Origin of the sequence: Rhodococcus sp. NBC_00297 (assembly GCF_036173065.1) — a bacterium.
Classification (GTDB): domain Bacteria; phylum Actinomycetota; class Actinomycetes; order Mycobacteriales; family Mycobacteriaceae; genus Rhodococcoides.
Map to the genome: position 1 here is coordinate 461,374 of NZ_CP108041.1, position 115,343 is coordinate 576,716.

The window sequence follows — 115,343 nt, forward strand, 5'->3', positions numbered from 1 at the left end:
GGCGCGTTGCTGCCGGAGAACATCCAGCGCATGAACGCGGCCAAGAATCTGCTGTCGCTCGTGGTCAACGTCGTGGCGGCGGCATCGTTCATCATCTTCGCCTTCGACCGGATCAGTTGGGCGGCAGCCGGTCTCATCGCCGTCAGCTCCCTGATCGGCGGCGCGGTGGGAGCACGGTACGGCCGGCGTCTGTCACCGCGGGTGCTGCGTGCCTGCATCGTCCTGCTGGGCCTCGTCGGTCTGTACAACCTGCTCGCCTAGCCGGCCGACGACGGGGCGAGAGACACGACAGGCCGGCGCCGGGGTGTCCCCGGGGCCGGCCTGTCGAGTGCGACCGTGTCAGCTCGGCGTGACCTCGAGCACGGTCGGCACGATCATCGGCTTGCGGCGGTACTTGTCCGCCACCCAGCGACCGACGATGCGGCGGACCGACTGCGCGATGCGGTGCGTGTCCCGCACACCCTCGCCGGCGAGACGCACCAACTCCGCCTCGACCAGCTGCGCCGCTTCCTTCAGTGCCGCGGGATCGTCGGAGAAGCCGCGACCCGAGACCTCGGGAGTGCCGACGGACTTGCCGGTGGTGGTGTCCACGGCCATGGTGATGGCGATGAAGCCGCCCTCACCGAGGACGAGGCGGTCGGACAACGTCGAGTCGCCCACGTCGCCGACGGACAGGCCGTCGACGTACACGTGGCCCACCGGCACCTGGCCGACGATCTCGGCGAGGCCGTCGACCATGTCCACGACGACGCCGTCCTCGGCCAGCACCACGCGCTCCTCCGGCACACCCGTCGACACCGCGAGAGCGGCATTGGCGCGCAGGTGCCGCCACTCGCCGTGCACGGGCATCGCGTTGGTGGGACGGACCGCGTTGTAGAGGTACAGCAGCTCGCCGGCCGACGCGTGGCCGGAGACGTGCACCTTGGCGCTCTGCTGCGTGACCACCTTGGCGCCACGCTTCGCGAGCCCGTTGACGACGGCGAACACGGAGTTCTCGTTGCCGGGGATCAGCGACGACGCGAGGACGACCAGGTCGTCGGCACGGATGTTGATCTGACGATGCTCACCCCGCGCCATCCGGGACAGCGCGGAGAGCGGCTCGCCCTGCGAGCCGGTGGAGACCAGGACCAGCTTGTCGTCCGCGAGCTTCGTCGCGGTGTCCATGTCGACCTCGACACCCGAGGGCACCGTCAGGTACCCGAGCTCCTGGGCGATGGCCATGTTGCGCACCATCGACCGCCCGACGAAGGCGACCTTGCGGTTGTAGCGGTGTGCGACGTCGATGACCTGCTGGATGCGGTGCACGTGGCTCGCGAACGACGCGACGATCACGCGGTTCCTGGCCTTGCCGATGACTGTGTCCAGGACACCGCCGATCTCGCGCTCGGGCGTGACGAATCCGGGCACCTCGGCATTGGTGGAGTCCACCAGGAAGAGGTCGACACCCTCGTCGCCGAGTCGCGAGAACCCGCCGAGATCGGTCAGGCGGCCGTCGAGCGGCAGCTGGTCGAGCTTGATGTCGCCGGTGTGCAGCGCGACACCGGCATCGGTACGGATGGCGACGGCGAGCGCGTCGGGGATCGAGTGGTTGACCGCGAAGTACTCGAGCTCGAACGGTCCGTGGTTCGTGCTCTCGCCCTCGCGCACCTCGACGAGCTTCGGCTTCTGGCGGTGCTCACGGCACTTCGCCGCCAGCAGCGCCAACGTGAACTTGGAGCCGATGACCGGGATGTCCGGGCGCAGGCGCAGCAGGAACGGCACGGCACCGATGTGGTCCTCGTGACCGTGGGTGAGCACCAGGGCGACCACGTCGTCCATCCGGTTCTCGATGTGACGGAAGTCCGGGAGGATCAGGTCGACACCGGGCTGTGCGTCCTCGGGGAAGAGCACACCGCAGTCGACGATGAGCAGCTTGCCCTTGTGCTCGAAGACCGTCATGTTGCGGCCGATCTCGCCGATGCCGCCGAGAGCGACGACGCGGAGACCGTTCTTCGGTGCCTTGGGCGGCGCTCCGAGTCGCTGCGTCTTGTCCACGACCGTGCGCGCATCGGGTCGCTGGATGGCAGCGGAGTTCTGCGGGGTGCGCGCGGGACGCGACCGGGGACCGCGGCCCCCACCCGAGCCCGAGTTGCCGTTCGACGATCGCGAGCCGCCCGACTGGCGGTCGCGGCCGGTCGGCGCGTCCTTCACGGGCGCCTCCTTCACGGGAGCGGCTTTCGCCGGCGCCTGCGCCGCGGGGGCGTCCTGCACGGGCGCGGCCTCGGCCTTCGGTGCAGGAGGAGCGGGCTGCTGTTCCTGCGGAGGAAGTTCCGCGGGCGGTCCGGCACTACGGGTGGCACTGCGCCGCCTGGGCGGTCGAGTCATCAAAGAACTCCTGCACGGTGGAGATCGGCTGCCAGAGCATCGATCTGATCGGTGGACGGTGGAACTTGCGGCAGACGGGGCTCTCCCACGTCGATGCCGAGAAGACGAAGGCCCGCCTTGGAGCCCGTGACGCCGCCGAGTCGGGCGAACGACCGGACGATCGGGAGCAGACCGACATTGATGGCCTGCGCCGCGGCGATGTCGCCCGCGGCCCAGGCGGAGTGGAGATCGCGGAGCTTGCCGGGCACGAGGTGCCCGATGACGCTGACGAAGCCGACAGCTCCGACGGACAGCCAGGGCAGGTTGAGCGGATCGTCGCCCGAGAAGTACTCGAGGCCGGTCGAGGCGATGAGTTCGGCTCCCGCGGCGAGGTCGCCCTTCGCGTCCTTGACGGCGAGGATGCGCGGATGATCGGCGAGACGACGCAACGTCTCCGTCTCGATCGGCACGACCGAGCGGGGCGGGATGTCGTAGAGCATGACGGGCAGATCCGTCGAGTCGGCCACGGCGACGAAATGGGCGTACAGGCCGGCCTGCGGCGGACGCGAGTAGTACGGGGTGACGACGAGCAGTCCGTGCGCTCCGGCGTCGGCAGCGGCGCGGGCCAGTTCGATGCTGTGCGCGGTGTCGTTGGTACCCGCACCGGCGACGATCCGAGCGCGGTCTCCGACCGCGGCGACGACGGCGCGCAGCAGGTCGGCCTTCTCGCGGTCCGTCGTGGTCGGCGACTCGCCCGTCGTTCCCGAGATCACCAGACTGTCGCACCCGCTCGAGACCAGATGAACGGCCAGGGCGACGGAGGCGTCGATGTCGAGAGCGCCGGCCGGAGTGAACGGTGTCACCATCGCGACGGAGACGGCACCGAACGGCGAGGGCGTGCTGCTCGTCTGCACTCGTGCCGCAGTGTCGACAGTCCCCGCAGCGTCGACAGTCCTCGCGGTGTCACCGATGGTCATGGTCAGGAAGGTTACCCGGTCCCCGTCCGGTCGCCGGACCCCCACGACCCGCGCGGCCTATTCCCCCGCGTACGAGCTCCTGGCGACTTCCGTCCCGTCGGCCAGTGTCTCGATCTCGAAGTCCGCGAAGACGTCGGGGGCGACCTCGACGAGCCGCCGCAGACAGGCCACCGCGAGCCGTCGGATCTCGAGATCGGCGTGCTCCGAGGCCCGCATGGTGACGAAATGCCGCCACGACCGGTAGTTCCCGGTCATCACCAGTCGTGTCTCCACGGCGTTCGGGAGCACCGAGCGCGCGGCCTGCCGCGCCTGCTTCCCGGCGACGACCGCAGCCGAGTCCGCACCGGTCTCCGCTTCGAGTGCGGACAGCAGCGCGTCGTACGCGGCACGGGACGAGTCGGTCGCATTCTGGAACAACTCACGCAACGTCGCGTCGGACTCGAGGGCCGGGGGCACGACCATCGACGCGTCGCGCTCGGACACCGAACGCTGGGAGAGTTGCGAGAAGGAGAAATGTCGGTGCCGGATCAACTCATGGCTACAGGAACGTGAGATACCGGTGATGTAGAAGCTCGCCGACGCGTGCTCGAACACCGACCAGTTCCCCACAGCCAGTAGATGGTTCAGGTACCCGGAGTTGGTCGCGGTGCGCGGATTGGGCTTCGACCAGCTCTGGTAGCAGGCCCGGCCGGCGAACTCGACCAGCGCCTGACCGCCGTCGGCGTCGGTCTCCCACGGCACGTCCGACGGCGCGGTGAAGGACGTGGCGGCCACCAGCTCGACGGACAACGGGGCACCGGCACGATGCTCGGACACTGGACGCTGGGACATTCGACACAGACTATGGGGTGGCGGCGTCATTCAGGGACGGCGCGTACCTCGCGGCGCAGGTCGGCCGCGAGATCACCACGGTCACCGACCACGACGTCCGCCACGTCCAGCCATCGCGCCATCTCCGTCACCGACGCGGCCAGCGCCGACGCCACCTCGCCGCGGCGACCACGGGCGTCGACGGATGCCTCGGTGAACGCACCGGGCACCGTGAGCACTCCCCCGGCGCGATCGACCCGGACGTCGACCCGGGCGACGAGCTCGTCGTGCAGCAGGAACGGGAAGACGTAGTACCCGAACGTCCGCTTCGGCTCCGGCGTGTAGATCTCGATGCGGTAGCGGAAGTCGAAGAGACGCTCGGTGCGCGGACGGCCGAAGATCAGCGGGTCGAACGGGCACAGCAGTGCGGCCGACTCGACGGACCGCGGTATCCGGGTGTCGCGATGCAGGAAGGCCTGATCCCGCCACCCGGTGACGGCCACGGGCACCAGCACGCCCGCGTCCACCAGGTCGGCCACGCCCCGAGTGGTCTGGGCCGCCGACAGTCGGTAGTGATCGCGCAGGTCGGCCGCGGTGGCGACCCCCATCGCCTCGGCGGACTTCTCGACGAGCTGACGCACCGCGTCCACCTCGTCCACCCGTCGCGACACGACGTCCGCGGGCAGTACGCGCTCGGCGAGGTCGTACAGCCTCGTGAACCGTTCCCGGCGCGGTACCGACAACACGCCACCGGCGAAGAGCTGTTCGCACACCACCTTGACGTCACTGTGGTCCCACCACGGCCCCTTCGGGCCGGGTCTGCGGCGATCCAGCAGAACTTCGAGATCGCGCGCGGTGACGGGCCCCTGGTCGCGGATCGCGTCGAGCACGTCCTCCACCAGTCCGGGACTGCGCGCGGCGACCCTCGCGGCGCCGCCCCACCGGCCGTGCTCGTACTGATCCATCCGCCACCGCATCAGCGGCCAGTCGGCGACGGGCAGGAATGCCGCCTCGTGCGCCCAGTACTCGACGAGCAGGCGCGGCGATCGCGCCGTGTCGGTCCATGCCGCATCGTCCAGCGCCTGACGGTCGTAGGGGCCGACACGACTGAACACCGGCGCGTAGTGCGCCCGCACCGCCGCGGACACCGAATCGATCTGCAGCAACTTCGTCGAGCGCACCACACCCGCCACCGCGCGCCTGCCGGAGAACGCACCGGACCGCGCTCGACCGAAGCCCTGGGCCGCGACGGCCGTGCGACGCGCTGCCGCCGCGGACAGCTCACGCATGGGCACCGCCCGCGTTCGTCCGGGCGTGAGTCACTCCGGCGTCGACGACGGACACCAGGAGCAGCACCGCACCGACGGCGCCCACCGCCGTGAGTCGTTCGTCCAGCAGGATCACTGCCAGGACGGTACCGGTGAGAGGTTCGAGGAGTGCGACGACCGCCGCCGTCGACGCCGCCGCGGTCCGCAGTCCGCGGAAGTAAGCGCTGTAGGCCACAGCCGTCGGGACGAGGGCGAAGCTCAGCACGAGGAGAATGCTCGTCACCGACACGACCGGGAGCAGCGCCGTGCGGTCCGTGGCTGTCGCTGCCACCGCGAGCAGCGCCCCGCCCAGCACGAACGACCATCCGGTGACGACGGTGTCGTCGCCCTGCGCGGCATGTCGACGACCGACGAGGGTCATCGTCGCGAACGCACTGCCCGACACCACCGCCAGAGCGCCGCCCACGACGGTGGACCGCAGATCGCCGTCGGCCGGGGAACCGACGAGCAGCCCGAGCCCCGCGACACCGACGACGACGGTCCGCACGACGGCACCCGCCGGGCGGCGACGTGCCGTCAGCGACTCCACGAGGACGACCACCACGGGAGCCGACCCGATGGTCACCAGGGTCGCGGCCGCCACGCCCGCCGTGACGGTGGCCGCGAAGTAGGCACCCTGGAAGACCGCGGCGAGTGTTCCGACGACGGCGATGCGACGCCACACAGGTCGGCCGCGCGGCAGGACGCCCCCGGTCGCGGCCACGACCGCGAGGAGCATCAGCCCGCCGAGGCCGAGCCGGTACGCGGCGACCGCGGTGGACGGGAGGTCCGCGGAGCGACCCAGCGCGGTTCCGAGAACACCGCCGGTCCCCCACAGCACGGCGGCGACGACGAGCAACGCCACACCTGATCGCGGCGCACTCGTGTGCGGCACCGGCAGCCTCCTCACCCTCACGTGTCCAGCGACCGTAGCGCCGGTGGACAGTACTGCTCACTCCGGCGTAACGTGCGTAACAGTACAAGCGTACTGTTTGCCGGCCCGTCGAAGGAGCCATCATGTGGAGCCCGTCCGACTACCTCACCTTCGCCGACGAGCGCACCCGTCCGTTCCGCGAACTGCTCGCACGCATCTCTGTCGGGAGTCCCCGGCGCGTCGCCGATCTCGGCTGCGGCCCGGGCAATGCGACGGCGTTGCTCGCGCACCGCTGGCCGGACACCGCCGTCGAGGCGTCGGACAACTCGCCGGACATGGTCGCGGCCGCGCGCGCTGCCGGTCTGGACGCCACCGTGCTCGACGTGCGGGACTGGGTGCCGTCCTCCGACACCGACGTCGTCGTCTCCAACGCGACTCTGCAGTGGGTGCCCGAACACCGGGAACTGCTGGCGCGCTGGCCCGGCCAGTTGCCGGACGGTGCCGTGATCGCCGTCCAGATGCCCGGCAATTTCGATGCACCGTCGCACCGCATCATCCGGGACCTCGCGACATCGGACGCCTGGGCACCGCGACTTCCCACTCTCGAGCTGCGGCACGCGAACGCCGTGGACGATCCCGAGCAGTACGCCGACCTGCTGGCCGCCCGGGGTTGCGCCGTGGACGCCTGGGAGACCACGTACGTCCAGCAACTCCGTGGTGCCCGGCCCGTTCTCGACTGGGTCTCCGGCACCGCTCTCACCCCGATCTTCGACCTCCTCGACGAGAAGGGTCGGGACGAGTTCCGCGACGACCTCGCTCCGTTGTTGGCCGAGACCTACCCGGCGCGATCCGACGGGACCACCTTCTTCCCGTTCCGACGCGTCTTCGTCGTCGCGGTGGTGCAGAACGGCTGACGAGCAGGACGGTGCGGCCGGACGGATACTCTCGAATCATGCATCGGTCGGCGCTCGTTCCCCTGATCCTGTCGGCCGCCCTCCTCGCCGGGGGCTGCGGCAGGGCCGTCGAGGGACGTCCGACGGCCGACGCGTGGGTGCCCACCGCCGACAATCCCGACCCCTCTCTCGCGCTCGACGGCATCGAGGTGGTCGACTACCCGCCCGCCTACCACGTACTGCCGAACTACCGTGTGGCGTACGCCTTCTCACCGCCGATGGGTGGTCGACACGACAACGCGTGGGCGACGTGCACCGGCGTGGTCTATCCGGAGGCCGTGCGCACCGAGAACATGGTGCACTCCCTCGAACACGGTGCCGTGTGGATCGCATACGACCCCGAAGCGCTCGACGACGGCGAGATCGCAGCGCTGGCCGCGCGGGTGGAGGGCGAGCCGTACCTGATGATGTCGCCGTATCCGGGCATGGATCGCCGGATCTCGCTGCAGTCGTGGGGGCATCGCCTGGCAGTGGAGAGCAGCGACGACGAGCGCATCGACCGTTTCGTCTCGGCACTGCGCCTGAATCCGAACACTTTCCCGGAGCCCGGCGCGACGTGCGCGACCCTGCCCACCACGTTCGACACGGCGAACCCGCCGGCGTTCGTCGAGAGCGCGCCGGATCCCGCATCCCCGCTGACCCTTCCGGAGTGATCAGGCAGGTATGATCGTCGCTGCCAACGTGCTACCGAGTTCGACGAGCCGTTCCCGCGCAGCGGCGTCGAACCCGGTCACCTCGACGGGCACCGCGGCCGGCTCGAGGCCCCATCCGCTCACGATGCTCGTCAGTGCGCGCACCGCGCCCGCAGTGTCGTTGTTGCCGTACACCCAGGCGCCCCAGGGCTTTCCGTTCATCGACCCGAGCGTCGGGTAGTACACCGTGTCGAGGAAATGCTTGAGAGCACCGGACATGTACCCGAAGTTCGCGGGAGTGCCGAGGAGGATGCCGTCCGCGTCGACCACGTCGGCGATCGTGGCACCCAGGGCCGGGCGCACCCGGACGTCGACACCCTCGATGTCGGGACTCCGCGCCCCGGCCAGCACCGCCTCGAGCATCTCCGCCATGGGCGGCGACACCGTGTGGTGCACCACCAGCAGGACGGTCACGCGCTCTCGGTGCGCTCGAGTTCCACGGCGCGCCGCATGATCTCGCGTGCGCGCCCGCGATCGCCCGCGTAGTCGTACGCACGGGCGAGACGGTAGTTCGTGCGCCAGTCGTCGGGCGACTTCTCGTACTCCGCCTTGACGTCCGCGAAGAGCGAATCCGCCGCGCCGCGCTCGATGCGCCCGGACGGCATGCGCGGAAGGTCGTCGACGTCCAGCTCGAGATTCTCGTCGTGGATCCGACGGGCGAGGTGCTGGTGCCGGAAACCCGCCCGCAGCGTCGCCGCCACGATCCACAGGCCCAGCAGCGGAAGGATCAGCACACCGATACCCAGCCCGATGTTCACCGGACCGCCGAGCTGGATGAAGTCGATCCCCCGCCCGCCCAGAATGACGAAGTAGACGCCGAGAACCAACACCATCACGGCGATGATCGCGACCACTCGCGAATACTTGCTCACGCCGACCGTCCTCCGGACTTCCCGCTGCTCATCACAGATCCATCAGCGGTTCGATGCCCAACGTCAACCCGGGCCGCGCCGCGATGGACCGGACGCCCAGCAGCACACCGGGAGTGAAGGAGGTGCGGTCGATCGAGTCGTGCCTGATGGTGAGAGTCTCGCCCTGCGTTCCCAGGAGCACCTCCTGGTGCGCCACCAGACCGGCGAGGCGCACGGAGTGCACACGCACTCCGTCGACGTCGGCGCCGCGCGCACCGTCGAGTTCGGTGGTGGTCGCGTCGGGACTCGGGCCCACTCCCGCCGCGCGCCGCGCGTCCGCGATGAGCGCCGCCGTGCGGTACGCGGTGCCGGACGGCGCGTCCGCCTTGTTCGGGTGGTGCAGCTCGATCACCTCGACCGAGTCGAAGAAGCGTGCCGCCTGCTGCGCGAACGCCATCGACAGCACGGCGCCGATGGCGAAGTTGGGAGCGATGAGCACTCCGGTCGCGGGCGAGTCCGCGAGCCAGGACCGCACCTGATCGAGTCGCTCGTCGTCGAACCCGGTGGTGCCCACGACGGCATGGATCCCGGCGCCGATCAGGTACTGCAGGTTGTCCATGACGACACTGGGATGGGTGAAGTCGACCACGACCTGCGCGCCGTTCTCGGCGAACGTCTCGAGCCGGTCGTCCTTGTCCACGCGAGCGACGAGCTCCGTGTCGGCCGCGGCCTCGACGGCCTCGCACACCGCCTGGCCGACCTTGCCGGCCGCGCCGAGTACTCCGACACGTATCGCCTCTGTCACCTGTTCACCCCTCACCTGGAACCGTCGGGGACAGCCTAGTGGTCGAACTCGATGACCTGACGAATCGCCTTGCCGTCCGCCAGTTCGTCCATCGCCCGGTTGATCCCGTCGAGCGTGATGCGTGAGGACACCAGTTTCTCCACCGGGAAGCGGCCCTCGCGCCACATCTGCTCGTACGTCGGAATGTCCCGTTCGGGAACGGCGGACCCGAGGTAGCTCCCGACGATGGTCCGCGCCTCGGCCACGAGCGTGAGGGGCGAGATCGACGCTCGGGCGTCTGGCGACGGCAGGCCCACTGTCACGGTGGTGCCGCCCGGAGCCGTGGCAGCGAGAGCGGTCTCGAAGGCGCGCGCGTTGCCGGCGGCCTCCACGACGATCTGGGCACGCACGCCGGACTCGGCCAATTCCTGCGGGGTGTACACGGACGTGGCGCCCAACTCGCGGGCCGTCTCCAGCTTCTCCGGCATCGAATCGACCCCGATGACGTCGCCCAGTCCGAGCGAGGCCGCGGTGAGCACCGCGGCCATGCCCACTCCGCCGAGCCCCACCACCATGATGGTGTCGCCCTCGGTGGGGGACGCGGCGTTCAGCAGTGCGCCGCCGCCGGTGAGCACCGCGCACCCGAGCACCGCGGCGACGGCCGGCGGGACGTCGTCGCCCACGGGCACCACCGACCGGCGGTCCACCACCGTGTGCGTCGCGAAACCGGACACCCCGAGATGGTGCTTGATCTCGACGCCGTCGCGGCGCAACCGCACGTCTCCGCCGAGCAGAGTGCCGGCGTTGTTGGCCGCGCTGCCGGGGATGCACGGTGTGCGCCCGTTCGACCGGCACCCCGAGCACTCACCGCATCGAGGCAGGAAGGTCATCACCACGCGCGTGCCGAGCGCGAGATCGACCCCCGGGCCGACGCCCTCGACGATGCCCGCGGCCTCGTGCCCCAGCAGCATCGGGACGGGGCGCACGCGGTTGCCGTCGACCACCGACAGATCGGAATGGCACAACCCCGCCGCCTCGATGCGTACGAGGATCTCCCCCTCGCCGGGAGGATCGAGCTCAAGCTCGGACACCGTCAGGGGACGCGACTCCGCGAACGGCCGCGAACGGCCGATCTCTTCCAGGACAGCTCCGCGAATCTTCATGCCGCCACGTTAACCCGGCGGCGTCGGCGGTTGCGGCACTCTGGGATTGAGAAGATGCGCGACCAGCGCGGTCCAGCCGGTCTGATGGCTGGCGCCGAGCCCCTCTCCGGTGTCCCCGTCGAAGTACTCGCTGAAGGTCGGATGTTCCGACCACAGCGGATCGTCCGAGGACTCGATGCGATCGCCGTCCGACGGCCGACCGGATCCGCGCACGCGGAACAGGTCCGCGAGGCCGTTCTCGATGATCTCGGCGGCCTCGACCAGGGTGCGCTGCACGCCGGACCCGGTGGGGATCTCGATGGTGAACGTGTCGCCGAAGTAGCGACCGTAGGCGCGGAGCTTGTCGGCGAGCAGCACGTTGACGGGGAACCACACCGGGCCGCGCCAGTTCGAGTTCCCGCCGAACATCGACGTGCGGGACTCCCCCGGCTCGTACTCGATGGACAGTGATCGGCCCTCGACCTCCATCGTGACGCCGTCGCGGTAGGACGCGGACAGCGACCGGATACCGAAGGACGACAGGAACTCGTCGCTGTCGAACATGCGCTCGAGGATGCGCCGCAGCCGATCGGGATCGACGAGGGCGAGGAGCATGCGCCAGGTCCCGTTGTCGTTGCGCGACATCATCGGGGACACCAGATCCGGTCTCCGGTGCTGCAACCACCGCAAGCGAGACGTCAGGTCCGGACACTCCTTCGGCACCCACGACGGGATCTCGGTGGCCCCCAGGATCGGCAGGAGGCCCACCATCGAGCGCACCCGCAGCGGCACCGCGTCACCGTGCGGTGGGGCGAGGACGTCGTAGAAGAATCCGTCCTCCTCGTGCCACAGCGACATCTGCGCCGACCCGAAGGATCCCACGGCCTCCGCGATGGACAGGAAGTGCGCGAAGAACTTCGTCGCGACGTCGTCCCAGGCGGAGTCGTGGCGTGCCAGTTCGATCGCGATCTTGAACATCTGCTGGCAGTAGAACGCCATCCAACTGGTCGCGTCGGACTGCTCGAGTCGGAAACCGGGAGGCAGTGGTTCCGAGCGGTTGAACATCCCGATGTTGTCCATCCCGAGGAAGCCGCCCTCGAAGATGTTGGAGCCGCCCGCGTCCTTGCGGTTGACCCACCACGAGAAGTTCAACAGCAGCTTGGTGAACACCCGGACCAGGAACTCACGGTCGCGGTGTCCGTCGATGCGGTAGACCTGCCACACCGCCCAGGCGTGGACCGGCGGGTTGACGTCTCCGAACTCCCACTCGTACGCGGGCAGTTGACCGTTGGGGTGCATCGCCCACTCGCGACACATGAGCACGAGCTGTTCCTTGGCGAAGTCCGGGTCGACGTGCGCCAGCGGGATGGTGTGGAAGGCGAGATCCCATGCGGCGAACCACGGGTACTCCCACTCGTCCGGCATGGAGACGACGTCCGCGAGCGAGAAGTGCGACCAGGCATGGTTGCGGGCGGTCGCGTCGAGTCGCGACTGCGGCGCCGACGCTCCCACCGGATCACCCTGCGCCCACTCGCGTACGTCGTAGCGGTAGAGCTGTTTGCACCACAGCAGGCCGGCGTAGGCGCGCCGTGCGACGTGGCGGTCGGCCGCGGACAGATCCGGGCCGATGACGTGGTCGTAGAACTGGTCCGCCTCGTACCGTCGGTCGGCGAGGACCGCGTCGAAGCCGGGGCCGAACGTGAACGAGTCCGGCACCGCGGTGCTCAACCGGAGACGGATGCTGCGGGTCTCGCCGGGCGCCACGTCGTCGAGCGAGTACCAGAACGCACTCTTCGTCCCCGTGCCGTCCGGATTGACGGCCGACTCGTCGCCCTCGACGATGCGCCGCCCGATGCCGTCCTTCGTCCAGGCCGAGAGGTTCTCCGCGGCGCCGAACAGCTCCACCGCATTGGTCTCGTTGTCGCAGAACAGCACTCGCGCATCACCCTGAGCGGCGAGGTGGTACCGGCCGAGAAAACCGTGCTCCGCACGCACCACGGCCATGTCACCGGGAAGCGCGTCCGCCGTGACGTCGACGATGGAGGCGGTGCGATCGTCGCGCCCCCAGGACCACGTGTTGCGCAACCACAGATGCGGCACCACGTCGACCGATGCGGCCTCGGGCCCGTGATTGGTGACGTCGACGACGATGCACACGTCGTCCGGCGACGCCTTGGCGTAGGTGACGACCACGTCGAAGAACCGGTTCTCGTCCAGCACCCCGGTGTCGGCCAGTTCGAACTCGCGGTCCATGCGTGTGCGCGCGCGGCTCGCCTCACGCAGCCCCTCGTAGGGGTACTCGGCCTGCGGGTAGCGGTAGAGCCAGGTCATCCAGCTGTGGGTGGGCGTTCCGTCGAGCGCCCACCAGTACTCCTTGGCGTCCTCGCCGTGATTGCCCTCACCGTTGGTGAGTCCGAACAGCCGCTCCTTGAGGATCGGATCGCGCCGGTTCCACAGGGCCACCGAGAAATTGAGGAAGCCGAAGCGGTCGCAGATGCCCCCGAGGCCGTCCTCGCCCCATCGGTAGGCGCGCGAGCGGGCGTGGTCGAAGGGGAAGGACTCCCAGGCGTTACCGTCCTCGGAGTAGTCCTCGCGCACGGTGCCCCACTGACGGCCCGCGAGATACGGGCCCCAGGTACGCCAGGCGCTCTGTGCTCCGGGCGATTCGGCGAGCCGAGAGTGCTCGACGGTCGGGTGTGCAGGCTGATCTGCGGCGTCGGTCACCGCCACAGTGTGCCCCGACGGACGCGGACGTGCATCGCACCGGAAGCCCGGGTGTCACACCGCCGCGGGAAATCCCCGTCCGGGCGCGCTGACGGTGCAGCCGGTGACCAGACCGGCCAGAAGTCCGACGAGACCCGCGACCGAGGCCGACGGGTGGGACAGGTCGAAGAGAGTGCCCGGCGCGAGACCCGCACGGACGGCGAGATCGGACACCGACGCGGCCAACTCCTCGTGCGTGACGGTGACGCGTCCGGTCGTGCCCGGACCGAGCGCGACGAGGGCGGGCCGCCAGGTGTCGAGTGCGGTGGGCCGGCCGGCTTCGGTGAGACCCTGATCCCAGGCGGGCGACTCCCACCAGACACCCTCGTGATCCACGACGGCGTCGCGACGAGCATCGAACGTCACCGACGCGGCCGGTACGGCACCGACGGCCGCGCAGGCGTGCGCGCGGAGCACGTCGGGAAGTTCGGCGTCGACGGCGAACAGGGGATGTCCGGAGGCGAGGACGGCCAGGACGGAGGTGACCGCGTCGACCGAGCCGTCGGCGAGTACGGCGAGCGGGACGCGGTCGCCGGCGTGGGCACGGCGCAGCGCGGCTCCGCGGTTTCTGGCGGCCACGGCGAGCTCGCCGTAGGTGATCGAGTCGGCGGGTGAGACCAGCGCGAGACTCGACGGGTTCCGCCGCGCCACCGCGTCGATCGCGGCGACGACACCGCTCTGGAGCGCCGACGACGGCGGTGCGTCGAGCACGCCGCGCGGGTGGAGACCGGTCATACCGCAACACCGCCAACTGCCGAGGAAACTATCGGCGATCAGGTCAAGGACTCCGAAACCATACCTGAAGTATGTTTCCATTCGTAACACTCACCGCCGAGACTGTGAGAAGTCACGGTGTCAGTCGCCGCCGTATCCCAGCTTGCGGCTGATCTCGAGGGCCGCACTCATCGCGTCCGCCGCGACGGACGCGAAGTCGTCCGGTTCGAGCCGGTAGGCCGGACCCGAGACGCTGAGCGCAGCCACGACGTCCCCGGTGTGGTCACGCACGGGCGCGGACACCGCGTTCAGACCGATCTCGAGTTCCTCACGCACTGAGGCCCAGCCCCGCGAGCGCACCGCCTCGAGCTCCTGCTCCAGCGCGGTCGACGAGGTCACCGTGGTCTCCGTGAAGGAGTCCAACCGGGACGGGAGGCGCCGACGTACCTCGTCCCGCGACAGTCCGCTGAGGAGGATCTTCCCGCTCGACGTGGCGTGGACCGGGCTGCCCTGGCCCACCCACGTACGCAGCGCGACCTCGGACTCGGACCGAGCCTTGACGATGTTCACGGCGCGGTCCTCGTCGAGCACCGCGAGGTTGGTGGTCTCCCCCACCTTCTCGGCCAACATGTCGCAGATGCCCTGCGCTGCCTTCGCGAGGTCGCGTTCGGCCGTCGCGGACCCGGCGAGGCGGACGATGGTGAACCCCAGCCGGTACTTGCCCCGTTCACCCACCTGCTCCACGAAGCCGCGGGCGTCCAACACCCCCAGCAGCCGCGAGACGGTGGACTTGTGCACCCCGAGTTCGTCGGCGATGGCCGTGACACCGGCCGTCCCGAGTCGAGCGACGATCTCGAGGACCTCGAGAGCGCGGTCGACCGACTGCACCGCGGTACCGCGCGTCACCGCTCTCCCCGCGTCGTCGCCGTCGTCGGTGCCGGACGTGTCGGACACGGAGATCTCGGAAGAAGCCATGATGGTGTCCGATTCTATCCGGCACCCGGTGTCAGCGGTCGCGCACCGCGCGGGGCACGGGGACACCGACGGTGGACGCCACGTGGCCCACCCTGCGCTGGACCGACGCGATCTCCCGGATCGCGTCCATCACCATGCTGCGCTCGAGGGGTGTCAGCTCACCGAGGGCCACGACGTCCGTCGGGGTGCGCCCGTCGCTCAGGCAGTCCACCTGATGGCCGAAACGCAGGTGCTGCAGCCGCTCGAACACGTCGACGAGCACGCGTGAGTCCGGTTCCGACAGCAATCCGTTGCCCGCCGCCGCGGTCAGCCGGGCGGGTGTCGACGCGCAGGCGACGCCGACACTCATACCGCCCCACCGCGCCAGGTTCACGATCGGCGACACCGCGTGCGACTTGAGATCCACCGTCGTACCGCGCCGCGCGAGCACGTCCCGCACCGACCGCACCCGTGCTCGGGTGGCCAGCGCATCACGGAGCTGGAGCCGCAGCGCCTCGGGATGCTCGACGGCCATCTCGCGGTACGCGTCCGGAACCGAGTGGAGATCGGGATCGCCCCACACCACCCGGCCGTCGACCAGGAGCGAGGACATGACGATGCCGCGATCGCCCAGGGGGTCGTCGAGCCAGCCGCTCGCGGCCGCGCGCCACGCGGAGGCCGATCGGGCGAAGCGGGGGCTGGACGCGATCGCGTTGTTGGTGTCGGCGGGCAGTCCACAGGCGTCGAGCGTGCGGTGCACGGCGCGGGCGAGGCCGCGGAGCGGCTCCTCTCGGCCGGCGAGGCCGTCGCTCCACGACAACGCGCTGTCGACGTCGGACGACGGCATCGCCTCCCGTCGTCCGACGCTTCCCAGCGACAACCACGCGAGATCTCGGCCGCGCAGCGGGGTCGGCGATGCCGCGATCGCCAGCTCCACGGCACGACGGACGAGGGCGTCCACCACCACGGACAGGATCCCGGACGCGGCCCCCGCGGTGGTCCCGGTGCGCCACAGGTCGACGATCAGCGGACGCAGACCCGCACTCACCCCGATCAACGCGTCGGTGGACACGGCTGCCTCGACGTGCCGACGCAACGAGAAGCTGCGGGTGGTCGAGTTGGCCAGCAGATCGGCGCTCTCGAGGACACCGACCAGACCGCCCCGGACATCGACGACCGGCATGTGTTGCACGCCGAGCTCGAGCATCTCGAGCAGGACGCCGGTGGTCGTCCGGTCCGCGTCCACCACGGCCGCGGGCACTGTCATGACGGATCCGATCCGTGTGTCCACCGGCACACCGGCGGCGACCACCCGCGTCCGCAGGTCTCGATCGGTGAAGATGCCGTACCGGCCCCGCGTCGTCGGGATCACCACGCACGACGACCCGCGCTCCGTCATCAGGCAGACCGCGTCGCGGATCGAGGTGTCGGCGTCCACGGTCGCCGCCGCACGACGCACGAGGGCGGCCGCGGTGCCGCCGGGCGCCGCCGACAGACCGGCGCCGTCGGGACTCGGTGAGGCGATGGACCGGCCGCCGAAGGACTGCGCGATCGTGCGAGCCAGGTACGTCACGCCCGCGGGGCTCGCGAACACCGGTCGCACGGACGGACCCGGCAGGCGCACGACGACCGACGGCCGCGCCGCCGTCGCCGTGAAGGTCGTGCGCAGACCGACGAGCATGGCCGAGAAGCCGAACAGCCCACCCGGCTCGATCGTGTCGAGCGGCGCGGCGCCGTCGACGTCGTCGGGGTGCAGCAGGTCGACGCTGCCGGACCACACCACCCACACCGCGTCGATGTCGTCGACGCCCGGTCCGACCACGACGTCGCCCGCCGCGTACTCGGCGGTGGACGCCGTCGCCGCCAGATCGGCGAGATCGCTTCTGGTCAGCGAGTCGAACGGAGAGTGACCGGCGAGGAATTCTGCGAGCGTGTCAGCCGGTGACGAGGTCGGCACACCGTTCCGCCATCGTCATCACCGTGATGTTCGGGTTCACCGCCGGCAGCTTCGGCATCGCCGACGCATCGACCACCCGCAGATTGTGCACGCCCTTGACGCGCAATTCGGGATCGAGCACCGCCATCGGATCCGACGCGGCACCCATCTTCGCGGTGCCGGCCGGGTGATACACGGTGTTGTGAGTGCGATGCACGTAGTCGAGGAGATCGTCGTCGGTGACGGCGTCCGGCCCCGGCGCCAACTCGCGGGCGATCCAGTCCTTCAGCTGCGGCTGGTCGGCGATGCGTCGAGCGAGCTTGAGACCCGCGAGCATCACGCGGTCGTCGTGCCCCTCGCTGTCGGTGAAGTACCGCGGGTCGACCTTGGCGCGATCACGGAAATCGCGTGAGCGCAGTCGGACGGTTCCGCGTGAACGGCCCTGTGTCACATTGGGAGTCAGGCAGAAGCCGTTGTCCGTGGTGGGGTAGCCCCAGCGCAGGGTGTTCATGTCGAACGGCACGCTGCCGTAGTGCATCATCACGTCCGGATACGTCAGATCGTCCTCGGTCGTGGCGAACAGGCCGATCTCCCACCACTGCGACGACGTGGTGACCATCGGCTTCGACGCCTCCCAGAACACCAGGCCCTCGACGTGGTCGTCGAGGTTCGCGCCGACGCCCGCCGAGTCGACACGCACCGGAATCCCCATCTCGCGCAGGTGCACCGAGGGCCCGATTCCCGACAGCATCAACAGTTTCGGAGTGTCGATCGCCCCCGCGGTGACGATGACCTCACGGCGTGCGGAGACGACGTCGTGCCCCGTCAGATCAGGACGCTGATACCGCACTCCGGTGGCCGTGAGCGAGTCGTCGATGACGATCTCGCTGACCCAGCAGCCCGTGCGGACCTCGAGATTGGGGCGCGTCGCCATGATCGGATGCAGGTACGCGTGCGAGGTGGACATGCGCAACCCGTCGTCGGACGAGTTGATCTGGAACCAGCCGGCCCCGTTGAGCACCGTCTCACCGCGATTGAACTGCACGGTCGGCAGTCCCACGCCGGCCGCGGACTCGAGGACGGCGGCACCACACGGATCGAGTGGCGGAACGTCCCGCAGCGTCACCGGTCCGGTGACGCGCGAGACGTACGGGAGGATCGACTCGGCGTTCCAGCCCGTGGCGCCCATGGCCTCCCAGTCGTCCAGGATTCCGGCCGGTGGATGGAACGCGATGCACGAGTTGTGAGACGAGCAGCCGCCCAACACCTTCGCCCGCGCGTGGCGCATGAAGCTGTTGCCGCGTTCCTGCGGCTCGACGGGATAGTCCCAGTCGTAGCCGGAGTCGAGCAGATGCATCCACCGGTCGAGCACCAGGATGTCGTCGTTCCCGACGTCCGTCGGTCCCGCCTCGACCAGACACACGGTCACGGTGGGATCCTCGCTGAGGCGTGCGGCGAGAACACATCCCGCAGTTCCGCCGCCCGCGATGACGTAATCGAAGATCGCGTCCGTCATACCTTCTCGCCTTCCGCCGTACCCGCTGTGGTGGTCGCTGCGTGTGACGTCAACGTACCGATGTGTCCGCGACCGACGGTGAAATACCACAGATATCCGAGCCCGAGGATGACACCGATGTAGACGAACGCACCCCAGGTGTTGTACCAGGGTGTCCCGTAGACGGCTTCGCGCGGCCACGCCAGATTCAGCGCCATGCCGGCGCCCCACACGACCGCAAAGATGTTGACGGGCAGACCCCAGCGACCCATCGTGAAGTAGCCACCCTCCTTCAGGTCCTTCGGCGGCCACTCGCCCTTCAGTCGCTTCTTCAAGAGCGGTCCCGTGACCATCAGATACGCCAGGTAGATCATGATGATCGCGATCGACGTGAGCACCGTGAAGATCTTGGGCTGCCCCACGTTGATCACGAGGATCAGGATCGAGAGCAGACCGATCACGACGGCGGGCACCACGGGCGTCTGGTACTTCGGATGCACGGTGGCCAGCCGCTCGCCGAAAGGCAGCGCGTTGTCGCGCGCCATCGCGAAGGTGAGGCGGATCGCCGCCGTGTGCACCGCGAGCGAGCACACCGTGACGGCCACCAGGATGCAGATCAGGAACACCGTTCCCAGGGGTCCGGACAGCACCGAGGTGACGATGGACTGCAGTCCACCCTGCGGCGTGCCCAGCTCGGGATCGTTCAGATCCGGCGCCGCCATGACGGCGAACACGAGGATGGCGCCGCCGATGACGAACGACGCGAGGATGGCCCGCAGGATCGCCTTGGGGGCGGTACGCCGCGGTTCGACGGTCTCCTCACCGAGCGAGCTCGCCGTGTCGAAGCCGTACATCACGTAGCCCGACGCCAGCGACGCCACGAGGAACGCGCCCAGGTACCCGGCACTCTCCTCGGTTCCGTACCCGTTGGTGGAGAAGAAGATCTCCGGGCCGCGCTGAATGTTGAACGCCAGGATCACGGCGATGAGCACGGCCGCGACGAGTTCGATGAAGACGCCGGCACTGTTGATCCGCGCCATCAACCGGATGCCCGCGGCGTTCACCAGAGTCGTGAACGCGATCATGATGGTGCCGAGAACGACGGCATTGGTGGCGTAGTCGTACTCCCCCGTGCCGTCCCCGATGAGCTGGAAGCCGGACCACAACCGAGGCAGGTTCACCTGCAGGGCGAGCACCACCGCCGACAACGTGACGATCGACGCGGTGAGCATGAGCCACCCCGACGACCATCCGACGATGCGGCTGCCGAGCAGCTTCGCCCAGTTGTAGACCGAGCCCGCCACCGGATACTTGGCCGCGAGTTCCATGAAACACAGCGCCACGGCCATCTGCCCGACGAAGACGATGGGCCAGGACCACAGATAAGCCGGGCCCGCGGACCCGAATCCGAAGTAGAACAGCTGGAACGTGCCGGTCAGGATCGAGATGTAGCTGACGCCGGCCGCGAAACTCGCGAACTTGCCCAGACTGCGGTCGAGAGATTCCTTGTATCCGAAATCGCCGAGACCGCCGTCCTCGACGTCGGAAGTGGAAGACACCATGTCGCCTCGCTCACGTGAGAATGGAAGAAACTAGCTGGTGGTGCCGAACCACTCCGCCCGAGGTGCTGCGGTGTTGTTCCAGATGTGCTTGGTCTCCTGGTACTCGTGGAGTCCCGCGGGCCCGAGTTCGCGCCCGTTGCCCGACTTCTTGAAACCGCCCCACTCGGCTGCGGCCGTGTAGTACCCGAAGTCGTTGAGCCACACGGTTCCGTGTCGCAGCCCGCGCACCATGCGTTCGCCGCGTTCGGGATCGGTGGTGCGCACACCGGCCGCGAGACCGTAGTCCGTGTCGTTGCCCAGTCGCAGTGCCTCTTCCTCGGTGGTGAACCGTTCGACGGTCAGTATGGGCCCGAACGTCTCGAGCTGCACGATGTCCATCTCACGAGAGCAGTGGTCGAACACCGTGGGCAGGAAGTAACTTCCGTCCGCCAGAGCCGGATCGGACGGTGCGCGGCCGCCCGTGCGCAGAACTGCACCCTCTGCGAGGGCGGTCTCGACGAACGCCTCCATCTTGTCGCGTTGAGTCGTGGAGACCAGTGGCCCCGTCTCGCTGGACGGGTCCGTTCCCGGTCCCATCCGGATGGCTTCGGCGCGGCGCACGATCTCGTCGACGAACCGATCCGCCACCGAGTCCTCGACGATGAGACGTGTTCCGGCCGAACACACCTGGCCGGAGTGCAGGAAGACGCCGGTGAGCACCTGGTCGACGGAGGCGTCGAACGTGTCCTCGTCGGCGGCGTCCGCGAACACGATGTGCGGATTCTTGCCCCCGAGTTCCACCGCCACCTTGGTCACGTGCGGCGCGGCACTCGCGAGGATCGCGCTGCCGGTCGCCAGTCCACCGGTGAACGACACGAAGTCGACGTCCGGATTGTCCGTGAGCGCCGGCCCGATGGTCGCGCCGCTCCCCTGCACCAGATTGACGACACCGTCCAGCACCCCCGCTTCCTCCAGCAGGTGGGTGAACGCGATGGTGCTCAGCGGGGTGACCTCGCTCGGCTTGAGCACCATCGTGCAGCCGGCAGCCAGCGCAGGCGCGATCTTCCACGAGATCTGCAGCAGAGGGTAGTTCCAGGGCGCGATCATCACGCAGACACCGATCGGCTCGTGCACCACGCGCGAGATGACCGCAGGATCACCCACGTCGACGAGACGATCGCTCGAGACGGCGGCGAGCTGAGCGTAGTACCGGAACACCGAGGTGACGTCGTCGATGTCGATGCGGCTCTCCGCCAACGTCTTCCCGGTGTCGAGGGTCTCGATGACCGACAGTCGCTCCTTGTCGCGCTGCAGGAGATCCGCCACGCGGTCGAGCACCGCACAGCGTTCCGCGACCGGGGTGGCGGGCCAGTCGCCGCGATCGAAGGTGGCACGGGCCGCGGCGACGGCGGCGCGGGCGTCGTCCGGCGAGGCCTCGTCGACCGACACCAGGACGCGACCGGTCGCGGGGTCGATGCAGTCTCGGGTCTCCCCCGAGGTGGCAGGGACCCACTCACCCCCGATGAGGAGAACGCGCTCGAACAGTGTCGGATCGACGTCGTGCTCGGTCTGTTGATTCACTGCCCCACCCTTTCACCGATCGGTCACCCCTGCAGGCGCCCGTCCTCCCGCAGGCGTTCCACCAGCCAGTCGTGGAAGAGCCCGATGTGATGCTCGGCCGGCACCAGAACGCCACCGTCACGGTATGCCCGTGAGCTCATCGCCGGTTGGGTTCGCTCACATGCGTCGAAATCCTGCACGTTGACGCGATGGAACAACTCGACCGATCGGCTGACGTCGCGGCCGGACTCGACGACGTCCCGCGTGTACAGCCAGTCGCACTCGACGACGGTACGGTCCGCGGACACCGGGTACATGCGGTGCAGGATCACGTGGTCGGGAACCAGGTTGACGAAGACGGTCGGCTTGATCGTGATGGCGTAGTACCGCCGGTCCTGATCCTCCGAGAGCGTCGGCAGGGCGCCGAACCCCGCGGACCCGTCCACGGTGAATCCGTCGATCTCCGCGCCGAACTCCGCACCGTGGCCGACGAAGTACTGGGCCGCGAGCCCGTCCGCGAACTCGGGGAGGACCTCGGTCAGCTCCGGGTGGATCGTGGCGCAGTGATAGCACTCCATGAAGTTCTCGACGATCAGCTTCCAGTTGGCCGCCACGTCGTAGACCTCGCGGCGACCGAGTTCGAGAGACGGCATGTCGTACCGGTCGATGGCCGTCGGGTCGCCGAGCCGCTCGGTGACCGCGCCGATCACCTCGTCCTCGAAGGACGGCGGCTCGACCGCAAGGCACAGCCACGCGTAGCCGAGCCACTCCCGAAGCGCGACGGGGATCAGACCCCACTCCGTACGGTCGAGCGGGGCACCGGACCCGTCCGACAACGCGGACAGATTGGGAGCGGCCACGAGCTTCCCGTCCAGCCCGTACGTCCAGGCGTGGTAGGGACACTGCAGATTACGCTTGACCTGGCCCGACTCCTCCGTGCAGATCTGTGCGCCGCGGTGACGGCACACGTTGAGGAACGCGCGCAGAGCCCCGTCACGCCCGCGCACCACCAGCACGCTCTCGCGGCCCACGTCGACGCGGCGGAAGGCGCCGGGTGCCGCGAGATCGGCACTCCGGACGGCGCAGAACCACATCGTCTCGAACACGTGCTCCTGCTCGGCCAGGAACGTCTCCGCGCTGGTGTACCAGGATCCGGGGAGAGTGGGGATCAACGACTGAGTGCGGGGCGCGGCGCTTGTCATACGGTCACCAATCGGCGGGGATCGAAGAGGGTGATGGGGTGCGCGGTCGTCCCGGTGGTCGCGAGGTCGGCCAGGATCTCACCGACGACGGGCACGAACTTGAAACCGTGGCCGGAGAACCCGCACGCGACGGTGACGTTGGTGGCGTCGGGGTGCCGCGCGATGACGAAGTGCTCGTCCGGAGTGTTGGAGTACATGCACGTCGCGGAGTGCACGCTCGGCCCGTCGAGGCCGGGCACGGTCTGCCGCACCCGGGTCTGCATCGCCTCGATCTCGTGCGGGTGCACCGTACGGTCGATGGTGTCCGGCGTGCACTCGATGCCCTTGCGGAAGAAGGCCACCTTGACGCCGCCGTCGGGACCGTCGATCGCCGGGAAACCGTAGTCCTGCATACCGTCCGCGGCCTCGTGGATGAAGATCGGGTTGTTCTCGTACGCGGCGGTACCGGCGCTCGCGCCGAACCAGTGCAGTACCTGGCGCTCGACGACGATCGGTACCGCGAACTGCTCGAGCAACTGCGGTGCCCAGGCACCGGGGCAGATCACCACCTGGCCCGCCGTGTGGGTCCCCTTGTCGGTGGTGACGGTGACGCCGTCCCCCGACTCCTCCCAGCCGAGCACCGTCTCACCGAACTGCAATGTTGCACCGCGGTTCTCGGCGAGGTCCAGATGGGCCTGAACGGTGAGTTCGGGCCTCGCGAAACCCGCGGCGGCCTCGAACAGTGCCACCTCGTCGGGGTCGGGATCGAAGGTGGGGAACGCCTCGCGCACCTGCGCGGCATCCAGGATCTCGTGCGGCAGCGACCATTGCCGTGACGCCAGCAGCGAGCCCGAGAACGTCACCGAGCTCTCGCGCCCGAGGAACAGTCCTCCGGTGATCCGATGCACCTCCTTCCCGGACATGCTCCTCAGTTCGTCCCACAGTTCGTAGGACCGCAGGAGGAGCGGGACGTAGGCCGGGTCCTCGAAGTAGGACTGCCGGATGATCCGCGATCCGCCGTGGCTCGATCCCTTGTCGTGGGCGGGGGTGAACTTCTCGAGTCCCAGCACCCGCTGTCCGCGGTCGGCCAGATGGAAGGCGGCGGCGCTGCCCATGCCGCCGAGTCCGATGACGATGACGTCGTAGCTCACGTGGTTCATCTCCTGATCAGCTGTCCGGCGGGATCGACGACCGCGTCGTCGGACACCGTCGCACCCAGTGCGGCGGCGAAGTAGGTCACCGACACCGCGGTGCCGAGTGGAGTGTCCAGCGGAAGCCAGGCGTACGCGACGCACCGCCCGAGGGTCGCCGACCATCCCGCGCTCGTGACGTACCCGACGACCGTGCCGTCGAGCGAGACCGGCTCCTTCCCGAGCACCACGGCGTCCGGGTCGTCGAACACGAGGGTCCGCAGCCGTCGCGTCGCGGGCCGAGCGGCCAGGGCCGACCGACCGACGAAGTCCGTGGCGTCCTTGACGGCGAACTCGACGCCCGCGTCGGCCGGGGTGTCCTCGGAGGTCATGTCGTGCCCCCACGCGCGGTACCCCTTCTCGAGTCGCAGGCTGTCGAACGCGAGCCGACCGGCAGCGATCACCCCGTGGTCGGACCCGGCCTCCCACAACAGGTCCCACAGGGCGCCGCCGTACTCGGCGTCGGTGTAGATCTCCCACCCGAGTTCGCCGACGTACGACACCCGCATCATGATCACGGGAATCGCACCGAGGTACGTCCGCACTGCGCGGAAGTAGCCGAAGGCCTTGTGTCCCAGGTCCGCGTCGGCCAGCGGTGCCACCATCGCGCGGGCACGGGGACCCCACACTCCGACACAACACGTCGCTCCGGTGACGTCCCGCACCGTCACCGGACCGTCGGGCGTTCCCGCCCTGGCGCGGCGCAGCATCGCATCGAGGTCGAGTGGACCGTTCGCTCCGACGCGATAGTGATCGGCGCCGAGTCGCGCGACCGTGAGGTCGCTGCGGATCCCGCCTCTCTCGTCGAGCATCAGCGTGTAGGTGACACGGCCGATCGCGGTGTCCACGTCGTTGGTGGTGAGGTGCTGCAGGAAGTGGGCTGCGCCGGGTCCTTCCACGTCGTACCGGGTGAGCGGTGTCATGTCGTACATCGCGACCCGGCTCCTCGTCGCCGCGGCCTCGGCCACGGCGATGTCGGAGAAGTGACGCGCGGACCACTCGTCGCGGACCGGAAGGTGGAACCCGGTCTCGAGGAGCGCCGCGAGTTCGCCCGCGTTGCTCTCGTACCAGGCGGGGCGCTCCCAGCCTCCGCCCTGGACGAAGCGGGCGTCCAGCGCGACCTCCGCGGCGTGGAACGGGCTGCGCCGCAGTCCTCGCAGCGCCGTGCGCTGCTGGCGGGGGTGCACGATGTCGTACACCTCCACGAACGCCTGCGCGCTGGTCGCGGCGATGAAGGCGGGACTGCGCTCGACCGATTCGAAGCGATACAGATCGGACTCGTGGAGGTCGATCTCCGAGGCGCCGTCGATCAGGGTCTGGGCGAGAGCGCGCGCGATACCGGCGGAGTGCGTCACCCACACCGCCTCTGCCACCCAGAAGCCGGCCAGATCCCGGTGCTCCCCGACGATCGAGTGACCGTCGGGAGTGAAGGAGAAGATGCCGTTGAATCCGGATTCGACCTTCGACTCCCGCAGCGCCGGAAGCACTCTCGCGGACTCACGCCAGGCCGGCGCGAAATCGTCCTCGGTGAACGGCAGCATCGACGGCATCGGTGGGGGCGCCACGGACGACGCGTCACCGTCCGCGTCCCACGACAGCGCGCCCATGTCCGCGGGCATCGGGTCGTGGCCGTAGTAGCCGATACCGAGACGATCCCCGTGCTCCCGGTAGTAGAGGTCGCCGTCCTGGTGACGAAGGATCGGCAGACTCGCGTCCGTCGCACCGGTGTTCCGGCCGACCAGCGCCTCGATCTGTCCGGTGTAGGCGTACTGGTGCGCCATCGGGACCAGGGGAACCGTGAGGCCCACCGTGCGCCCGAGCTCGGCACCCCAGAAGCCCGCGGCCGACACGACGATGTCCGCCGGCACGTCGCCGTGCGGGGTCCGCACTCCCGTCACACGTCCACTCGCCTGGAGGATCTCGGTCACCGGACTGTCCCCCCGGAACACCGCCCCGCGGGCCTGCGCCGCACGCGCCTGCATCTCGGCGGCCCGCACCGCCCGGGCGAGACCGTCGCTCGGAGTGTGGAACGCGCCGAGCACGACGTCCGGGTCCACGAGCGGGTGCAGAGCCGCTGCGGCCGCGGCGTCGACGAGCCGTCCCTCGATGCCCCACGAGCGCGCCCACCCGGCCTTGCGTTGCAGATCAGTCCACCGAGCCTCGGTCGTCGCGATCTCGAGGCCGCCGAGCGTGTCGAAGCACGGCCCGTCGTCGTGCGTGAGTTCGCGGAACTTGTCGGCCGTGTAGGCCGCGAAGTGGGCCATGGAGCGCGAGGGATTCGTCTGGAACACCAGCCCGGGGGCGTGCGACGTGGATCCGCCGGTGGAGAACAGCGGCCCCTGGTCGAGCACGGTGACGTCCGTCCACCCACGGGCGGTCAGTTCGTCCGCCAGGGAGGTCCCGACGATTCCGGCGCCGATGACGACGATACGAGGTGTCACGAGCGTCCCCCTGGGACCTGTTGCGATCAGCGCAACGATGGGTGGTTTACGCAACACAGACTCGACGCCCCGGGCCGGGCTGTCAACCCGGCACGCTGTGGTTCGACACACCGGTGCAGCGATTGACGCGATGGATCGTCCTGGTGCATCCTGTTGCGCAGATCGATCACAGTTGCGATCGACGCAACACCGTCACACTTGCGGGAGGCATCATGCCGGACACCGTTCATCGCGTCGCCGTCTGCTCCGCATCGGCCCTCCCCGTCGGCGAGGTCGCCACCGTCACCCCGCCGGGTCACACCGCGATCTCCGTCTTCCACACCGAGGAGGGCCTCTTCGCGATCGACGACACGTGCACACACCAGGACGCCTCGCTCGCCGACGGATGGGTGGAGAACTGCGCAGTCGAGTGCCCGCTCCACGAGTCGTGCTTCGATCTGCGGACCGGCGCCCCCTCGGGCACACCGGCGAAGACTCCCGTTCGGACCTATGCGGTGCACGTCGTCGACGGCGCGGTCGTGCTCGACCTCCCCGGCTCGTGACGACCCCCGACAGGCCCGACGTCGAGACGGTGAACTCCGTCCTGGTCGTCGGGGCGTCGCTCGCGGGCTCGACCGTCGCGACCGCTCTCCGCGAGGACGGGTTCACGGGTCGCGTCACCGTCGTCGGCGACGAGCCCCACCTGCCGTACGATCGCCCGCCCCTCTCCAAGGCCTTCCTGCAGGGATCGGCTCCCGACCCGTGGCTCGTTCCCGAACCCGATGCGCTCGACGTCGACTGGGTGCTCGGGACACCGGCTGTCGGCATGACCGGTCGGAGCGTGGAGCTCGCGGACGGGCGGGAGGTGAGTGCCGACGTCGTCGTCATCGCGACCGGCGCGCGCGCACGGACCCTGCTGGGCGCCGACGACCTCGGCGGCGTCCACACGCTGCGCACGTTGGACGACGCCGCCGCACTGCGCTCGTCGCTGGCCACGGCGACCACCATGGTGGTGATCGGCGCGGGATTCATCGGAGCCGAGGTGGCCTCCACGGCCGCCGGCCTCGGCATCTCCGTCACCATCGTCGAGGCGTCCACCGCTCCCCTGTCCGGCCCGCTCGGCCTGACGATGGCGGAGGTCTGCGTCGATCTGCATCGCGCGAACGGCGTGACCCTCCTGCTCGGCGCCGCCGTCGACTCTCTCGAGGGCCGCGACGGGGCCGTCACCTCCGTCCTGCTGGGGGACGGGACGGTACTGCCCGCCGACGTCGTGGTGATCGGAATCGGATCGATCCCCAACACGGAGTGGGCGGCAGCGTCCGGTCTCGCCATCGACGGCGGTTTCGTCACCGACGCGCAGTGCCGCACCACCGTTCCGGGCGTCTACGCGATCGGGGACTGCGCTCGCGCGTTCGACGAGGTGCTGCAGGACCACCATCGCAGCGAACACTGGTCGCACGCGGTCACCCAGGCTCGGCGAGTGGCGCGGTCGATCGTGGGGGCGCAGCCCGCGCCGTCCGGTGTCCCGTATTTCTGGTCGGACCAGTACGGCTCTCGCATCCAGTTCGCCGGCCGTCGCCAGTCGACCGATTCGGTGCGCGTGGTCGAGGGCGACCCGGAGGCCGGCTCGTTCGTCGCCGTGTACGAGCGAGCGGACGACGTCGTCGCCGTCCTGGCGATGAACAACGCCCGATCGTTCACCAGGATGAGGAAGAGCCTCGGGGCCTGATTCTCCGCATGCCGATCAGCATTGGGTGCGTATAACAATCTCGAAGTCGCTTTTCTGTGATCAGCCCGGAGAACTCCGTTGGCACTGCACAGCGCTCGTCGCCGGGGATAGGTTGCCGTCATGACTGCCGAGATCCTGGCCACCGACGCCGTCGCGAGCGACACCACGTTCGACCCGGCGCAGCATGCGCTGGACATGGTGGGCTACCACTACCGCGCCGACGACTACTACGAGGTCGGCCGCGAGAAGGTGCGGGAGTACGCGAAAGCCGTCCGCGACTTCCATCCGGTCCACTGGACCGAGGAGGGCGCACTCGAGGTCGGCTATCCGGCGCTGATGGCGCCGCCCACGTTCTTCTCGCTGGTCGGCATCATCGCCCAGCAGAAGCTGCTCGAGCGCATCGCCACCGGATACGACCTCAGCCGGATGCTGCAGACCGACCAGCATGCCGAGTACTTCGCGCCGATCCTGGCGGGCGACCGGCTCACGTGCGACGTCTCGCTCGACTCCTTCCGCACGGTCGTCGGCCGCGACATGATGGTGACCAAGACCGTCATCACCAACCAGCGCAACGAGCTGGCGCAGATCACGTACACCACACTGCTCATCGGGCGCGCCGACGACGGCGACGACAGCATCGCGGACGTCGCGCGCGGCATGGTCATGAACGGCATGTTCACCCTGTCCACCTCCGACGAGGTGGCCGACGTCAATCCCGGCGGTGACGACCTCGAGACGGTCTACGCCCCGCCCGTCGTCGTCCCGCACACCGGCCATGCCCGTCGGCGCTTCGAGGGCGTGGCGGTCGGCGACGCACTGCCCACCAGGACGGTGCTGCTCTCGCGCGGCGATCTCGTGAACTACGCGGGCGTGGTCGGCGACAACAACCCCGTGCACTGGAGCGACCACTTCGCGTCGCTGCTCGAGCTCGACACCGTCGTCGCCCACGGCATGCTCACCATGGGCCTCGGCACCGGCTTCGTGTCCGAGTGGCTCGGCGACCCGGGTGCCCTGAAGGACTGCACCGTGCGCTTCACCAGCCCCGTCATGGTCGACCCGGTGTCCAAGTCGGAGATCGTCATCGACGGCACGGTGAAGTCGAAGGACGAGGCGACCCGGACTGCGGTGGTCTCCATCGACGCCCGCTACAAGGGCAAGCGCATCCTCGGCCACAAGGCCATGGCCACCGTTCACCTGGCCTGAGACGCCTCAGCTCCCGGCCACGGCTCCGCGTACCGAGGCCGGGAGCTTCGTCACCTTCGAGAACGGCCCTACCACGGCGGCCGCCATGGGCCGCGCCAGCAGGGTCCGGGCGACGTCGCGGACCTCGTCGTTGGTCACTTGATCGATGCGCGCGAGCGTCTCCTCCACCGACCTGTGGTCGCCGTAGTTGAGCTCGCTGCGACCGATCCGGTTCATTCTCGATCCGGAATCCTCCAGTCCGAGAACCAGTCCCCCGCGCATGCTCCCCTTCGCGCGAGCGCACTCCGCGTCCGTGATGCCGTCGGTGGCCACCGACGCGAGCACGTCGCGGATCACCGAGGTGACCTCGCCGAGATTCTCGGGCTGGCATCCGGCGTACACCGAGAACGCACCCGTGTCGGAGAACGTGTCCACCGACGAGTACACCGAGTACGCGAGACCGCGCTCCTCCCGGATCTCTTGGAACAGACGCGAACTGAGCCCTCCACCGATGGCGGTGTTCAGAACCGACAACGCCCACCGATGACCCTCGTGGCGTCCGAACGCCCGCACGCCCAGGCACAGGTGCGCCTGTTCACTGTCCCGCGTCGTCAGGCTCAGGGCCGGGCGCGCGGTGATGCGGCCCGCTCCCCCACGCCGCGGTGCCGGTTCGGCGGCACCGGCGATCCGGTCGGCGAAACTGCGACGGACCCCCGCCACCACGTCGTCGTGGTCGACGTTGCCGGCGACCGCCACCACCATGCGCGGCGGGGTGTAGCGCCGAGTGTGGAACGAGTGCAGCTGATTCCGCGTCATGGACTCGATGGACTCCACCGATCCGATGACGGGACGACCGATGGGGTGGTCACCGAACAGCGCGGTGAGGAAGGCGTCACCGAGCAGGTCCTCGGGGTCGTCGTCGCGCATCGAGATCTCCTCGAGCACCACCTGGCGTTCGACATCGACGTCCTCGGCGCGGCAGCGACCGCGGAGCACCACGTCCGCCACCAGGTCGAGTCCGAGGTGCAGGTCCTCGTCGAGCACGTGCGCGTAGAAGCACGTGTGCTCCTTGGACGTGAACGCGTTGAGCTCGCCGCCGACTCCGTCCATCACCTGCGCGATGTCCAGAGCCGTACGGGTGGGGGTGGCCTTGAACAGCAGGTGCTCGAGGAAGTGCGCGGCACCGGCGACGGTGCGGCCCTCGTCGCGCGAACCGACGGCGACCCAGACGCCGACCGAGGCGGACCGCACGCCGGGAACGAACTCCGTGACGACTCGGACGCCGCCCGGCAACACCGTGCGGCGGACGCCGGACGGTTCGGGTGTACGCACACGGCGGCGCGGCCGGGAGCCCGAGAGCTCCGCAGACCGCGCCGCCGCGTTCGTGTACTTCTTACTCAGCGCTGACCTCGTCGGAGGTGGCGACCTGATCGTCGGCCGGCGCGGCGGCTGCCGCGTCGTCCTCGACCGGGACGAGGCTGATCTTGCCGCGGTTGTCGATGTCGGCGATCTCCACGCGGAGCTTCGATCCGACGCTGACGACGTCCTCGACCTTGTTGATGCGCTTGCCGCTGCCCAGCTTGGAGATGTGCACCAGGCCGTCACGACCGGGGAGCAGCGAGACGAACGCGCCGAATGCCGTGGTCTTGACGACGGTTCCGAGGAACCGCTCGCCGACCTTGGGCAGCTGCGGGTTCGCGATGGCGTTGATCATGTCGATCGCGGCCTGTGCGGACGGGCCGTCCGCAGCACCGACGTAGACGGTGCCGTCATCCTCGATCGAGATGTTGGCGCCGGTCTGCTCGGTGATCGAGTTGATCATCTTGCCCTTGGGCCCGATGACCTCGCCGATCTTGTCCACGGGGACCTTGATCGCGGTGACACGCGGTGCGTACGGGCTCATCTCGTCCGGCGCGTCGATGGCCTCGGCCATGACGTCGAGGATCGTGACGCGCGCGTCCTTGGCCTGCGACAGCGCACCGGCCAGAACCTGCGACGGGATGCCGTCGAGCTTCGTGTCCAGCTGCAGGGCGGTGACGAACTCGCGGGTGCCGGCGACCTTGAAGTCCATGTCGCCGAACGCGTCCTCCGCACCGAGAATGTCGGTGAGGGCGACATAGCGGGTCTCACCGTCGACCTGGTCGGAGACCAGACCCATGGCGATGCCGGCGACCGGTGCCTTCAGCGGCACACCGGCGTTGAGCATGCCCAGCGTCGACGCACAGACCGAGCCCATCGACGTGGAGCCGTTGGAGCTGAGCGCCTCCGAGACCTGACGGATGGCGTAGGGGAACTCCTCCTGGCTGGGGAGCACGGGGAGCAGCGCGCGCTCCGCGAGGGCTCCGTGGCCGATCTCGCGACGCTTCGGCGATCCGACGCGTCCGGTCTCGCCGGTGGAGTACGGCGGGAAGTTGTAGTGGTGCATGTAGCGCTTGCTGGTCTCGGGTCCGAGCGAGTCGATCTGCTGGGCCATCTTGACCATGTCGAGGGTGGTGACGCCCAGGATCTGGGTCTCGCCACGCTCGAACAACGCGCTGCCGTGGGCGCGCGGGATGACGGCGACCTCGGCGGAGAGCTCACGGATGTCCGTGATGCCGCGGCCGTCGATGCGGAACTGGTCCCGCAGGATGCGCTGACGCACGAGCTTCTTGGTCAGCGAGCGGAACGCTGCGCCGATCTCCTTCTCGCGGCCCTCGAACCGGTCGCCCACGCTGGTGAGGATCTGATTCTTGACCTCGTCGAGCTTGCTCTCGCGCTCGGTCTTGCCGGCGATGGTGAGTGCCTCGTTGAGCGGGATCTGAGCCGCACCCTCGACAGCCTCGAACACGTCGGACTGGTACGCGGGGAAGAGCGGGAAGTCGCCGGTGGGCTTGGCGGCCGCCGTGGCGAGCTGCTTCTGCGCCTCGCACAGCGATGCGATGAACGGCTTCGCTGCTTCGAGGCCCTCGGCCACGATGGCCTCGGTGGGCGCCTGCGCGCCGTCCTCGATGAGGGCGATGACCTTCTCGGTCGCCTCGGCCTCGACCATCATGATCGCGACGTCGGCGTCCGCACCGGTGCCCGAGACGACGCGGCCGGCGACGACCATGTTGAACACGGCCTTCTCGAGCTGCTCGTTGGTGGGGAACGCTACCCACTGCTTGTCGATCAGGGCGACACGGACGCCGCCGATGGGGCCGGAGAACGGCAGGCCCGCGAGCTGGGTGGACGCCGACGCGGCGTTGATGGCCACGACGTCGTACAGGTCCTTCGGATCGAGGCTCATCACGGTGATGACGACCTGGATCTCGTTGCGCAGTCCGTCGACGAACGTCGGACGCAGCGGCCGGTCGATCAGGCGACAGGTCAGGATGGCGTCGGTGCTGGGGCGTCCCTCACGACGGAAGAACGATCCGGGGATGCGGCCGGCGGCGTACATACGCTCCTCGACGTCCACCGTGAGCGGGAAGAAGTCGAAGTGGTCCTTGGGGTGCTTCGAGGCGCTGGTGGCCGAGAGCAGCATGGTCTCGTCGTCCAGGTACGCGACGACGGCGCCGGCGGCCTGCTTGGCCAGCCGCCCGGTCTCGAAGCGGATGGTGCGGGTGCCGTACGACCCGTTGTCGATGACGGCAGTGGTCTCGAACACGCCCTCGTCGACCTCGGTGGCCGCTGCGGTGTTCGTGGTGGTCTCTGACATGGAAGTCTTCTCGTCCTCTCGTCTTCGCCGTGCCCACCCGGGCGCGCACTCGAACCCGGTGGTCCGGTGCGGCGTCCCCGAGTCGACGTGCGAGCGGAGGCGGCCCACGATCGAAGTCCCCCGGGCCGGGTCGCGCTCCGCGCGTCCGGAAACCGAGAGACCACTACCGAAGACCGACACCGCGACGTGTGTCGGGGACGAACGGCTGATGGTGCTCACCGCCGAGTCGGCGGCCTACCTGTGGTGCTGTGCACTCCCGGAGAGGGAGTACTGCTGTGACACTACCGGTCCACGACGAAGGGCCGACGAGGAACAGCCGTGGGCTGCCTCGCCGGCGCGATCGCGTGAACCATGACGGAAATTATCGACGCAGTCCCAGACGCTCGATGAGCGAGCGGTACCGCGCGACGTCGACCTTCTGCACGTACTTGAGCAGACGACGACGACGACCCACGAGCAGCAGCAGGCCGCGACGCGAGTGGTGATCGTGCTTGTGCACCTTGAGGTGCTCGGTGAGATCCTGGATGCGCTTGGTGAGCATCGCCACCTGGGCTTCCGGCGATCCGGTGTCCGTCTCGTGGACGCCGTACTCGCCGAGGATCTGCTTCTTCTGTTCGGTGGTCAAAGCCACAGTGAAACTCCTGATGCAGTGCCGTCCGCGCGTGGATGGTGCCGCACCCGAGGGCGCGGTGTTGCAGCCGCCGCGGACCGCAGCGAACAACAGTCGTCCATCCTACCTCAGTGGCCGAGGCCCGAACGACACCTCTTCATTCAGGCGTCCAGGGCGGCGAGGATGTCGCGGGCACGGTCGACGTCGAGATCCATCTGCGCGATCAGCTCGTCCACCGAGGCGAAGGCCTCCATGCCGCGCAGACGCTCGACGAAGTCCACCGCGACGTGCTGCCCGTAGAGATCGGCGTCGCCGTCCAGGACGAACGCCTCCACCGTGCGGGTGCGTCCCGAGAACGTGGGATTGGTCCCCACCGACACCGCTGCGCGACAACGCTTTCCGGGAGTCACGGTACCCATGATCGGTCCGGGTCCGAGCACCGTGAACCACGACGCGTACACCCCGTCCGCCGGGATGGCGGCGTGCATGGGCGGCTTGACGTTGGCCGTGGGGTAGCCGATGGTGCGGCCACGGCCGTCACCGTGCACCACCACGCCCTCGACTCGGTGGGGTCGACCGAGCGCGTCGGCGGCGGCCGCGACGTCACCGGCGTCGACGCAGGCGCGAATGTAGGTGGAGGAGAACGTGACCGACTCCTCGGCCAGCAGAGTGACACCGTCGACCGCGAACCCGAACCGCGTGCCGGCGGACCGGAGCAGAGCGACGTTGCCGGCGGCCTTCTTGCCGAACGTGAAGTTCTCCCCCACCACGACCTCGGCGGCGTGCAGCCGCTCGACGAGGATGTCGTGGATGTAGCGATCGGGGGTGAGCTTCATGAACTCCGGCGTGAAAGGCATGACGCAGAAGACGTCGATGCCCAGTTCCTCGGCCAGTTCGGCACGCCGGGTGAGGGTGGTCAGCTGGGCCGGGTGACTGCCCGGACGCACCACTTCCATCGGATGCGGATCGAAGGTCATGAGCACACTCGGCACTCCGCGTGCCGCCGCCGATGTCACGGCGCGGTCGATCAATTGGGCGTGGCCGCGGTGTACGCCGTCGAACACGCCGATCGTCAGAACACATCTGCCCCAGTCGGCCGGGACATCGTCGAGACCTCGCCATCTCTCCACGACCAGGAGCCTACGGGCCGACGATCGACCGGTCACGTCCGGCGCACCGACGGCTAAGCTGTCGGCGTGCCAGCCCCTGCCCTCTCCACCGTCGCGCAGGACTACCTCAAGGTCATCTGGACCGCGAGCGAGTACTCCGACGAGCCGGTGAGCACCAAGATGCTCGCCTCCCGGATGTGCGTCTCGCCGTCCACGGTCTCCGAGGCCGTACGCAAACTCGCCGATCAGGGCCTCGTCGACCACGCCCGCTACGGGTCCATCACACTCACCGAGGCCGGGCGGCGCGCCGCCATCGGCATGGTCCGCAGGCATCGGCTCATCGAGACCTGGCTGGTCGAGGAGATGGGCTACGGCTGGGACGAGGTGCACGACGAGGCCGAGGTGCTCGAACACGCGGTGTCGGACCTGCTCGTCGAGCGCATCGACGCCAAGCTCGGTCGGCCGTCACGCGACCCGCACGGTGATCCCATCCCCACCATCGACGGCACCATTCCCGCACCGCCGGCGGTACCGCTCAGCGATTTCGTCGCGGGCCAGAAGGGCCACGTCACCCGCATCTCCGACTCGGATCCGGACATGTTGCGGTACTTCGATTCCATCGGCATCACCCTCGACCTGTCGATCACGATGGTCGAGCGCCGCGACTTCGCCGGGACCGTGGCCGTGCAGGTGGCCGACACGGTACTCGACCTGGGTCATGTTGCCGCCGAGGCGATCTGGATGACCACGGACTGACGCCGGACCGCCCCGACGAACTCAGGGGCGCAGCGTGGCCGGCCGCACGACCATCACGGTGCTGGCCCGCTTGCCGCGTTCCTGCACCAGGGCGATGGTGTGGCCGTTCTCGTCCAGTGCCGCGTAGATGCCGGGCATCCCGATCGGGTCGAGCCAGCGTCCCTGGCTCAACGATTCGGCCTCGTCCGACGTGACCGTCCGGTGCGGGAACGCCGTGCGAGCGGCAGCGTCGATGTCGAGGCTCACGTGCGGGTCGTCCCGCACCTCGTCGAGACTGCGGGCGTGCTCCAACGTGAACGGTCCGACCCGGGTGCGCCGCAACGCGGTCAGGTGGCCGCCGACGCCCAGGGACGCACCCAGGTCTCGCGCGAGCGCCCGCACGTAGGTCCCGGACGTGCACTCGACGTGGACGTCCAGATCGATCACGTCGCTCCCCCGGCGACGCTCCAGGACGTCGAAGCGGGAGACGGTGACCGTGCGCGGTTCGAGCACGACGTCCTCGCCCTCCCGAACGAGAGCGTGGGCGCGCTTGCCGTCCACCTTGATGGCGCTGACACTCGACGGGACCTGACTGATCTTCCCGGTCAGCGCGGCGACGGCCTCGTCGATCCCGGAGTCCGTCACCGCACTCGTGTCCGCCGTCGACACCGTCTCGCCCTCGGCGTCGTCGGTGGTGGTGGCGGCTCCGAGGCGGACGGTCGCGGTGTACTCCTTGGTGGTCAGCGACAGCAGACCCAGCATCTTGGTCGCTCGCTCGACACCGAGCACCAGCACCCCCGTCGCCATGGGATCGAGAGTGCCGGCGTGTCCGATGCGGCGCGTCTTCAAGGCCTTGCGACAGGCGGAGACGACGTCGTGGCTGGTGACTCCGCCACTCTTGTCCACCACCAGAAGTCCGGCGCCGTCGAGTCCTGTGGGGGGTTTGGGGTGAGCTGGCACGAGGGAGAAGTCTGTCAGAAGATCGCGGGAAGGCCGGAGGCCGGCCGTCCATAAAGCGGGAAGGCCGGAGGCCGGCCGTCAGAAGACCGTGATCGCAGTGACGACGAGGCCGTCGGAGACGGCCCAGCGTCCGTCGAAGGAGGTGAGCGGTGCGCCGCTGGTGGTGTCGCCGGGGACCAGCAGCCGGGAGCGGAAGGTACCGGTGACGGTCGAGCGTCCCGCCGAGTCGGCATCGCGCTCGAAGGTGATGTGCGCGTCCTCGAATCCGAGCCACCGCCCGGTCAGCGGGTACCAGGCCTTGTACGTCGCCTCCTTCGCGCAGAACAGCAATTTGTCCCACTGCACCTCGTCGTCGGTGCGGGTGGCCAGGACCTCACGCTCGGCCTCGATGCTCACGGCTTTCAGCACGCCGTCCGGCAGCGGTTCGTGCGGTTCCGCGTCGATGCCCACCGAGCGGACCTGCAACGCGTAGCCCACGGCGGCGGCGCGATAGCCGTCGCAGTGCGTGAGCGAGCCGACGACGCCGCCCGGCCACACCGGCGATCCCATCTCGCCGCGCAGGATCGGACCGGGCTCGAGTCCGAGCCGGCCCATCGCGAGTCGGGCGCAGTGCCGCGCCGAGGTGAACTCGCGCTTGCGCTTGTCGACGGCCTTCTCCACGAGATGCGCCTCGCGGGGGTGCGGGGTGAGACCGGGCGGATCCTCGAACAGCTCCTCGGCGACGACGCCGCGCGCGAGCAGCCCGCCGAGCAGGGAGGTCTCTCGTGCCGTCGTCACAGTCGCTTCTCCGCTCGCATCTTCTCCACTTCCGCTTCCATCTCCGGCGTGACTGTGAAGTGGCCGCCGAACTTGTTCAACGATCCCGGCGGGTACTCGGGGACCGGAAGGATCTGTCGCAGCACCTGATCCGGGAGTCCGCGGCGTTTCCACTCGCGCGGGTAGCCCACCGACACTTCCTCGAACCGCACGCCGTCGTAGTACGTCGTCCGTGGGATGTGGAGGTGGCCGTAGACCGCACACAGGGCGTTGTAGCGGGTGTGCCAGTCCTTGGTCGCCGTGGTTCCGCACCAGAGGGCGAACTCGGGATAGAACAGCACCTCGGTGGGCTGCCGCACCAGCGGCCAGTGGTTGATCAGCACCGTCGGGATCGAGGTGTCCACCTCGGCCAACCGCTTCTCGGTGATCGCCAGCCGCGCCGCGCACCACGCGTCGAGGGACGCGTAGGGCGTCGGGGTGATGAGGAACTCGTCGGTGGCCACCACGTTGCGGCTGCGCGCCAGCGCCAGACCGTCGAGCTTGTTCGTGGTGCCCGCAGGCAGGAAAGAGTAGTCGTACAACACGAACATCGGCACCAGCGTGACGGGGCCCAAATACCCCGACCGGCCTCCGGCCTGCCCGACCTCCCCCTCCCACACGGGGAACGGGTCCTCGGGCGTCAGCACACCCAGTTCCCGGCACATCGTCACCAGGTAGTCGTAGCGCGCCTCACCGTGCATCTGTACCGGGTCCTTGACCGTGGTCCACAGCTCGTGGTTTCCCGGCACCCAGATCACGGTGTCGAACTTCGACTTCAGCTCGGCGAGCGCCCAGCGGATGTCGTCCGTCTTCTCCGACACGTCTCCGGCGACGATCAGCCAGTCCTCGGGGCTCTCCGGTTCGATGGCCTCGGTGACGGGCCGGTTGCCCTTGTGACCGACGTGGATGTCGCTGACGGCCCACAACTTGGCTGGCACACTCACGACCCTTCTGCGGTTGATGTTCGGCTCCCGACGGTATCGGTCCCCGTTCTGATCCAGGCGCCCGACGCGGTCCGCCAGACCACGGAGACCGCTCTCAGGCTGACGAACACCATCAGGCCCACCCAGATTCCCGGCAACCCCCAGTCGAGGATCGCCGCGAGCCAGATCAGCGGTAGGAATCCGACGACGGCGCTCGCGAGAGTCGCGTTCCGCAGGAAGACGGCATCCCCGGCCCCGAGCAGCACACCGTCGAGGGCGAACACGACGCCGGCGACGGGGATCAGCGCGACGAACAACCACCAGATGCCGTCGATGCTCGTCAGGGTCGACGAGTCGGACGTGAAGAGCGGCGGGATCACGGCGTGGGTGGCGGCGAACAGTCCTGCGAGCACGACGGCGAAACCGACGGACCACGCGGTCACCCGCGAGGCGAGCATCGACGCGGCGCGGCCACGGCCCGCTCCCAACGCGGCGCCGACCAGGGACTGTGCGGCGATGGCCAACGAGTCCAGCATCAACGCGACGAGATTCCACAACTGCAGAACCACCTGATGGGCCCCGACCGCACCGGCACCGAAGCGTGACGCCACGGTCACCGCGGACAGGAAGCAGGCCTGGAAGGCGAACGAGCGGAGCACGAGGTCCCGGCCGAGGACGAGCTGGCGGCGGATGATCGCGAGATCCGGCCGGAGCGAGCAGGTCCGCGGCCCGCGCATCAGGGCGGAGACGAACAGCGTCGCTGCGACGGCCTGGCCGATGACGTTGGCCACGGCGGACCCGACGAGGCCGAGGGCCGGAACGCCGATCAGACCGTGCACGAGGACGGGACACAGCACGGCCGACAGTGCGAGCCCCGCCACCACGTACCGCAACGGCCGCACGGTGTCCTGCACGCCGCGCATCCACCCGTTCCCGGCGAGCGTGACGAGGATCAACGGGGTGCCGAGCACGCCGACCCGGAGCCACGTGGTGGCCTCGGCGGTGATGTCTCCCCCACCGCCCAGCACCGACAGGATCGGGTTCGCGAAGAGCTGGACCACCAGGATCAGCAGGAGGCCCAGCACCACTGCGAGCCACGTGGCCTGGACGCCCTCGTTGCGGGCGTCGTCGTCCCGGCCCGCACCGTGCAGCCGTGCCGCGCGCGCGGTCGTCCCGTACGAGAGGAACGTCAGCTGCGTACTCACCTGGGCGAGAACGAGGCCACCGACGGCCAGACCCGCGAGTGGGAGCGCACCGAGTCGACCCACCACCGCGGAGTCGAAGAGCAGGTACAGCGGCTCGGCCACCAGGACGCCGAGTGCGGGGAACGCGAGGCCGAACAAGGTGCGAGCGGACACCCGCCCGTCCACGGCGGAGCGATCGGTCACCCGAGCGCGGCGACCAGGGCGTCGACGTCGTCCTCGATCGGGCCCGTCGCGGTGTAGCCGGCGGAGAACTTGTGGCCGCCCCCACCCAGCGCGGACGCCACGACGGAGACGTCGACACTGCTCTTCGCGCGCAACGACACGGCCCAGCCCGCCTCGTTCTGCTTGAACACGGCGGCCACCTCGGCCTCCGCGGTGGTGCGCACGATGTCCACGACGCTCTCGATCTCCTCGGGACGCAGTCCGCGAGAGTCCTCGAGCCGCACGATCGCGTAGACGAGCCCACGCGAGCCGGCCGCGTCCGGCACCAGGCGCGCCGAGCCCAGGACGGCGCCCAGCATCGGCAGCCAGGCGAAGGGGTGGGTGTCGAGCAGGCGGCGCGAGATGGCGGCGCCGTCGATCCCGGTCGCGAGAAGTCGCTCGGCCAGCAGGTGGGAGCCCGGCCGGACCCAGCGGAACGATCCGGTGTCGGTCACGAGGCCGGCGAACAGGCAGTGCGCGAGGTCCCGGTCGATCTCGACGCCCCACTCGTCGAACAGCACGGCGACCACCGCTGTGGTGGACTCCGCACTCGCATCGATCACGTGATGCGAGCCGTAGAAGGTGTTGGACCGGTGATGGTCGACGACCAGGGACACGGCGCCGTCCAACCGGTCACCCAGTGACCCGAGCCTGCCTCGACTGCCGGCGTCCACGGTGACCACCAGGTCCGCGTCCGTCGGGACCTCGGCGGGCGGCACCAGGAACTCCGCTCCCGGCAGACCGATCATCGACTCGGGCAACGAGGCGGGCGCCGCGAAGGACACGGTCGGCCGCGCGCCGCGTCGCGAGAGCGCGATGGCCAGGGCGAGCGCACTGCCGATGGTGTCGGCGTCGGGTTGCACGTGGCACAGCAGAGTCACCGTCCGGGCGTCCTTGAGAAGACGGACGGCTTTCTGCATGTCTGCGCGCAGCGTGTCGGTCACCGGGGTCTCAGAGCTCGTCGGTGTCGCTTCGAGGCACCTTGTACGGATCCGGATCACCTGCGGGCTGCGCCCCCGCAGCGGCCTGAGCCACCTTGTCGTCGATCTGGCGGGCACGCTCGAGCAGTTCCTCCATGTGGCGCGCGGTGTCGGGCACCGTGTCCGCACGGAAGGTCAGCGTCGGGGTGAAGCGCACGCCGGTACCGGCACCGACCTTGGTGCGCAGAGCGCCCTTGGCCTTCTCCAGACCCAGAGCGGCAGCCTGGAAATCGGGCTCGGCGTCGAGCGTCTCGCCGCGCACGGTGTAGTAGACGGTGGCGTCGTGCAGGTCCGGGGTCACCTTGGTGTCGGTGACCGTCACGAACGACAGCCGCGGATCCTTGATCTCGTGATCGATGGCCGTCGCGACGATCGCACCGATGCGCTTGGCCAGTTTACGAGCGCGGGCTTGGTCCACCACGATGCGTCTCCTTCGTCCATCAGTCCTCTGGCCCGAACACTCGGCGCCGAACTGCGAGTAGTTGTAGTTCCGGCCTCTCGGCCACGTGTCGCTCGCACGAGTCGAGTACCTCGTGCAGGTGGGCGACGTCCCCGGTGGCGATGGCGACACCCACCATCGAACGACGGTAACGCTCCTGTTCCCCGGTCTCGGCGGCCGACACACCGAAGCGCTGCAGGGCAGCGACGACGGGCTTGATCACCGAACGTTTCTCCTTCAGCGAATGTACGTCGCCGAGCAGGATGTCGAGTTCGAGAGCACCGAGAAACACGAGCACCTCATCGATAGCAGGGTCGGACACCGTCTTCGACGAACGGGTGTGGCCCGCGGACATGCCGCGGGCCACACCCGTACGTTCTCGTCGATCAGTCGCGCGGCTTCTCCCGAAGCTCGTACGCCTCCACGACGTCTCCGACCTTGATGTCGGAGTACGTCACCGTCAGACCACACTCGTAGCCCTCGCGGACCTCGGTGGCGTCCTCCTTCTCGCGCCGGAGCGACGAGATGGTGACGAGCTCGGCGACCACGTTGTTGTCACGCAGCAGTCGAGCCTTCGCGTTGCGGCGCACCAGACCCGAGGTGACGAGGCAACCGGCGATGTTTCCGACCTTCGAGGAACGGAACAGCGCGCGGATCTCGGCCTGGCCCAGCGTGACCTCTTCGTAGACCGGCTTGAGCAGACCCTTGAGCGCCTTCTCGATCTCGTCGATCGCCTGGTAGATCACCGAGTAGTACCGGATGTCCACGCCCTCGCGGTTCGCCAGCTCCGTCGCCTTGCCCTCGGCACGGACGTTGAAGCCGATGATGATCGCGTTGGACGCCGACGCCAGGTTGACGTTGGTCTCGGTGACACCACCCACGCCGCGGTCGATGACGCGCAGTTCGACCTCGTCGTCGATCGCGATACCGACGAGCGCCTCCTCCAAGGCCTCCACGGTGCCGGAGTTGTCGCCCTTCAGGATCAGGTTGAGCTGCGACGTCTCCTTCAGCGCGGCATCGAGATCGTCGAGGCTGATCCGCTTGCGCGACTTCGCTGCCAGCGCGTTGCGCTTGCGAGCGTTGCGGCGGTCCGCGATCTGACGGGCGATGCGGTCCTCGTCGACGACGAGCAGGTTGTCACCGGCACCCGGCACCGACGTGAAGCCGATGACCTGGACGGGACGCGACGGGAGCGCCTCGATGACGTCCTCGCCGTGCTCGTCGACCATGCGACGGACGCGACCGTAGGCATCGCCGGCGACGATCGAGTCACCGACACGCAGGGTTCCGCGAGCGATGAGCACGGTGGCCACCGGTCCGCGACCACGGTCGAGATGTGCCTCGATGGCGACACCCTGTGCGTCCATGTCCGGGTTGGCGCGCAGATCGAGCGCCGCGTCGGCCGTCAACAGCACTGCCTCGAGAAGGGCATCGATGTTGGTGCCCTGCTTGGCCGAGATGTCGACGAACATCGTGTCGCCGCCGTACTCCTCGGCGATGAGGCCGTACTCGGTCAGCTGCTGCCGGATCTTGTCCGGGTTCGCGCCTTCCTTGTCGATCTTGTTGACCGCGACCACGATCGGCACGTCCGCTGCCTGGGCGTGGTTGATCGCCTCCACCGTCTGCGGCATGACGCCGTCGTCGGCCGCGACCACGAGGATCGCGAGGTCGGTGGCCTTGGCACCACGGGCACGCATGGCCGTGAAGGCCTCGTGACCGGGGGTGTCGATGAAGGTGACCAGACGCTCGTTGCCCTCGAGCTCGGTGAGGACCTGGTAGGCACCGATGTGCTGCGTGATGCCACCGGCCTCGCCCTCACGCACGGTGGCGTTACGGATCGAATCCAGCAGTCGCGTCTTGCCGTGGTCGACGTGACCCATGACGGTGACCACGGGCGGACGCTGCTCGAGCTCGTCCTCGCCGCCCTCGTCCTCGCCGTAGGTGAGGTCGAACGAGTTCAGCAGTTCGCGGTCCTCGTCCTCCGGGCTCACGACCTGGACGACGTAGTTCATCTCGCCGCCGAGCAGTTCGAGCGTCTCGTCGTTGACCGACTGAGTCGCCGTCACCATCTCGCCGAGGTTGAACAGCGCCTGCACGAGTGCAGCCGGGTTCGCGTCGATCTTGTCCGCGAAGTCGGACAGCGATGCGCCGCGAGCGAGACGGATCGTCTCACCGTTGCCACGGGGCAACCGCACGCCACCGACTGCGGGAGCCTGCATGGATTCGTACTCGGCGCGCTTCGCCCGCTTCGACTTGCGGCCACGACGGACTGCGCCGCCGGGACGACCGAACGCGCCTGCCGCGGCACCGCGCTGGCCGGGACGGCCACCGCCACCGGGACGACCACGGAAGCCGCCACCGGCAGGTGCGCCGGCACCGGGAGCGCCGGGTGCACCGCCGCCGCCACCGCGGTAACCGCCGCCGCCACCGGCACCGCCGGGACGACCGCCCGGTGCGCCGCCGGGACGACCCGGACGACCGCCGGCTGCGGGAGCCGGGCGAGCCGAGCGGCTCGGCATGGCACCCGGGTTCGGGCGGGGAGGCATGGAGCCGGGATTGGGACGGGGTCCGCCGGGGCGAGGTCCACCCTGACCTGCGGGGGGACGACCTGCTCCACCCTGAGCGGGTGCGCCGCCGGCCGGACGAGGTCCACCCTGGCCTGGAGCCGGACGCGGGGCGCCGGGTCGCGGACCGGCCTGTCCCGGAGCGGGACGCGGCGCGGGGCGCTCGACGGGTGCGGACGAGTAGGGATTGTTGCCGACGCGCGGTGCCTTCGGTCCCGGCTTGGGGCCGGGAGCAGCGGGCGCTGTGGGCGCCGACGCTGCCGGTGCCTCGGGGGCGGGTGCCGCCGGAGCAGCCGGTGCCGCGGGAGCGGCAGGTGCTGCGGGTGTCGGAGCCGGGGCAGCGGGTGCCGGGGCGGCGGGAGCCGACGGGGCCGGAGCCTGCGCGGCGGGCGCCTCGGGTGCTGCTGCGGCCGGTGCCTCGGGGGCCGCCGGAGCCGGCTTCGGACCGGGGCGGGGGCCGCCCGGCTTCGGGCCTGCGCCGTTTCCGGACGGACGGGCGCCGGTCGACGGTGCCGCGTCGCCGGACGCGGACGGGTACGACTCACGGAGACGTCGCGCGACCGGTGCTTCCACGGTCGACGACGCCGACTTCACGAACTCGCCCTGCTCTTTCAGCCGAGCGAGTAGATCCTTGCTGGTGACACCGAGTTCTTTAGCCAACTCGTGCACGCGGGCCTTGCCTGCCACTGCTCTCCTCACTGAGAGGTCGAGCGCGGCTCCTATGGCAGGCGCCCGCACGACCTCGGGTTATCTCGAAACGATGTTCATCGTCGGTGCTTCACGGTGTGCTCATGAATTCGTGTACCTGTTCTCCTCGTGGCGCGGCGAGGTGCCGCGACCGTTCGGCCGGTCGATCGGGTGTGGTCCACACCGTCACGGTGCGAACTCTCGGGCAAGCGCGGACAGGTCCAGCGGACCGGTCACGCGCAAGGCACGCCCGAAGGCTCGACGTCGCTCCGCCTGCTGCAGACAAGTCGCGTCAGGATGCAACCATGCACCCCGGCCGGGCAGTCTGCGGCGATGATCGACCACGGCACCGACCGTGCCGGTGTCGGAGACGCCGGCGACGATCCGCACCAAGGCGGAAGGCGACTCGCGCTGTCTGCATCCTACGCACGTACGCACCGGTCCAGCTGGTGCGGACGCGGTGTCGTCGGACAACGCGTGTCGAGCCGTGTCACAGTCTAACGCGGATTCGGTCCGGTTCGGAACGTCGCCCGCTCGCGCGCGCCGACTCAGTGATCGTCCTCGGTCGGCGCGGCGTCGCTCCGGATGTCGATACGCCACCCGGTCAGGCGCGCGGCGAGCCGCGCGTTCTGACCTTCCTTGCCGATCGCGAGCGACAACTGATAGTCGGGCACCACCACACGAGCGGCGCGGGCAGCCGCGTCGACGACCGTGACAGAGACAACCTTCGACGGTGACAACGCATTCCCGACGAACACGGCGGGATCGTCGTCGTAGTCGATGATGTCGATCTTCTCGCCGGCCAGCTCGCTCATGACGTTGCGGACACGCTGGCCCATCGGACCGATGCACGCGCCCTTGGCGTTGAGGCCGGACACCGACGTCCGCACGGCGATCTTCGACCGGTGTCCCGCCTCGCGGGCCACCGACACGATCTCCACGGACTCGTCCGCGATCTCCGGCACCTCGAGCGCGAACACCTTGCGGACCAGGTTGGGGTGCGTCCGGGACAGGGTGACCTGCGGGCCGCGATTGCCGCGGGTGACGCCCACGACGTAGCACTTGATCCGGTCGCCGTGCTCGTACGTCTCACCGGGCACCTGCTCCGCCGGCGGGATGGTCGCGTCCACGCCCTCGGAGTCGCTGCCGATCCGCACCACGACCGTGCCGCGTGCGTTCAGCCGTGCGTCGGCCTGGATGACACCGCCGACGATCTCGCCCTCGTGCGTCGAGTACTCACCGAACGACTTCTCGTTCTCGGCGTCTCGGAGTCGCTGCAGGATGACCTGACGCGCGGTGGTCGCGGCGATGCGACCGAACCCTTCGGGGGTGTCGTCCCACTCGGAGACGAAGTTCCCGTTCTCGTCGGTCTCGCGTGCCATGACGCGGACCTCGCCACTCTTGCGATTCACGTCGATGTAGGCGTCGGACCGGTGACCGGCCGTGTGCTTGTACGCGGTGAGCAGCGCACTCTGCAGCGTCTCGATCACCGCGTCGATGGTGATGCCCTTCTCCGCCTCGATCGCGCGGAGGGCAGTCATGTCGATGTTCACGTCGTTATCGGCTTTCGTCGTCTGTGTCGTCGTCTTCGTCACCGGAGACGGGCTCCTCCGGCGGGTTCAGCGGATCGAAGCGTCCGGGCGTGACGCCGCCCGCCATCTCGAGCTCCGCAGGATTGGGCTTCTTGAACTCCACCTGCACGGTGGCCGACGTGACCGCGTCGAGCGGCACGGTGCGCAGCGTCGGACCGGTGCGCGAGCGGAGAACGAGATCCAGTTCGGTCGTACCGCCCTCCGAGGTCCGGAGCTCACCGACGCGGGCGTCGATCGTCTCGTCCCGGAGCACGACGGTGACCATCCGGCCGCGAGCACGACGCCAGTGGCGAGGCTCGGTCAGGGGTCGGTCGACACCGGGCGTGGTCACCTCGAGGTTGTACGCGGTGTCCCCGAATTCGGTTGCCGCGTCCAGGATGTCGGAGATCTCGTGGCTCAGCCGAGCGAGCGCGTCGAGCTCGAATCCGGAATCCCGGTCGACGATCACCTTGACGACGCTGTGAGCACCGGCCTTCGACACGGTGACGTCTTCGAGATCGAGATCGCCGTCGGTGAACCCCGGGCCCGCCACGTGTGCGGAGAGGAGTGCGACGACCCTCTCCCTGGATGGAACCGGCATCGCTCGACCACTCCTCGCTGAAGTTGTACAGCTCGCCACCGGCGAACTGGGAAGGGACCACGATACCGCGACCGGGGCGCGTCTCCCGACACGCTGCGTCGTCGCGCCGAGAGTGCTCGTGTCCGGCGCGGGGACGGTGTCCGTGTCTGGCACGATGACCGGGTGCCACCGACAGTTCCGCACCGACCGGTCTTCCTGCACGGCCGCAGTCTCCCGACGCTCTCGCGGCGCACGATGTTGCGCGGTGCGGGAGCAGCGGTAGCGGGCACGACGATCCTCGCCTCGACGGTCGCGTGCTCGGACGGTGCGCAGGACGACGAGGCGGCGCAGCCCGATCCGCTCGCGGCCCATGCCGCCCGGGCCCGCCGGGACGCCGCCGCCGCAACGGCGGCGATCGCGCAGAACCCGGCGGCGGTCGACACTCTCACCGTGATCGCCGATCAGCGGACCGCCCACGCCGACGCGCTCGACACCGAGATCGCACGTCTCACTCCCCCGCCCACGGTGTCGGAGACCGCCGCTGCGGCGACCGGCACTGCCGAGCCGGTGCCGGCTCCGGCACTCACCGACTTGTCCGCGGCGCTGTCGGACGCGGGCCGCAGCGCAGCGGACGACGCGCGTGCGCTGTCCGGTTACCGAGCGGGCCTGCTCGGGTCGATCAGTGCCGCGTGCACGCTGGCGTCCGCGGCGGTGGCCGGATGAGTGATCTCGGCCCGGAGCAGCAGGCCCTCGTGGACGCGCTGAACGTGGAGTTCGCCGCCGTCTTCGCCTACGGCGTCATCGCGGCGTTCTCGAACCCCACCCGCGATCCGATGGTCGCGCAGTACGCCGCCGACCACCGAGCGCGGCGCGACGGCACCATCGACGCCCTGACCGCGGCCAGCGTCACCGCACCGGAGCCCGCGGCCGGGTACACGGTGCCGTTCCCGGTGACCGACGCGGTGGCAGCGGCACGGCTCGCGGCGCAGGTCGAGGACGACGCCGCAGTCGCATGGCGGTCGGTCGTCGAACGGGCCCAGTCCGGGCACACCCGCGACATCGGCATCGTCGCCCTCACGGACTCCGCTCGGCGCGCCTCGGCGTGGAAGGCGATCCTCGGCATCTTCCCGTCGACGGTGGCCTTTCCCGGCACTCCGGCGACCTGACCCCTCCGCCGGTCGGGACCTCGACTCAGGGCTGATCGGTCACGGCGGCGACGATCACCGCGGTGCCCGCGGTCCACGACGCCGCGGCGAGCCGTGGGTGACCGTCGACCATGTCCTGCACCGCCGTCCACGTCGCCCCGTCGGCGTCACCGGTGACCACCACGGCGGTCCCGGGTCGACCGAGCACCAGCGCCCACTCGAGGTACTGCACGGCCTCGGCCGCACCGGCCCGCGAGACGTCGGCGGACACCACACCGAAGGTCGTGTCGTCGTCCGTGCGGAGCTGCGGCAACGATCCGGCGGGTTCGCCGGCGACGATCTCCACCCGGCCTCGTGCCGCCTCCGTGTCGGCCTGGACGGCCGCGACACTCTCGTCCGCGGCGAGCACCACGACGGAGCCGCGCTCGCAGACCGCGTCGGCCGCGAGAGCGGCCGAGCGTCCGTGTGTCGGCGCGATCAGCAGGACTCGGCGAGCGTCGACGAGCCGGGTCAGGACCGCAGGGAGAGACTCGCTCGACGACGAGGTGCTCACACGGGTCGCCCGACTGCGCGCAGGACCTCCCGGCCCGCCGACTCGGCCGGAACGTCGCGAGCCTCACCGGTGAAGCGATCCTTCAGCTCGACGGTGCCGTCCGCCCAGCCGCGACCGAGGACGACGACGAGCGGCACACCGATGAGCTCGGAATCCTTGAACTTCACACCGGGAGACACCTTGGGACGGTCGTCCAGGACGACCTCGAGTCCGTGTGCGTCGAGTTCGACGGCGAGCGCCTCGGCACCCTCGCGCGCGCCCACGTCCTTGTTGGCGATGACGATGTGCACGTCGGCGGGTGCGACGGACGCGGGCCACCGCAGACCCTTGTCGTCGTGCATCTGCTCGGCGATGACAGCCACCAGGCGGGACACGCCGACGCCGTACGAGCCCTGGAGCAGGCGGGTGGGCTTGCCGTTCTCGCCGAGGACGTCGACCGCGAAGGCGTCGGTGTACTTGGTACCGAGCTGGAAGATGTGGCCGATCTCGATGCCGCGAGCGGACACCAGTGCGCCGCGGCCGTCCGGAGAGGGATCACCGTCGCGCACCTCGGCGGCCTCGATGGTGCCGTCCGCGACGAAATCGCGGCCCGCGACCAGGTCGACGACGTGCTTGCCCTTCTCGTTCGCGCCGGTGATCCACGCCGTACCGTCGACGACGCGAGGGTCGACGAGGTAACGCACGCCGTTGTCCTGCAAGGCCTTCGGTCCGATGTACCCCTTGACGAGGAAGGGATTGGCGGCGAAGTCCGCGTCGCCCAGCATGACGAACTCGGCAGGGGCGAGGGAGGCCTCGAGGCGCTTCTCGTCCACGTCACGATCACCGGGAACGCCGATGGCGAGCAGTTCCCACTCACCGCCTGGGATGCGTGTCTTGAGCAGCACGTTCTTGAGCGTGTCCGCCGCGGTGACCGTGCGGCCGAGATCCGCACCGTTCGCCCAGTCGACGAGCGTCGCGATGGTCGGGGTGTCGCCGGTTTCGTGCACCGTCGGTTGCGGCAGGCCCTCGAGGGGGATCGACGGCGGAGCCGGCGTCGTGACGGCCTCGACGTTCGCGGCGTACCCGGACTCGACACACCGCACGTAGGTGTCCTCGCCGACGACCGATTCCGCGAGGAATTCCTCGGACGCGCTCCCGCCCATCGCACCGGACGTTGCCGCGACGATGACATAGCTGACACCGAGGCGCTCGAAGATTCGCTGGTACGCCTCGCGGTGGGCCTCGTAGGAGGTCTTCAGACCCGCCTCGTCCAGATCGAACGAGTACGAGTCCTTCATGACGAACTCACGGCCGCGCAGAATGCCGGCCCGCGGACGCTCCTCGTCGCGGTACTTGGTCTGGATCTGGTACAGCGTGACCGGCAGGTCCTTGTAGGAGCTGTACTCCCCCTTGACCGTCAGCGCGAAGAGCTCCTCGTGCGTCGGCCCGAGCAGCATGTCGACGCCCTTGCGATCCTTGAGCCGGAACAGCCCGTCGCCGTACTCGGTCCAGCGGTTGGTCACCTCGTACGGTTCGCGCGGCAGCAGCGCCGGCAGCGAGATCTCCTGGCCACCGATCGCGTTCATCTCCTCGCGCACCACCTGCTCGACGCGGCGCAGCACCCGGAGCCCGAGCGGCAGCCACGAGTACACACCGGGAGCGATGCGGCGGACGTAGCCGGCGCGCACCAGGAGCTTGTGGCTCGGTACCTCGGCATCGGCGGGATCGTCGCGGAGCGTGCGCAGGAACAGGTGGGACAGACGGGTGATCACAGGCGCACAGCCTAGTCCGTGGGTGTGTCGGTACCGTTCCTGCCGTGCTCGTTCTTCTGCCACCGTCCGAAACCAAGTCCGCGGGCGGCCGCGGTGATCCGCTCGATCTCGACCGGCTGTGGCTTCCGCAGCTCACCGACGTCCGATCGACGCTGGTGAACGCTCTCGTGTCCCTCGCCGACGATCCCGCGGCCTCCCGCACGGCCCTGGGACTCTCGCCGAAGCAGGACGACGAGATCGAGCGCAATGCGGCCCTGACGGTCTCGGCGACGAGACCCGCTCTCGAGCGCTACACCGGAGTGTTGTTCGACGCGTTGGACGCGGCATCGTTCACCCGGGCGCAGAAGGCCAGGGCTCGGCAGCGCCTCGCGATCGGGTCCGCCCTCTTCGGTGCGGTGCGAGCGGACGATCCGGTTCCGGCGTACCGGCTCTCGGGCGGGTCCGCACTGCCCGGGCTCCCCACGCTCCGCGCCCTGTGGAAGCCGGTGCTGCCCGCGGCGGTGACCGCCGCGGCCGACGGTCTCGTCGTCGATCTGCGCTCGGGAATCTACCGCGACCTGGGCCCCATACCCGGCGCGGTCACCGCCACCGTGCTCACCGAGCAACCCGACGGATCCCGCACCGTCGTCAGCCATTTCAACAAGCATCACAAGGGACTGCTGGCACGGGCGCTGACCGTCACCCGCGCGGAACCCACGAGCGCACGGGCCGTCGCCGCGGTCGCCGTCCGTGCAGGACTCCGAGCCGAGGTCGCATCGCCGACCGAGGTGATCGTGCTGACCGAATGAACCCGGTCCCGGAACTGCTGCAGCGCGGCGCCGATGCCGCCGTCGGTCGCACCGCCTCGCAACGCGTGGTGGACGACGTCGCGGACCAGTTGGTTGCCTGCACCGACGCGGATCCCCTCGCTCAGGGGTCCGTCACGCTCCTGTCCACGATCACGGCGCTGTACGAGGAGGGGTGGCAACCGCTCGACCTGCTGCACGTCGTCCGCCGCCACTGCACCGCCGAGGTCACCGGACTCGCCGCGGCGGCCCTCCTGCACGAGGCCGAACTCTCCGACGCCACCTCGCGCGCGCCCGAGAGCTGGGTGCGCCAGGTCGAGGCGATCCGGGCGCTGCGCCCGGACGTCGAGTCGCCCGTCGACGCGTCTCCGAGTCTGCTCGCCGCGCGTCTGCGCCTCGGCGGTGCGTCCGACTACATCGCCGTCAGTGACCAGTGGATCGCCGTGCTCACGCTGCTCGGGCGGTGGCAGAGCCTGCCCCGACTCACCCGGATCGGCGCGCTGCCGTCGCAGTGGCCGTCGGCCCGGACCGCACGCCTTCTGCCGCCCGACACCGTCGTCGGGTCCGGCATGCTCGGGCGCATCAGGGGGCTTCTCGCCAAGGCGGACTCGACCGAGTTCGAGGAGGAGGCCGATGCGTTCACCGCGAAGGCGCAGGAACTGATGACGAAGTACTCCGTCGACACCCTCGTGCTCGCCGAGGGCCGGACCGACGTCGTGAGCAGGCGTGTGCACGTCGACAATCCGCACGCGGATGCGCGTGCCCAGTTGCTGCACGTGGTGGCGACGGTCAACCGCACCCGGGTGGTCTGGGACACCGATCACGCCCTCGCGACGGTGGTGGGTGCACCCGTCGACGTGGAGCAGACCGAGATGCTCTTCACCTCCCTCTCGGTGCAGGCGGCGCGCGCTCTGGCTCGCGCTCCCCGACCGGCTCGGCGGAAGAAGGCCGCATCCGGCTTCGACACCGCGTTCCTGTGGGCCTATGCCGTGCGGCTGGGTGAACGCCTCGCCGAGTCGGACGCGCTGGCCCTCGAGGAGGCGAGTCGCCGGTCCGGCGAATTGCTGCCGATGCTGGCGACGCAGACGGTGGCCGTCGAGGCAGAGGTCGAGCGACTGTTCCCGGCCACCCGGTCGGTCCGTGGACCCCGGCTGGACCTCGCGGGATGGGAGTCCGGGCGCGCGGCGGCGAACGAGGCGGACCTGCCCGCCGACCGTCAGCGGTGAACCGCGTCCTGGGCTGCCTTGGCCTGGGCGACGTCGGCCGCGCTGTAGCGGATGAACAACGCCGAGACGGCGGCGACCGCGGCGAGAACGGCGCAGCCGAGAAGAGCGAACGTGTAGCCCTCTCCCAACGCGACGATCTCCGGCCGGGTCATGTCGACGGCCGAGCCCGTCCGACCGCCCAGTGAGAGCGTCTTCGACGCCGCCATCGCGCTGACCACAGCGAGGCCGAGTGGGCCACCCAGGTTCTGCGCGACGAGCGAGATGGCGGTGAGTGGCCCGATGTTCTTCTGGTCGACGTTGGCGATCGCGCAGAGCGGGAGGGCGATGACCGCCAGTCCGACGCCGAAACCGATGCCGCCGATGGGGAGGAACAGGTTCTTCCAGTACGTCGACTCCACCGTGATGGTCGACGCGAAGATCAGGTACCCGACGGTGAGGACCGCGCCGGTCGCGATGATCCAGCGTGGTGCGACCCGCGGCGCCAGCCACGACGACGCGACGGCGGCGAGCGCCATGCCGCCACCGAACGGGATGAACGAGATGCCGGCGCGCAGCGGGCTGTAGTCCAACACGTCCTGGACGAACACCGCGACGATCACGGTCATCGCGAACAGGGCGCCGCCGGAGAAGAAGATGGCGACGAAGGTGGCGACGCGGTCCCGGTCGCGGAAGAGTTCGAAGGGCAGCAGTGGGTTCCTGGCGCGCCGCTCGACGGTGAGGAACGCGAGCAGCAGGAACAGACCGACGACGATCGCGGTGAGGGTGACGACGTCCGTCCAGCCTCGTTCCGGACCCTCGACGATGCCGAACACGACACCGGTGGATCCGAGCGTCGCGAGGATCGCCCCCGGCACGTCGAGGGGTGCCCGTTCGCCGGCCGTCTCGGTGAGCGCGCGCCATCCCAGGGCCAGGATCGCGAGACCGATCGGCACATTGATGAGGAAGATCCACCGCCACGAGACCTCGGTGAGCGCGCCGCCGATGATGAGACCGGAGAAGGAGCCGACACCGGTCATGGCCGCGTAGATGGCGATGGCCTGATTGCGGACGGGCCCCGGCGCGAACGTGGTGGCCACCAGTGCGAACGCCGTGGGCGACGCGACCGCGGCGCCGGCGCCCTGGATCACGCGGGCCAGCACCAGCATCGCCTCGTTCTGCGCGAGTCCGCAGGCCGCGGACGCCACCGTGAACAGCGCGACTCCGACGAGGAACATGCGCTTGCGTCCGAAGGCGTCGCCCATGCGCCCGCCGAGGAGCATGAGCCCGCCGAAGGCCAGTACGTACGACGAGACCACCCAGTTGCGACCGGCATCGCTGAGGCCGAGTTCGGCCTGCAGCGGAGCGAGCGCGAGGTTCACCACGGTGCCGTCGAGCACGGCCATCAACTGCATGCCGCTGAGCGCGATGATCGCGAGTCCGAAGGCCCGCTCGGTCACGGGATAGGTCATCGGCCGGGTCACGAGGCGGCGCCGATCACGGCCGCGGCGTCGAATCCCGCCACCGGTCCGATGACGATGATGGCCGGGGGGCGCACGTTCTCCGCACGCACCCGCTCGGCGACAGTGGTCAGATCTGCCCGCACCACTCGCTGCGACCGCGTCGTGCCCTCCTGGACCACCACGACCGGCGTGTCGGCGGCGCGCCCGTTCTCGACTAGCACGTCCGCGAAGGCTCCGATGCGCTCGACCGCCATGAGCAGCACGATCGTGCCGCGCAGCCGGCCCAGGGACGGCCAGTCGATCAGCGAGTCCGGGTGATACGGGCGCAGATGACCGCTGACGACGACGAACTCGTGCGTGACGCCACGATGGGTGACCGGGATACCGGCGGCGGACGGCACCGAGATGGCGCTGGTGATGCCGGGAACGACGGTGACGGGAATGCCCGCTGCGGTGCACGCCTCGAGTTCCTCGTATCCGCGGCCGAAGACGTAGGGATCGCCGCCCTTGAGTCGGACCACGAACCGGCCGGCGCGGGCATGCGTGACCAACGCGTCGTTGATGGCCTCCTGTGCCATGAACCGGCCGTACGGGATCTTCGACGCGTCGATCACCTCGACGTGCGGTCCCAGTTCGGCCAGCAGCTCGGGCGGCGCGAGACGGTCGGCCACCACCACGTCGGCACGGGCCAGCAGGCGGCGTCCCCGCACGGTGATGAGGTCCGGGTCTCCCGGTCCACCGCCCACGAGTGCGACCCCCGCGATCGACTTCTCCGGTGCGTCCGCGATGGCCCCGGACTGCAGCCCGTCCAGCACGGCGTTGCGCACGGCGGCGGACCGGCGATGCTCTCCGCTGGCGAGCACGCCGACGGTCAGACCGTCGTACTCCGCGCTGGCAGGCGTGACCGCCGTGCCGTCTCTCGCCACGTCCGCGCGCACGCAGAAGATCCGGGAGCGCGCCGCTTCCGCGACGATGGCCGCGTTGGTCTCGGCCTCGTCGGTGCAGGCGATGGCGTACCAGGCCTCGTGCAGATCGCCGTCGCGATAGTCGCGCAGCTCCAGCTCGATCTGACCGAAGCTCGCCATGCCCTCGACGGCCGGGGTGGCCTCGCGGGTGATGACGACGACCTTCGCGCCGCACGACACCAGCAGCGGGAGCCGCCGCTGCGCGACACTGCCCCCACCGACGACGACCACGCGACGACCGGCCAGATCGAGCCCTGCGAGGTAGGGAGAATCGGTCGCGTCCACGTCGGAAGACCCTACCTGTCGTGGCACGGGCACGATCAGCGCTGCCGCACCCCGGACGGCGTGAGGTCGTAGCGAGCCGTGGTGCTGAGCGTCTGACGCCCGTTCACCACCGCGGCGTGGTTCACTTCGAGACGCAGCGCCTGCGAGTCCGTGGTCAACGACATCACCCCGTTGTCGAACCAGGGACCCGCCTCCGTGCTCCACTCCGCGTGCACGGGTTCCGCCTTGGCTCCGCGCGCCAGGCGCGCGAGCATCCTCGCCACCGGGCGACGGATCGCCAGGCGGTTGACCGCCCGGATCGGCAGGTTCAGTGGATTGCGGAACGGCGACATCGTCAGCTGGTACAGAGACGTCGACGTCGACACGCGGGTCTCCGCCTTCGCGACGTAGGAGCAGTGCACGTCACCCGACAACCACACGACCGACTTCGGCGCGTCCGGTCCCACGACCACCTCGTCGACCAGATCCACCATGTCGCCGAACGACTTTCCGAACGCGGCCCAGTGCTCGAGATCGAGCGCGATACGCAGCTTCTCCCCGATCCGACCGAACCGCTTCCCCCACGCGCCCTGCGCCACCGCCTCGTTCCACTGCTCCACCGCGTGCAGCCCCGGAAGCATGAGGAAGGGCAGCGAGGACCCCAGGAGCACGTGCTCCTTTCCCGATTTCAGCGTGTGCTCGCGCACCCATGCCCACTCGACGTCGTCGACCATGGCCCTGCGCTCGGGCGACAGGTCACGCGAACACCGGCTGTCGATCATCACCAGACGCGTGTTGCCGATGTCGCGGTGATAGCTCCAGCGCGCCGAGGACGGTTCCGCGTCCGCCTTCAGGGCGAACTCGGCGAGCAGCGTCTCACGCTCGGAGTCGCTCGCGGCGGATCGCACGGCCGCGTACATCGCGTCGTCCTCGAGTTCGCGCGGGGACAGGTTGCCCAGGTGTTGGTAGACCCAGTACGAGGAGAAGGCGCCGATCACGCGGTCCTCCCACCAGGACGCCTGTGTCACCTCCGCGCGCCAGTCCGCGGAGGAGTTCCAGTCGTCCCGCAGATCGTGGTCGTCGAGGATCATGCACGTCGGGACCGTGGCCATCAGTTGGCGGACGCGGTCGTCGCCCCACGACTCCTGGTAGAGCCAGGTGTACTCCTCGAAGTCGCAGATCTCGTCCTCGACCTCCTCCGAGCGGGCGCCGGCAGCACGCTCGCCGGCCTCGCGCCGGGCGTGCAGGCGCTCGACGATCTCGGGCGACGGATCGTCCGCGTAGACCTGGTCGCCGAGGAAGACCAAAAGATCCGGCCAGGTGTCGGGCTCTTCGCTCGCGACACGGTCGGCGAGCCCGACCAGAGCGTCGGCGCCGATGCGCGTCAACGCCTCGTCGCTGTAGGTGTCACCCCGCCGGCAGGATCCGAAGGCGACGGTGACGGGCTCGTCGTCGCACATCGTGTGCACGACGGCCCGGCGGTCGGGAGTGGGCCACACCTGCTCGCCGTCGATCGCGACGGTGTAGTCGACGAGGGAGTTCTGCGGCAGATCCTCGACGGCGACGAGGGCGTAGTGGTGCCCGTGGAGACCCCACGTGCGCTCGTCCACCGAGGCGCCCGAGGACGTGGTGACCGTGACGGTGCAGGAGTGCGATGTCTCCACCCAGAAGGTCGCGCGATCGGTACTGACGTAGCGGACGAACGGCCCCAGGATCAGTCTCTGGTCGATGTCGGTCATTCGATCCAGATTGCCACCAATGCCCGATTTCCGCGCCGTTCACCGGCAACCTGTCGGAAAAGTCTCCCGACGACATGTCCGGGAAAAGCCGCCACGGGGCACGTAGATGTCCCAATTGACGTGTGCGACAGGGGATGTTTACGTTGTTTGGATGACTGTGCGGATGTATTCGGTCGACGATGTCGCCGACATGCTAGGGCTGCACGTGCGCACCGTCCGCGGCTACGTGCGGTCCGGGCGCCTCCCCGCCGTCCGCATCGGCAAGCAGTACCGCATCTCCGGCGAAGACCTCGAGACGTTCACCGGGCAGGCTGCCTCCACACTGCGCACCGAGCATCGCGTCGAGGTCACCTCGATCGTCGACATCGACACCGTCGACCGCGAGACCGCGGATCGGCTGACCGCACTGCTCGCCAGAGCCACCGGGGACGCGCGACCCGACAGTGAACCGTTGCGCGTCAACACCGCCTACGACGCGCAACGCGACCGGCTCAAGGTCGTCGTCCTCGGCGCCCCGCGGGAGGTGTCACGGCTCCTGGACTACCTGGAGGGACTGCTCGCGGCGTGATCGGTGGACGACGTCGATCAACTACCGAAGAGCCCACCGGGCACAGGTGCCGGAACGGGAAGGGGGGTTGCCGGACCCTCGGACACCGTGCAGGACGTGTCGAGGTTGCTCGCAGCCGACGGGTCGGTACCGAAGATGTTGGCGCCGCACACCTGGGCGCCGAAGAACTTCGTGCCCGCGAACCGAGCATGCGACAGATCAGTGTCTCGCAGGTAGGACACGGTGAAATCCGTGCCGCTCAAGCCCGTCCGCGTCAGATCTGCCTGATCGAGCATCGTGTCCGACAGTGCTGCATTCGTCAGGTCGGCGTTCGCCAGCGACGCGTGATGGAAGTCCGCGCGGCCGAAGGACGAGCCCGCGAGATTCGCACCCCGCAGATTCGCGCCGGTGAAGCGGCCGCCGAATCCGACCACGCCGGACAGGTCCGCTCCACTGAGGTTCGAGCCCGAGAAGTCGGCTCCCGACAGATTCAAGCCCGCGAGATCCGCGCCGCTCAGGTCCATACCGGTGCAGACCGTGCCGTCTGCCGGCGAGGTGATCACGCACCCTTTGATCTCGGTGGCACCGGCTGCGGCCGGTGACGCCACGGCCAGCGCCGCCGCTGCGACGACGACGGATCCGACACTCGCCCACGAGACGCGTGCGCTACCGAACATTCTGCTGACCATGTGAAGGACCCTCTCGCCGGATGCACTCCCCAGGAAACCGGGTGCAAACAATCTTTCGGTATGTATCCGACCGACAGTAGACACCAGAAGTTTGTGAGATGCAACCAGACGGGCGCCGAGACGCTGTGGGTCAGTTCGGCCGGCAGGCCGCCACGAACCGAGCGAATCCCCGGGCCGTCGCCACCGGATGGGTGTGCAGATACGACGCGTGCACCCGTCCGCCGGCGCCGACGGATCCCTCCTGCACGGTGCTGCCGTCGCGCCGCCAGGCCCACGCGGGTTCGAACGATCCCGACCGGACGACGTGGGTGCGGTGGAATTCGTGGCCGGTGATGCGCTGGCCGACGTCGAACATCACCGACCCCGTCAGCGCCACCGCGTCTCGATAGCCGAGGGTGAGCCGCGACCCGAACTCGACGTCGAGGTCCAGCACTGCCGCCATGCGGTGCCCGTCCAGCGAGGTGGCCAGGTACAGGAGGCCCGCACACTCACCGTGTACCGGCCACCCGGCGTCGGATAGAGCCCGGATGTCGTGCAGCAGTGGCTCGTTGGCGGCCAGCTCGGCGGCGTGGAGCTCGGGGAAGCCGCCGGGAACGACCAGGCCGGTGGCACCCTCGGGCAACCGGTCGTGGCGCGGATCGAACACCGCCACGTCCGCTCCCGCGGCACGCAGCACCTCCGGTTGCTCGGCGTAGCCGAACGTGAACGCCGGGCCACCGGCGACGGCGACCACCGGACGCGGACCCTCGATCCGCACCCCCACCGCGGCGTCCGGACTCCACGGCTCCGCCGTCGGAACCTGCGCCGTCGCCGCGATGCGAGCGAGCGCGTCGACGTCGACATGGCGCGACACCAGCTCGGTCATCGCCGCGACGGCGTCGACCGCGGCGGAGCCGTGTTCGGCTGCGGTCACCAGGCCGAGGTGACGCGACGGCACCTCGAGCGCGCCGGCGCGAGGCACCGACCCGATCACGGGAATGCCGACCCGGTCACAGGCCTGTCGCAGCACCGCCTCGTGTCGCTCACTGCCGACCCGGTTCAGGATCACCCCGGCGACGCGGACCGAGGGGTCGTACGTCGAGAACCCGTGGACCAGCGCGCCGATGCTCTGGCTGTGCCCTCGCGAATCCACCACCAGGATCACCGGCGCACCGATCGCGGCGGCGACCGCGGCCGTGGACCCCTCCGCAGCGGGTTCGGTGGCGTGGGGGTCGATGCGACCGTCGAAGAGACCCATGACGCCCTCGACGACCGCGATGTCGCAACCGCTCGCACCCCAGCGCAGCGCGGGCACCATCGCGTCGCGGCCCGTCATGACGGCGTCGAGGTTGCGACCGGGCCGTCCTGCGGCGACGGCGTGGTACCCGGGATCGATGTAGTCCGGGCCGACCTTGAACGGAGCGACCCGCCTGCCGGCGGCGCGCAGTGCGCCCATGATGCCGGTGGCGATGGTGGTCTTTCCGCTGCCCGACGAGGGGGCCGCGATGACGACGGCGGGCAGATCGTTCACCATTCGATGCCGCGCTGACCCTTGCGACCCGCGTCCATGGGGTGCTTGATCTTCGACATCTCGGTGACCAGATCGGCGGCGTCGAGCAGCGCGGTGGGTGCGTTGCGGCCCGTGATGACGACGTGCTGGTTGCCGGGCCGGTCGGTGAGGGTGCGCACCACGTCGTCGACGTCGATCCACCCCCAGTGCAGCGGATAGGTGAACTCGTCGAGGACGTAGAAGCGGTGCCGTTCGTCGCGGATGCGCGCCGCGATCTCCGCCCACCCTTCGCGGGCGTCCTCGGCATGGTCGACCTCGTCGCCGCGCTTGCGCGACCAGGACCATCCCGAGCCCATCTTGTGCCACTCCACGGCGCCGCCGACGCCGGTCTCGTCGTGCAGATCACCGAGGGTGCGGAACACCGACTCCTCGCCGACCTTCCACTTGGCGCTCTTGACGAATTGGAAGACCGCGACGTCGAAGCCCTGGTTCCAGGCGCGCATCGCCATGCCGAACGCGGCGGTGGACTTCCCCTTTCCGGGGCCCGTGTGGACGGCGAGGATGGGGAGGTTGCGACGCTGCCTGGTGGTCAGGCCGTCGTCGGGAACGGTGCCGGGTGCCGGAACTCCCTGTGGCATGGAGAATCTCCTCAGGCTGCGGCCCGGACGACGCCGGCCACGCTCGCCGACGACAGTTCGGGCAGTGAGATGTAGGTGCCGCGCAGGGCGGTCGCGAGGTCACGGGCGAGTCCGAGGCGAACCATGCCGGACTCGCAGTCGACGACCACGGAGGCCACCTTGTCCGCGGCCAGCAGTGCGGCGGCGTGGCGGGCTCGTCCCACCGGATCGGGCCCACCGGTGGCTCGGCCGTCGGTCAGGGTGACGACGAGGGCACGACGCCCCGGCTCCCGGACCCGCTCACGTGCGACGACGTCGCGTGTCGTCAGGAAGCCCGAGGCGAGCGGCGTTCTGCCACCGGTGCGTACGTCGCGGAGTCGGGTGACGGCGACGTCCACCGACCGGGTCGGCGGGAGGATCACCTCCGCGTCGCTGCCCCGCACCGAGACGACGGCGACGCGGTCGCGGCGTCGGTAGGCGTCGCGCAGCAACGACACGACGGCACCGGTGACCGCCGACAGGCGGTCGCGCGCCGCCATCGAGCCGGAGGCGTCGACGACGAAGACGATCAGATTGCCTTCGCGCCCTTCGCGATCGACGCCGCGCAGGTCACCGCCCGCGATGGACAACCGGCCGGACTCGGCCGCTCCCCTGCGCTCCGCGGCACGCATCAGAGTGCCGACGAGATGGAGTGAGCCGCCGGTGAAGTCGGTCGCACGCACGACACGACCCGAGGACACCCGCGCGCGTGAGCGACGGCCGGGTGCGCCGTCGCCGACACCGTCGATCTGCAGGAGCCGGGCATCGAAGCCGTCCCCGGACGCGGCGGTTCCGGAGCTGCCACCGGTCGACGGCCGCGGAGACGGTTCGTCGGCCGACGGTGAATCGTCGGAGCTCGACTGTTCGGGAGCACCGTCCTCGGCAGCGGGATCGGGTGCGCCTCCGCCGTCGTCCGGGTCGGGATCGGGATCGGTGTCCGGTTCCGAACGTCGCACGTCCTCGTCCGCCTGCGACATCGCATCGTCAAGCTCGCCGTCCGCGAGTCCGGGAGCATCGAACGGATCGCGCCGACGCCGATGGGGCAACGCCAGTTCGACGGCGACGCGCACGTCGTCCTCGGTCACCGTGGTGCCGCCCCGCCACGCGGCGTGAGCGGTCGCGGTGCGCGCGACGACGAGGTCACCGCGCATCCCGTCGACGTCGAAGGCCGCACACACGGCCGCGATACGACGCAGTTCCGAGTCGGGCAGCTCGACGTCGGCGACACGGTCCCGCGCACCGGCGATGCGGGCCGCGATCTCCGCGTCGGCGTCGGCATGCGCCTCGGCGAACGCGACGGCGTCGCGTTCGTAGTCGAGTCGGCGACGGACGACCGTCATCCGCGTGTCGACATCGCGGGAGGCGGAGACGTCCACGGCGAGACCGAAGCGATCGAGCAGCTGCGGGCGCAGCTCCCCCTCCTCGGGGTTCATGGTGCCGACGAGCACGAAGGTCGACGGGTAGGAGTGCGAGATGCCGTCCCGCTCCACGTGTACCCGGCCCATGGCTGCCGCATCGAGCAGCAGATCGACGAGATGATCGTGGAGAAGATTGACCTCGTCGACGTACAGAAGGCCACGGTCCGCGGCCGCGAGCAGGCCGGGGGTGAAGGCGCGTTCGCCGTCGCGGACGATGCGCTCGAAGTCGATGGACCCGACGACGCGGTCCTCGGTCGCACCGACGGGCAGTTCGACGAGCCGAGCGGGCCGGGTGCCCGCCGAGTCCGTGACGGGAGGCATCAGCGCCGTCAGCGCACGCACGGCGGTCGATTTCGCCGTGCCCTTCTCACCGCGTACGAGCACGCCGCCGATGCCGGGGTGAACGGCACAGAGTGAGAGCGCCAACAGCAGTCGGTCCTGACCGACGATGGCAGAGAACGGATATCCGGGATTCACGCGTGTGGTCCTGTTCGACCTCGGTGACCGCGCCGAGGAGTCGAGACGATGCTGCGCGTGGTCTCCTCACGCAGCAGTGACACGAACGCTCGGCGATCTGGCTCCGTGATCCGACCTCCTGAAGGAGGCCGGACCACGTCACAGTGGCGGGACCGCGCCCGAGTCACACGGGCTTCTCCGAGACGTTCGTCGGTTGTTCAGTGTCGGTGCAGGCGAGTCAGTTCTTGTCGCCTTCGCTCCAGGGACTGCCGCCGCCGCGCCGCATGGGCGTGTGCGGGATGCCGTCCTCGAGGACTTCCTGGCCGTCCGGGTAGAAGCCGTGCTTTGCGTACATCTCCACCAGGTAGCTCTGCGCGTTGATGCGGCACGGGGACGACCCGACCTCCGCGAGCGCAGCCCGCAGCAGACGCGTGGTGTGGCCCTGCCCGCGCGAGGAGCGGTGCGTGCACAGGCGCCCGATGCGGAACGACTTCTCGCCGTCGTCGTGCTCCTCGAGGAGACGCAGTGTGCAGACCACGCTGCCGTCGCGCTCGAGCCAGAAGTGGCGGGTGTCGGAGAGCAGGTCCTTACCGTCGAGCTCGGGGTAGGCGCAGGCCTGCTCCACCACGAACACCTCCACGCGCAGCTTGAGCAGCTCGTAGAGGGTCTCGTTCGACAGGTCGAGTGCCCAGGATCGCTTGAGTGTTGCAGTCGCCGTCGTCATGTGATGGTGGTATCACACAGTTCCGGAGTGCGCGACCTGCCGGCCGGTGGCCGAGGTCGTGTCGAGCTGCAGCACTCGCGTGGTGTGCGACCAGATCTCGTCGAACAGACGCGGGTTCTCGGCCAGCTTGGTGCCCAGGGACGGAACCATGTCCTTGAGGGTCGGCTCCCACGAGCTGTACCTGTCGGAGAAGCAGCGCTTCAGCACGTCCAGCATCGCCGGCACGGCGGTGGACGCGCCGGGTGACGCCCCGAGCAGGCCCGCGATGGTGCCGTCGCCCGCGTTGATCACGGCGGTGCCGAACTCGAGCACGCCGCCGCGACCCTTTCGACGGATCACCTGGACTCGCTGTCCGGCGGTGACCAGCTCGAAGTCCTTGCCCTGAGCGGACGGCATGAACTCCCGCAGCGTCTCCACGCGGTCGGTCTCGGACTGCAGCAGCTCGGTGACGAGGTACTTGGTGAGGGCCATCTCGGTGACACCGACACCGAGCATCGAGAACAGGTTGTTCGGCTTGACCGAGTTGACGAGATCGGTCATCTTGCCCTGCTTGAGGAACTTGGGCGACCAGCCGGCGTACGGCCCGAACAGGAGCCCGGGCTTGCCACCGATGACGCGGGTGTCGAGGTGCGGCACCGACATCGGGGGCGCACCGACCGAGGCCTTGCCGTACACCTTGGCGGAGTGCTGCTCGACGAGCTCGGGAGTGGTGCACCGCAGCCACTCACCGCTGACGGGGAAACCGCCGAAGCCCTTGGCCTCCGCGATGCCCGACTTCTGCAGGAGGTGCAGGGCGCCGCCGCCCGCGCCGACGAAGACGAACTTGGTGACGATCTTGCGCGTGACGCCCGTCCGCCCGTTGTAGACCTTGACGGTCCAGGTGCCGTCGGAGTTCTTGGACAGGTCGCGGACCTCGTGCCCGAAGTTGACCGACGCGCCCTCCACCGCGAGGTGGTTGAGGAGCTGCTTGGTCAGTGCGCCGAAGTCGACGTCCGTGCCGCCGTCGGACCAGTTGAGCGCGATCGGATCACTGAAGTCGCGCCCCTTCGCCATCAGCGGGAGGCGACGGGCGAACTCGGTCTCGTCGTCGATGTACTCCATACCGGGGAACAGCGGGTTGCCCGAGAGCGCGTCGTACCGCGCACGCAGATACTTCACGTTGTCCTCGCCGTGCACGAAGCTGACGTGCGGGATGGGGTTGATGAAGTTCTTGGGGTCGGCGAGCACGCCGGCCTCCAGCGCGTGCGACCACCACTGCCGCGAGACCTGGAACTGCTCGTTGACGTTCAGCGCCTTGCTGATGTCGACGGAGCCGTCCTTGCCCTGCGGGGTGTAGTTGAGCTCGCAGAGGGCGGAGTGGCCCGTACCGGCGTTGTTCCACGGGTCGCTGCTCTCCGCGGCCGCGGCGTCGAGACGCTCGAAGACGGAGATGGACCAGGTGGGCTCGACCTGACGGAGGAGCGTGCCCAGCGTGGCACTCATGATGCCCGCGCCGATCAGGACGACGTCGGTCCTCTCCACCTTCGATCCCGACTTGGTGCCGGACTGACTGTTCTGATCGTGTTCGCCCACTGCTGGATCGACTTCCTTCGTCCATCGGCACTCCCGGCAGGGAGTGCGGTGCGGATGCTGCTGTCCGCGGCGCCGTGCCGCGTCACCGCGACAGTCACCGTCTCTGTACCCGATTGTGCCCCTCGCCACCCCTGCGAAGCGGCCATTACTGTGTGAGTGTGACTACATGGGCGCCCGATGTACTCGGTGACGATTACGAGCAACTGACCATACCGCTCGGCTCCGACCCGGACGGCGAGGGCGAGGTGCGGGCCACACTCGTGCGCCTGACGCGGTCCGTGACGGGTTCCGCGACGCCGAAGGGCGCAGTTCTCTACGTGCACGGTTTCACCGACTACTTCTTCCAGCGCCATCTGGCCGAGCACTTCGCCGATCTGGGACACGCGTTCTACGCACTCGATCTGCGCAAGTGCGGACGCTCCATCGGCGAGGGGCAGTCGCCGCACTTCGTGTCCGACCTGGCGCTGTACGACGAGGAACTCGACCGGGCGCTGGCGATCGTGCGCGAGGAGACGGGCGCCGAGGTCCTGATGGCGGCGCACTCGACGGGCGGCCTCATCGTCCCGCTGTGGCTCGATCGTCTCGAACGCACCCGAGGGGGCGCCGCTGCCGCCGGCATCTCCGGTCTGGTGCTGAACAGTCCGTGGTTCGACCTCCAGGGCCCGCCTCTCGTGCGCAGTGTCGGAACCGTCGCGATCGGTGTCCTGGGCCGCGTCGCTCCCCTGCGCGCGCTGCCGGGTCAGGGTCTGGACACCTACGGCCTCTCCATCAGCTCGGGTGGCAACGGCGAGTGGGACTACGACCTGTCGTGGAAACCGTTGGCAGGCTTCCCCATCAAGCTCGGCTGGATCCGCGCGGTCCGTCGCGGCCACGCGGAACTGCACCGGGGACTCGACATCGGCGTGCCGTCCCTCATCCTCCGATCCAAGGTCACGCGCTTCTCCAAGACGTACGTGCCGGACGTCGACGCCGCGGACGCCGTTCTCGACGTCCGACAGATCGCGCGGTGGGCGGGATGCCTGGGCAACCGCACGACGATCGTCCCGATCGAGGGCGCCCGCCACGACGTCTTCCTCTCCACACCCGAGCCGCTGGAACGCGCCTTCGCCGAGATGGACGACTGGCTGCGGCACCGCGGCAGCGGGTTGTCCGACGCGCCCTCGGGCGGCGACCACGCAGAACTGGCGACCGGATCGTGAGCGCCACGGCGGACACCGGGTCCGATGTCCAGCATTTCGACCTCGCGATCATCGGAACCGGTTCCGGCAACTCGATTCTCGACGAGCGCTTCGACGGGTTGACAGTCGCGATGTTCGAGGAGTCCATCTTCGGCGGCACCTGCATCAACGTGGGATGCATCCCGACGAAGATGTTCGTCTACGCGGCGGAGGTGGCCCGCGCTGTCACCACTGCGTCGAAGTACGGCATCGACGCCCACATCGACAAGGTGCGGTGGACCGACATCGTGGACCGCGTCTTCGGCCGGATCGACCCCATCGCGGACGGCGGGGAGAAGTACCGCCGCGAAGGTTCGCCCAACGTGACGCTGTTCAGCAGCCACGCGCGCTTCGTCGGACCGCGCCGTATCGACACCGGTGACGGCCGTGTCGTCACCGCCGACAAGGTCGTCGTCGCGAGCGGCTCGCGTGCCACCGTCCCCGATTTCATCCGCGACAGTGGCGTCACGTTCCACACCAACGACGACATCATGCGGCTGCCGTCCCTTCCGGAGCGGCTGATCGTGCTCGGGTCGGGCTACATCGCCGCCGAGTTCGCGCACGTGTTCTCGGCCCTCGGCTCGCACGTGACGGTCCTGGCACGCAAGGAGCGCCTCCTCCGCAAGTCGGATCTCGAGATCTCGCAGCAGTTCACCACGCTCGCGCAGGACAAGTGGGACGTCCGGCTCTCGGTCGATGCCACCGGTGTCCGTCAGGACGGCGACGACGTCGTGGTGTCCCTGTCGGACGGCACCGAGGTACGCGGGGACGCGCTGCTGGTGGCGATCGGTCGCGCTCCCAACGCCGATCAGCTCGGCGCCGACGAGGCGGGCATCGACCTGCACGACGACGGCCGCATCGCGGTCGACGAGTTCGGCCGCACGTCGGCCGAGGGCGTCTTCGCACTCGGCGACGTCTCGTCGCCGTACCAGCTCAAGCACGTCGCCAATGCCGAGGCGCGTGTGGTGCAGGAGAACGTCCTGAAGCCGTCGTGGGACGACACGACGGGGTGGAAGCGCTTCGATCACCGCTACGTCCCGTCCGCGGTGTTCACCGATCCGATGATCGCCGAGGTGGGGCTCACCGAGCAGGAGGCTCGTGACCAGGGATACGACATCGCGGTCAAGGTCCAGAAGTACGCCGACGTCGCGTACGGCTGGGCGATGGAGGACGACGAGGGTCTCTGCAAGGTGATCGCCGACCGCGCGACCGGCCGTCTGCTGGGCGCGCACATCATCGGTGAGCAGGCGCCGACCGTGATCCAACCGCTGATCCAGGCCCTCACGTTCGGGCAGTCCGTCCGCGACGTCGCACGGGGCCAGTACTGGATCCACCCGGCACTGCCCGAGGTGGTCGAGAACGCGCTCCTCGGACTCGATCTCGACTGATCGGACGCCGGGTGCGACAACACGCGGATGTCCTCGCCGCGGGACGTCGCCACTCCGTCGGACTGTGCGCCGACGGCTCGGTCACTCTCGCGGGTGACGTGACGGGTCACCGCGTCGAGGAATGGTCCGACGTGGTGGCCGTGGCCGCAGGGAACGTGCACACCGCTCGCAACACCGGACAGTCGCACACCGTGGGGCTGCGAGCCGACGGCTCTGTCGTGGCGACCGGCTGGAACGCGCACGGACAGTGCGACGTCACCGACTGGTCGCACATCGTGGGCGTTGCGGCGGGGTGGCGACGCACACTGGGTGTGGCTGCAGACGGCACCGTCAGGGCCGCAGGTCGCACCGACGAGGGTGCGTGTGAGGTGTCGTCGTGGGCCGGTGTCGTGGCGGTCGCTGCCGGGGACTGGCACTCCGTCGGACTGCGCTCGGACGGAACCGTGATCGCGGCAGGCACCGATTCGCGAGGTCAGTGTTCGGTGACAGAGTGGACGAACGTGCGGTCGGTCGCGGCGGGCCATCTCCATTCCGTCGCTCTGACCGTCGACGGAAGAGTGGCGATCGTCGGCGCGAGCGGTGGGAATGCGAACGACTGGGTCGGCGTCGTCGCCGTATCGGCCGGCAGTCGGCACACAGTGGGTCTGCTCGACGACGGTCACGTGGTCGCAGCGGGATACGACGATCGAGGTCAGTGCGATGTCGCGTCGTGGCGAGACATCGTCGCAGTGGCGGCCGGGTCGACGCACACCCTCGGGCTGAGGTCGGACGGCACCGTGATCGCGGCGGGCAACGGCGATGACGGGCAGTGCGACGTAGAAGACTGGCGTGTCCGTCTGGCGTGACATTCCTGGCCCGAAGTGTGTCGGTGGGGTGAGCTACCGTCTGATCTGGCGTCGGGGGGCGCTGCGTTCGGACTTCACCGGGGGGTGAATCGATGTACGAGACAACACTGTCGGTGGACCAGCTGACGGCTGCCAAGAGTGATGCGCAGGCCGCTCTGGCGCTTTCAGTCACGGCGTCGTGTGCGTACGTACAGGAGTCGTCGCGCCGGCCGGCGGTGCTCGGTCCGGGTGGGGTGTTCGACGCCGAGGCTGCTGAGATCTGTGCGGTGGCGGAGGTCGCGGCGGCGTTGTCGGTGTCGACGCGCACGGTGACCGAGTGGCTGTTCCTGATTCGCACCGCGCATCCTGCGGTGGCGGAAGCGTTCGATGCGGGCCTGTTGGCGTATGCGGCGTTCCGGACGGTGTGCAGGTCGGTGGCCGGGGTTCCGAACGCCACCGAAGAGCTGCTGCAGCGGGTGATCGCTGCCGCGTCGAGGTGCACTCCGGGTGCGGTGGCAGCGGCGGTCGATCGGATTTTCGCGGAGTTCGACGCGGAGTGGCACCGCATCGCTCGGGAGCGCGCGACGACGGAACGGTACGTCTCGGTAAGGAAGCTGCCGCGAGGTCAAGCCGAGCTGAAGGTTCGTGGCCCCGCAGAGCAGATCGCCGGGATGAAGCGGGCCATCGTCGAGGCGGCCCGAGGGGTGTGCGATCCGAGTTCGCTGCCGGCGCGGTTGTTCGACGCTGCGCATGCGATCATCACCGGCACACCTCTGCCGTGCGACTGCGTCGACGAGAGTTGCGCCCACGCGCCGTCGCCGGCCGCACCGGCCCATCATGCCGTCATCGTCCTCGACGCCGCCACGGCGGCGGGGTTGGCAGGGGAGCCGGGGCACCTCGTGGGTTGGGGGCCGGTGCCTGCGGACACTGCACGGAGGATCGCCGGGGATGCGACGTGGCAGGCGATGATCACCGCCGCGAAGGTCGCGGAACCGCGGGTGGGGTGCAGCTGCCGTTGCCCGGAGCACGACCCACCCACCGTCCCCGACCCGCCTGTGCCGATCACGGGTCGGGAAGTCCGCCGCACCCGCCGTATGCCCGCAGGCTGGACACCGACCGCGGGGAAACTGGGCAGCACGAAAAACCGAAAAGCCAGGGAGCAGGTCGACTGTCTCCGCGCGCTCCCACCATCGGCGCTGGACCGCGCCGTAGCCGACCCCGACGGCCACGGTGGCTTCGCCGTACCCCCGGCCGGGGCGTTGACCTACCGGCCGTCCGAGGCGATCGCGTCGCTGGTGACAGCCCTGTATCCGACGTGCGTCCATCCGGGGTGTGCTGTGCCCAGCGAGGACTGCGACCTCGATCACGTCGTCCCGTTCGACCACACCGACCCCCGGAGAGCCGGATGGACGGTCGCCGCCAACCTTCAACCCCTGTGCCGCCGGCATCACGGGTTGAAGACACGGGGGCAGTGGCATTACCGGAAGCTTCGCAACGGCATCGTTCACATCCGCGACTCGCAGGGGAACGACTACCTCACCGCGCCCGGCGAATGATCACCAGGCGCTGGTGCGCATCACGATCTCGGTGGCCAGTGCTGCGGCCGCGGCGTCCGGGGTCGACGAGTCGAGCGTGACGACGCGGTAGTCGCCGTAGACGTAGCGGCTCGTTGCGGACGCCTCCTCCGCGAAGGTGGGGTCCACGACCACCATCGTCGTACGCAATTCGACTGCTGGGCAAGCGGAGTCGTCACGAACAGCCGGGTGCCCCCGGTCGATGACGACCAGGCTCGACACCCGCCCGAACGTGCGGGCGGCGAGCGACCAGGCGCGGTCGGCGCCCTCTCCCCTGCCGACCAGATTGACCCACGGCAGGCCGAGAGCATCGAGCAGCGCGACGAGATCGGTGTCGTTCGGACTCACACCGGGCTCGAGCGTGACGGTGCGCAGATCCGATGTCGTCAGCCGCGCCGCGGTGTCGTCGAAGACGTCTGCGCCGTCGCCGTCGGCCGGGAGCAACAACACCGCGTGGCCACTGTCCGGCCCGTCGATTCGCACGGTCAGATCGCCGGAGGGCAGGGAGACGGTCTGCTGCTGCATGGGACCCGACGCTACCCGACCCTGCACGTTCGCAGCCCTTGCCACGACCGAGACGAAGGTTGTACGGTTCATTACATGAGTAATGAACCAATGAGGCTGCGGCGTCTCCGGGCGCGATGGTCCCGGTGATGGACGACGGCCGGCCGATCTTCCTGCAGATCGCCGAGATGATCGAGAACTCGATCATCGACGGTTCGCTCGCCGAGGAGAGCCAGGTTCCCTCGACCAACGAGCTGGCAGCCTTCCACCGCATCAATCCCGCCACCGCGGGCAAGGGCCTGAACCACCTGGTCACGGCCGGGATTCTCTACAAGAAGCGAGGAATCGGAATGTTCGTCACCTCGGGCGCGCGAGACGCGCTCCGCTTCCGTCGGCGCGAGGGCTTCGCCGAGCAGTACGTTCGGCCGCTCGTGGCCGAGGCACGCAAACTCGGCCTCGGCACCGCCGAACTCCAGGACATGATCGACGCCCAGTCGCGAGCGTCGACTGTCGATTCCGTGACCATGGAGGCACGGCGATGACCGCGGCAGTGGCGACCGTCCGCGGTGTCACCAAGACCTTCGGCGACGTCGCCGCACTCAAGGACGTCACCTTCGAGTTGCAGGAGCACCGCATCCACGGACTGTTGGGGCGCAACGGCGCCGGCAAGACGACGATGATGCAGATCCTCACCGGTCAGACGTGGCAGGACGGCGGTGACGTGACAGTGTTCGGCGCCCGCCCGTACGAGAATGCGACCGTCCTGCGCGACGTCTGCTTCGTCAAGGAGAGCCAGAAGTACCCCGAGGACTTCACGGTCCGCCAGGTCCTGTCGTCCGCGGCGATGTTGATGCGTGACTGGGACGAAGACCTTGCCCGTCGACTGACCGACGACTTCGACCTCCCCCGTGGGCGCAAGGTGAAGAAGCTCTCTCGCGGCATGACGTCGGCGCTCGGCATTGTGGTGGGTCTGGCATCTCGCGCGCCGTTGACGTTGTTCGACGAGCCGTACCTCGGTCTCGACGCGGTGGCCCGGCAGATGTTCTACGACCACCTGCTCGCGGATTTCGCGGACCACCCGCGAACCGTCGTGCTGTCGACCCATCTCATCGACGAGGTCAGCGACCTCATCGACCGTGTCGTCGTCATTAGCGACGGCACCGTCGTGGTCGATGATGATGCGGAGAACCTTCGCGGACGCGCCGTGACCATCGGCGGATCCGCTACCGCCGTCGAGCGACTCGTGGCGGATCACGCTGTGCTGCATCGTGAGTCGTTCGGATCGATGGCCCGCACCACCGTACTGGGGCCCCTCGGCGACGCCGACCTCGTCCGGGCCGCTGCCGACGGGCTCGGCATCGAACCCGTGTCGTTGCAACAGTTCGTCGTCCACTGCACCGCACGCGGTCGGACCGCGCTGCCCGCCATGTCCGACACCCGAGAGGACGCCCCGTCATGACCACCGCGCTCGACACCCCCGCCGCCCCCGCTCGCGATCGCATCGTCTCCGTGATGCGCGTCCACACCCACTACCGGACGCTCGCCTTCGCGTGGCCGCTCGGCATCCTGGCCGTCATCGTCGGTATCACCTGGGCCGTTCTCTCCCTGGTCCCCGATGGCAGCATGTCGATCAAGACCGGCGGGGCGACCTTCGTCTTCATCTTCGGCCTGACCCTGTTCGCTCAGATCCTCACGCAGGTGTTTCCCTTCACTCTCGGGCTGGGCGTGACACGGAGAGAGTTCTTCGCCGCCACCGTCGCGGTCGCCGTCGTTCATGCCCTTATATTCGGGATCGGCCTGTTCGCGCTCTCCCTGGTGGAGTCGGCGACCGACGGCTTCGGTGTGCGCATGCAGACGTTCTCTCTGGCAACACCTCTCGCGGGCAGTGCCGCCATCGAACTGTTCTTCCTCATCGCGGCGTTCCTGATGTGCAACCTCATCGGCATGCTGGCCGGCGCGATCTACGTGCGGTGGCGGGTGACAGGCATCTGGACGGCTGTGCTGGCCGAAGCTGTTCTGATCGGCGCCGTGATCTTCGTCGTAACCTGGCAGGGGTGGTGGGGCGCGGTCATCGAGACCGTCGCCGACGCACCGCGGCTGCTGACCATGGTGCTGCTGCCACTCCTCGTCGCGTCCGCGGCCGGTCTGGGAACACGCGTCATTCTGCGGCGGACGACTGCGTGACGCGCAGTTCGGGCAGGGCGGGAGCGCCCTCGGCGACGAGCGTGAGAAGCGCATCGATGTCGAAGGAGCTCTCCATGAGGTCGGCCAACAGGTCCACCTGGGCGGTGCGCATCGCGTCGACATCGGTGTCCGGGGCCACCACGAAACCGGTGCGGCCGGCCTGCTCCGCCACCTCCGTGAGGAATGCCCGACGAAAGTCGTCGTTCTCCAGGAGGCCGTGCCAGTGAGTGCCACGTACCCGTCCACGGATGCTCCCCTCCGGTTCGCCGTCGGTGCCCGTGAACCAGGGCTCGTCGCCGCTTCGGGTCACCCGGCCGTGGTGGATCTCGTAGCCGGTCACGGGGACCGCGCCGGCATGCCCGGTGACCCGGGAGAGCACCTTGTCCGCCGCGAATTCGATCTCGAGGTCCAGGAGGCCGAGCCCCTGCACCTGCCCGGCACTCGACTCGACGGCGTCGGTGATCGTTCTCCCCAGCATCTGGTAGCCGCCGCAGATCCCGAGGACCGGAGCACCGCGAGCCACCCGCCGTGCCAGCTCGTCCGCGATACCGGTGCGACGAAGCCAGTCCAGGTCCTGGACCGTGGCCTTGGAGCCGGGGAGCACCACCAGATCGGCATCTGCCAGTCGGGAGGCCTCGGTCGCCCAGTGCACCGTCACCCCCGGTTCGCACGCCAGGGCCTCGACGTCCGTGGAATTCGAGATGCGCGGTAACCGCACGGCGGCGACGCGGAGCCACTGCGATCCGATCGGAGGAGCGGGCCGGCCAAGCGGTGCGTCGGCCACGGTCCCGAGGGAGTCCTCGGCGTCGAGCCACAACTCGTCGCTGAACGGAACGATGCCCAACGTCGGTCGGCCCGTGAGAGTCTCGAGGGTGTCGAGTCCCGGTTGCAGCAGCGCGGGATCGCCGCGGAACTTGTTCACGACGAACCCCGCGATCAGTGCCTGATCCGCGGCGTCGAGCACGGCCAGAGTGCCGAAGAAGTGGGCCAGTACTCCCCCGCGATCGATGTCGCCCACGACGATCACGGGAAGGCTCGCAGCGCGCGCCAGTCCCATGTTCGCCAGATCGGTGGCCCGCAGGTTGATCTCGGCGGGTGAGCCGGCGCCCTCGCAGATCACCACGTCGAAGTCGGCCCGCAGAGCGTCGAGCTCCTCCGCCACGACCGAGCGCAGATGTTGTCGGTGCGTCATGTAGTCGGCGGCGCCCACGGTGCCGGTGGCACGACCGCGAACAACCAGTTGCGACGTCCTGTCCCCGCCCGGCTTCAGCAGTATCGGATTGAACCGCACGCTGGGCTCGAGACCGCATGCCCGGGCCTGCAGTGCCTGCGCACGACCGATCTCCCCGCCGTCCAACGTGACGACGGAGTTGTTGGACATGTTCTGCGCCTTGAACGGCGCCACCCTCACACCGCGCCGAGCGAGGAGGCGGCACAACCCCGCCACGACGACACTCTTGCCCGCGTCCGAGGTGGTTCCCGCGACCAGAATGGCGCCGCGAAGGGTCAAGGGAGGGTGAGGATCTCGGCGCCCGTCTCCGTGACGACGAGAGTGTGCTCGAACTGGGCGGTCCAGGATCGGTCCCGCGTGACGACGGTCCAGCCGTCGTTCCACTGGTCCCAGTCGATGCCGCCGAGGGTGATCATCGGCTCGATGGTGAAGACCATCCCGGGCTCCAGCACCGTCTCGACGGTGGGCTCGTCGTAGTGCAGCACCACCAGGCCGTTGTGGAAGGTGGTGCCGATGCCGTGGCCGGTGAAGTCCCGGACGACGCCGTACCCGAAACGATCGGCGTACGCCTCGATGACCCGTCCGACGACGTTCAGAGCGCGACCCGGCTTGACCGCCTTGATCGCCCGCATGGTGGCCTCGTGGGTGCGCTCCACGAGCAGGCGCGCTTCCTCGGAGACGTCCCCGGCGAGGAAGGTGGCGTTCGTGTCACCGTGCACCCCGTCGATGTACGCCGTGACGTCGATGTTGACGATGTCGCCGTCCTGCACGACCGTCGAATCGGGGATGCCGTGGCAGATGACCTCGTTGAGCGAGGTGCAGCAGGACTTCGGAAAACCCTTGTAGCCCAACGTCGACGGGTACGCGCCGTGGTCGACCATGTACTCGTGGGCGATACGGTCGAGTCGGTCCGTCGTGACGCCCGGCTCGACGGCCTTTCCGGCCTCCTGCAGTGCCTGCGCGGCGATGCGGCTCGCCAGACGCATCTTCTGGATGGTCTCCGGGGTCTGCACCCACGGCTCGTGGCCTTCGCGTGCAGTCTTCTTCCACGCGTACTCGGGACGCTCGACGGACTTGGGAACATCGAGAACGGGTGAGACGGTGCCGGGTTCGAGAACGGTGCGGACGGACATGGCACCAGCGTAGTCGCCGCCGGTCGCGGTCAGTATCCGGCGGGCAACGCGGTGATCATGTCCCGCGTCACGGCTACGGCATTGTCCGAGCTGCCGCCGCGCACGACGAGTGTCGCGAACGCGAGATCACCGCGATATCCGACGAACCAGGCATGGGATCCGCCCTCGACCTCGGCCTCACCCGTCTTGCCGTACACCTCGCCCTGGTCGGCGATCCGGTCCGCGGTGCCGCTCGTGACCACCGAGCGCATCATCCCGCGGAGTCCGTCGACCATGGCCGGCTCGATCTGCGGGTGGTCACCGTCGATCGTGGTCTCCTCCCCCTGGATCAGCCGGGGAACGGGCGTCGATCCGTGTGCGACGGTCGCGGCGGCGAGAGCCATGCCGAACGTCGACACCAGCACCTTTCCCTGTCCGAACCCGTCCTCGGTGCGCTGCACCAATTCCTCTGCGGGCGGGACGGATCCCGACTCGGTGGGCAGACCCACGACGCCGTAGTCGGGCCCGACGCCGAACATGGCCGCCGCGTCGGTGAGAGCACTCGCGGACATCTCACTGGCGAGCTTCGCGAACGAGGTGTTGCACGAGCGCGTGAAGGCCGTGTTCATCGAGACGTCCCCGAGGGAGAACTCGTTGTAGTTGGGCACGCTGCGCTCGCCGATGACGATGCGGCCCGGGCACGGCACGGTGGTCTCGGGCGTCGCGAGTCCCTCCTCGATCGCCGCACCGGCCGTGATGATCTTGAAGGTGGAGCCCGGTGGGTAGAGGCCGGTCGAGGCCACGGGACCGTCGCGATCCGCCGCCGGGTTCTGCGCCACCGCGAGGATGTCGCCTGTCGACGGCTGGATCACCACCATCATCGCCTGGTCCCGTGACACGTTGACGGCGTTCTGTGCGGCCACCTGCACCGGACGGTCGAGGCTGATACTGATCGACGGAACCGGCTGCGGCGCCGTCTCGGTCAACACACCGGTGTCCGCGCCGTTGGTGTTGACCGCCACGACGCTCCAGCCCGCGGCACCGTCGACGCGGTCCATCACGGTCTTCTTCACCTGGCTCACCAGGTCGGGGGCGAACGTGCGATCGGTGGAGACCAGGTCGGACTGCTCCGTCACCGACACCCCGGACAACGCGAGCAGACCGGGCGCGACGGCGTCGTAGTCCTCGTCCCGGAGGGTCATCAGGCGGTAAGGGCCCTGCGTCGCGGTCGCCGACTCCACGATGGACTGCGCCGTGATCGACGCGTCGAAGGGCTTCAGGATGCGTTCGAGGGTGCGCGCCGTGCCCACCACGTCGGTCGACTCGGCGGCGTCGAAGGACACCCCCTGGACCACCCCGGGCACCAGGACGTCGGACCCCGCGTGCTCGTTGACCCGCGCCCGCGGCGCCGACGTGGACCGCAGCACCATCGACTGGGTGTCCCCGAGCTTGGGGTGCAGATCGGTCGAGTTCCACCGGACCACCCAGGCCCCGTCGCGTCGGCCCATCTGCAGGGCCCCGTCGTAGGTCCAGGTGCGGTCCTTCGGAAGGTGCCACGTGTAGGTGTAGTCGACGGTCGCGGTGTCGCCGTTCACGCTCACCGCGCCGGTCGCCGCGTCGAGCGACTCGGCCTGTAGGCCGTCCCACGCCTGATCGACGGCGGCGGTCGCGAGGTCCGGCCGATCCGTGGCCTGCGCCGCGGCGGCACTGTCACGCTGGGCCAGCGCGGAAACGAACGAATCGGCCGCGGACTCGGGGCCCTGCGGTTTCGGGGTGCACGCCGAGGCCGCCACCGCGGTGATCGCCGCGACGAGCACGATCAGGACGCGGGTGGCACGGCCGTGTTCACGAGAGGTCATCGATTCTCATCGTAGGGCGACGGGACGCCCGCGGCCCTCACCCTGCCAGCGTGTCAGTCGAGCAGAACTGTGGAGAAGGTGGCGACGCGCTCGAACCCGACACGCTCGTAGGCACGGCGGGCGGGCACGTTGAAGCTGTTGACGTACAGGCTGGCCGTACGGCCGCTGTCGACCACCGCGGCCGCCACGGATGCGGTTCCCGCGGTGCCGAGCCCGCGCCCGCGGTAGAGCGGGTGCACCCACACGCCCTGGATCTGACCGACCGAGGTGGACAGCGATCCGACCTCGGCCTTGAAGACGACGCGGCCCTCCTCGAACCTCGCCCAGGCGCGACCCGCCGCGATCAACGAGGCGATGCGCCGCCGATAGCCGCGTCCGCCGTCGCCCGCGCGCGGATCGACGCCCACCTCCTCGATGAACATCGCCACGGCAGCGGTGAGGTACACGTCCAGCTCGTCGACGGTGACGCGTCGGACGTAGGGGTCCACGGCGGTGGGCGCGCTCGTCAACGCCAGCAGTGGCTGCTCGGCACGCACCTCACGCGGGGTCCCCCAGTCCGCGGCGAGCATGTCCCACAACGGCAGCGTCAGTTCGGCTCGCCCCACCAGCGATGAGCAGACGCGGGGAGAGCGCAACGCGCGCTCGGCGAAACTCCGGAGATCGTCGTAGGTACCGAACAACGGCACGAGATTGGCTCCCGAGAAACACAGGGACGATGCCGGACCTCCGCGTGACCACAGTTCACCGTGGTTGTCGCGGGGCTCCACGCCCGATTCCTCGACACGTGCCAGCACCATGCACGATGCGACGGGATCACTGCGCAGCACACGGACGACCTCGTTCGTGTCGCGGCTCGTCAGCGCCTTAGCGCCGAGCAGCTTGAGCATCCCGCCACCTCCGTGACCACCGATCCACACCGAGCACACCCGTTGTCATGGTGACACTGCCAGGAAATGTCGCCGCAGACGAGGAGAATCAGCTGACCGACACGACGGGCGATCCGCCGGCGGCTTCCTGGTCGGACTCGTACGACTCGGCGATACGCATCGCCTCCTCGATCAGGGTCTCCACGATCATCGCCTCGGGCACGGTCTTGATGACCTCGCCCTTGACGAAGATCTGTCCCTTGCCGTTTCCGGACGCCACACCGAGATCGGCGTCGCGCGCCTCACCGGGACCGTTGACGACGCAACCCATGACGGCGACGCGGAGCGGGATCTCCATGCCCTCGAGTCCGGCCGTCACCTGGTCGGCGAGGGTGTAGACGTCGACCTGTGCGCGTCCGCAGGACGGGCAGGAGACGATCTCGAGCTTGCGGGGACGGAGGTTGAGGGACTGCAGGATCTGCGTCCCCACCTTGATCTCCTCGTTGGGCGGCGCGGACAGCGAGACGCGGATCGTGTCGCCGATGCCGTCGGCCAGCAGCGACCCGAAGGCGACGGCGGACTTGATGGTGCCCTGGAACGCCGGCCCGGCCTCGGTCACGCCGAGGTGCAGCGGGTAGTCGCACTTGGCGGCGAGCTGACGGTAGGCCTCGACCATGATGACCGGGTCGTTGTGCTTGACCGAGATCTTGATGTCGCCGAAACCGTGTTCCTCGAAGAGGCCGGCCTCCCACAGCGCCGACTCCACCAGCGCCTCGGGCGTGGCCTTGCCGTACTTCTGCATCAGGCGCGGATCGAGGGATCCTGCGTTGACTCCGATACGGATGGGGATGCCCGCGTCACCGGCCGCCTTCGCGACCTCCTTGACGCGGCCGTCGAACTCCTTGATGTTGCCGGGGTTCACGCGCACGGCGGCGCACCCGGCATCGATGGCCGCGAAGATGTACCGCGGCTGGAAGTGGATGTCCGCGATGACAGGGATCTGCGACTTGCGCGCGATGGTCGCCAGGGCGTCCGCATCCTCCTGACGCGGGCACGCGACGCGGACGATGTCGCATCCCGCGGCGGTGAGTTCGGCGATCTGCTGCAGGGTGGAGTTGATGTCGTGAGTCTTGGTGGTGCACATCGACTGCACCGAGATCGGCGAGTCGCTGCCGACACCGACGCTGCCCACCTGAAGCTGACGAGTCTTCCGTCGCGGTGTGAGCACCGGTACGGGTCCGGCCGGCATGCCCAGTCCAACGGTCACTTCGATCCTTTCGAGCTTCTGACGGCATCTGGTGCCGACTGACCCTCCCCACTGTAGTCGCGCCCGGAGGACCGCCGTGTGTTCGCGCCGTCACGCCGGACCTGCGCTTCTAGCGGAAGATCTGAATGGGGTTCACGATGTCGGCGGTGAGGGTCAGGAGCATGAACGCGCCGCCGATGAGAATGACGACGTACGTCACCGGCATCAGCTTGAGGTAGTTCACGGGCGCACCCTTGCCCAGCCCCCGCAGCGAGCGGATCTTGTTCCGGATGCCCTCGTAGACGGTCACCGCGATGTGACCGCCGTCGAGCGGGAGCAACGGGAGCAGGTTGAAGGCACCGAGGAAGAAGTTGAGGGTCGCCAACAGCGTGACGAAGACCTCCCACAGGCCGCGTTCCGCCGCCTGACCGCCGATGACGCTGGCACCGACCACGCTGATGGGAGTGTTCGGATCCCGCTCACCACCGGTGATCGACGTCCACAGTGCCCCCACCTTGCTGGGGAGATCGACGATGGCCTGCACCGTCTGCCCCGCGATGAACACCGTGTAGGAGGCCGATCCGCCGATGGCGGACACCGCGTCGTAGTCGAGGGTGAGTGGGGTGCGGGCGACGCCGATGGCGCCGACCGTGCGCAGCTCCGTGGCGTCGGGTGCGCCGTTCTCGACGGCGAAGAGACGGTCCGTCTCCTGCACGTCGACGGGCACGGTGAGGGTCTCACCGGCCCGCTCGACCGTGACGGACACCGATCCACGCTCGTCCTGGATCGCCGCGACGACGTCGCCGAACGTGGGCGTCGACTCGCCGTTCACGGCGGTGATGACGTCACCGTCCCGGATGCCCGCGGCACCCGCGGGACCGGGACCCGAGCAGGGCGCCATGTCGCCCTCGACGTTCTGCGGGGCCACGCACTGGGTCCCCGCCACGGTGGCCGTCGTGTCGCGATTGGGCAGACCCCAGCCGAGGGCGAGGGTGTACACCAGCACGAACGCCAGCACGAAGTTCATCGCGATCCCGCCGAACATCACGGCGAGGCGCTTCCAGGTCTTCTGCTTGTACATCGCGCGCTCGACCTCGTCGGGAGCGAGCTCGTCGACCGCCGTCATGCCCGCGATGTCGCAGAAGCCACCGGCCGGGATCGCCTTGAGTCCGTACTCGGTCTCGCCGCGACGCCAGGAGAAGATCTTGGGCCCGAACCCGATGTAGTAGCGGCGCACCTTCATGCCGGTGGCCTTGGCCACCCACATGTGCCCGCACTCGTGGAGCGCGATCGAGATGCCGATGCAGATCGCGAAGGCGATCACACCGAGAACGAACACCATCTTCTCGTTCAGCCTTTCGATCGTGTGGCGGCGAGTGTGCGGGCGGTGCCCCGAGCCCACGTGTCCGCTGCGAGAACGTCGTCCACCGTAGACGGTTCCGCGGACCAGTCGCCGCGTCCGGCGTCGACCACGTCGGACACGACGTCCACGATCTGCGGGAACGACAGGCGCCCGTCGAGGAACGCCTCGGCGGCGATCTCGTTCGCCGCGTTGTAGACCGCCGTCATGCAGCCGCCCAGCGCGCCGGCGGTGCGCGCGAGCTCGACCGCGGGGAACACCTCGTCGTCGAGTGGTTCGAAGTCCCACGTGTGGGCTCGGGTGAAGTCCAGGGCCGTCGCGGCGCCGGCGATGCGATCAGGCCATCCGAGTGCCAGCGCGATCGGCAGCTTCATGTCCGGCGGGCTGGCCTGAGCGAGCGTCGATCCGTCGGTGAACGTGACCATCGAGTGGACGATGGACTGCGGATGCACGGTGACGTCGATGCGGTCGTACGGGATGCCGAACAGCAGATGCGCCTCGATCACCTCGAGGCCCTTGTTCACCAGGGTGGCCGAGTTCAACGTGTTCATCGGACCCATCGACCAGGTGGGGTGCTTGCCGGCCTGCTCCGGCGTCACGGACTCGAGTCCCTCGCGATCCCAGCCGCGGAACGGCCCACCGGACGCCGTGACCACCAGTCGGGCCACCTCGTCCGCGCGACCGCCGCGCAGGCACTGGGCGAGAGCCGAGTGCTCGGAGTCGACGGGAACGATCTGGCCCGGAGCCGCCGCGGACGTGACCAGCGAGCCGCCCGCCACGAGAGACTCCTTGTTCGCCAACGCCAGTCGAGCTCCCGATTCCAGCGCAGCGAGCGTCGGCGGCAGACCGAGAGACCCGACGAGCGCGTTGAGGACCACGTCGGCCTGCACCTCGCGGACCAACGACGTCGCCGCGTCGGCCCCCGAGCGCAGCCCCGGCGTGTCCACGGTCCGCGCGGCGTCGACGTCGGCCACCGCCACGTCGCGGACACCGGTCTCGGCGATCTGTCGACGCAACAGATCGACGTTGCCTCCGCCGGCGGCCAGCCCGACCACGGTGAAACGGTCCGGTCGAGCCGCCATCACCTCGAGCGCCTGGGTGCCGATGGACCCCGTACTGCCGAGCACCAGCACCCGCACGGGTCCGTCGGTCCCACGTGCCTTCTGTTCCGTCACCTGGACAGTGTGGACGACCTCACTGAGAGCACGGTGAGCGGGCAACTGCGGCTCACCGTGTGAGGATGGACGGCGTGCCCCTGCTCCCGTCCGCCGACCCGGACTCGTACTTCTCGACGCCCCTCACGTACGCCGAGATCGGAGGGACCGCGCACGAGTCGATGCCGGCGGGTTACCACCACGTCGACGTGGAGAAGCGCATCGGGACCGGCCTCGAACTCTTCGAGCGGGCCGGACGCCGCATCGTCGAGTGGGACATGCATCGCGGCGCCGGGCTGCGGGTGCGGTCGAGCGCGGCGTCGGCGACCGTCGACACCGTGGTGGTCCTGCTGCTGGGTCCGGTCCGCATCCCGTGCCGGGTCGTCGAGGTGATCGACGAACCGCACCACCGGGGCTTCGCGTACGGCACGCTGCCGGGTCACCCCGAGTCGGGTGAGGAGCGCTTCACCGTCCGACACGATCCGGTCACCGATGCCGTGACCGCCCACATCCGCGCCTTCTCGCGGCCCGGCAACAGGGTCGTCGCACTGGGCGGGCCCCTCAACAGGGCGACCCAGCGCATCGCGACCGGTCGCTACATCGCGGCCCTCACCGCCTGACACGTCGTGGCGACTGCCCCTACGACGGCCGGTCGTACAGCGCGCTAGGATTCAGCCCACCAGGGACCACCTGCATCACAGACTTTCAGGAGGATCGGCCGTGACCGACATCAGCCGCAACCAGGCTTCGGACGTCGAGCGCGTTCCCACGACCAAGGTCAGCACCGCCGAGGTGCCGTCCGCGGAGTGGGGGTGGAGCGGCGAAGGCCCCCGTACCTCGCGCATCGCGGGCTGGGTCACCGTCGCGATCCTGCTGGTCATGATCATCGGTAACCACACGGGCCGGGTCGAGGACATCTGGCTCGTCGGCTTCGCCGTGGCCATCGCAGGCCTGCTGGTCCGCGACATCCTGCTCCGCCGCAAGCCGCGCCGCTCCTGACGGCTCAGTTCTCGGCGGCCAGCTGCCCGCAGGCCGCCGCGATCTCCTGACCCCGCGTGTCACGCACGGTGCACGAGACTCCGTGCGCACGGACGCGTCGCACGAATTCCTGCTCCACCGGCTTCGGACTGGCGTCCCACTCGCTGCCGGGTGTCGGATTGAGCGGGATCAGGTTCACGTGGACCAGCGCCCCCAGGGCGCGCTTGAGCTTCTTGGCCAGCATGTCCGCTCGCCACGGCTGATCGTTGATGTCGCGGATCAGCGCGTACTCGATCGAGACCCGTCGCCCCGTGGTGTCGGCGTAGTAGCGCGCCGCGTCGAGGACCTCGGCGATGGGCCAGCGGTTGTTGACGGGGACGAGCGTGTCGCGCAGTTCGTCGTCCGGGCAGTGCAGCGACACGGCCAGCGTCACCGTCAGACCCTCGTCGGCCAGCTTGCGGATCGCGGGCGCGAGCCCGACGGTGGACACCGTCACCGAGCGCTGTGACAGGCCGAGGCCCTCCGGCGCGGGCGAGACGATCCGTTTGACCGCCGCGACGACGCGCTTGTAGTTCGCGAGCGGCTCCCCCATCCCCATGAAGACGACGTTGGACAGTCGCCCCTCGCCGCCCTCGACCGCACCGTCGCGGAGATCCGCCGCAGCGCTCCGCACCTGGTCGACGATCTCGGCCGTGGAGAGGTTGCGTTGCAGGCCGGCCTGGCCGGTGGCGCAGAACGGGCAGGCCATGCCACACCCGGCCTGGCTCGAGATGCACAGCGTCGCGCGATCCGGGTACCGCATGAGAACCGACTCGAGCAGTGTGCCGTCGGCGGCCTTCCACAGCGTCTTGCGCGTGTCCCCGCCGTCGCAGGCGATGTGCTTGACGGGCGTGAGCAACGTCGGGAACAGCGCGTCCCCGACCTTCTCGCGGACCGACGCCGGAAGATCGGTCATCTTCGCCGGGTCCGCCTCCAGCCGGGAGTAGTACTGCCGCGCCAGCTGGTCGGCGCGGAACGCCGGCAGGCCCAGCTCGGCGACGGCCGCTCGACGCTGGTCCGCGTCGAGGTCGGCGAGGTGCTTCGCGGGCATGCCGCGACGGGGAGCGTCGAACACGAGAGGGAGAGCGATGGGTGCCATAGTGAGCACCATTCTCTCACTGTTCGGCGACACTGTCGGGCACGGTCGGGGCAGACGTGCATTCGCCACCTCCGTACAGCATGATCTGTACATGGCCCGCTCATCGCACGACGCATCCGATCCGAACGCCCTGACCGGCACGGACGCCCCTCTGGACACCTCCTCCACCGCCGCGGGTCTCCCCGTCGAGCAGACCGGGCCCACGGACACCCGCCTGGCGCAGGGAAAGACGCCCGACGGCGTCAAGCACACCCGTGCGGCGGCGCTCTACACCGGTCTCGTGGTGGGCGCGATCATCCTGGTCGTCCTGATGGTGTTCATCATCCAGAACCTCGACAGCGTCCCGATTCACCTGTTCGGCTGGACCTTCGACCTGCCCATCGGCATCGGCATGCTCCTCGCCGCGGTCGCCGGTGCGCTCGTCATGGCCACCGCGGGTGGAGTGCGCATCCTGCAGGTCCGCCGGGCCGCCAAGCGCAAGTAGTTTCTCGGCCGCCGTCGTGAGCGATCTCACGTCGCGGCCGTCGGTGTTCCGTCGCGCACGTGAACACTATTGACACAACCTTCACGTGTGGTGGTCTGCCGTGCACAGTGGTGATCGAACGGTACGAGTCGCAGCTCGACGCGACCCACGAGCGACACACCGAGCGAGGACTGCACACGTGACGACCTTCCTGGAGAACCCCGTGCTATCTGGAGTGGCCGCCGACAAGGCGCGCTCGTGGCTTCTCGTTCCTGCGAGCAAGCCGGAACTCTTCACCCCGGCCGCGGAGTCCGCCGTCGACGCCGTGATCCTGGACATCGAGGACGCCGTCGCACCGGGCGCGAAGCCCGCCGCACGCGATGCCGTCGTGTCCTGGCTCCGTGCCGGCGGCCGCGCCTGGGTACGCATCAACGACGCCACCACGCCGTACTGGGCCGACGATCTCGACGCGCTGCGCGGCATCGACACCCTCGAGGGCGTCATGCTCGCCAAGACCGAGAGCGGAAGCCAGGTCGAGGCCACCGCCGACCGATTGGGTCACGGTTGTCGGATCGTGGCGCTGGTGGAGTCGGCCATGGGTCTCGAGGCTGCCCCCGAGATCGCGCGCGCCGAGGCCACCTTCCGCCTGGCGTTCGGCAGCGGCGACTTCCGGCGCGACACCGGCATGAGCGACGACCCGATGGCGATGGCCTACCCGCGCGCCCGGCTCGTCGTGTCGAGCCGCGCCGCCCGGCTTCCCGGCCCCATCGACGGCCCCACCCTCGCCGTCAACGACAGCATGCTGAGCCGCGACAGCCAGCTCACCGTCTCCATGGGCATGACCGGCAAGCTGTGCATGCACTCCGATCAGGGCCCCATCGTCAACCGCGAACTCGCACCCAGCGCTGCCGATGTGGCGTGGGCTCGGGACGTCATCGCCCAGCTCGGTGAGGACGGCTCCGGCGTGCGCGACGGCAGCGACCTCCCCCGCCTGGCCAAGGCGAAGAAGATCACCGCTCAGGCCGCGGTCTTCTCGATCGGCTGACGGTCACCGCTCGACGTACGCGGCGAGGTGTTCACCCGTGAGGGTGGACCGTGCCGCGACCAGGTCCGCGGGTGTTCCTTCGTAGACCACGGTGCCACCGTCGTGCCCGGCGCCCGGTCCGAGGTCGATGATCCAGTCTGCATGAGCCATCACGGCCTGGTGATGTTCGATGACGATCACCGACTTCCCGGCGTCCACCAGCCTGTCGAGCAGGGCGAGCAACTGCTCGACGTCGGCGAGATGCAGTCCCGTCGTGGGCTCGTCGAGGACCAGGATGCCGCCCTTGTCCCCCATGTGCGTCGCCAGCTTCAGCCGCTGACGCTCGCCGCCGGACAGTGTGGTCAGCGGCTGACCGATCTTCAGATAGCCCAGGCCCACGTCGTTCAGCCGGGTCAGGATTCGATGCGCCGCCGGTAGCGCAGCGTCACCGCCGGCGAAGAACTCCTGTGCCTGCGCCACCGACATCGCGAGCACCTCGCTGATGTCGCGGCCGCCGAGGTGGTACTCGAGGACCGAGTTCTGGAACCGTCGGCCCTCGCACAGCTCGCACACGGTGGCGACTCCGGCCATCATCGCGAGGTCGCTGTAGATCACCCCGTTGCCGTTGCACGTCGGGCACGCTCCCTCCGAATTCGCGCTGAAGAGAGCCGGCTTCACTCCGTTGACCTTGGCGAAGGCCTTCCGGATCGGCTCGAGGAGGCCCGTGTAGGTCGCGGGGTTGCTGCGCCGCGAGCCGCGGATCGCGCCCTGATCGACGGCCACGACGTCCTCGCGGCCCGAGAGCGAGCCGTGAATCAACGAACTCTTGCCCGACCCGGCGACCCCGGTCACAACCACCAGGACACCGAGGGGCACGTCGACGTCCACCGACTTCAGGTTGTGCGAATCGGCGCCGCGGACCTCCACCGCTCCGGTCGACGTGCGCACCGCGTCCTTCACCGCGGCGCGGTCGTCGAAGTGCCGGCCCGTGATGGTGTCACTCGTCCGCAGCCCCTCGACGGTGCCCTCGAAGCACACCGTGCCACCGGCCGTTCCGGCGCCGGGTCCGAGATCGACGACGTGGTCGGCGATGACGATCGTCTCGGGCTTGTGCTCGACGACGAGCACCGTGTTTCCCTTGTCGCGCAACCGGATCAACAGATCGTTCATGTTGGCGATGTCGTGGGGATGGAGTCCGGTGGTGGGTTCGTCGAAGACGTAGGTGACGTCGGTGAGCGACGATCCGAGGTGTCGGATCATCTTGGTGCGCTGCGCTTCACCACCGGAGAGCGTGCCCGCCGGCCGGTCGAGACTCAGATAGCCCAGTCCGATCTCCCGGAACGAGTCGAGGGTGTCTCCCAGCGAGGTGAGCAGCGGGGCCACGGACGGTGCCGACACTCCGCGGATCCACGTCGCGAGATCGCTGATCTGCATGGCGCACGCGTCGGCGATCGACACGCCGTCGATCTTCGAGGACCGCGCACCCTCGTTGAGCCGCGTGCCGTCGCACTCCGGGCACACGGCGAAGGTCACCGCGCGTTCGACGAACGCCCGGATGTGCGGCTGCATCGCGTCGACGTCCTTGGACAGGAACGACTTCTGGATCTGGGGTATCAGTCCGGAGTACGTGAGATTGATGCCGTCCACCTGGATCTTGGTCGGCTCCCGGTACAGCAGGTCCTCGCGCTGGCGCTTGGTGAACTTCGCGATGGGCTTGTCCGGATCGAAGTAGCCGGAGCCGCGGAAGATCCTCCCGTACCACCCCTCCATGCTGTAGCCGGGGATCGTGATCGCACCCTCGTTGAGCGACTTGCTGTCGTCGAAGAGCGCCGTGAGGTCGATGTCGGAGACGGAGCCGCGCCCCTCGCACCGCGGACACATCCCGCCGGTGATGCTGAAGGTGCGCTTCTCCTTCGTCTGACGTCCGCCCTTCTCCACCGTCACCGCTCCCGCACCGGAGATGGACGCCACGTTGAACGAGAACGCCTGCGGGGAGCCGACGTACGGCTGTCCGAGACGGCTGAAGAGGATGCGCAGCATCGCGTTGGCGTCGGTGGCGGTACCGACGGTGGACCTCGGATCGGCGCCGAGCCGCTGCTGGTCCACGATGATGGCCGTCGTCAGACCGTCGAGCAGATCCACGTCGGGCCGCGCGAGACTGGGCATGAACCCCTGCACGAACGCGCTGTACGTCTCGTTGATCATGCGCTGGGACTCGGCGGCGATCGTGCCGAACACCAACGAACTCTTGCCCGATCCGGACACGCCGGTGAAGACCGTCAGACGGCGCTTCGGGAGGTCGACGCTCACGTTCTGCAGAGTGTTGACTCTCGCCCCCTGCACCCGGATGACATCGTGGGTGTCGGCGACGTGCCGTGCGGTACTCGACTTCGTGGCCATGGCTGATGTCCTTCGTGGTGCAGCGAACGGGTCAGCGGACACGGTAGCCGGTGCGCATCGGGGCTGCTTCTCGATTCCTGATCGCCGACGCGGCGGCTCAGGCCGTCTCGAGTCCGTGCGGTCTGCGACGAGTGTGCACCCGGTATCCGACCTCGACGGACGTGCCGGTGAGCTGCCGCAGCGCGCGAGCGGCCACCCGCGGCGAGAACTCGATTCCCAGCACCGCAGCGGCCTCCTCGCGGTCCGCGAACGACCACCGCGTCCGGACCCGGCGCAGGTCGAAACCCTGCGCGGCGAAGAATCGTTCGACGGTGAGGGGGTCGTAGTGCGGCAGGTCGCGGCGCATCCATCCTCCGTACGGATCGACCGTGGCGTCGAGATCCACCACCACCACCACACCCCCGGGGCGCAGGACGCGCATGGCCTCGGTGATGCCCGGCCCGCATCCCGGCCCGAAGAAGTAGGCCGTCCTGGCGTGCACGACGTCCGCCGAGCAGTCCTCCAACGGCAGCCGATCCGCAGTCCCCCGGAGCACCCGCACAGCGGAGCTCGCGACCCGGTGCCGAGCACGCTCGATCAGTGGCGGGTGTGGTTCGACACCGACCACGGACCGTGCCTCGCGGGCGAACAGAGGCAGATGGAATCCGGTTCCGCATCCGACGTCGACGACGTCGCGTCCCGCCCACGGCGTGAGATCCCGCAGCACCGCCTCGATCTCGCCGGTGACGTCCTGGGCGCGATTCTCGGCCTCGTACACATCGGGCCAGTTCCAGATGTTCGGACTGGCGATCACGCCGTCGCGACCGGGCACAGGATCAGACGAAGATCGTCAGAACGATCCACGTCACGAGGATGCTGGGCAGAACGGAGTCGAGGCGGTCCATCAGTCCGCCGTGACCGGGAAGCATCGTCCCCATGTCCTTGATCCCGAGCTCCCGCTTGACCTGCGACTCGACCAGGTCGCCGAGCGTCGCGGAGAAGACGATGAGCACGCCCAGCAGGGCCCCCACGAACGGGTTCGCGTCCAGCAGGAACGTGACGGTGAGGACGCACCCGACGACACTGAAGAGCAGCGATCCGCCGAGCCCCTCCCAGGACTTCTTCGGGCTGATGGCCGGCGCCATCGCGTGCCGTCCGAACAGGACTCCGGCCGCGTAGCCGCCGACGTCCGAACACACCACCGCGATCATGAGCACGAGGACGCGCGAGCCGCCGTCGTCCTCGAGGGTCAGCAACGCCGCGAACGCACCGAACAGCGGCAGCCACGACAGGACGAAGATCGAGATCGCGCAGTCGCGCAGGTAGTTCTTCGGTGCCACGTCCAGACCACCGGACAACAGGCGCCAGACCATCGTGACAAGTACCGTCGCGGCGAACGCACTGAGCGCGCCCAGTGCGCCGAACGGCCACGCGAGCCAGATCATCGCCTGACCTCCGAGGATCACCGGGATCCGGGGCACGGAGATGTCGGACTCCCGCAGCCGCTTCGTCACCTCCCACGAGGCGACGGCGACCGCGGCCGCGGCGATGCCGATGAACACGAGCGGAACCAGGACCAGGACGACGATGAGCGACACGCCCAGTGCGCCGCCGACCGCGATCGCCGCGGGGAGGTCGCGGCCCGCCCGCGAGGTCTTCGGGGCGGGATCGGCGGTCGAACCGTTGTCGGCCGATACGGACACTGCTTCTCGTTTCACTTCATCTGGGCCACCGGGACGTGCGGAGGTCACACCTCCATCAGTTCCGCTTCCTTGTTCTTCACGATCTCGTCCACCTGCGCCACGTACTTCGCGGTGGTCTTGTCGAGCTCGGCCTCCGCACGTGTGACCTCGTCCTCGCCTGCCTCGCCGTCCTTCTGGATGCGCTTGAGCTCGTCCATCACCTTGCGGCGGACGTTGCGGATGGACACCTTCGCGTCCTCACCCTTGCTCTTGGCCTGCTTGACGTACTCGCGGCGCCGCTCCTCGGTGAGCTGCGGGATCGAGATCCGGATGATGTGTCCGTCGTTGGACGGGTTGAACCCCAGGTCCGAGTTGCGGATCGCAGTCTCGATGGGCCCCAACTGGGCCTGCTCGTACGGCTTGACGATCACCATGCGCGCCTCGGGCACGTTGATGCCCGCGAGCTGGGTGATGGGGGTCAGCGAGCCGTAGTACTCGACCACAATCTTCGAGAACATCCCCGGGTTCGCGCGACCCGTCCGAATGGACGACAGATCGTTCTGCGCGACCGTGACGGCCTTTTCCATTCTCTCTTCGGCGTCGAAGAGCGCTTCGTCGATCACGACCGTTCCTTCCGAAAACCTCGAGTGTGCAGCGACTGCACGTGGTGACTCACTTGACCAGGGTTCCGATCTTCTCACCCGACACCGCTCGCGCGATGTTTCCCTCGGTGAGCAGATTGAAGACCATGATCGGCATCCCATTGTCCATGCAGAGGCTGAAGGCTGTGGCATCGGCCACCTTCAGCCCCTTCTCGATGACCTCGCGGTGCGAGATCTCGGTGTACATCGTGGCGGTCGGATCCTCGCGCGGGTCCGCGGAGTAGACCCCGTCGACACCCTTGGCCATCAGCACCACTTCCGCGCCGATCTCGAGCGCACGCTGCGCCGCCGTGGTGTCGGTGGAGAAGTAAGGCATGCCCATGCCGGCTCCGAAGATGACCACGCGCCCCTTCTCGAGGTGGCGTTCGGCGCGCAGCGGGATGTACGGCTCGGCGACCTGGCCCATGGTGATGGCCGTCTGCACGCGCGTGGTGATGCCCTGCTTCTCGAGGAAGTCCTGCAGGGCGAGGCAGTTCATGACGGTGCCCAGCATGCCCATGTAGTCGGAGCGGGACCGGTCCATACCGCGCACCTGGAGCTCGGCTCCGCGAAAGAAGTTCCCGCCGCCGATGACGACGGCGACCTGGACACCCGAACGGACGACGTCCGCGATCTCCTCCGCCACCTTCTGCACCACGTCGGGATCGAGCCCGACCTGGCCACCACCGAACATCTCACCGCCCAGTTTGAGCAGCACTCGGGAGAATCCGGTGCGGGCGGGCGACGACTCGGTCATGAAGGCTCCTGTCCGTGGGGCGTGTGCGGGTCGGTGTCCGCACGACACTGTTGCGCCTGATCTTGCCCCATGCGTCGGCACGGGGCGCACATGACTGTGCCGTCCACCCCTCGGGGTGGACGGCACGGTCATGACGTCACTCGGGTGTCACGAGGCTCAGTTGGAGCCGACCTCGAAACGCACGAAGCGCGTGATGGTGACTCCGGCGTCGGCGAGAAGAGCCTTGACGGTCTTCTTGCTGTCCTGGACCGAGGACTGCTCGGTCAGCACGACGTCCTTGTAGTAGCCGTTGACGCGACCCTCGATGATCTTGGGCAGTGCCTGCTCGGGCTTGCCCTCCTCGCGGGCGGTCTGCTCCGCGATGCGGCGCTCGCCCTCGACGATGTCGGCGGGGACCTCGTCGCGGGTGACGTACTTGGCCTTGAGCGCGGCGACCTGCATCGCTGCGCCGCGAGCGGCCTCGGCTGCGGCCTCGCCCTCACCGGTGTACTCGACGAGGACACCGACGGCGGGCGGGAGGTCCGAGCTGCGCTTGTGCAGGTAGGTCGCGACCGGACCGTCGAAGGAGACGACGCGACGGATCTCGAGCTTCTCGCCGATCTTGGCCGAGAGCTCCTGCAGTGCGGCGTCGACGGTCTTGCCGTCGAGCTGCAGCGCCTTCAGGGCGTCGACGTCGGCCGGCTTGCCCTCGGCCGCCACGTCCGCGATGGACTGCGCGAAGTTCTGGAACTCCTCGTTCTTGGCGACGAAGTCGGTCTCCGAGTTGATCTCGAGGAGGACACCGTTCTTCGCGACGACGAGACCCTCGGCGGTGGAACGCTCGGCGCGCTTGCCGACGTCCTTCGCGCCCTTGATACGGAGCTGCTCGACGGCCTTGTCGAAGTCGCCGTCGTTGTCGGCGAGCGCGTTCTTGCAGTCCAACATGCCGGAGCCGGTCAGCTCACGGAGCCGCTTGACGTCGGCGGCAGTGTAGTTCGCCATCGTGGGCGAGCCTCCTTGCATTGCTCGTGGAGACGCACGGGTGATGCGTCTCGTGTGTGACGAGAGAGGGGGTGAATCAGAACGAGACCCGGTGCGCCACGAACGGGCACACCGGGTCTCGACCGTGATCAGTTCTGCGCGGTGGAAACGTCCGCGACGGGTGCCTCGGTCTCGGCGGGAGCCGCCGCACCGTTCGCGCCCTCGGCGGCCGGAGCCTCCGTGACGGGGGCGTCGGTGGCTGCCGGGGTCTCGGCAGCGGCCTGCTGCGTCGCCTCGGCGGCCGGGGAGGCCTGCGAGAGCTGCTCGAGCTCCCACTCGGCCAGGGGCTCGCCGGCACCGACCTCGGGCTTCTCGTCCGTACCGGCGTTGCGGCCGGCACGCGCCTGCACGCCCTCGGCCACGGCGGACGCCACGACCTTGGTGAGGAGTGCTGCGGAACGGATCGCGTCGTCGTTGCCCGGGATCGGGTAGTCGACGACGTCGGGGTCGCAGTTGGTGTCCAGGATCGCGATGACCGGGATGTTCAGCTTGCGAGCCTCGGCGACCGCGAGGTGCTCCTTGTTGGTGTCGACGATCCAGATCGCCGACGGGACCTTGGACATGTCCCGGATACCACCGAGGGTGCGATCGAGCTTGGTCATCTCACGCGTGAGCATGAGGATTTCCTTCTTCGTGCGACCCTCGAAGCCACCGGTCTGCTCCATCGACTCGAGTTCCTTGAGCCGGATCAGACGCTTGTGGACAGTGGTGAAGTTGGTGAGCATGCCGCCGAGCCAGCGCTGGTTCACGTAGGGCATTCCGACCCGAGTCGCCTCGGCCGCAATGGACTCCTGTGCCTGCTTCTTGGTCCCGACGAAGAGAACGGTGCCACCGTGGGCGACGGTCTCCTTGACGAATTCGTACGCCTGATCGATGTACGTCAGCGTCTGCTGAAGGTCGATGATGTAGATGCCGTTGCGATCGGTGAAGATGAATCGCTTCATCTTCGGATTCCAACGACGGGTCTGGTGCCCGAAGTGCGTGCCGCTGTCGAGCAGCTGCTTCATGGTAACGACAGCCATAGCTGTGGATCTCTCTTTCGTGTGCCGGTTGATGCGCGAGCACCGTCGATCGCCGAACCCGTGGGTCCGTCGTACCGCAGGTGTGTCGTGCCCTGGCGCTCGTCGTCCGTCGGACCTGCAGTGCAGGACCAGCCGACGAACCCGTGCTCCGGTGGAGGATCGACAGGTGCCGTTCCGTACCGAAGCGCGACGAGCGCGCGAAGTCGACCCGTGTGGACAGGCCGCAGAAGTCAGTGTACGTCCGCGACGCCGCAGGTCATAACCGGGTCGACCGCCTGTGCACGGAGGACGGTCCGTCCCCGGGTGCGGTGGCTCGACGCGGGACCACTGTCGTCGCGTTCGCAAGAGTGCGGGGATGACCTGTCTCCGCTCCGCCCGCCGTTGGTCGCCGCGTTCGGCGCTCGTGTCCGCGGCGCTGACGGCAGCCCTGCTGGCGTCCGGATCCGTAGCCGCCGCGGACACGGACGGACGCCCGTTCGACTGGCCGCTGCAGCCCCGTCCCGCCGTGGTGACCCCGTACGACCCGCCACCCGAGCGGTGGCTGCCGGGCCATCGCGGCGTCGACCTCGATGCGGGCTCCGATCCGACACACACCGTCGTCGCGGCCGGGGACGGCGTCGTCGTGTTCGCAGGTGCGGTCGCCGGCCGCCCCGTCGTCTCGATCGACCATGCCGGCGGCCTCCGGACGACGTACGAGCCGGTCACGCCCACCGTCACGGTCGGCACCCGGCTGCGACGAGGTCAGCCGATCGGTGTCCTCGAGGCAGGTCACCAGGGGTGCGGCGCTGCCTGGTGCCTGCACTGGGGAGCGCGTCGCGGCCGTGACTACCTCGATCCCACGGCTCTCGTCGACCGCGGTGTGGTGGTGCTGAAACCCCTGGCCGAGCCCGAGTGAGGCGCCTTCAGTACGCGCGGTGACGCTGCGGCGTCGACTGCGGCGCGGACGCGTGTCGGCCCTCCGCGTCGGGGAAATCGTCCGCCATCATCGCCGCCAGGTCCATGAAGGCGGCGCGCGTGCGGGGGCGCAGTCGATCGAGATCGACGACGGAGCCCTCCGCCAGATGATCGTCGAAGGGAATCACCACGACGGCGCGGCAGCGCGCGAGGAAGTGCCGGGTGAGTTCGTCCATGTCGATGCTCGCGGCGCCCGGTCGGTGGGCGCTGATGACGACGACGGTCCGCTCGACGAGGTGCGCGTACCCGTGCAGCCCGAGCCAGTCGAGGGTCGCGGCGGCGCTCTTGGCGCCGTCGACCGCCGGCGAGCTGACGAGCACCAGTGCGTGCGCCAGCGACAGCACCCCCTCCATCGCCGAGTGCATAATGCCCGTGCCGCAGTCGGTGAGGATCAGGTTGTAGTGCGCTCGAAGGGTGTCGATGACCGCGCGGTAGTCCTGTTCGGTGAACGCCTCCGACGCGGCCGGGTCACGCTCCCCCGCGACGACCTCGAGACGACTCGACGACTGGGAGGTGTGCTCCCTGATGTCGGCGTAACTCCGGATGGTCGGCCGGGCAGCGAGGAGATCGCGCACCGTGGACATCGTCTGCCGCGGGACGCGCTCCCCCAGCGTTCCGAAGTCGGGGTTCGCGTCGACGGCGATGACGTCGTCGCGTCGCAAGGAAGCGAACACCGACCCCAGCCCGACGGTGACGGTCGTCTTGCCCACCCCGCCCTTGAGGGACAGGAAGGCGATCCGGTAATCGCTGCGCAGCGGTTGTCGAATGCGGTCGATCTGGTGGCGACGCTCCGCCTCGGAGGCGACCGCACCACGGCCACCCGGTCGCCCACTGCCCAGGACGCGATCCAGGGTGCGGCGCCACCCCGGCCGAGTGGAGGACGGGGCCGGCGAGACGAAGGGCGACCCGGGTCGGCGCACCGGACTCTCCGCACCGAAGGCGGCCGAGTCGCGTCGCGGATCGGCGAGGCCCGGATGGTGCGGTGCGGGAACGTGGGAGGGCGGAACGGACGGCCGAGAGAATCGTTCCGGTTCGGGCGGAGACCAGGGTCCGTTCGTACCCGCCCGGCTGCCGGGACCTGAGGAGTGCGGGCTGTCGTCTCGACGATCCACGGTCCCCACCCTCCTGTCGACGGTCTGCTCCGATTGCCGATCAGGGACGAACGGTGTGGTTCACAGCGCCGGCACGGTCACATCCCCCGTGCAGACGGTACCAAACGTGCACGAGCGTGCGAGGTGGTCGACAGGACCCGACGTCAGGCTCGCGGATGCGCCTGATCGTGGACCGCGCGCAGCCGCTCCACGGAGACATGGGTGTAGATCTGCGTCGTGGCGAGCGACGCGTGCCCGAGCAGTTCCTGCACCACGCGGAGATCGGCGCCGCCCTCGAGCAGGTGGGTCGCGGCGGAGTGTCGGAGGCCGTGCGGACCCAGGTCCGGGGCACCGGGCACGGCGGACAGCACCTCGTGCACCACCGAGCGCGCCTGTCGCTGATTCAGGCGTCCGCCGCGACGCCCCAGGAGCAGGGCCGCGCCGGAGTCCGGTGTGGCCAGGGCGGGGCGGCCCACGGTCGACCACTGCGCCACCGCGTCCTCCGCGGGCGCGCCGAACGGTACGACGCGTTCCTTGTCGCCCTTGCCGAGGACGCGGAGCACCCGTCTGTCGAGATCCACGTCGTCCACGTCGAGACCGCACAGTTCGCCGACCCGGATTCCGGTCGCGTACAGGAGCTCGACGACGACCCTGTCGCGCAAGGCCATCGGATCCTGTTGCTCGGCACCGGATGTCGCGGCCGTCATCGCGTCCCGAGCGTCACGCTCACGCAGCACACCCGGGAGCGTCCGACGCGACGGCGGTGCCGACAGTCGCACCGCCGGGTCCGCGGTGAGTGCTCCGACGGTGCACGACCACGCGGTGAAGGTGCGCGCCGAACTCGCTCGACGCGCGAGAGTCGAGCGGGACACTCCCGCGACCGACATCGAGGCGAGCCACGAGCGCAGGGAGCGAAGTGTGATCACGTCGTCGAGTGCCGCGGACGGATCACCGTGCGCGTCTCGACAGAAGCCGATCAGAGCACGGGCGTCGCCGACGTACGCGCGCACGGTGTGCTCGGAGCGGTTGCGTTGCAGAGCGAGATGCTCGGTGAATCTCGCGAGGAGCGCGAGATCGTCAGGATTCGCTGGCAGCGAGTTCTCGCTTCCAGGTGCGGAATCCCTCCTCGGTGCGGCCACGACGCCAGTATCCCGATATCGAGGCCCATTCCGCAGTCACGCCACGCTCTTTGCGGATGTAAGGCCGGATCTCGTGCATCACCGACTGCGCTTCACCGTGCACGAAGACATGAGGCTGACCGGGCAGCCACTCCACCGCACGGACGGCGGCGGCCAGCGGTGAGCCACCCGGATCCTGGTCGCGGTACACCCAGCGGATGTCGGCAGAGGTCGGCGCCGCGATCTCGACGCGGTCCTCCGGACTCGCTGCTTCGAGCACCACTCGCGCGACGGCTCCCTCGGGAAGCGCCGCGAGGGCTGCGGAGATGGCGGGCACGCCCGTCTCGTCGCCGGCGAGAAGGTGCCAGTCTGCGTCCGCACGAGGCGAGTACGCGCCGGCGGGACCGAAGAACGAGAGCTGGTCCCCCGCCGCGGCGCTCAGCGCCCACGGGCCGGCGACACCCTCGTCGCCGTGGACGACGAAGTCGATGGCGACTTCGCGGGCCTGCGTGTCCACCGATCGCACCGTGTAGGTGCGCAACGTCGGCTCGTCGGCGTCACCGAAGTGCAGCTTGACGTAGCTGTCGGTGAACTCGGACGGCGCGAACTCGTCGAAGTTCGCACCGCCGAGCACCACGCGCACCATGTGCGGGGTGAGCCGCTCGGTGCGGAGAACGGTCAGGGTGGTCAGTCGTCGCGCCACAGGGCACCTCCATCGGGTACGGGCCTTGCCGCCGGTGGGGCGCAAGACGTGGTTAGCCTACCCTAATTCGTCGACCGGCCCCACGACAGGTCAGTGCGCGGCGTCGTACGCGTCCTGGATCTCCTGGCTGATGCGCCCGCGGGTGCTGACCTCGAAGCCGTTCTCCTTGGCCCACGCCCGCACGTCCTGCAGATTCTGGCGGCCCTTCTTCGGCGCCGCGGCGGACCCGTTCCGGCGAGACTTCTTGCCGCCCACCTTCTCCGCGTGTTCGATCCAGAATGCGAATTGGTCGTACAACTCGTTGGCGTGCTTGCTGTTGAGATCGATCGAATAGGACACGCCTCCGACCGCGAACTCGACCGTCTCGCCCTGCCCGTCCTTGATGAGTGAACCGTCGACATCGTCGATCATTTGGACGGTGGTGCGTCGTGCCATTGTTCTGCGCTCCTCGATACCGGGTGGAGAAAGAATTTCCTCCAAGATAACAGCCGAGATGGCCGACATCGTGACACCGACCCGACACCGCCCTGACAACATCCGAATCACGACATCTCGGTCGTGAATTCGACGACCTGTTGTTCGTGACCGACACGGGACGATCGGGCTCACCGCGGTCGCCGGTACTGTGACGGACGCAAACTCGACGCGGCCACTCCCGTCGACGTCGGCCACGAAGGGTTCACGGATGACCGCACAGAGTTTCTCGGAAACGCGTGCCGTGTCGTCGACGACGAGACCGGCCGGTTCGCTGACCTTCGTCGATCTCTTCAGCGGTGCGGGCGGAATGAGTTGCGGCTTCGCACGACACGGCGCCTTCGATGTCGTCGGCGCGGCGGACGCACAACTGGGTAAACCGAGCAGTGCGCGCGGATCTCTCGAATGCAATGCGTCCTACGAGGCGAATATCGGAACGGTGCCGCACGCCGTGGATCTTTCCGCTGTCACCGGGGCCGAGTTGGCGCGACTCTTCGCCCCGCGTCTGAACGGACGACCACTCGACGTACTCAGCGCGTGCCCGCCGTGCACCGGCTTCTCCCGTGCAAATCCTCGAAATCATCTCACCGACGATCCACGCAATTCGCTCGTGACCCGTGTCGCCGACTCCGTCGAGGCTCTGCGCCCGATCGTCCTCGTCATGGAAAACGCACGAGAATTGGTCGGCGGTAATTTCCGTGGTCATCTCGACGCGTTGGCTCTGCGGTTGGATCACCTCGGCTACGACGTCGATGCCTCGGTGCACATGCTCAGTACGGTCGGCTTACCGCAACGACGCGAGAGATCCCTGGTGGTCGCGGTGCGGCGCGATCACGAATTGCACACTCTTTCCGAATTGTGGGAGGGCACGACCATCGCACCGGAGGCGATCACGGTGCGTCGCGCGATCGGCCACCTGCCCCGCGTCGAGGCCGGTGAGACGGCGTCCGGCGATCCGATGCACCTCTCGCCCAGCATCGGTCGTGAGTCGACCCGCCGCCGCCTCCACGCCCTCCCCCACGACGGCGGTTCCTGGCTCGACCTCAGGTCCGCCCCCGGCGGCGACGACCACCTGACGCCCGCGATGCAGCGCCTCGTCGCCGCCGGGCGCCTGGGGTCGCACCCCGACGTCTACGGCCGACTGTGGTGGGACCGTCCCGCGCCCACCGTCAAACGGGAGTGCGCCCACTTCGGCAACGGCCGCTACACCCACCCCGAGCAGGACCGGCTGTGCACGGTGCGAGAGTTGGCCCTGCTGAACGGTTTTCCGGACGACTACGTGTTCCGCGCGCGATCGCTGTCGAACATGTACCGCCACATCGGGGACGCGGTACCGCCGCTCGTGTCCGCTCAGCTCGCCGCGCTGTGCACCTGGATCATCAGCGGCGTCAAGCCGGACCTGCGCGACGCGATCCTGCCCGGCACCTCCCTGCGGGCAGAGGACCTGCTCCCGGCACAGCCCTCACCGGATCTTCTCGATGCGCACCCATCCCGCCTCGTCGCGGCCGGCGTGTCCCTCGATCTCGAGGACCACCAGCGCTGACCGCACCGCCGACACGGGCACGCCGGAGTCCACGGACAGTTGCTGCACCGTTCGGGCTCCCGTGGCCGGGAACGCGTCCAGCACGCGGGCGGGAGTCTGCGGCAGGCGATCGAGATCGCGGCCGAACAGGGCGTCCCGGTCGTCGTCGTCCTCGACACCCGCACCCACCGCACCCGCCTCGGCCACCACGTCCCGGGCACCCGTCACCAGACGCGCTTCGCCCTCGCGGATCATCCGGTGGCACCCCGTCGACGACGCGGACGTCACCGGCCCCGGTACCGCCATGACCGGTCGCCCCAGTGCCCGTGCCCACGACGCCGTGTTACGCGCCCCGCTGCGCCATCCCGCCTCGACCACGACCACGCCGTCACACAGTGCGGCCACCAGCCTGTTGCGGGAGAGGAAGCGGTACCGGGCGGGTGGTGTGCCCGGCGGATACTCCGACACCACCGCACCCGTCTCCGACACTCTCCGCAGCAGACGCTCGTGCCCCGCCGGGTACGCCCGGTCGACGCCGCACGCCAGCACCGCCACCGTGCAGCCGCCCACGCCCAGCGCGGCGCGATGCGCCGCACCGTCGATGCCGTACGCGCCGCCGGAGACCACCGTCCACCCGTCCACGGCCAGGTCTCCCGCGATCTCACCCGTCACGTGCTCCCCGTAGCTCGTCGCGGCGCGCGTTCCCACCACGGCCACCGCCCGCTCCGTGGACGACGCCACCGGCGCCGGACCCACCACCCACAACGCCAACGGCGCACCGCCGTCGCTAGTGGGCAGAGCCCCGTCCGGCCGCTCGAATCCGAGGAACCGCCAGGCGGGCCACTCCTCGTCCGACGGCACCACCAGTCGACCGTCCATCGCAGCCATCAGGTCGAGGCTCGCCGCGGCGGTGTCGAGATGTGCCCGCGCCGACACGCGGTCCCACACCGCCTTCGGAACGTCCCCGGTGCGCATCGTCGCCGCGGCGTCCACCACTCCGCGCGAGGCAATGAGCTGCTCGACGGCGCGCGACGGACCCTGCACCACCGTCGAGACGTACGCCCACGCCAGGGTCTCCGGATTCTGCGCTCCACTCACACGCCACTCCCCTGTTCGCGAAAACTCATCGCCGACGCCACGCACTCGGGTCCCGGAGACATCCGCCCCTCGAGGTCGCCGAGCGTCCAGGCCAAGCGCAGGATGCGGTCCGCGCCCCGCGCCGTGATGCCACCGCGCCGCAGCGCCCGTTCGATCGGAATCAATGCTTCGCGTTCGAGCCGGAAGCGCTGGCGCAGTGCTGATCCGGGTACCTCGGCATTGGTTCGCCAGCCGAACTCGGACCACCGCTCCGCCGCCGCCTGCCGCGCTGCCGTCACTCTGCCGCGCACCACCTCGGTCGTCTCCCCCACGTCGTCGGTCAACAATCCGGTCGCAGCGGGCTGCATCGACAGCCGCAGGTCCACCCGGTCGAGCAGTGGTCCGGACAGCTTGCCGAGGTAGCGCCGGCGGGCGTTCGGCGCACACACGCAGTCGGCGGTCCGCGGCGAGGCGCACGGACACGGATTGGCCGCCAGCACCAGTTGGAAGCGAGCGGGATAGCGGGCGACCCCGTCGCGCCGCGCGATGCGCACCTCGCCGTCCTCCAGCGGGGTACGCAGTGCCTCCAGCACGCGCACCGACATCTCGGCACACTCGTCGAGGAAGAGCACGCCGTGGTGCGCCCGGCTCACCGCACCCGGTCGCGCCATGCCGCTTCCGCCGCCCACCAGTGCCGCCACCGAGGTGGTGTGATGCGGCGCGATGAACGGGGCGGTGGTGATCAACGGACACTCCGCCGTGAGTGTCCCCGCGACGGAGTGCACCGCCGTCACCTCCAGGGCCTGACCCTCCGTCAGCGGCGGCAGCAGGCCGGGCAGCCGACCCGCGAGCATCGTCTTGCCGATACCGGGCGGTCCCGTGAACATCAGATGGTGTGCGCCGGCGGCCGCGACCTCGAGAGCCCAGCGTGCTTCGGACTGTCCGACCACGTCGGCGAGATCGCCGTACCGGGGCTCGGGACCCGGCCGTGTCGGCATCGGTTCCGCGAGAGTGCACCGGTGCGAGAGCCACTCGATCACCTGCCGCAGATGCGCGGCCCCGAGGACCTCGATCCCGCCCACCAGGCCCGCCTCGGCGAGGCTGTCCTGCGGCACCACCACGCGGGTCCATCCCGCTCCGCGTGCGGCGAGCACGGCGGGAAGGACCCCTCGCACGCTCCGCACCCGCCCGTCGAGTGCCAGCTCACCCACCAGCACCGTCGAGGCCAACAGACCCGGCGGCACCACCTTGGCGGCGCCGAGCACCGCGCACGCCAGTGCCAGGTCGTACACGGATCCCACTTTCGGGAGTGTGGCCGGCGACAGCGCGAGCACCACCTTGGACGCGGGCCAGCTCTGGCCGGAGTTGTTCACCGCGGCCCGCACTCGGTCCCGTGACTCCTGCAGCGCCGCATCGGGGAGTCCGACCACGTGCACGCCCGGCAGGCCCCGCCCCACGTCGGCCTCGATCTCCACCAGGATGCCGTCGATGCCCGTGACGGCGACCGAGAACGTCCGTCCCAGAGCCATCAGAACGCCGCCCTCAGATGCGAGAGCAGAGGCCCCCGGCCGTCGGCGATCACAACCTCCACGACGTCGAACCGCACCGGCACCCACGGACCGGACCGTTCGGCGAGCCACAGCCCGGCCAGCCGGTGGATGCGCTGCGCCTTCGCCGGCGTGACCGCCTCGGCCGGAGTGCCGTACCCGTCGCCGGAGCGGGTCTTCACCTCGACGAACACGACGATGTCGCCGTCCACGCCGATGATGTCGACCTCGCCGTGCCGGCACCGCCAGTTGCGGTCGAGAATGCGCAGACCCACCGTCGTCAGATACGACGCGGCAGCTTCCTCGCCCGCTCTGCCCATTTCCGCGTTCGTCGCCATGGCTCTCCTCGCCGACCCGGTGCCCGGTGGTGGGCACACCCGGTGTCGGAGCACGACTGTGCAGGCACGCGGCGACCGTGCCGCGGCGCCGACCTGCGGCCGCAGAAAACCCGGGGACGACGCTCGACCCGGGGATGACGGACCACCGAAACCCCCTGTTGCGCGGCGCTCGGCCGTGGGGTTTGCGATGATCGGGTCATGAACACTGCACGCGACTCGTCGGCGAGCGGGACGCCGTCCAGCAGTGAGTTCCTTCTCCGCCGCGTGCCGGACGATCGGCGGCCCGCTCACCCCTATGCACTGCTGTGGACGTCGAACGATGCGCTGGGTCGGGAATCGACCAGGGAGGTGGGGTGCGGCGACTACTCGTGGGCGCTACGGACGGCACGCATCCTGTCCATTCCGCGCGCGTCGATCGAGCACGACCAGCGCGGCGGCGTGGACGACGGCTACGAGGGGTGGCACCTCAACGCGCGGATCCTGGGAACGGATCAGCGCTGATTCACTCGGGAAATCCCCGTCACTCGGGAAGTCGCAGATCCGGCTTGTCGAGTTCCTCGATGTTGACGTCCTTGAACGTGATCACCCGGACGTGCTTGACGAAGCGCGCGGGTCGGTACATGTCCCACACCCACGCATCGGACATCCGCACCTCGAAGTAGATCTCGCCGTCCGCGTTCCGCGGGATCATCTCCACCGAGTTCGCGAGATAGAAGCGACGCTCGGTCTCCACCACGTAGGTGAACTGGCCGACGATGTCGCGGTACTCCCGGTACAGCGACAGTTCCATCTCGGTTTCGTACTTCTCGAGATCCTCGGCACTCATGCCGCCATCATCGCGCATCGGCGCCCTCGTGTTCCCATCGACCCCGCTCCTGCGGCGACACCGTGGGTGCGGCGCCGGCATCCTCGAGGCAGGCGACGTTCGACCACGAGCGACGGTGCTCCCGGCTCGCCCCGAGACGGGCGAGGGCGTCCGTGTGCAGCGTCGTGTTGTAGCCCTTGTGTACGGAGAAGTCGTAGCCGGGGATGTCTCCGTCGAGTGAGCGCATGATGCGGTCGCGGTGCACTTTGGCGAGCACGCTCGCGGCGGCGATACAGGCCGCGGTGGCGTCACCACCGATCACCGGGAGTGACGGCGCGGGAAGCCCGGGCACCCGAAAACCGTCGGTCAGGACGTACCCGGGGTCGACCGACAGTCCGGCGACCGCGCGGCGCATGCCCTCGATGTTGGCGACGTGGATGCCGATGCGGTCGATCTCGGCCGCGGGGACGGTGACGATCGAGTATGCCGTCGCCCAGCGGATCACCCTCGGGAACAACGACTCCCGCGTCTTCTCGCTCAACTTCTTCGAGTCGTCCAGAAGGTCCAGCGCGGCGCGGGCGCGATCGCCCAGGATGCACGCGGCGATGACCAGTGGGCCCGCACAGGCGCCACGACCCGCTTCGTCCACGCCCGCCACGGGCCCGAGCCCCGACCGGAGAAGGGCCGACTCCATGGTGCGCATGCCACCCGCACGCCGGATGACGGTGCGTGGCGGCCACGACGTCCGGGAGAGCCGCGTGGTCGACTTCATGGGCCCCGAACTCACTGCCCCTGGATGTCCGGATCGTCGATGAGACCCCAGCGACCGGGCGGCAGCACGATGGCCTGCGCCTTGCCGATCACGTTGTCCAGCGGGATGGTTCCCTGCAGTTCGTCGGCGACGTGGAAGCGCGAGTCGGCGGAGTTGCTGCGGTTGTCACCCATGACCCACACGTTGCCCTCGGGCACGGTGACGGGCCCGAAGCACCGCCCGGAACGAATCGGGGTGTCGCACGTGAGCGTGCCGGGCACGAAGTCGAAGTCCATGGTGATGTACGGCTCGTCGAGCGGCTTGCCGTCGACGAGAACGCGCCCCTGCTCGTCGCAGCACTCGACGGTCTGACCGCCGGTGGCGATGACGCGCTTGACCAGATCGTTCTCGTCCGGTGCGACCAGGCCGACGAGGGATCCGAGTTCCTGAGCGCCGCGGACGACGACGTTGGACGACCGCGTGGAGACGTAGTCGCCGTCCCAGGACGGCGGTCCGCGGAACACGACGACGTCACCGGCCGTCGGATCGCCGAAGCGGTACCCGATCTTCTCCACGACGATGCGGTCACCGGTGCAACCAGTGCAGCCGTGCAAGGTCGGCTCCATCGATTCCGAGGGGATCAGGTACACCCTCGCGACGAAGGTCTGCAAGAGGAAGCTGAGCACCAGGGCGACCAGGATGAGAATCGGAAGCTCGCGCCAGAAGGACCGTGGCTTCTTGGTTCGCTGCGCCTCGTCGTTGTCGTCGCCCGCGCGCTCGTCCGTCACGGGTCAAGATTAGCGGCAGCGCCGCGGTGCAGAACGGCCGGGACGCAGAACGGCCGGACACCGGGGAACGAGTCCCCTGTATCCGGCCGTCCAGCGAGTGGAACGCCGAAGATCAGCGCTTCTCCTTGATCTTGGCTGCCTTGCCGCGCAGCTCGCGCAGGTAGTACAGCTTCGCGCGACGCACGTCACCGCGGGTCAGCACGTCGATCTGGGCGATGTTCGGGGTGTGGACGGGGAAGGTGCGCTCCACGCCGACGCCGAAGGACACCTTGCGGACCGTGAAGGTCTCGCGGATGCCGCCACCCTGACGCCGAATGACGACGCCCTTGAAGATCTGCACGCGCTCCTTGGAGCCCTCGATGACCTTCACGTGCACGTTCAGTGTGTCGCCCGGGCGGAACTCGGGGATGTCGCTGCGCAGCGACTGCTTGTCCAGGAAATCCAGGGTGTTCATGGTTCATCCTTGCTGTGACGAGATCTCGAGCAGAGGACCCGAGCGGCTGCCGTCGGCGGATGCCGTCGACGCTCGACTGGTTCGTACTCCGAATAGGTGTCCACCGGATGCCGGGCATGCGAGTAGCACGCCCGGTGTCAGGCAACCCCACGATTGTGCCAGAGAACCGGTGCCCGACGAAATCGGCCGGATCAGCCCGCGCCGACCGATTCACGATCGGGGCGCGACTCCCCCGGCGCCGGCGCCGGAACGACGATGCGATCGAGTTCGTCCTCGGCAGCAGCGCGCACGTGCGCGACGTCGGGCGTGCCCGCGATGGCGTCCTGCATCCAGATCTTCGCGCGGACGACGGGACGGCGCAGGTTGCGCTCGCGCCGCAGGGCCTTCTCCATCCGCCGCGGGCGTCGGGTGTAGCGCCAGCGCGCCCAGGGTGACCCCGGCCGGCCGATCCGGATCGCGCCGATCACGAGCAGCGGCAGGAAGAACAGGCCGGCGAGCCCGGTCCAGATCTTGCCCTTCGCGAGGACGATCGCGGCGAGGAGGAGATTGAGCGCGGCCAGGACGACGATGATGCTCCGCACCGCGACGCTGGGATCGTCACGGAAGCCGGCGACGTCGAAGAACTCGAGCGGTTTGAGACCGAACAGCAGCATGACGGTGGCGGCCACGGCGACGAAGACCGCGTCGACGGAGGTGCGGCCCTGCTCGGCCCAGTACACGTCCTCCAGATAGAAGATGAGCGCGAACTCGTCGAGTACCAGTGCCGCACCGATACCGAAGAACGCCGCGAGCGCCGCGCCCGTGGTCTGGGTGCCGTCGACGTACACGGTGATCATCGCGATACCCGAGACCAGCATGGCGACCACACCGAACACGACGTGATGCACGTGGTGTCCGCCCGGCGTGACGTTGCCCGGCCACCAGGACACCTGCGCGCGGATCATGCGGACGCTGAACCGGATGAAGACGAACCCGGCGATGAACCCGACGAGGAAGAACAGCAGCGGGATGCGCCCCTCGTCGGAGACGTGGTGCATCCACCGCTCCATCGCAGCGCCTTCCTGCCGTGCCCGTCCTGTGACGAGGAAGTCTATCCGCGCCGCCGCGACACCCTCTACTTTCCGAAGCCCGCCTTCCGCAGCGCATCGGCCATCGATCCCGTTGCCGCGGCGGGTGCCGAGGACTGCGCTCCCTTGCGCGGTCCGGCTCCGGTCTTCTGCCGGTTCCGGGTGCCCTGGCCTCCCGACCCGCCGCGTGGAGCCGATGCCGCTGCCGTACCGCCGATCTCGTCGGTCAGTCGCAAGGACAGGCCGATCCGCTGGCGCGGCAGGTCGACCTCCATGATCTTCACGCGCACGACCTGTCCGGACTTGACGACGTCGTGGGGGTCCGAGACGAAGCGGTCGGACATCGCCGAGACGTGGACGAGTCCGTCCTGGTGCACGCCCACGTCGACGAAGGCGCCGAAGGCCGCCACGTTGGTCACCACTCCCTCGAGCACCATGCCCGGTTCGAGGTCGGCGACCTTCTCGACACCGGCCGCGAAGGTGGCGGTCGCGAACTCCGGACGCGGATCACGGCCGGGCTTCTCGAGCTCGGACAGGATGTCGGTGACGGTCGGGAGTCCGAACCGGTCGTCGACGAAGTCCTGCGGGCGCAGGGACCTCAGCACCCGCTCGTTGCCGATCACCTCACGGACTCCCATGCCGGCCCTGTCGACGATGCGGCGCACCACGGGATACGCCTCGGGGTGCACGCTCGACCGGTCGAGGGGGTCGTCGCCGTCGGTGATGCGGAGGAACCCGGCGCACTGCTCGAAGGCCTTGGGCCCGAGCCGCGGAACCTTCTGCAGCGCGGATCGGGATCGGAAGGGGCCGTTCTCGTCGCGGTGCGCGACGATCGACTCGGCGAGAGTGGTGGCCACGCCGGAGACGCGCGCGAGCAGAGGCACGCTGGCGGTGTTGACGTCGACGCCGACCGCGTTCACCGCGTCCTCGACGACGGCGCCCAGGGAACGCGCCAACATGGATTCCGAGACGTCGTGCTGGTACTGCCCCACGCCGATCGACTTCGGGTCGATCTTCACCAGTTCCGCGAGGGGATCCTGCAGACGACGGGCGATGGAGACCGCGCCGCGGATCGAGACGTCGAGATCGGGCAGTTCGCGCGACCCGTGGGCGGACGCGGAGTACACGGAGGCGCCGGCCTCGGAGACCATCGCCTTGGTCAGGTTCGCGTCCGGGTACTTCGCGATGAGTTCCGCCGCCAGCGCGTCGGTCTCACGCGACGCGGTGCCGTTGCCGATGGCCAGCAGATCGACACGGTGCTTCGCCGCCAGTGCGGCCAGCGTCGCGAGCGCCTCGTTCCACTTGCCCTGGGGCTTGTGCGGATAGATGGTGTCGTACGCGAGGACCTTGCCGGTGGGGTCCACGATCGCGACCTTGGTCCCCGTGCGGAACCCCGGGTCGAGGCCCATGGTGGTGCGACTGCCGGCGGGCGCCGCCAACAGCAGGTCCTCGAGATTGGAGGCGAAGACGTCGACCGCGCGCTCCTCCGCGGACTGCCGCAGCCGCATGCGGGTGTCGATGCCCAGGCTGACCAGAAGCTTGGTCCGCCACGCCCATCGCACCGTGTCGAGGAGCCACCGGTCGGCCGCACGTCCGTGGTCGCCGATACCGAAGCGCGCCGCGATGCGGGTCTCGTACACCGACGCGGTACCGGGTGCGGGTTCGTCGGTGTTCGGCTCCGGATCCATCGTGAGGGAGAGCACCTCCTCCTTCTCCCCGCGCAGGACTGCCAGTACTCGATGGGACGGAACGGAGGTGAAGGACTCGGAGAACGCGAAGTAGTCGGAGAACTTCGCACCGTCCGTCTCCTTGCCCGGTCGCACCGCGCTGGTCAACCGGCCACGGGTCCACATCAGCTCGCGCAGCGACCCGACGAGGTCGGCGTCCTCGGCGAAGTGCTCGACGAGGATCGCGCGCGCACCGGCGAGCTGCTCCTCGCCGAAGGACGTCGGATCGGTGGTCGGATCGGACAGCAGGGCGTCCGCCACGGGCTGGTGGCCGGCCTCGCGCGCGATATGCGCCTTGGTGCGGCGCTTCGGTTTGAACGGGAGGTAGATGTCCTCGAGGCGCGCCTTGGTGTCCGCGAGCACGATCGAGTCCTCTAGGGCGTCGTCGAGCTTGCCCTGCGAGCGGATGGACTCGAGAATCGCGGCGCGGCGCTCGTCGAGCTCGCGCAGGTATCGCAGTCGCTCGTCGATCGTGCGCAGCTGGGTGTCGTCGAGCGTGCCCGTGACCTCCTTGCGGTAGCGCGCGATGAACGGCACCGTCGCACCCCCGTCGAGCAGGTCCACGGCGGCGCGTACGCGCTCCTCCGCGACGTCGAGCTCCTCGGCGATCCGGCGATTGACAGATTTCACAGCGGTCGTCACGGCGATGGACCCTACCGCGCCGGTACCGTGGAGTGACGGTGCCGCCCCGGGTTCCGAGCGCCGACGCGCCCGGTACGTCCACTCTCGAATGTGGGGGCACTCGATGACAGAACGGTAGTCACGTGACAACTCCTTCGGCGCGCCTGCGACGAGCCTCCACCATGTTGGCGGCGGTGGCGCTCGCCACTACGATGGCGGCGGCCTGCGCGCAGCCGGCCGAGCCGGCGGCGACGACGATCCCGGTCGCACCGGAGTTCCCCGAACCCGAGATGCCGATGGCACCGGACCTCACCGGTCGCCTGCAGCAGGCACTCGACGGCGCGGCCGCTCGCGGCGCGACGCTCTCCATCGGCTTCCTCGATCGGGAGACCGGGACGTACATGGGTTCCGGTGACAACGATCCGATCGAGACGGCGTCGGTGGTCAAGTTGTTCATCGCCGACGATCTGCTCTACCGCTCGTCGCGCGGCGAGTTCGCCCTCGACGAGGAGTCCCGTGCCCTCATCGCGCCGATGCTCTCGTCGTCGGACGACAGTGCGGCACAGGTCCTGTGGGACGCCGCCGGTGGATCCGACGTCGTGGCACGCGTCGCCGGCCGCTACGGCCTGCCCGCCACCGCCGCGTCGGCGGACGGGATCTGGTGGAACACCCGGACCACCGCGGCGGACCTGGTGAGGTACTACGACGCCGTCCTCGACGGCACCGGCGGACTGAACCCGGCGGACCGGGCGACTGTCGTCGGAGACCTCGAGGCCTTCACCCCCGAGGGAGCGGACGGCTATCCCCAGACCTTCGGCATCCCGCGGGCACTCCCGGGCGAGACGGTCCGCGGGGTCAAGCAAGGCTGGATGTGCTGCGTCGACGGTCGGTGGATCCACCTGAGCACCGGGTTCGTCGGCGACGGGGAGCGCTACGTGGTGGCGGTGCTCTCGCGGGAGGATCCCTGGTACGGCGCGGACGGCGGCAGCGCGGAGACGACGGCGGACACCGCGGTGACGGACGACGACGGCGCCAAGCACGCGCGCGTCACCGTCACCGGCGCGCTGAAGATCCTGTTCCCCACCGGGGTCGTCGCCTGAGAGATCGCGTCAGGGCAGGAGGTCGGGCCGGCGCTGAGCGGTACGCTCGAGCGACTGTTGCCGCCGCCACTGTTCGATGCGGGAGTGGTTGCCGGACAACAGGACCGGCGGCACGTCCAGGCCGCGCCACGTGGCCGGTCGGGTGTATCCCGGCCCCTCGAGGAGACCGTCGGAGAACGAGTCCTGTTGGTGCGAGAGCTGATTGCCCAGGACGCCGGGCAGCAGCCGCGTCACGGCCTCGGTCATCACCAGCACCGCGGCCTCGCCGCCGATGAGCACGTAGTCCCCGATGCTGACCTCCTCGACGCGCACCCGGGTCGCCGCGTCGTCGAAGACTCGCTGATCGATGCCCTCGTAGCGGCCGCATGCGAACACCAGATGATCCTCGCGCGACCATCTCTCGGCGGTGCGCTGAGTGAAGGGCACTCCGGCGGGCGTGGGCACCACCAGGATCGGGTCGGCGTCGCGCATGACGTCGTCCAACGCGTCTCCCCACACCGTCGGCTTCATGACCATGCCGGGGCCGCCGCCGTAGGGCGAGTCGTCGACCGCCTTGTGCACGTCGTGTGTCCAGTCCCGGAGGTCGTGGACACCAAGGGTCACCAGACCGTTCTGCACGGCCTTGCCCAGCAGCGCGGTACGCATGGGCTCGAGGTACTCGGGGAAGATCGTCACCACGTCGATACGCATGGTCACTCGCCGTCCAGAAGCCCTTCGGGCGGGTCGATCTCGACGGTCCGCGTCTCGCGGGAGACCGACACCACGATCGCGGACACGAACGGTACGAGCAGTTCGCGGCCGACGTTCTCGTCGGCCGGCGTGATCGACAGCAACTCCCCCGCAGCGGAGTGCAGCACCTCGCTGACCGTGCCGATCACCGTGCCCGCCGACTCGTGATCCGGAGCGAACTGCACCGTCATGCCCTCGAGCTCGTGGTCGTAGAACTCGTCCGGATCGTCGGACGGGGGTAGATCCGCGGTGTCGACGACGAACAGGGTGCCGCGCATCGCGTCGGCGGTACTGCGATCGTCGATTCCCTTCAGACGCAGCAGAAGCCGCCCGGAATGCTCCCGGGCGGCTTCCACCGTGTAGTCGGTCGTGCTGTCGTCGCGACGCGCACGGCCGTGCAGAACGGATCCCGGAGCGAACCGCTCGTCAGGATCGTCCGTGCGGACCTCCACGACGACCTCGCCCTTGATGCCGTGCGACTTGGCCACGCGGCCCACGACGAGCTCCACGTCGGTGATCAGCGATCGGTGTCGACGACGTCGACACGGATCCCACGGCCGCCGATACCCGAGACGAGGGTACGGAGCGCGGTGGCGGTACGACCGCCACGGCCGATGACCTTGCCCAGATCGTCGGGGTGCACGTGCACCTCGACGGTCCGGCCACGGCGACCGGTGATCATCTCGACACGAACGTCGTCCGGATTGGACACGATGCCGCGAACCAGATGCTCGACGGCGTCGGCGACCATGGTGCTCACAGGTGGGTCCTACTTCTCGGTGGACTCGGCGGTGGCGTCGGCGGTCTCGTCTGCCGGTGCGCTCTCGGCGTCGTCGGCCTTGGCGGCCTTCTTCTTCTTCGGCGTGGTGGCCTCGGCGACGGGCTCGTTGTCGGCGGCGGCGAGCGCAGCGTTGAACAGGTCCAGCTTGGACGGCTTCGGCTCCTTGACGCGGAGCGTGCCCTCGGCGCCCGGCAGGCCCTTGAACTTCTGCCAGTCACCGGTGATCTTGAGGAGTGCCTCGACGGGCTCGGTGGGCTGTGCGCCCACGCTCAGCCAGTGCTGCACGCGATCGGAATCGATCTCGATCAGCGACGGCTCTTCCTTCGGGTGGTACTTGCCGACGGTCTCGATGGCACGGCCACCGCGACGGGTACGCGCGTCGGCGATGACGACACGGTACTGCGGGTTGCGGATCTTGCCGAGACGGGTGAGCTTGATCTTGACTGCCATGTGAAACGAAGCCTCTTTCGATGTGGTCGCAGGACGCGACCGCTGGTCACGGCGCAATTCAGCGATGCGCACGGCATGCGCACCCGGTTTTGCGGTGGATGGGTGTTGTGACCGCCGCTCGGTACGGAACCGGAGACGGGCGAACAGCGACTTATTCTGCCAGACACCGCCCGAGCGTCATAATCCCAGCCCGGTCACCAGATCCGGCCGCGCAAGACCACCACGTCCGGCGCCGACAGGACGTCCGGCCCGGTTCGTGGGTCCGTGGAGTAGAACACCAGATCCGCGGGTGCGCCGTGCTCGATGCCCGCACGCCCGAGCCACCGCCGCGCCGTCCAACTGGCCGCACCCAGGGCGTCGGTCGGCGACAGGCCCACGCCCACCAGCGCCGCCACCTCGTCGGCCACCCGCCCGTGCTCGATGCTGCCGCCCGCGTCGGTGCCCGCGTAGATCGGGACTCCGGCGTCGTGCGCGCGCCCCACCGTGTCCGCCACTCGGGCGTGCAGATCGCGCATGTGATCGGCGTAGCGCGGATAGCGGGTGGCCGAGTCGGCGATCGACGGAAAGGTCTCGATGTTGATGAGCGTGGGCACCAGTGCGGTTCCGTGCTCGACCATCATCTCGATGGTCTCGTCGGTCAGGCCGGTGCCGTGTTCGATGCAGTCGATGCCGGCACCGATCAGCCCGGGCAGCGCGTCCTCGCCGAAGACGTGCGCAGTGACCCGGGCGCCCTCGGCGTGGGCGGCGTCGATGGCCCGGCGCAGGACCGCGTCGTCCCACAAGGGTGCGAGGTCGCCGACCTCGCGGTCGATCCAGTCGCCGACCAGCTTGACCCACCCGTCGCCGAGGCGCGCCTGCTGAGCCACGGCCTCGGGCAGTTGCGACTCGTCCTCGAGATCGACGGCGAGGCCGGGAATGTAGCGCTTGGGCATCGCGATGTGCCGACCCGCACGGATGATGCGCGGCAGATCCTCGTGGTCGTCGAGTGCGCGGGTGTCGACGGGCGATCCCGCGTCACGCAGCAGCAGCGCACCCACCTCGCGCTCGGTGGTGGCCTGCGCGACGGTGCCGTCGTGATCCTCGTGCCCGCCGCCGTACGTGATACCGACATGGCAGTGCGCGTCGACGAGACCCGGAACGATCCAGCCGCCCCGCGCCACCGTGGTGGCACCGGGAACCGGATTCAGTGAGACGAGGCCGTCTCGCACCCAGACGTCCACCTCGTCGTGGCCGGGCAGCACGACGCCGCGCAGATGCAGACTCGGCGAGATGCGCACCGCGTGCTCCGCCCTACTTCCTGGGGAGCTTCAGCTGCGACAGGTCGATGCCCTCGAGGCCCGGCGGAAGCTGGTCGAGGCCCTTCGGCATCGAGGACAGATCGGGCATCCCCGCGGGCATTCCGCCCGGCATACCGGGGAAGCCTCCCCGCACGCCCTTCGGCGGTGTGGGTCCGCGACCGCCCTTCTTCCCCTTCTTGCCCTTCTTGTTGCTGCGCTGAACCTGCTTGCGCGCGCCGGGCATGCCCATGCGGCCGGCCATCGACGCCATCATCTTGCGGGCCTCGAAGAAGCGGTCGACGAGCTGGTTGACGTCGGAGACCTTCACACCGGAACCGTTGGCGATGCGCAGACGACGGGAGGCGTTGATCATCTTCGGATCGGCCCGTTCGGCGGGTGTCATACCGCGGATGATGGCCTGCACGCGGTCGAGCTGCTTGTCGTCCACCGACGCGAGGGCGTCCTTCATCTGACCGGCACCGGGCAGCATGCCGAGCAGGTTGCCGATCGGTCCCATCTTGCGGATCGCCATCATCTGCTCGAGGAAGTCCTCGAGCGTCAACTGGCCGGACCCGATCTTCGCGGCGGTGTCCTCTGCCTGCTTCGCGTCGAAGACGGTCTCGGCCTGCTCGATGAGGCTGAGCAGGTCGCCCATGCCGAGGATGCGGCTCGCCATGCGATCCGGGTGGAAGATCTCGAAGTCCTCGAGCTTCTCGCCCGTCGACGCGAACATGATCGGTCGACCGGTGACCTCGCGGACGCTCAGCGCGGCGCCACCGCGGGCGTCGCCGTCGAGCTTGGTCAGCACGACGCCGGTGAAGCCGACACCGTCCTGGAAGGCCTGCGCCGTGCTGACGGCGTCCTGGCCGATCATCGCGTCGAGCACGAACAGGATCTCGTCGGGGTTCGTCGCGTCGCGGATACCGGCGGCCTGGCCCATGAGCTCGGTGTCGATACCGAGACGGCCCGCGGTGTCGACGATGACGACGTCGTACTGCTTGGCCCTGGCCTCCGCGACACCGGCGCGAGCGACCTCCACCGGATCGGCCGCGGTCACGCCGAGGGCATTCTCGCCGCCGCCGATCGACGTGCCCGGATGCGGCGCGAAGACGGCGGCGCCCGCACGCTCGCCGACGATCTGGAGCTGACTCACCGCACCGGGGCGCTGGAGGTCGCAGGCCACGAGGAGCGGGGTGTGGTTCTGGTCCTTGAGCCACTTGGCGAGCTTGCCGGCGAGTGTCGTCTTACCGGAGCCCTGCAGACCGGCCAGCATGATGACGGTCGGCGGGTTCTTCGCGAACTCCACCCGCCGGGTCTCGCCACCGAGGATGCCGACGAGCTCGTCGTTGACGATCTTGACGACCTGCTGCGCGGGGTTGAGAGCAGCGGAGACCTCGGCGCCCTTCGCGCGCTCCTTGATCCGAGTGATGAAAGCGCGCACGACCGGCAGCGCGACGTCGGCGTCGAGCAGTGCCAGGCGGATCTCGCGGCACACCGCATCGATGTCGGCGCCCGAGAGCCGACCCTTGCCTCTCAGATCCTTGAGGCTTCCGGTCAATCTGTCGGACAGTGATTCGAACACCGATACTCCTGAACATCGCGAGAGAAGTGAAGACTCCGTCGACCAGACTAACGGTCGATCGACCCGGCGGTGGCCCGGCCCGACGCCTACCTCAGTCGTCCGACTCGGGCTCCTTCGGACGCAGGGCGGGGACGACGGCCAGCAGCGCGCGTTCGAGCTCCTCGCGCTGTGCCCGCGATCCGGCGCCGCCCTCCGACGCCCCGCTGGTGTCGACGCAGAACGCGTCCACCACCGAGGATCCGCGGGTGGTGACCTTGGCCCAGCGCACGTCGGCACCGTGCTTCTCGAAGACGGACGAGAGCCGGCACAGCAGCCCGAGCCGATCCTCGGCGCGGACCTCCACGATCACGGAGTCACCGTCCGGACCGTCGAACCACAGCACCCGCGGCGGCGCCTGCGCGTACAGCAGCACCTCCGACGAGTCGAGCGCTCCGAGATCGCCGTCCGACGCGGCGATCCGTGCCCCGGCCTCCTTGAGGTCGAGTTGCGCGAGCAGCTCGAGGTCCCCGTCGAGTGCCCGGATGAGCTCCTGGCGCAGCAGGCCGGGCTGGGGCGGCGCCCCGAAGGTGGGCGTGACGACGAAGCGATTGATCGCGAACCCGTTCGCGCTGACCACGGACGCGGACAGCACCCGCAGCGCGGCCAGAGCGAGCACGCCCGACGCGTTGGACAGCAGGCCGAGCCTGTCCGGCGCGGTCACCGTCACCTCGAACGTGTGCGGACTGTCCGACGGCTGCAGATCGACGTCGACTCCGCCCTCGGCGGCGCGGGCCGCGAGCGCCGCGTCGATCGGATCGGGCGTCGGCAGTGATTCACCGGCCATGATCATGCGGCAGCGCCGCACGAGCTCACCGATGAGCGAGGACTTCCAGTCCCCCCAGACACCGGGTCCCGTCGCGAGCGAGTCCGCCTCGGCCAGCGCGTGCAGGAGTTCGAGCAGGATCGGATCGCCGTCCAGCGCGTCGACCACCCGCTGCACCGTCGCGGGATCGTCCAGGTCGCGTCGGGTCGCGGTGTCCGGCAGGAGCAGATGGTGGCGCACCATCGCCTCGAGCAGCCGGACGTCCGACGGCCACAGACCGAGCCGCTTGCCCACCTGCGTGGCCAGATCCGCGCCGACGATGCTGTGGTCTCCCCCGCGGCCCTTGCCGATGTCGTGCAGCAGTGCCCCGAGGACCAGCAGGTCGGGCCTCGCGACCCGGGTGGTGAAACCGCTCGCGTGAGCGGCGGTCTCGACGAGATGGCGATCCACGGTCCAGGTGTGCACGGCGTCGCGCGGCGGCAGGTCGCGCACCGCCCCCCACTCGGGAAGCAGACGCCCCCACAGGCCCGTCCGGTCCAGAGCCTCGATCGCGTCGATGGCGCGGCGGCCGGATCCGAGGACCACCAGCAGGTCGTTCAGTGCCTCCTTCGGCCACGGCTCGCGCAGTTCCGGTGCACTGTCGGACAGCCGGCCCAGGGTCGACGCGGACATCGGCATCCCTGTCACCGCGGAGGCCGCTGCGACACGCATGATCAGTCCCGGATCCTTGTTGGGGCGGGCGTCCCGCGCCAGCACCACCTCGCCGGCGTGCTCGACGACCCCCTCGTCCAGGGGCCGACGCACAGGTACCCGGCGGAGACGCGAGAGTCCGCGTCGCGGTATGGCATTCCCGGCGGTACGCAGGCCCACGTCCGTCGAGTAGACGATGGTGCGCGCCGAATCACTCAGTACGCGTGCGAGATCGAACCGATCGCCGATTCGGAGCGCGGCGGCGATCTCGTCCGCGTCCTGCGCTCGCAGCTGATCACGGGCACGGCCCGCCACCCGGTGCAGCTCGGTACGGACGTCGAGGATCCGTCGGTGAGCGAAATCCAGTCCACCGCCCGGTGATTCGGGCCCGAGGCCCGGCATCGCGTCGGTGAGCTGCGCGATGGAGAGCGCGTCGAGCAGCTGCACGTCGCGCAGTCCGCCGCGTCCACTCTTGAGATCGGGCTCGGCCCGGTGGGCGATCTCGCCGCTACGCCCCCAGCGAGTGCGGGTCAGCGCGTGCAACTCGTCGAACCGATCGCGGATCCCGATGCGCCACTGACGCCGGATCCCGTCGATCAACATCGAACTGAGTTCGGCGTCGCCCACGATGTGTCGGGCGTCGAGCAGACCGAGGGCCGCGGTCATGTCGTGGGCGGCCACGTCCAGAGCCTGCGGAACCGTGCGGACACTGTGATCGAGCTTGATGTGCGCGTCCCACAGCGGGTACCAGAGTTGGTCAGCCACACCGCTGACGAGCGCGGGATCGAGATCGTCGTGCAACAGCACCAGGTCCAGGTCCGAGTACGGCAGCATCTCGCGGCGACCCAGCCCGCCGACGGCGACGATGGCGAATCCGCTGTCCGGCTTGATGCCCACCTCGGAACCCTTGGTGGTCAGCCAGAACTCGTGCAGATCGACGAGCGCCTGGCGCAACGCGGTCGCGTCCAGTCGTCGATTCCGGCCCTGGCCGGCGAGCAGTTGCTCGCGCGCTCGGACGAGATCCGCCGCTGCTTCGGAACCTCCCACGGGGCTCACTCCTTCTGGTGTCGTGTCGCCGAGAAACAGATCGGCCGCGGATCCGCCCCGTCGAACGAGGCGGATCCGCGGCCGGACTGACGGGAACTAGAGAGCGTCGGAGCCACGCTCGCCGGTGCGCACGCGCACGACGGCCTCCACGGGCGAGACCCAGACCTTGCCGTCACCGATCTTGCCGGTACGGGCTGCCTCGACGATGACCTCGACGACCTTGTCCACGGCCGCATCGTCCACGACGACCTCGACGCGCACCTTGGGAACGAAGTCCACGGAGTACTCGGCACCGCGGTAGACCTCGGTGTGGCCCTTCTGTCGGCCGTACCCCTGTACCTCGCTCACGGTCATACCGAGAACGCCTGCCTGCT

109 protein-coding genes (2 of these 109 only partly in view) are annotated in these 115,343 nt (G+C 69.1%); 27 read left to right on the forward strand and 82 right to left on the reverse strand.

Annotated features, from left to right (window positions below; all coding sequences use genetic code 11):
• A protein-coding gene (locus OG947_RS02125) for a sulfite exporter TauE/SafE family protein (RefSeq protein WP_328813015.1) crosses the window boundary here: on the forward strand, positions 1-261 show its final stretch. It extends 513 nt beyond the left edge of the window; only the last 261 of its 774 coding nucleotides appear in the window; its start codon lies off the left edge, out of view; the stop codon is at positions 259-261.
• Between the two features lie 78 nt (positions 262-339).
• Here OG947_RS02125 and OG947_RS02130 read toward each other — a convergent pair whose 3' ends face one another.
• Genes OG947_RS02130 through OG947_RS02150 form a run of 5 tightly spaced genes read right to left on the reverse strand, consistent with a single transcriptional unit; the run spans position 340 to position 6,332 of the window.
• Complete coding sequence (locus tag OG947_RS02130; RefSeq protein WP_027505112.1) at positions 340-2,364, reverse strand: ribonuclease J; 2,025 nt, start codon at positions 2,362-2,364, stop codon at positions 340-342.
• Positions 2,364-3,320 carry a 4-hydroxy-tetrahydrodipicolinate synthase gene (gene dapA / locus OG947_RS02135; protein ID WP_222632007.1) on the reverse strand — a complete coding sequence of 319 codons (957 nt, stop codon included), beginning with the start codon at positions 3,318-3,320 and terminating at the stop codon, positions 2,364-2,366. Before dapA ends, OG947_RS02130 begins: the two co-directional genes overlap by 1 nt.
• 57 nt (positions 3,321-3,377) lie before the next feature.
• Complete coding sequence (thyX, locus tag OG947_RS02140; RefSeq protein WP_222632005.1) at positions 3,378-4,151, reverse strand: FAD-dependent thymidylate synthase; 774 nt, start codon at positions 4,149-4,151, stop codon at positions 3,378-3,380.
• A gap of 26 nt (positions 4,152-4,177) precedes the next feature.
• Entirely contained in the window at positions 4,178-5,419 is a 1,242-nt protein-coding gene (locus OG947_RS02145; RefSeq protein WP_328813016.1) for a winged helix-turn-helix domain-containing protein, read from the reverse strand.
• Entirely contained in the window at positions 5,412-6,332 is a 921-nt protein-coding gene (locus OG947_RS02150; protein ID WP_328813017.1) for a DMT family transporter, read from the reverse strand. Before OG947_RS02150 ends, OG947_RS02145 begins: the two co-directional genes overlap by 8 nt.
• Positions 6,333-6,454: 122 nt before the next feature.
• On the opposite strand from OG947_RS02150, the gene OG947_RS02155 reads away from it, so the two are divergent.
• Both OG947_RS02155 and OG947_RS02160 read left to right on the forward strand, forming a co-directional pair.
• A complete protein-coding gene (locus tag OG947_RS02155) occupies positions 6,455-7,225 on the forward strand; it encodes a trans-aconitate 2-methyltransferase (protein ID WP_328813018.1) in 771 nt (256 codons plus the stop codon).
• Between the two features lie 38 nt (positions 7,226-7,263).
• A complete protein-coding gene (locus OG947_RS02160) occupies positions 7,264-7,917 on the forward strand; it encodes a DUF3105 domain-containing protein (RefSeq protein WP_222649178.1) in 654 nt (217 codons plus the stop codon).
• Here OG947_RS02160 and OG947_RS02165 read toward each other — a convergent pair whose 3' ends face one another.
• The 14 genes from OG947_RS02165 to OG947_RS02230 all read right to left on the reverse strand — a co-directional run bounded on the left by OG947_RS02165 (position 7,918) and on the right by OG947_RS02230 (position 26,508).
• On the reverse strand, positions 7,918-8,370 hold the full coding sequence (locus OG947_RS02165; RefSeq protein ID WP_328813019.1) for a flavodoxin family protein: 453 nt from the start codon (positions 8,368-8,370) through the stop codon (positions 7,918-7,920). It abuts the gene before it with no gap.
• Positions 8,367-8,789, reverse strand: coding sequence for a hypothetical protein (locus tag OG947_RS02170; RefSeq protein WP_197027766.1), 423 nt, complete (start codon positions 8,787-8,789; stop codon positions 8,367-8,369). Before OG947_RS02170 ends, OG947_RS02165 begins: the two co-directional genes overlap by 4 nt.
• A 70-nt stretch (positions 8,790-8,859) precedes the next feature.
• Positions 8,860-9,612: a 4-hydroxy-tetrahydrodipicolinate reductase gene (gene dapB, locus OG947_RS02175; RefSeq protein WP_027505103.1), complete on the reverse strand. Its 753-nt coding sequence runs from the start codon at positions 9,610-9,612 to the stop codon at positions 8,860-8,862.
• Positions 9,613-9,647: 35 nt separating this feature from the next.
• A complete protein-coding gene (locus OG947_RS02180) occupies positions 9,648-10,754 on the reverse strand; it encodes a zinc-binding dehydrogenase (protein WP_056444936.1) in 1,107 nt (368 codons plus the stop codon).
• 9 nt (positions 10,755-10,763) lie between these two features.
• On the reverse strand, positions 10,764-13,457 hold the full coding sequence (locus tag OG947_RS02185; RefSeq protein WP_027505101.1) for an MGH1-like glycoside hydrolase domain-containing protein: 2,694 nt from the start codon (positions 13,455-13,457) through the stop codon (positions 10,764-10,766).
• 54 nt (positions 13,458-13,511) lie between these two features.
• Positions 13,512-14,231, reverse strand: coding sequence for an AMP-binding protein (locus OG947_RS02190; RefSeq protein WP_222637672.1), 720 nt, complete (start codon positions 14,229-14,231; stop codon positions 13,512-13,514).
• A 120-nt stretch (positions 14,232-14,351) separates the two neighbouring features.
• The gene (locus tag OG947_RS02195) at positions 14,352-15,185 is read right to left on the reverse strand and encodes an IclR family transcriptional regulator (protein WP_037185313.1); all 834 of its coding nucleotides are present in this window, start codon (positions 15,183-15,185) and stop codon (positions 14,352-14,354) included.
• 31 nt (positions 15,186-15,216) lie between these two features.
• On the reverse strand, positions 15,217-17,121 hold the full coding sequence (locus OG947_RS02200) for a DUF294 nucleotidyltransferase-like domain-containing protein (RefSeq protein ID WP_328813020.1): 1,905 nt from the start codon (positions 17,119-17,121) through the stop codon (positions 15,217-15,219).
• A complete protein-coding gene (locus OG947_RS02205) occupies positions 17,099-18,616 on the reverse strand; it encodes a GMC family oxidoreductase (RefSeq protein ID WP_027505097.1) in 1,518 nt (505 codons plus the stop codon). Before OG947_RS02205 ends, OG947_RS02200 begins: the two co-directional genes overlap by 23 nt.
• Entirely contained in the window at positions 18,613-20,157 is a 1,545-nt protein-coding gene (locus tag OG947_RS02210; RefSeq protein WP_027505096.1) for an APC family permease, read from the reverse strand. Before OG947_RS02210 ends, OG947_RS02205 begins: the two co-directional genes overlap by 4 nt.
• A 30-nt stretch (positions 20,158-20,187) precedes the next feature.
• The gene (locus OG947_RS02215) at positions 20,188-21,717 is read right to left on the reverse strand and encodes an aldehyde dehydrogenase family protein (RefSeq protein WP_328813021.1); all 1,530 of its coding nucleotides are present in this window, start codon (positions 21,715-21,717) and stop codon (positions 20,188-20,190) included.
• A gap of 23 nt (positions 21,718-21,740) precedes the next feature.
• On the reverse strand, positions 21,741-22,898 hold the full coding sequence (locus OG947_RS02220) for an aromatic ring-hydroxylating oxygenase subunit alpha (RefSeq protein WP_328813022.1): 1,158 nt from the start codon (positions 22,896-22,898) through the stop codon (positions 21,741-21,743).
• A complete protein-coding gene (solA, locus tag OG947_RS02225) occupies positions 22,895-24,037 on the reverse strand; it encodes an N-methyl-L-tryptophan oxidase (protein ID WP_222645324.1) in 1,143 nt (380 codons plus the stop codon). The genes OG947_RS02220 and solA overlap by 4 nt, the downstream gene beginning before the upstream one ends.
• Positions 24,034-26,508 carry a GcvT family protein gene (locus OG947_RS02230; RefSeq protein WP_328813024.1) on the reverse strand — a complete coding sequence of 825 codons (2,475 nt, stop codon included), beginning with the start codon at positions 26,506-26,508 and terminating at the stop codon, positions 24,034-24,036. The genes solA and OG947_RS02230 overlap by 4 nt, the downstream gene beginning before the upstream one ends.
• Before the next feature lie 212 nt (positions 26,509-26,720).
• On the opposite strand from OG947_RS02230, the gene OG947_RS02235 reads away from it, so the two are divergent.
• The 3 genes from OG947_RS02235 to OG947_RS02245 all read left to right on the forward strand — a co-directional run bounded on the left by OG947_RS02235 (position 26,721) and on the right by OG947_RS02245 (position 29,419).
• Positions 26,721-27,050 carry a bifunctional 3-phenylpropionate/cinnamic acid dioxygenase ferredoxin subunit gene (locus tag OG947_RS02235; protein WP_027505091.1) on the forward strand — a complete coding sequence of 110 codons (330 nt, stop codon included), beginning with the start codon at positions 26,721-26,723 and terminating at the stop codon, positions 27,048-27,050.
• The gene (locus OG947_RS02240; RefSeq protein WP_308123764.1) at positions 27,047-28,216 is read left to right on the forward strand and encodes an NAD(P)/FAD-dependent oxidoreductase; all 1,170 of its coding nucleotides are present in this window, start codon (positions 27,047-27,049) and stop codon (positions 28,214-28,216) included. The genes OG947_RS02235 and OG947_RS02240 overlap by 4 nt, the downstream gene beginning before the upstream one ends.
• A 120-nt stretch (positions 28,217-28,336) precedes the next feature.
• Positions 28,337-29,419, forward strand: a complete 1,083-nt coding sequence (locus tag OG947_RS02245) for a fused (3R)-hydroxyacyl-ACP dehydratase subunits HadA/HadB (protein WP_328813026.1) — start codon at positions 28,337-28,339, stop codon at positions 29,417-29,419.
• 6 nt (positions 29,420-29,425) lie between these two features.
• On the opposite strand, the gene OG947_RS02250 is transcribed toward OG947_RS02245, so the two are convergent.
• The 4 genes from OG947_RS02250 to OG947_RS02265 all read right to left on the reverse strand — a co-directional run bounded on the left by OG947_RS02250 (position 29,426) and on the right by OG947_RS02265 (position 34,814).
• Positions 29,426-30,730, reverse strand: a complete 1,305-nt coding sequence (locus tag OG947_RS02250) for a M16 family metallopeptidase (protein ID WP_051613192.1) — start codon at positions 30,728-30,730, stop codon at positions 29,426-29,428.
• 61 nt (positions 30,731-30,791) lie between these two features.
• Positions 30,792-33,074, reverse strand: coding sequence for a polyribonucleotide nucleotidyltransferase (locus tag OG947_RS02255; protein WP_056445309.1), 2,283 nt, complete (start codon positions 33,072-33,074; stop codon positions 30,792-30,794).
• Positions 33,075-33,435: 361 nt separating this feature from the next.
• Positions 33,436-33,705: a 30S ribosomal protein S15 gene (gene rpsO / locus OG947_RS02260; protein WP_027505086.1), complete on the reverse strand. Its 270-nt coding sequence runs from the start codon at positions 33,703-33,705 to the stop codon at positions 33,436-33,438.
• 140 nt (positions 33,706-33,845) lie between these two features.
• Positions 33,846-34,814 carry a bifunctional riboflavin kinase/FAD synthetase gene (locus OG947_RS02265; protein WP_222637681.1) on the reverse strand — a complete coding sequence of 323 codons (969 nt, stop codon included), beginning with the start codon at positions 34,812-34,814 and terminating at the stop codon, positions 33,846-33,848.
• Between the two features lie 66 nt (positions 34,815-34,880).
• On the opposite strand from OG947_RS02265, the gene OG947_RS02270 reads away from it, so the two are divergent.
• On the forward strand, positions 34,881-35,549 hold the full coding sequence (locus OG947_RS02270) for a metal-dependent transcriptional regulator (protein WP_027505084.1): 669 nt from the start codon (positions 34,881-34,883) through the stop codon (positions 35,547-35,549).
• 21 nt (positions 35,550-35,570) lie between these two features.
• Here the strand turns inward: OG947_RS02270 and truB are convergent, their stop codons facing one another.
• From truB to rimP, 11 genes are all read right to left on the reverse strand, one after another.
• Positions 35,571-36,488 carry a tRNA pseudouridine(55) synthase TruB gene (gene truB / locus OG947_RS02275; RefSeq protein ID WP_328813027.1) on the reverse strand — a complete coding sequence of 306 codons (918 nt, stop codon included), beginning with the start codon at positions 36,486-36,488 and terminating at the stop codon, positions 35,571-35,573.
• A gap of 78 nt (positions 36,489-36,566) precedes the next feature.
• A complete protein-coding gene (locus tag OG947_RS02280) occupies positions 36,567-37,241 on the reverse strand; it encodes a 4'-phosphopantetheinyl transferase family protein (protein WP_056445312.1) in 675 nt (224 codons plus the stop codon).
• 20 nt (positions 37,242-37,261) lie between these two features.
• Positions 37,262-38,221 (reverse strand): metallophosphoesterase family protein, encoded by a 960-nt coding sequence (locus OG947_RS02285; RefSeq protein WP_222637683.1) that lies wholly within the window; start codon positions 38,219-38,221, stop codon positions 37,262-37,264.
• A 2-nt stretch (positions 38,222-38,223) separates the two neighbouring features.
• Positions 38,224-39,594 carry an MATE family efflux transporter gene (locus tag OG947_RS02290; RefSeq protein WP_328809699.1) on the reverse strand — a complete coding sequence of 457 codons (1,371 nt, stop codon included), beginning with the start codon at positions 39,592-39,594 and terminating at the stop codon, positions 38,224-38,226.
• Positions 39,591-40,532 (reverse strand): DHH family phosphoesterase, encoded by a 942-nt coding sequence (locus OG947_RS02295; protein ID WP_328813949.1) that lies wholly within the window; start codon positions 40,530-40,532, stop codon positions 39,591-39,593. Before OG947_RS02295 ends, OG947_RS02290 begins: the two co-directional genes overlap by 4 nt.
• Positions 40,533-40,563: 31 nt before the next feature.
• Positions 40,564-41,013: a 30S ribosome-binding factor RbfA gene (rbfA, locus tag OG947_RS02300; protein WP_027505079.1), complete on the reverse strand. Its 450-nt coding sequence runs from the start codon at positions 41,011-41,013 to the stop codon at positions 40,564-40,566.
• Between the two features lie 19 nt (positions 41,014-41,032).
• A complete protein-coding gene (locus OG947_RS02305) occupies positions 41,033-41,323 on the reverse strand; it encodes a DUF503 domain-containing protein (RefSeq protein ID WP_027505078.1) in 291 nt (96 codons plus the stop codon).
• Between the two features lie 94 nt (positions 41,324-41,417).
• Positions 41,418-44,282 carry a translation initiation factor IF-2 gene (gene infB / locus OG947_RS02310; RefSeq protein ID WP_027505077.1) on the reverse strand — a complete coding sequence of 955 codons (2,865 nt, stop codon included), beginning with the start codon at positions 44,280-44,282 and terminating at the stop codon, positions 41,418-41,420.
• Positions 44,283-44,468: 186 nt separating this feature from the next.
• Positions 44,469-44,882, reverse strand: a complete 414-nt coding sequence (locus tag OG947_RS02315) for a YlxR family protein (protein WP_374197734.1) — start codon at positions 44,880-44,882, stop codon at positions 44,469-44,471.
• Positions 44,831-45,835 (reverse strand): transcription termination factor NusA, encoded by a 1,005-nt coding sequence (gene nusA, locus OG947_RS02320; RefSeq protein ID WP_027505075.1) that lies wholly within the window; start codon positions 45,833-45,835, stop codon positions 44,831-44,833. Before nusA ends, OG947_RS02315 begins: the two co-directional genes overlap by 52 nt.
• A gap of 4 nt (positions 45,836-45,839) precedes the next feature.
• Positions 45,840-46,454 (reverse strand): ribosome maturation factor RimP, encoded by a 615-nt coding sequence (gene rimP, locus OG947_RS02325; RefSeq protein ID WP_328813028.1) that lies wholly within the window; start codon positions 46,452-46,454, stop codon positions 45,840-45,842.
• 162 nt (positions 46,455-46,616) lie between these two features.
• On the opposite strand from rimP, the gene OG947_RS02330 reads away from it, so the two are divergent.
• Positions 46,617-47,156, forward strand: a complete 540-nt coding sequence (locus tag OG947_RS02330; protein WP_328813029.1) for a hypothetical protein — start codon at positions 46,617-46,619, stop codon at positions 47,154-47,156.
• Positions 47,153-47,599: a ferritin-like domain-containing protein gene (locus OG947_RS02335; RefSeq protein WP_027505072.1), complete on the forward strand. Its 447-nt coding sequence runs from the start codon at positions 47,153-47,155 to the stop codon at positions 47,597-47,599. Before OG947_RS02330 ends, OG947_RS02335 begins: the two co-directional genes overlap by 4 nt.
• Positions 47,600-47,624: 25 nt before the next feature.
• Here OG947_RS02335 and OG947_RS02340 read toward each other — a convergent pair whose 3' ends face one another.
• Both OG947_RS02340 and OG947_RS02345 read right to left on the reverse strand, forming a co-directional pair.
• Positions 47,625-48,131, reverse strand: coding sequence for a hypothetical protein (locus OG947_RS02340; protein WP_328813030.1), 507 nt, complete (start codon positions 48,129-48,131; stop codon positions 47,625-47,627).
• A complete protein-coding gene (locus OG947_RS02345) occupies positions 48,128-49,882 on the reverse strand; it encodes a proline--tRNA ligase (protein WP_222637687.1) in 1,755 nt (584 codons plus the stop codon). The genes OG947_RS02340 and OG947_RS02345 overlap by 4 nt, the downstream gene beginning before the upstream one ends.
• A 44-nt stretch (positions 49,883-49,926) precedes the next feature.
• Between OG947_RS02345 and yaaA the strand changes: the two genes are divergently transcribed.
• Both yaaA and OG947_RS02355 read left to right on the forward strand, forming a co-directional pair.
• On the forward strand, positions 49,927-50,670 hold the full coding sequence (gene yaaA, locus OG947_RS02350) for a peroxide stress protein YaaA (protein WP_027505070.1): 744 nt from the start codon (positions 49,927-49,929) through the stop codon (positions 50,668-50,670).
• The gene (locus OG947_RS02355; RefSeq protein ID WP_056445005.1) at positions 50,667-51,893 is read left to right on the forward strand and encodes a DUF2786 domain-containing protein; all 1,227 of its coding nucleotides are present in this window, start codon (positions 50,667-50,669) and stop codon (positions 51,891-51,893) included. Before yaaA ends, OG947_RS02355 begins: the two co-directional genes overlap by 4 nt.
• On the opposite strand, the gene OG947_RS02360 is transcribed toward OG947_RS02355, so the two are convergent.
• The 3 genes from OG947_RS02360 to OG947_RS02370 are packed head-to-tail and all read right to left on the reverse strand — an operon-like array spanning position 51,884 to position 56,300.
• Entirely contained in the window at positions 51,884-53,341 is a 1,458-nt protein-coding gene (locus OG947_RS02360) for an MFS transporter (protein WP_222630838.1), read from the reverse strand. The two genes, OG947_RS02355 and OG947_RS02360, sit on opposite strands and share 10 nt — an antisense overlap.
• Before the next feature lie 8 nt (positions 53,342-53,349).
• Entirely contained in the window at positions 53,350-54,582 is a 1,233-nt protein-coding gene (cobA, locus tag OG947_RS02365) for a uroporphyrinogen-III C-methyltransferase (RefSeq protein ID WP_328813031.1), read from the reverse strand.
• 35 nt (positions 54,583-54,617) lie between these two features.
• Positions 54,618-56,300: an alkaline phosphatase D family protein gene (locus tag OG947_RS02370; RefSeq protein WP_027505066.1), complete on the reverse strand. Its 1,683-nt coding sequence runs from the start codon at positions 56,298-56,300 to the stop codon at positions 54,618-54,620.
• Positions 56,301-56,451: 151 nt separating this feature from the next.
• Between OG947_RS02370 and OG947_RS02375 the strand changes: the two genes are divergently transcribed.
• Positions 56,452-56,868 (forward strand): helix-turn-helix domain-containing protein, encoded by a 417-nt coding sequence (locus OG947_RS02375; RefSeq protein ID WP_027505065.1) that lies wholly within the window; start codon positions 56,452-56,454, stop codon positions 56,866-56,868.
• Positions 56,869-56,885: 17 nt separating this feature from the next.
• Here the strand turns inward: OG947_RS02375 and OG947_RS02380 are convergent, their stop codons facing one another.
• From OG947_RS02380 to mqo, 6 genes are all read right to left on the reverse strand, one after another.
• The gene (locus OG947_RS02380; protein WP_328813032.1) at positions 56,886-57,536 is read right to left on the reverse strand and encodes a pentapeptide repeat-containing protein; all 651 of its coding nucleotides are present in this window, start codon (positions 57,534-57,536) and stop codon (positions 56,886-56,888) included.
• A gap of 130 nt (positions 57,537-57,666) precedes the next feature.
• Positions 57,667-59,049 (reverse strand): cobyrinate a,c-diamide synthase, encoded by a 1,383-nt coding sequence (locus OG947_RS02385; protein WP_328813033.1) that lies wholly within the window; start codon positions 59,047-59,049, stop codon positions 57,667-57,669.
• On the reverse strand, positions 59,043-59,663 hold the full coding sequence (gene cobO, locus OG947_RS02390; protein ID WP_027505063.1) for a cob(I)yrinic acid a,c-diamide adenosyltransferase: 621 nt from the start codon (positions 59,661-59,663) through the stop codon (positions 59,043-59,045). Before cobO ends, OG947_RS02385 begins: the two co-directional genes overlap by 7 nt.
• 11 nt (positions 59,664-59,674) lie before the next feature.
• Positions 59,675-61,576 carry a VWA domain-containing protein gene (locus OG947_RS02395; RefSeq protein WP_328813034.1) on the reverse strand — a complete coding sequence of 634 codons (1,902 nt, stop codon included), beginning with the start codon at positions 61,574-61,576 and terminating at the stop codon, positions 59,675-59,677.
• A 217-nt stretch (positions 61,577-61,793) separates the two neighbouring features.
• Positions 61,794-62,279, reverse strand: coding sequence for a GNAT family N-acetyltransferase (locus OG947_RS02400; protein ID WP_027505061.1), 486 nt, complete (start codon positions 62,277-62,279; stop codon positions 61,794-61,796).
• Positions 62,280-62,291: 12 nt separating this feature from the next.
• The gene (gene mqo, locus OG947_RS02405) at positions 62,292-63,851 is read right to left on the reverse strand and encodes a malate dehydrogenase (quinone) (RefSeq protein WP_081821172.1); all 1,560 of its coding nucleotides are present in this window, start codon (positions 63,849-63,851) and stop codon (positions 62,292-62,294) included.
• Positions 63,852-64,009: 158 nt separating this feature from the next.
• Between mqo and OG947_RS02410 the strand changes: the two genes are divergently transcribed.
• The 4 genes from OG947_RS02410 (at position 64,010) to OG947_RS02425 (ending at position 68,836) form a co-directional block, all read left to right on the forward strand.
• Complete coding sequence (locus OG947_RS02410; RefSeq protein ID WP_027505059.1) at positions 64,010-65,050, forward strand: alpha/beta hydrolase; 1,041 nt, start codon at positions 64,010-64,012, stop codon at positions 65,048-65,050.
• Positions 65,047-66,456 carry a mycothione reductase gene (gene mtr / locus OG947_RS02415; RefSeq protein ID WP_056445014.1) on the forward strand — a complete coding sequence of 470 codons (1,410 nt, stop codon included), beginning with the start codon at positions 65,047-65,049 and terminating at the stop codon, positions 66,454-66,456. The genes OG947_RS02410 and mtr overlap by 4 nt, the downstream gene beginning before the upstream one ends.
• 11 nt (positions 66,457-66,467) lie before the next feature.
• Positions 66,468-67,301 (forward strand): RCC1 domain-containing protein, encoded by an 834-nt coding sequence (locus tag OG947_RS02420; RefSeq protein ID WP_082544492.1) that lies wholly within the window; start codon positions 66,468-66,470, stop codon positions 67,299-67,301.
• A 92-nt stretch (positions 67,302-67,393) separates the two neighbouring features.
• Positions 67,394-68,836, forward strand: a complete 1,443-nt coding sequence (locus OG947_RS02425; protein WP_328813035.1) for an HNH endonuclease signature motif containing protein — start codon at positions 67,394-67,396, stop codon at positions 68,834-68,836.
• On the opposite strand, the gene OG947_RS02430 is transcribed toward OG947_RS02425, so the two are convergent.
• Positions 68,837-69,379 (reverse strand): alpha/beta fold hydrolase, encoded by a 543-nt coding sequence (locus OG947_RS02430; RefSeq protein WP_328813036.1) that lies wholly within the window; start codon positions 69,377-69,379, stop codon positions 68,837-68,839.
• A 125-nt stretch (positions 69,380-69,504) separates the two neighbouring features.
• Between OG947_RS02430 and OG947_RS02435 the strand changes: the two genes are divergently transcribed.
• The 3 genes from OG947_RS02435 to OG947_RS02445 are packed head-to-tail and all read left to right on the forward strand — an operon-like array spanning position 69,505 to position 71,542.
• Positions 69,505-69,900: a GntR family transcriptional regulator gene (locus OG947_RS02435; RefSeq protein WP_222637697.1), complete on the forward strand. Its 396-nt coding sequence runs from the start codon at positions 69,505-69,507 to the stop codon at positions 69,898-69,900.
• Positions 69,897-70,817, forward strand: a complete 921-nt coding sequence (locus OG947_RS02440) for an ABC transporter ATP-binding protein (RefSeq protein ID WP_328813037.1) — start codon at positions 69,897-69,899, stop codon at positions 70,815-70,817. Before OG947_RS02435 ends, OG947_RS02440 begins: the two co-directional genes overlap by 4 nt.
• Complete coding sequence (locus OG947_RS02445; RefSeq protein WP_222637699.1) at positions 70,814-71,542, forward strand: ABC transporter permease; 729 nt, start codon at positions 70,814-70,816, stop codon at positions 71,540-71,542. Before OG947_RS02440 ends, OG947_RS02445 begins: the two co-directional genes overlap by 4 nt.
• Here the strand turns inward: OG947_RS02445 and OG947_RS02450 are convergent.
• The 7 genes from OG947_RS02450 to dxr all read right to left on the reverse strand — a co-directional run bounded on the left by OG947_RS02450 (position 71,517) and on the right by dxr (position 80,349).
• Complete coding sequence (locus tag OG947_RS02450; protein ID WP_328813038.1) at positions 71,517-73,052, reverse strand: cobyric acid synthase; 1,536 nt, start codon at positions 73,050-73,052, stop codon at positions 71,517-71,519. The genes OG947_RS02445 and OG947_RS02450 overlap by 26 nt on opposite strands.
• Positions 73,049-73,906 (reverse strand): type I methionyl aminopeptidase, encoded by an 858-nt coding sequence (gene map / locus OG947_RS02455; RefSeq protein WP_222645338.1) that lies wholly within the window; start codon positions 73,904-73,906, stop codon positions 73,049-73,051. Before map ends, OG947_RS02450 begins: the two co-directional genes overlap by 4 nt.
• 29 nt (positions 73,907-73,935) lie before the next feature.
• Positions 73,936-75,744: a penicillin-binding transpeptidase domain-containing protein gene (locus OG947_RS02460; protein WP_027505051.1), complete on the reverse strand. Its 1,809-nt coding sequence runs from the start codon at positions 75,742-75,744 to the stop codon at positions 73,936-73,938.
• A 53-nt stretch (positions 75,745-75,797) separates the two neighbouring features.
• Complete coding sequence (locus tag OG947_RS02465; protein WP_027505050.1) at positions 75,798-76,631, reverse strand: GNAT family N-acetyltransferase; 834 nt, start codon at positions 76,629-76,631, stop codon at positions 75,798-75,800.
• Between the two features lie 88 nt (positions 76,632-76,719).
• Positions 76,720-77,883 carry a flavodoxin-dependent (E)-4-hydroxy-3-methylbut-2-enyl-diphosphate synthase gene (ispG, locus tag OG947_RS02470; RefSeq protein WP_155956970.1) on the reverse strand — a complete coding sequence of 388 codons (1,164 nt, stop codon included), beginning with the start codon at positions 77,881-77,883 and terminating at the stop codon, positions 76,720-76,722.
• A gap of 103 nt (positions 77,884-77,986) precedes the next feature.
• Positions 77,987-79,198, reverse strand: a complete 1,212-nt coding sequence (locus tag OG947_RS02475) for a M50 family metallopeptidase (RefSeq protein ID WP_222630776.1) — start codon at positions 79,196-79,198, stop codon at positions 77,987-77,989.
• Positions 79,199-79,206: 8 nt separating this feature from the next.
• The gene (dxr, locus tag OG947_RS02480) at positions 79,207-80,349 is read right to left on the reverse strand and encodes a 1-deoxy-D-xylulose-5-phosphate reductoisomerase (protein WP_056445324.1); all 1,143 of its coding nucleotides are present in this window, start codon (positions 80,347-80,349) and stop codon (positions 79,207-79,209) included.
• A gap of 107 nt (positions 80,350-80,456) precedes the next feature.
• On the opposite strand from dxr, the gene OG947_RS02485 reads away from it, so the two are divergent.
• Both OG947_RS02485 and OG947_RS02490 read left to right on the forward strand, forming a co-directional pair.
• A complete protein-coding gene (locus tag OG947_RS02485; protein WP_056445038.1) occupies positions 80,457-80,990 on the forward strand; it encodes a DUF1990 family protein in 534 nt (177 codons plus the stop codon).
• A gap of 100 nt (positions 80,991-81,090) precedes the next feature.
• A complete protein-coding gene (locus OG947_RS02490) occupies positions 81,091-81,369 on the forward strand; it encodes a DUF2631 domain-containing protein (RefSeq protein WP_037185298.1) in 279 nt (92 codons plus the stop codon).
• A gap of 4 nt (positions 81,370-81,373) precedes the next feature.
• Here OG947_RS02490 and rlmN read toward each other — a convergent pair whose 3' ends face one another.
• Positions 81,374-82,486: a 23S rRNA (adenine(2503)-C(2))-methyltransferase RlmN gene (gene rlmN, locus OG947_RS02495; RefSeq protein WP_027505044.1), complete on the reverse strand. Its 1,113-nt coding sequence runs from the start codon at positions 82,484-82,486 to the stop codon at positions 81,374-81,376.
• A 91-nt stretch (positions 82,487-82,577) separates the two neighbouring features.
• Between rlmN and OG947_RS02500 the strand changes: the two genes are divergently transcribed.
• Together OG947_RS02500 and OG947_RS02505 are read left to right on the forward strand one after the other, a co-directional pair.
• Entirely contained in the window at positions 82,578-82,970 is a 393-nt protein-coding gene (locus OG947_RS02500; protein ID WP_027505043.1) for a LapA family protein, read from the forward strand.
• Between the two features lie 178 nt (positions 82,971-83,148).
• Positions 83,149-83,994, forward strand: coding sequence for an HpcH/HpaI aldolase/citrate lyase family protein (locus OG947_RS02505; protein ID WP_197027755.1), 846 nt, complete (start codon positions 83,149-83,151; stop codon positions 83,992-83,994).
• 3 nt (positions 83,995-83,997) lie between these two features.
• Here OG947_RS02505 and OG947_RS02510 read toward each other — a convergent pair whose 3' ends face one another.
• The 7 genes from OG947_RS02510 to rpsB form a co-directional block, all read right to left on the reverse strand.
• Positions 83,998-86,373 carry an excinuclease ABC subunit UvrA gene (locus OG947_RS02510; protein WP_328813039.1) on the reverse strand — a complete coding sequence of 792 codons (2,376 nt, stop codon included), beginning with the start codon at positions 86,371-86,373 and terminating at the stop codon, positions 83,998-84,000.
• Between the two features lie 97 nt (positions 86,374-86,470).
• Positions 86,471-87,166, reverse strand: a complete 696-nt coding sequence (locus tag OG947_RS02515) for a class I SAM-dependent methyltransferase (RefSeq protein WP_328813951.1) — start codon at positions 87,164-87,166, stop codon at positions 86,471-86,473.
• A 22-nt stretch (positions 87,167-87,188) separates the two neighbouring features.
• A complete protein-coding gene (locus OG947_RS02520) occupies positions 87,189-88,055 on the reverse strand; it encodes a phosphatidate cytidylyltransferase (RefSeq protein WP_037185291.1) in 867 nt (288 codons plus the stop codon).
• Between the two features lie 44 nt (positions 88,056-88,099).
• Complete coding sequence (gene frr / locus OG947_RS02525; RefSeq protein ID WP_027505038.1) at positions 88,100-88,657, reverse strand: ribosome recycling factor; 558 nt, start codon at positions 88,655-88,657, stop codon at positions 88,100-88,102.
• A gap of 49 nt (positions 88,658-88,706) precedes the next feature.
• Positions 88,707-89,432, reverse strand: a complete 726-nt coding sequence (pyrH, locus tag OG947_RS02530) for a UMP kinase (RefSeq protein ID WP_027505037.1) — start codon at positions 89,430-89,432, stop codon at positions 88,707-88,709.
• A 156-nt stretch (positions 89,433-89,588) separates the two neighbouring features.
• Positions 89,589-90,413 carry a translation elongation factor Ts gene (tsf, locus tag OG947_RS02535; protein ID WP_027505036.1) on the reverse strand — a complete coding sequence of 275 codons (825 nt, stop codon included), beginning with the start codon at positions 90,411-90,413 and terminating at the stop codon, positions 89,589-89,591.
• Positions 90,414-90,541: 128 nt separating this feature from the next.
• Complete coding sequence (gene rpsB / locus OG947_RS02540; protein WP_328813040.1) at positions 90,542-91,474, reverse strand: 30S ribosomal protein S2; 933 nt, start codon at positions 91,472-91,474, stop codon at positions 90,542-90,544.
• A 355-nt stretch (positions 91,475-91,829) separates the two neighbouring features.
• Here rpsB and OG947_RS02545 point away from each other — a divergent pair, with 355 nt between their 5' ends.
• Positions 91,830-92,369: a M23 family metallopeptidase gene (locus tag OG947_RS02545; RefSeq protein WP_222649209.1), complete on the forward strand. Its 540-nt coding sequence runs from the start codon at positions 91,830-91,832 to the stop codon at positions 92,367-92,369.
• Between the two features lie 7 nt (positions 92,370-92,376).
• On the opposite strand, the gene OG947_RS02550 is transcribed toward OG947_RS02545, so the two are convergent.
• The 4 genes from OG947_RS02550 to OG947_RS02565 all read right to left on the reverse strand — a co-directional run bounded on the left by OG947_RS02550 (position 92,377) and on the right by OG947_RS02565 (position 95,775).
• Positions 92,377-93,549 (reverse strand): MinD/ParA family ATP-binding protein, encoded by a 1,173-nt coding sequence (locus OG947_RS02550; protein ID WP_374197718.1) that lies wholly within the window; start codon positions 93,547-93,549, stop codon positions 92,377-92,379.
• Positions 93,550-93,683: 134 nt separating this feature from the next.
• On the reverse strand, positions 93,684-94,613 hold the full coding sequence (locus tag OG947_RS02555) for a tyrosine recombinase XerC (RefSeq protein WP_328813952.1): 930 nt from the start codon (positions 94,611-94,613) through the stop codon (positions 93,684-93,686).
• Positions 94,597-95,340, reverse strand: coding sequence for a siderophore-interacting protein (locus OG947_RS02560; RefSeq protein ID WP_027505032.1), 744 nt, complete (start codon positions 95,338-95,340; stop codon positions 94,597-94,599). Before OG947_RS02560 ends, OG947_RS02555 begins: the two co-directional genes overlap by 17 nt.
• Before the next feature lie 90 nt (positions 95,341-95,430).
• Positions 95,431-95,775, reverse strand: coding sequence for a histone-like nucleoid-structuring protein Lsr2 (locus OG947_RS02565; protein WP_027505031.1), 345 nt, complete (start codon positions 95,773-95,775; stop codon positions 95,431-95,433).
• Positions 95,776-96,025: 250 nt separating this feature from the next.
• Between OG947_RS02565 and OG947_RS02570 the strand changes: the two genes are divergently transcribed.
• Positions 96,026-97,357 carry a DNA cytosine methyltransferase gene (locus OG947_RS02570; RefSeq protein WP_328813041.1) on the forward strand — a complete coding sequence of 444 codons (1,332 nt, stop codon included), beginning with the start codon at positions 96,026-96,028 and terminating at the stop codon, positions 97,355-97,357.
• On the opposite strand, the gene dprA is transcribed toward OG947_RS02570, so the two are convergent.
• Genes dprA through OG947_RS02585 form a run of 3 tightly spaced genes read right to left on the reverse strand, consistent with a single transcriptional unit; the run spans position 97,277 to position 100,298 of the window.
• Entirely contained in the window at positions 97,277-98,434 is a 1,158-nt protein-coding gene (gene dprA / locus OG947_RS02575; protein ID WP_328813042.1) for a DNA-processing protein DprA, read from the reverse strand. The two genes, OG947_RS02570 and dprA, sit on opposite strands and share 81 nt — an antisense overlap.
• Complete coding sequence (locus OG947_RS02580; RefSeq protein WP_328813043.1) at positions 98,431-99,942, reverse strand: YifB family Mg chelatase-like AAA ATPase; 1,512 nt, start codon at positions 99,940-99,942, stop codon at positions 98,431-98,433. Before OG947_RS02580 ends, dprA begins: the two co-directional genes overlap by 4 nt.
• Positions 99,942-100,298, reverse strand: a complete 357-nt coding sequence (locus tag OG947_RS02585) for a YraN family protein (RefSeq protein WP_222630762.1) — start codon at positions 100,296-100,298, stop codon at positions 99,942-99,944. The genes OG947_RS02580 and OG947_RS02585 overlap by 1 nt, the downstream gene beginning before the upstream one ends.
• 198 nt (positions 100,299-100,496) lie before the next feature.
• On the opposite strand from OG947_RS02585, the gene OG947_RS02590 reads away from it, so the two are divergent.
• Positions 100,497-100,799 (forward strand): hypothetical protein, encoded by a 303-nt coding sequence (locus OG947_RS02590; RefSeq protein WP_056445054.1) that lies wholly within the window; start codon positions 100,497-100,499, stop codon positions 100,797-100,799.
• A 19-nt stretch (positions 100,800-100,818) separates the two neighbouring features.
• Here the strand turns inward: OG947_RS02590 and OG947_RS02595 are convergent, their stop codons facing one another.
• The 6 genes from OG947_RS02595 to OG947_RS02620 all read right to left on the reverse strand — a co-directional run bounded on the left by OG947_RS02595 (position 100,819) and on the right by OG947_RS02620 (position 106,532).
• Positions 100,819-101,124, reverse strand: a complete 306-nt coding sequence (locus OG947_RS02595) for a DUF2469 domain-containing protein (RefSeq protein ID WP_027505026.1) — start codon at positions 101,122-101,124, stop codon at positions 100,819-100,821.
• 7 nt (positions 101,125-101,131) lie between these two features.
• Complete coding sequence (locus OG947_RS02600; protein ID WP_222645344.1) at positions 101,132-101,875, reverse strand: ribonuclease HII; 744 nt, start codon at positions 101,873-101,875, stop codon at positions 101,132-101,134.
• An 11-nt stretch (positions 101,876-101,886) separates the two neighbouring features.
• On the reverse strand, positions 101,887-102,642 hold the full coding sequence (gene lepB / locus OG947_RS02605; protein WP_222630753.1) for a signal peptidase I: 756 nt from the start codon (positions 102,640-102,642) through the stop codon (positions 101,887-101,889).
• A gap of 112 nt (positions 102,643-102,754) precedes the next feature.
• Positions 102,755-103,096 carry a 50S ribosomal protein L19 gene (gene rplS, locus OG947_RS02610; RefSeq protein WP_027505024.1) on the reverse strand — a complete coding sequence of 114 codons (342 nt, stop codon included), beginning with the start codon at positions 103,094-103,096 and terminating at the stop codon, positions 102,755-102,757.
• 191 nt (positions 103,097-103,287) lie between these two features.
• Positions 103,288-104,145 (reverse strand): hypothetical protein, encoded by an 858-nt coding sequence (locus tag OG947_RS02615; protein ID WP_037185285.1) that lies wholly within the window; start codon positions 104,143-104,145, stop codon positions 103,288-103,290.
• Positions 104,146-104,210: 65 nt separating this feature from the next.
• Positions 104,211-106,532 carry a Tex family protein gene (locus OG947_RS02620; RefSeq protein ID WP_328813044.1) on the reverse strand — a complete coding sequence of 774 codons (2,322 nt, stop codon included), beginning with the start codon at positions 106,530-106,532 and terminating at the stop codon, positions 104,211-104,213.
• A gap of 122 nt (positions 106,533-106,654) precedes the next feature.
• Between OG947_RS02620 and OG947_RS02625 the strand changes: the two genes are divergently transcribed.
• Complete coding sequence (locus OG947_RS02625) at positions 106,655-107,611, forward strand: serine hydrolase (protein ID WP_328813045.1); 957 nt, start codon at positions 106,655-106,657, stop codon at positions 107,609-107,611.
• A gap of 9 nt (positions 107,612-107,620) precedes the next feature.
• Here OG947_RS02625 and trmD read toward each other — a convergent pair whose 3' ends face one another.
• The 8 genes from trmD to OG947_RS02665 form a co-directional block, all read right to left on the reverse strand.
• A complete protein-coding gene (trmD, locus tag OG947_RS02630) occupies positions 107,621-108,301 on the reverse strand; it encodes a tRNA (guanosine(37)-N1)-methyltransferase TrmD (RefSeq protein WP_328813953.1) in 681 nt (226 codons plus the stop codon).
• A gap of 2 nt (positions 108,302-108,303) precedes the next feature.
• Positions 108,304-108,849: a ribosome maturation factor RimM gene (rimM, locus tag OG947_RS02635; protein ID WP_328813046.1), complete on the reverse strand. Its 546-nt coding sequence runs from the start codon at positions 108,847-108,849 to the stop codon at positions 108,304-108,306.
• Positions 108,850-108,857: 8 nt separating this feature from the next.
• Positions 108,858-109,100, reverse strand: a complete 243-nt coding sequence (locus tag OG947_RS02640) for an RNA-binding protein (RefSeq protein ID WP_027505019.1) — start codon at positions 109,098-109,100, stop codon at positions 108,858-108,860.
• Positions 109,101-109,109: 9 nt separating this feature from the next.
• A complete protein-coding gene (gene rpsP / locus OG947_RS02645) occupies positions 109,110-109,571 on the reverse strand; it encodes a 30S ribosomal protein S16 (protein ID WP_027505018.1) in 462 nt (153 codons plus the stop codon).
• Between the two features lie 194 nt (positions 109,572-109,765).
• Positions 109,766-110,830, reverse strand: coding sequence for an amidohydrolase family protein (locus OG947_RS02650; protein ID WP_328813954.1), 1,065 nt, complete (start codon positions 110,828-110,830; stop codon positions 109,766-109,768).
• A gap of 31 nt (positions 110,831-110,861) precedes the next feature.
• The gene (gene ffh / locus OG947_RS02655; RefSeq protein WP_328813047.1) at positions 110,862-112,430 is read right to left on the reverse strand and encodes a signal recognition particle protein; all 1,569 of its coding nucleotides are present in this window, start codon (positions 112,428-112,430) and stop codon (positions 110,862-110,864) included.
• Positions 112,431-112,521: 91 nt separating this feature from the next.
• Positions 112,522-114,978, reverse strand: coding sequence for a [protein-PII] uridylyltransferase (locus tag OG947_RS02660; RefSeq protein WP_442973085.1), 2,457 nt, complete (start codon positions 114,976-114,978; stop codon positions 112,522-112,524).
• An 87-nt stretch (positions 114,979-115,065) separates the two neighbouring features.
• Positions 115,066-115,343, reverse strand: partial view of a P-II family nitrogen regulator gene (locus OG947_RS02665; RefSeq protein ID WP_027505009.1) — the 3' portion only. The gene runs 61 nt beyond the window's last position; the window shows 278 of its 339 coding nt (coding positions 62-339); the start codon falls outside the window, past its right edge; it ends in the stop codon at positions 115,066-115,068.

What these genes read in the sequence shown, in the direction of transcription:
- OG947_RS02220 (WP_328813022.1), bottom strand. Translation starts at nt 22,898, where the DNA reads ATGACAAGCGCCGCGCCCCGCACTCAGTCGTTGATCCCCACTCTCCCC.
- OG947_RS02170 (WP_197027766.1), bottom strand. Translation starts at nt 8,789, where the DNA reads ATGGTGTTGGTTCTCGGCGTCTACTTCGTCATTCTGGGCGGGCGGGGG.
- OG947_RS02600 (WP_222645344.1), bottom strand. Translation starts at nt 101,875, where the DNA reads ATGAAGTCGACCACGCGGCTCTCCCGGACGTCGTGGCCGCCACGCACC.
- OG947_RS02295 (WP_328813949.1), bottom strand. Translation starts at nt 40,532, where the DNA reads ATGCAGAAAGCCGTCCGTCTTCTCAAGGACGCCCGGACGGTGACTCTG.
- rimP (WP_328813028.1), bottom strand. Translation starts at nt 46,454, where the DNA reads ATGCCGGTTCCATCCAGGGAGAGGGTCGTCGCACTCCTCTCCGCACAC.
- OG947_RS02425 (WP_328813035.1), top strand. Translation starts at nt 67,394, where the DNA reads ATGTACGAGACAACACTGTCGGTGGACCAGCTGACGGCTGCCAAGAGT.
- OG947_RS02565 (WP_027505031.1), bottom strand. Translation starts at nt 95,775, where the DNA reads ATGGCACGACGCACCACCGTCCAAATGATCGACGATGTCGACGGTTCA.
- OG947_RS02160 (WP_222649178.1), top strand. Translation starts at nt 7,264, where the DNA reads ATGCATCGGTCGGCGCTCGTTCCCCTGATCCTGTCGGCCGCCCTCCTC.
- OG947_RS02255 (WP_056445309.1), bottom strand. Translation starts at nt 33,074, where the DNA reads ATGTCAGAGACCACCACGAACACCGCAGCGGCCACCGAGGTCGACGAG.
- OG947_RS02355 (WP_056445005.1), top strand. Translation starts at nt 50,667, where the DNA reads ATGAACCCGGTCCCGGAACTGCTGCAGCGCGGCGCCGATGCCGCCGTC.
- tsf (WP_027505036.1), bottom strand. Translation starts at nt 90,413, where the DNA reads ATGGCGAACTACACTGCCGCCGACGTCAAGCGGCTCCGTGAGCTGACC.
- OG947_RS02465 (WP_027505050.1), bottom strand. Translation starts at nt 76,631, where the DNA reads ATGCTCAAGCTGCTCGGCGCTAAGGCGCTGACGAGCCGCGACACGAAC.
- OG947_RS02205 (WP_027505097.1), bottom strand. Translation starts at nt 18,616, where the DNA reads ATGACGGACGCGATCTTCGATTACGTCATCGCGGGCGGCGGAACTGCG.
- rpsB (WP_328813040.1), bottom strand. Translation starts at nt 91,474, where the DNA reads ATGGCTGTCGTTACCATGAAGCAGCTGCTCGACAGCGGCACGCACTTC.
- OG947_RS02445 (WP_222637699.1), top strand. Translation starts at nt 70,814, where the DNA reads ATGACCACCGCGCTCGACACCCCCGCCGCCCCCGCTCGCGATCGCATC.
- OG947_RS02475 (WP_222630776.1), bottom strand. Translation starts at nt 79,198, where the DNA reads ATGGTGTTCGTTCTCGGTGTGATCGCCTTCGCGATCTGCATCGGCATC.
- OG947_RS02400 (WP_027505061.1), bottom strand. Translation starts at nt 62,279, where the DNA reads ATGACGACGGCGACTGCAACACTCAAGCGATCCTGGGCACTCGACCTG.
- OG947_RS02245 (WP_328813026.1), top strand. Translation starts at nt 28,337, where the DNA reads ATGACTGCCGAGATCCTGGCCACCGACGCCGTCGCGAGCGACACCACG.
- rpsP (WP_027505018.1), bottom strand. Translation starts at nt 109,571, where the DNA reads ATGGCAGTCAAGATCAAGCTCACCCGTCTCGGCAAGATCCGCAACCCG.
- solA (WP_222645324.1), bottom strand. Translation starts at nt 24,037, where the DNA reads ATGAACCACGTGAGCTACGACGTCATCGTCATCGGACTCGGCGGCATG.
- cobO (WP_027505063.1), bottom strand. Translation starts at nt 59,663, where the DNA reads ATGCCACAGGGAGTTCCGGCACCCGGCACCGTTCCCGACGACGGCCTG.
- OG947_RS02460 (WP_027505051.1), bottom strand. Translation starts at nt 75,744, where the DNA reads ATGACCTCTCGTGAACACGGCCGTGCCACCCGCGTCCTGATCGTGCTC.
- OG947_RS02130 (WP_027505112.1), bottom strand. Translation starts at nt 2,364, where the DNA reads ATGACTCGACCGCCCAGGCGGCGCAGTGCCACCCGTAGTGCCGGACCG.
- dapA (WP_222632007.1), bottom strand. Translation starts at nt 3,320, where the DNA reads ATGACCATCGGTGACACCGCGAGGACTGTCGACGCTGCGGGGACTGTC.
- OG947_RS02335 (WP_027505072.1), top strand. Translation starts at nt 47,153, where the DNA reads ATGAGTGATCTCGGCCCGGAGCAGCAGGCCCTCGTGGACGCGCTGAAC.
- OG947_RS02500 (WP_027505043.1), top strand. Translation starts at nt 82,578, where the DNA reads ATGGCCCGCTCATCGCACGACGCATCCGATCCGAACGCCCTGACCGGC.
- OG947_RS02585 (WP_222630762.1), bottom strand. Translation starts at nt 100,298, where the DNA reads ATGGCGACGAACGCGGAAATGGGCAGAGCGGGCGAGGAAGCTGCCGCG.
- OG947_RS02195 (WP_037185313.1), bottom strand. Translation starts at nt 15,185, where the DNA reads ATGGCTTCTTCCGAGATCTCCGTGTCCGACACGTCCGGCACCGACGAC.
- OG947_RS02615 (WP_037185285.1), bottom strand. Translation starts at nt 104,145, where the DNA reads ATGGAGCGGTGGATGCACCACGTCTCCGACGAGGGGCGCATCCCGCTG.
- OG947_RS02210 (WP_027505096.1), bottom strand. Translation starts at nt 20,157, where the DNA reads ATGGTGTCTTCCACTTCCGACGTCGAGGACGGCGGTCTCGGCGATTTC.
- trmD (WP_328813953.1), bottom strand. Translation starts at nt 108,301, where the DNA reads ATGCGTATCGACGTGGTGACGATCTTCCCCGAGTACCTCGAGCCCATG.
- rplS (WP_027505024.1), bottom strand. Translation starts at nt 103,096, where the DNA reads ATGAACACCCTGGATTTCCTGGACAAGCAGTCGCTGCGCAGCGACATC.
- rlmN (WP_027505044.1), bottom strand. Translation starts at nt 82,486, where the DNA reads ATGGCACCCATCGCTCTCCCTCTCGTGTTCGACGCTCCCCGTCGCGGC.
- OG947_RS02155 (WP_328813018.1), top strand. Translation starts at nt 6,455, where the DNA reads ATGTGGAGCCCGTCCGACTACCTCACCTTCGCCGACGAGCGCACCCGT.
- OG947_RS02235 (WP_027505091.1), top strand. Translation starts at nt 26,721, where the DNA reads ATGCCGGACACCGTTCATCGCGTCGCCGTCTGCTCCGCATCGGCCCTC.
- OG947_RS02430 (WP_328813036.1), bottom strand. Translation starts at nt 69,379, where the DNA reads ATGCAGCAGCAGACCGTCTCCCTGCCCTCCGGCGATCTGACCGTGCGA.
- map (WP_222645338.1), bottom strand. Translation starts at nt 73,906, where the DNA reads ATGTCCGTCCGCACCGTTCTCGAACCCGGCACCGTCTCACCCGTTCTC.
- OG947_RS02385 (WP_328813033.1), bottom strand. Translation starts at nt 59,049, where the DNA reads ATGGTGAACGATCTGCCCGCCGTCGTCATCGCGGCCCCCTCGTCGGGC.
- OG947_RS02190 (WP_222637672.1), bottom strand. Translation starts at nt 14,231, where the DNA reads ATGACCGGTCTCCACCCGCGCGGCGTGCTCGACGCACCGCCGTCGTCG.
- OG947_RS02595 (WP_027505026.1), bottom strand. Translation starts at nt 101,124, where the DNA reads ATGAGTGCCGAGGATCTCGAGAAGTACGAAACCGAGATGGAACTGTCG.
- OG947_RS02485 (WP_056445038.1), top strand. Translation starts at nt 80,457, where the DNA reads ATGGACGGCGTGCCCCTGCTCCCGTCCGCCGACCCGGACTCGTACTTC.
- OG947_RS02360 (WP_222630838.1), bottom strand. Translation starts at nt 53,341, where the DNA reads ATGACCTATCCCGTGACCGAGCGGGCCTTCGGACTCGCGATCATCGCG.
- OG947_RS02380 (WP_328813032.1), bottom strand. Translation starts at nt 57,536, where the DNA reads ATGGTCAGCAGAATGTTCGGTAGCGCACGCGTCTCGTGGGCGAGTGTC.
- OG947_RS02545 (WP_222649209.1), top strand. Translation starts at nt 91,830, where the DNA reads ATGACCTGTCTCCGCTCCGCCCGCCGTTGGTCGCCGCGTTCGGCGCTC.
- OG947_RS02180 (WP_056444936.1), bottom strand. Translation starts at nt 10,754, where the DNA reads ATGAAGATTCGCGGAGCTGTCCTGGAAGAGATCGGCCGTTCGCGGCCG.
- OG947_RS02370 (WP_027505066.1), bottom strand. Translation starts at nt 56,300, where the DNA reads ATGACCGACATCGACCAGAGACTGATCCTGGGGCCGTTCGTCCGCTAC.
- thyX (WP_222632005.1), bottom strand. Translation starts at nt 4,151, where the DNA reads ATGTCCCAGCGTCCAGTGTCCGAGCATCGTGCCGGTGCCCCGTTGTCC.
- OG947_RS02375 (WP_027505065.1), top strand. Translation starts at nt 56,452, where the DNA reads ATGACTGTGCGGATGTATTCGGTCGACGATGTCGCCGACATGCTAGGG.
- pyrH (WP_027505037.1), bottom strand. Translation starts at nt 89,432, where the DNA reads ATGACCGAGTCGTCGCCCGCCCGCACCGGATTCTCCCGAGTGCTGCTC.
- OG947_RS02145 (WP_328813016.1), bottom strand. Translation starts at nt 5,419, where the DNA reads ATGCGTGAGCTGTCCGCGGCGGCAGCGCGTCGCACGGCCGTCGCGGCC.
- OG947_RS02440 (WP_328813037.1), top strand. Translation starts at nt 69,897, where the DNA reads ATGACCGCGGCAGTGGCGACCGTCCGCGGTGTCACCAAGACCTTCGGC.
- OG947_RS02570 (WP_328813041.1), top strand. Translation starts at nt 96,026, where the DNA reads ATGACCGCACAGAGTTTCTCGGAAACGCGTGCCGTGTCGTCGACGACG.
- OG947_RS02510 (WP_328813039.1), bottom strand. Translation starts at nt 86,373, where the DNA reads ATGGCCACGAAGTCGAGTACCGCACGGCACGTCGCCGACACCCACGAT.
- OG947_RS02580 (WP_328813043.1), bottom strand. Translation starts at nt 99,942, where the DNA reads ATGGCTCTGGGACGGACGTTCTCGGTCGCCGTCACGGGCATCGACGGC.
- OG947_RS02590 (WP_056445054.1), top strand. Translation starts at nt 100,497, where the DNA reads ATGAACACTGCACGCGACTCGTCGGCGAGCGGGACGCCGTCCAGCAGT.